82 protein-coding genes and 1 pseudogene (2 of these 83 running past the window's edge) are annotated in these 115,343 nt (G+C 70.1%); 45 read left to right on the top strand and 38 right to left on the bottom strand.

Features of this window, described 5'->3' with window-relative positions:
• Positions 1 to 1,451: the 3' portion of an ATP-binding protein gene (locus tag WMF39_RS42805; RefSeq protein ID WP_437742208.1), read on the top strand. The gene continues 145 nt to the left of window position 1, outside the view; 1,451 of the gene's 1,596 nt are visible here — the last part of the coding sequence; its start codon lies beyond the left edge, outside the window; the stop codon is at positions 1,449 to 1,451.
• A gap of 16 nt (positions 1,452 to 1,467) precedes the next feature.
• On the opposite strand, the gene WMF39_RS42800 is transcribed toward WMF39_RS42805, so the two are convergent.
• A complete protein-coding gene (locus WMF39_RS42800) occupies positions 1,468 to 2,502 on the bottom strand; it encodes a hypothetical protein (RefSeq protein WP_437742207.1) in 1,035 nt (344 codons plus the stop codon).
• Between the two features lie 602 nt (positions 2,503 to 3,104).
• Here WMF39_RS42800 and WMF39_RS42795 point away from each other — a divergent pair.
• The 6 genes from WMF39_RS42795 to WMF39_RS42770 all read left to right on the top strand — a co-directional run bounded on the left by WMF39_RS42795 (position 3,105) and on the right by WMF39_RS42770 (position 12,808).
• The gene (locus tag WMF39_RS42795; protein WP_437742206.1) at positions 3,105 to 4,718 is read left to right on the top strand and encodes a tetratricopeptide repeat protein; all 1,614 of its coding nucleotides are present in this window, start codon (positions 3,105 to 3,107) and stop codon (positions 4,716 to 4,718) included.
• 249 nt (positions 4,719 to 4,967) lie between these two features.
• On the top strand, positions 4,968 to 7,451 hold the full coding sequence (locus tag WMF39_RS42790; protein ID WP_437742205.1) for a proprotein convertase P-domain-containing protein: 2,484 nt from the start codon (positions 4,968 to 4,970) through the stop codon (positions 7,449 to 7,451).
• Positions 7,452 to 7,466: 15 nt separating this feature from the next.
• Entirely contained in the window at positions 7,467 to 8,675 is a 1,209-nt protein-coding gene (locus WMF39_RS42785; protein WP_437742204.1) for a cytochrome P450, read from the top strand.
• Positions 8,676 to 8,897: 222 nt separating this feature from the next.
• Complete coding sequence (locus WMF39_RS42780; RefSeq protein ID WP_437742203.1) at positions 8,898 to 10,283, top strand: sigma-54-dependent transcriptional regulator; 1,386 nt, start codon at positions 8,898 to 8,900, stop codon at positions 10,281 to 10,283.
• Between the two features lie 370 nt (positions 10,284 to 10,653).
• On the top strand, positions 10,654 to 11,427 hold the full coding sequence (locus tag WMF39_RS42775) for a hypothetical protein (protein ID WP_437742202.1): 774 nt from the start codon (positions 10,654 to 10,656) through the stop codon (positions 11,425 to 11,427).
• Between the two features lie 385 nt (positions 11,428 to 11,812).
• Positions 11,813 to 12,808, top strand: coding sequence for an alpha/beta hydrolase family esterase (locus WMF39_RS42770; RefSeq protein WP_437742201.1), 996 nt, complete (start codon positions 11,813 to 11,815; stop codon positions 12,806 to 12,808).
• Between the two features lie 52 nt (positions 12,809 to 12,860).
• Here the strand turns inward: WMF39_RS42770 and WMF39_RS42765 are convergent, their stop codons facing one another.
• Positions 12,861 to 13,682 (bottom strand): SIMPL domain-containing protein, encoded by an 822-nt coding sequence (locus tag WMF39_RS42765; protein ID WP_437742200.1) that lies wholly within the window; start codon positions 13,680 to 13,682, stop codon positions 12,861 to 12,863.
• A 301-nt stretch (positions 13,683 to 13,983) separates the two neighbouring features.
• Here WMF39_RS42765 and WMF39_RS42760 point away from each other — a divergent pair, with 301 nt between their 5' ends.
• Complete coding sequence (locus WMF39_RS42760) at positions 13,984 to 14,193, top strand: hypothetical protein (RefSeq protein ID WP_437742199.1); 210 nt, start codon at positions 13,984 to 13,986, stop codon at positions 14,191 to 14,193.
• An 11-nt stretch (positions 14,194 to 14,204) separates the two neighbouring features.
• Here WMF39_RS42760 and WMF39_RS42755 read toward each other — a convergent pair whose 3' ends face one another.
• The 5 genes from WMF39_RS42755 to WMF39_RS42735 form a co-directional block, all read right to left on the bottom strand.
• Positions 14,205 to 15,050: a hypothetical protein gene (locus WMF39_RS42755; protein ID WP_437742198.1), complete on the bottom strand. Its 846-nt coding sequence runs from the start codon at positions 15,048 to 15,050 to the stop codon at positions 14,205 to 14,207.
• 139 nt (positions 15,051 to 15,189) lie between these two features.
• Complete coding sequence (locus tag WMF39_RS42750) at positions 15,190 to 19,041, bottom strand: serine/threonine-protein kinase (RefSeq protein WP_437742197.1); 3,852 nt, start codon at positions 19,039 to 19,041, stop codon at positions 15,190 to 15,192.
• A gap of 209 nt (positions 19,042 to 19,250) precedes the next feature.
• Positions 19,251 to 20,549 carry a non-reducing end alpha-L-arabinofuranosidase family hydrolase gene (locus WMF39_RS42745; RefSeq protein ID WP_437742196.1) on the bottom strand — a complete coding sequence of 433 codons (1,299 nt, stop codon included), beginning with the start codon at positions 20,547 to 20,549 and terminating at the stop codon, positions 19,251 to 19,253.
• Positions 20,550 to 20,994: 445 nt separating this feature from the next.
• Positions 20,995 to 22,377 carry an MFS transporter gene (locus WMF39_RS42740; RefSeq protein ID WP_437742195.1) on the bottom strand — a complete coding sequence of 461 codons (1,383 nt, stop codon included), beginning with the start codon at positions 22,375 to 22,377 and terminating at the stop codon, positions 20,995 to 20,997.
• Positions 22,370 to 24,898: a PEP/pyruvate-binding domain-containing protein gene (locus tag WMF39_RS42735; protein ID WP_437742194.1), complete on the bottom strand. Its 2,529-nt coding sequence runs from the start codon at positions 24,896 to 24,898 to the stop codon at positions 22,370 to 22,372. The genes WMF39_RS42740 and WMF39_RS42735 overlap by 8 nt, the downstream gene beginning before the upstream one ends.
• 160 nt (positions 24,899 to 25,058) lie before the next feature.
• Between WMF39_RS42735 and WMF39_RS42730 the strand changes: the two genes are divergently transcribed.
• Positions 25,059 to 25,661, top strand: a complete 603-nt coding sequence (locus WMF39_RS42730) for a TetR/AcrR family transcriptional regulator (protein ID WP_437742193.1) — start codon at positions 25,059 to 25,061, stop codon at positions 25,659 to 25,661.
• Here WMF39_RS42730 and WMF39_RS42725 read toward each other — a convergent pair.
• The 3 genes from WMF39_RS42725 to WMF39_RS42715 form a co-directional block, all read right to left on the bottom strand.
• Complete coding sequence (locus WMF39_RS42725; protein WP_437742192.1) at positions 25,603 to 27,075, bottom strand: DUF362 domain-containing protein; 1,473 nt, start codon at positions 27,073 to 27,075, stop codon at positions 25,603 to 25,605. The genes WMF39_RS42730 and WMF39_RS42725 overlap by 59 nt on opposite strands.
• 13 nt (positions 27,076 to 27,088) lie before the next feature.
• A complete protein-coding gene (locus WMF39_RS42720; protein ID WP_437742191.1) occupies positions 27,089 to 29,335 on the bottom strand; it encodes a glycosyltransferase in 2,247 nt (748 codons plus the stop codon).
• An 81-nt stretch (positions 29,336 to 29,416) separates the two neighbouring features.
• On the bottom strand, positions 29,417 to 30,097 hold the full coding sequence (locus WMF39_RS42715) for a methyltransferase domain-containing protein (RefSeq protein WP_437742190.1): 681 nt from the start codon (positions 30,095 to 30,097) through the stop codon (positions 29,417 to 29,419).
• Positions 30,098 to 30,626: 529 nt separating this feature from the next.
• Here WMF39_RS42715 and WMF39_RS42710 point away from each other — a divergent pair.
• The 4 genes from WMF39_RS42710 to WMF39_RS42695 all read left to right on the top strand — a co-directional run bounded on the left by WMF39_RS42710 (position 30,627) and on the right by WMF39_RS42695 (position 32,321).
• Complete coding sequence (locus WMF39_RS42710; protein ID WP_437742189.1) at positions 30,627 to 30,923, top strand: RNA recognition motif domain-containing protein; 297 nt, start codon at positions 30,627 to 30,629, stop codon at positions 30,921 to 30,923.
• A gap of 36 nt (positions 30,924 to 30,959) precedes the next feature.
• Complete coding sequence (locus WMF39_RS42705; RefSeq protein ID WP_437742188.1) at positions 30,960 to 31,463, top strand: hypothetical protein; 504 nt, start codon at positions 30,960 to 30,962, stop codon at positions 31,461 to 31,463.
• Between the two features lie 143 nt (positions 31,464 to 31,606).
• Positions 31,607 to 31,855, top strand: coding sequence for a hypothetical protein (locus tag WMF39_RS42700; protein WP_437742187.1), 249 nt, complete (start codon positions 31,607 to 31,609; stop codon positions 31,853 to 31,855).
• Positions 31,856 to 31,964: 109 nt separating this feature from the next.
• Positions 31,965 to 32,321 (top strand): hypothetical protein, encoded by a 357-nt coding sequence (locus WMF39_RS42695; RefSeq protein ID WP_437742186.1) that lies wholly within the window; start codon positions 31,965 to 31,967, stop codon positions 32,319 to 32,321.
• Positions 32,322 to 32,398: 77 nt separating this feature from the next.
• Here the strand turns inward: WMF39_RS42695 and WMF39_RS42690 are convergent, their stop codons facing one another.
• The 12 genes from WMF39_RS42690 to WMF39_RS42635 form a co-directional block, all read right to left on the bottom strand.
• Positions 32,399 to 33,628 carry a CotH kinase family protein gene (locus WMF39_RS42690; protein WP_437742185.1) on the bottom strand — a complete coding sequence of 410 codons (1,230 nt, stop codon included), beginning with the start codon at positions 33,626 to 33,628 and terminating at the stop codon, positions 32,399 to 32,401.
• A gap of 10 nt (positions 33,629 to 33,638) precedes the next feature.
• Positions 33,639 to 35,078 (bottom strand): TolC family protein, encoded by a 1,440-nt coding sequence (locus WMF39_RS42685; protein ID WP_437742184.1) that lies wholly within the window; start codon positions 35,076 to 35,078, stop codon positions 33,639 to 33,641.
• On the bottom strand, positions 35,066 to 37,183 hold the full coding sequence (locus WMF39_RS42680) for an HlyD family efflux transporter periplasmic adaptor subunit (protein WP_437742183.1): 2,118 nt from the start codon (positions 37,181 to 37,183) through the stop codon (positions 35,066 to 35,068). The genes WMF39_RS42685 and WMF39_RS42680 overlap by 13 nt, the downstream gene beginning before the upstream one ends.
• A gap of 102 nt (positions 37,184 to 37,285) precedes the next feature.
• Positions 37,286 to 37,969 (bottom strand): DUF4956 domain-containing protein, encoded by a 684-nt coding sequence (locus WMF39_RS42675; protein ID WP_437742182.1) that lies wholly within the window; start codon positions 37,967 to 37,969, stop codon positions 37,286 to 37,288.
• 88 nt (positions 37,970 to 38,057) lie between these two features.
• On the bottom strand, positions 38,058 to 40,121 hold the full coding sequence (locus WMF39_RS42670; protein WP_437742181.1) for a PEP/pyruvate-binding domain-containing protein: 2,064 nt from the start codon (positions 40,119 to 40,121) through the stop codon (positions 38,058 to 38,060).
• A gap of 97 nt (positions 40,122 to 40,218) precedes the next feature.
• The gene (locus WMF39_RS42665; RefSeq protein ID WP_437742180.1) at positions 40,219 to 41,316 is read right to left on the bottom strand and encodes a hypothetical protein; all 1,098 of its coding nucleotides are present in this window, start codon (positions 41,314 to 41,316) and stop codon (positions 40,219 to 40,221) included.
• 61 nt (positions 41,317 to 41,377) lie between these two features.
• A complete protein-coding gene (locus tag WMF39_RS42660) occupies positions 41,378 to 42,364 on the bottom strand; it encodes a hypothetical protein (protein WP_437742179.1) in 987 nt (328 codons plus the stop codon).
• A gap of 174 nt (positions 42,365 to 42,538) precedes the next feature.
• Positions 42,539 to 43,729, bottom strand: coding sequence for a tetratricopeptide repeat protein (locus WMF39_RS42655; RefSeq protein ID WP_437742178.1), 1,191 nt, complete (start codon positions 43,727 to 43,729; stop codon positions 42,539 to 42,541).
• On the bottom strand, positions 43,726 to 44,292 hold the full coding sequence (locus WMF39_RS42650) for an RNA polymerase sigma factor (RefSeq protein ID WP_437546337.1): 567 nt from the start codon (positions 44,290 to 44,292) through the stop codon (positions 43,726 to 43,728). Before WMF39_RS42650 ends, WMF39_RS42655 begins: the two co-directional genes overlap by 4 nt.
• A 192-nt stretch (positions 44,293 to 44,484) precedes the next feature.
• The gene (locus WMF39_RS42645; protein ID WP_437742177.1) at positions 44,485 to 45,843 is read right to left on the bottom strand and encodes a hypothetical protein; all 1,359 of its coding nucleotides are present in this window, start codon (positions 45,841 to 45,843) and stop codon (positions 44,485 to 44,487) included.
• 176 nt (positions 45,844 to 46,019) lie between these two features.
• Entirely contained in the window at positions 46,020 to 47,099 is a 1,080-nt protein-coding gene (gene pheA, locus WMF39_RS42640) for a prephenate dehydratase (RefSeq protein ID WP_437742176.1), read from the bottom strand.
• Between the two features lie 348 nt (positions 47,100 to 47,447).
• On the bottom strand, positions 47,448 to 48,227 hold the full coding sequence (locus tag WMF39_RS42635; RefSeq protein ID WP_437742175.1) for a hypothetical protein: 780 nt from the start codon (positions 48,225 to 48,227) through the stop codon (positions 47,448 to 47,450).
• Positions 48,228 to 48,626: 399 nt separating this feature from the next.
• Between WMF39_RS42635 and WMF39_RS42630 the strand changes: the two genes are divergently transcribed.
• The 6 genes from WMF39_RS42630 to WMF39_RS42605 all read left to right on the top strand — a co-directional run bounded on the left by WMF39_RS42630 (position 48,627) and on the right by WMF39_RS42605 (position 63,227).
• A complete protein-coding gene (locus WMF39_RS42630; RefSeq protein WP_437748108.1) occupies positions 48,627 to 57,659 on the top strand; it encodes a DUF4951 domain-containing protein in 9,033 nt (3,010 codons plus the stop codon).
• A complete protein-coding gene (locus WMF39_RS42625; RefSeq protein ID WP_437742173.1) occupies positions 57,656 to 57,913 on the top strand; it encodes a hypothetical protein in 258 nt (85 codons plus the stop codon). The genes WMF39_RS42630 and WMF39_RS42625 overlap by 4 nt, the downstream gene beginning before the upstream one ends.
• A gap of 181 nt (positions 57,914 to 58,094) precedes the next feature.
• Positions 58,095 to 60,161 carry an RHS repeat domain-containing protein gene (locus WMF39_RS42620; RefSeq protein WP_437742174.1) on the top strand — a complete coding sequence of 689 codons (2,067 nt, stop codon included), beginning with the start codon at positions 58,095 to 58,097 and terminating at the stop codon, positions 60,159 to 60,161.
• Entirely contained in the window at positions 60,158 to 60,415 is a 258-nt protein-coding gene (locus tag WMF39_RS42615) for a hypothetical protein (RefSeq protein WP_437742173.1), read from the top strand. Before WMF39_RS42620 ends, WMF39_RS42615 begins: the two co-directional genes overlap by 4 nt.
• 181 nt (positions 60,416 to 60,596) lie before the next feature.
• On the top strand, positions 60,597 to 62,684 hold the full coding sequence (locus tag WMF39_RS42610; protein WP_437742172.1) for an RHS repeat domain-containing protein: 2,088 nt from the start codon (positions 60,597 to 60,599) through the stop codon (positions 62,682 to 62,684).
• Positions 62,685 to 62,699: 15 nt separating this feature from the next.
• Entirely contained in the window at positions 62,700 to 63,227 is a 528-nt protein-coding gene (locus WMF39_RS42605) for a hypothetical protein (RefSeq protein WP_437742171.1), read from the top strand.
• Positions 63,228 to 63,661: 434 nt separating this feature from the next.
• Here WMF39_RS42605 and WMF39_RS42600 read toward each other — a convergent pair whose 3' ends face one another.
• Entirely contained in the window at positions 63,662 to 63,811 is a 150-nt protein-coding gene (locus WMF39_RS42600; RefSeq protein WP_437748107.1) for a helix-turn-helix domain-containing protein, read from the bottom strand.
• Between the two features lie 6 nt (positions 63,812 to 63,817).
• Positions 63,818 to 64,168 (bottom strand): recombinase family protein, encoded by a 351-nt coding sequence (locus WMF39_RS42595; protein WP_437742170.1) that lies wholly within the window; start codon positions 64,166 to 64,168, stop codon positions 63,818 to 63,820.
• A 36-nt stretch (positions 64,169 to 64,204) separates the two neighbouring features.
• Here WMF39_RS42595 and WMF39_RS42590 point away from each other — a divergent pair, with 36 nt between their 5' ends.
• On the top strand, positions 64,205 to 67,045 hold the full coding sequence (locus tag WMF39_RS42590; protein WP_437742169.1) for an RHS repeat domain-containing protein: 2,841 nt from the start codon (positions 64,205 to 64,207) through the stop codon (positions 67,043 to 67,045).
• Positions 67,046 to 67,541: 496 nt separating this feature from the next.
• Here the strand turns inward: WMF39_RS42590 and WMF39_RS42585 are convergent, their stop codons facing one another.
• Positions 67,542 to 67,826, bottom strand: a complete 285-nt coding sequence (locus WMF39_RS42585; RefSeq protein WP_437742168.1) for a hypothetical protein — start codon at positions 67,824 to 67,826, stop codon at positions 67,542 to 67,544.
• A 290-nt stretch (positions 67,827 to 68,116) separates the two neighbouring features.
• Here WMF39_RS42585 and WMF39_RS42580 point away from each other — a divergent pair, with 290 nt between their 5' ends.
• The 5 genes from WMF39_RS42580 to WMF39_RS42560 all read left to right on the top strand — a co-directional run bounded on the left by WMF39_RS42580 (position 68,117) and on the right by WMF39_RS42560 (position 72,519).
• Positions 68,117 to 68,374, top strand: a complete 258-nt coding sequence (locus WMF39_RS42580) for a hypothetical protein (RefSeq protein WP_437742167.1) — start codon at positions 68,117 to 68,119, stop codon at positions 68,372 to 68,374.
• A gap of 284 nt (positions 68,375 to 68,658) precedes the next feature.
• Entirely contained in the window at positions 68,659 to 69,060 is a 402-nt protein-coding gene (locus WMF39_RS42575; RefSeq protein WP_437742166.1) for a hypothetical protein, read from the top strand.
• A gap of 151 nt (positions 69,061 to 69,211) precedes the next feature.
• On the top strand, positions 69,212 to 69,736 hold the full coding sequence (locus tag WMF39_RS42570) for a DUF6334 family protein (protein WP_437742165.1): 525 nt from the start codon (positions 69,212 to 69,214) through the stop codon (positions 69,734 to 69,736).
• 175 nt (positions 69,737 to 69,911) lie between these two features.
• Positions 69,912 to 70,160: a hypothetical protein gene (locus tag WMF39_RS42565; RefSeq protein ID WP_437742164.1), complete on the top strand. Its 249-nt coding sequence runs from the start codon at positions 69,912 to 69,914 to the stop codon at positions 70,158 to 70,160.
• A gap of 595 nt (positions 70,161 to 70,755) precedes the next feature.
• Complete coding sequence (locus WMF39_RS42560) at positions 70,756 to 72,519, top strand: FG-GAP-like repeat-containing protein (RefSeq protein WP_437742163.1); 1,764 nt, start codon at positions 70,756 to 70,758, stop codon at positions 72,517 to 72,519.
• A gap of 38 nt (positions 72,520 to 72,557) precedes the next feature.
• On the opposite strand, the gene WMF39_RS42555 is transcribed toward WMF39_RS42560, so the two are convergent.
• The 3 genes from WMF39_RS42555 to WMF39_RS42545 all read right to left on the bottom strand — a co-directional run bounded on the left by WMF39_RS42555 (position 72,558) and on the right by WMF39_RS42545 (position 79,192).
• Entirely contained in the window at positions 72,558 to 73,715 is a 1,158-nt protein-coding gene (locus tag WMF39_RS42555) for a UDP-N-acetylmuramate dehydrogenase (RefSeq protein WP_437742162.1), read from the bottom strand.
• Entirely contained in the window at positions 73,712 to 77,812 is a 4,101-nt protein-coding gene (locus WMF39_RS42550; RefSeq protein WP_437742161.1) for a hypothetical protein, read from the bottom strand. The genes WMF39_RS42555 and WMF39_RS42550 overlap by 4 nt, the downstream gene beginning before the upstream one ends.
• Positions 77,813 to 77,950: 138 nt before the next feature.
• Positions 77,951 to 79,192 (bottom strand): PAS domain-containing protein, encoded by a 1,242-nt coding sequence (locus WMF39_RS42545; RefSeq protein ID WP_437742160.1) that lies wholly within the window; start codon positions 79,190 to 79,192, stop codon positions 77,951 to 77,953.
• A gap of 275 nt (positions 79,193 to 79,467) precedes the next feature.
• On the opposite strand from WMF39_RS42545, the gene WMF39_RS42540 reads away from it, so the two are divergent.
• From WMF39_RS42540 to WMF39_RS42500, 9 genes are all read left to right on the top strand, one after another.
• On the top strand, positions 79,468 to 79,941 hold the full coding sequence (locus tag WMF39_RS42540; RefSeq protein WP_437742159.1) for a macro domain-containing protein: 474 nt from the start codon (positions 79,468 to 79,470) through the stop codon (positions 79,939 to 79,941).
• Between the two features lie 22 nt (positions 79,942 to 79,963).
• On the top strand, positions 79,964 to 80,461 hold the full coding sequence (locus WMF39_RS42535; RefSeq protein ID WP_437742158.1) for a GNAT family N-acetyltransferase: 498 nt from the start codon (positions 79,964 to 79,966) through the stop codon (positions 80,459 to 80,461).
• Positions 80,462 to 80,493: 32 nt separating this feature from the next.
• Complete coding sequence (locus WMF39_RS42530) at positions 80,494 to 80,673, top strand: hypothetical protein (protein ID WP_437742157.1); 180 nt, start codon at positions 80,494 to 80,496, stop codon at positions 80,671 to 80,673.
• Entirely contained in the window at positions 80,670 to 80,972 is a 303-nt protein-coding gene (locus WMF39_RS42525; protein ID WP_437742156.1) for a MafI family immunity protein, read from the top strand. Before WMF39_RS42530 ends, WMF39_RS42525 begins: the two co-directional genes overlap by 4 nt.
• A gap of 51 nt (positions 80,973 to 81,023) precedes the next feature.
• The gene (locus WMF39_RS42520; protein ID WP_437742155.1) at positions 81,024 to 81,515 is read left to right on the top strand and encodes an N-acetyltransferase family protein; all 492 of its coding nucleotides are present in this window, start codon (positions 81,024 to 81,026) and stop codon (positions 81,513 to 81,515) included.
• Between the two features lie 120 nt (positions 81,516 to 81,635).
• Positions 81,636 to 81,842: a hypothetical protein gene (locus WMF39_RS42515; protein WP_437742154.1), complete on the top strand. Its 207-nt coding sequence runs from the start codon at positions 81,636 to 81,638 to the stop codon at positions 81,840 to 81,842.
• Between the two features lie 146 nt (positions 81,843 to 81,988).
• Positions 81,989 to 82,546, top strand: coding sequence for a flavin reductase family protein (locus tag WMF39_RS42510; RefSeq protein WP_437742153.1), 558 nt, complete (start codon positions 81,989 to 81,991; stop codon positions 82,544 to 82,546).
• Positions 82,547 to 82,766: 220 nt separating this feature from the next.
• Positions 82,767 to 83,003: an antitoxin gene (locus WMF39_RS42505; RefSeq protein ID WP_437742152.1), complete on the top strand. Its 237-nt coding sequence runs from the start codon at positions 82,767 to 82,769 to the stop codon at positions 83,001 to 83,003.
• Positions 83,000 to 83,398: a type II toxin-antitoxin system VapC family toxin gene (locus tag WMF39_RS42500; RefSeq protein ID WP_437742151.1), complete on the top strand. Its 399-nt coding sequence runs from the start codon at positions 83,000 to 83,002 to the stop codon at positions 83,396 to 83,398. Before WMF39_RS42505 ends, WMF39_RS42500 begins: the two co-directional genes overlap by 4 nt.
• Before the next feature lie 17 nt (positions 83,399 to 83,415).
• Here WMF39_RS42500 and WMF39_RS42495 read toward each other — a convergent pair whose 3' ends face one another.
• Entirely contained in the window at positions 83,416 to 84,561 is a 1,146-nt protein-coding gene (locus WMF39_RS42495) for a DUF4419 domain-containing protein (protein WP_437742150.1), read from the bottom strand.
• A gap of 460 nt (positions 84,562 to 85,021) precedes the next feature.
• Here WMF39_RS42495 and parA point away from each other — a divergent pair, with 460 nt between their 5' ends.
• The 3 genes from parA (at position 85,022) to WMF39_RS42480 (ending at position 86,852) form a co-directional block, all read left to right on the top strand.
• Positions 85,022 to 85,705 carry a ParA family partition ATPase gene (parA, locus tag WMF39_RS42490; protein ID WP_437527358.1) on the top strand — a complete coding sequence of 228 codons (684 nt, stop codon included), beginning with the start codon at positions 85,022 to 85,024 and terminating at the stop codon, positions 85,703 to 85,705.
• A complete protein-coding gene (locus tag WMF39_RS42485; RefSeq protein WP_437742149.1) occupies positions 85,656 to 86,324 on the top strand; it encodes a hypothetical protein in 669 nt (222 codons plus the stop codon). The genes parA and WMF39_RS42485 overlap by 50 nt, the downstream gene beginning before the upstream one ends.
• Positions 86,325 to 86,429: 105 nt before the next feature.
• Positions 86,430 to 86,852, top strand: coding sequence for a response regulator (locus WMF39_RS42480; protein ID WP_437742148.1), 423 nt, complete (start codon positions 86,430 to 86,432; stop codon positions 86,850 to 86,852).
• Positions 86,853 to 87,069: 217 nt separating this feature from the next.
• Here WMF39_RS42480 and WMF39_RS42475 read toward each other — a convergent pair whose 3' ends face one another.
• Positions 87,070 to 90,027, bottom strand: coding sequence for a HEAT repeat domain-containing protein (locus tag WMF39_RS42475; RefSeq protein ID WP_437742147.1), 2,958 nt, complete (start codon positions 90,025 to 90,027; stop codon positions 87,070 to 87,072).
• 192 nt (positions 90,028 to 90,219) lie between these two features.
• Positions 90,220 to 91,350, bottom strand: coding sequence for an alkene reductase (locus WMF39_RS42470; RefSeq protein WP_437742146.1), 1,131 nt, complete (start codon positions 91,348 to 91,350; stop codon positions 90,220 to 90,222).
• Positions 91,351 to 91,491: 141 nt separating this feature from the next.
• Here WMF39_RS42470 and WMF39_RS42465 point away from each other — a divergent pair, with 141 nt between their 5' ends.
• The 5 genes and pseudogenes from WMF39_RS42465 to WMF39_RS42445 all read left to right on the top strand — a co-directional run bounded on the left by WMF39_RS42465 (position 91,492) and on the right by WMF39_RS42445 (position 100,966).
• Positions 91,492 to 91,866, top strand: a complete 375-nt coding sequence (locus tag WMF39_RS42465) for a winged helix-turn-helix transcriptional regulator (protein ID WP_437742145.1) — start codon at positions 91,492 to 91,494, stop codon at positions 91,864 to 91,866.
• A 456-nt stretch (positions 91,867 to 92,322) separates the two neighbouring features.
• Entirely contained in the window at positions 92,323 to 93,867 is a 1,545-nt protein-coding gene (locus WMF39_RS42460; RefSeq protein WP_437742144.1) for an ATP-binding protein, read from the top strand.
• On the top strand, positions 93,864 to 94,304 hold the full coding sequence (locus WMF39_RS42455) for a response regulator (protein ID WP_437742143.1): 441 nt from the start codon (positions 93,864 to 93,866) through the stop codon (positions 94,302 to 94,304). Before WMF39_RS42460 ends, WMF39_RS42455 begins: the two co-directional genes overlap by 4 nt.
• Before the next feature lie 241 nt (positions 94,305 to 94,545).
• Positions 94,546 to 98,760, top strand: a pseudogene (locus tag WMF39_RS42450) (HAMP domain-containing protein); the annotation flags it as partial.
• A gap of 16 nt (positions 98,761 to 98,776) precedes the next feature.
• The gene (locus WMF39_RS42445) at positions 98,777 to 100,966 is read left to right on the top strand and encodes an ATP-binding protein (protein ID WP_437742142.1); all 2,190 of its coding nucleotides are present in this window, start codon (positions 98,777 to 98,779) and stop codon (positions 100,964 to 100,966) included.
• Positions 100,967 to 101,820: 854 nt separating this feature from the next.
• Here the strand turns inward: WMF39_RS42445 and WMF39_RS42440 are convergent.
• From WMF39_RS42440 to WMF39_RS42420, 5 genes are all read right to left on the bottom strand, one after another.
• Positions 101,821 to 103,062 carry a VWA domain-containing protein gene (locus WMF39_RS42440; protein WP_437742141.1) on the bottom strand — a complete coding sequence of 414 codons (1,242 nt, stop codon included), beginning with the start codon at positions 103,060 to 103,062 and terminating at the stop codon, positions 101,821 to 101,823.
• 210 nt (positions 103,063 to 103,272) lie between these two features.
• A complete protein-coding gene (locus WMF39_RS42435; protein WP_437742140.1) occupies positions 103,273 to 103,659 on the bottom strand; it encodes an AgmX/PglI C-terminal domain-containing protein in 387 nt (128 codons plus the stop codon).
• 50 nt (positions 103,660 to 103,709) lie between these two features.
• The gene (locus WMF39_RS42430) at positions 103,710 to 104,342 is read right to left on the bottom strand and encodes an OmpA family protein (protein WP_437742139.1); all 633 of its coding nucleotides are present in this window, start codon (positions 104,340 to 104,342) and stop codon (positions 103,710 to 103,712) included.
• 204 nt (positions 104,343 to 104,546) lie between these two features.
• A complete protein-coding gene (locus WMF39_RS42425; RefSeq protein ID WP_437742138.1) occupies positions 104,547 to 104,822 on the bottom strand; it encodes a hypothetical protein in 276 nt (91 codons plus the stop codon).
• A gap of 632 nt (positions 104,823 to 105,454) precedes the next feature.
• Positions 105,455 to 105,775 carry a putative quinol monooxygenase gene (locus WMF39_RS42420; RefSeq protein ID WP_437742137.1) on the bottom strand — a complete coding sequence of 107 codons (321 nt, stop codon included), beginning with the start codon at positions 105,773 to 105,775 and terminating at the stop codon, positions 105,455 to 105,457.
• Between the two features lie 156 nt (positions 105,776 to 105,931).
• Here WMF39_RS42420 and WMF39_RS42415 point away from each other — a divergent pair, with 156 nt between their 5' ends.
• Both WMF39_RS42415 and WMF39_RS42410 read left to right on the top strand, forming a co-directional pair.
• Positions 105,932 to 106,882 carry a LysR family transcriptional regulator gene (locus WMF39_RS42415; RefSeq protein ID WP_437742136.1) on the top strand — a complete coding sequence of 317 codons (951 nt, stop codon included), beginning with the start codon at positions 105,932 to 105,934 and terminating at the stop codon, positions 106,880 to 106,882.
• A gap of 485 nt (positions 106,883 to 107,367) precedes the next feature.
• Entirely contained in the window at positions 107,368 to 109,239 is a 1,872-nt protein-coding gene (locus tag WMF39_RS42410; RefSeq protein WP_437742135.1) for a hypothetical protein, read from the top strand.
• A gap of 54 nt (positions 109,240 to 109,293) precedes the next feature.
• Here WMF39_RS42410 and WMF39_RS42405 read toward each other — a convergent pair whose 3' ends face one another.
• Positions 109,294 to 112,179, bottom strand: a complete 2,886-nt coding sequence (locus tag WMF39_RS42405) for a type VI secretion system Vgr family protein (RefSeq protein WP_437742134.1) — start codon at positions 112,177 to 112,179, stop codon at positions 109,294 to 109,296.
• Positions 112,180 to 112,767: 588 nt separating this feature from the next.
• Between WMF39_RS42405 and WMF39_RS42400 the strand changes: the two genes are divergently transcribed.
• Entirely contained in the window at positions 112,768 to 113,724 is a 957-nt protein-coding gene (locus WMF39_RS42400) for a hypothetical protein (protein ID WP_437742133.1), read from the top strand.
• 90 nt (positions 113,725 to 113,814) lie between these two features.
• On the opposite strand, the gene WMF39_RS42395 is transcribed toward WMF39_RS42400, so the two are convergent.
• Positions 113,815 to 115,343: the 3' portion of a hypothetical protein gene (locus WMF39_RS42395; protein ID WP_437742132.1), read on the bottom strand. Its footprint extends 85 nt past the window's final position; the window shows 1,529 of its 1,614 coding nt (coding positions 86-1,614); its start codon lies off the right edge, out of view — the gene reads right to left on this strand; the stop codon is at positions 113,815 to 113,817.

Genomic DNA, 115,343 nt, shown 5'->3' with positions numbered 1-115,343 from the left:
TCCTGCTCGAGACGGACGGCACGCTCGTTCTCGCCGAGCACGTCATTCCGAGCGGGATCATCGTCTCCGCGGGCCTCGCCCACGCCTACGCCGACATCGCCGGCGCCTCGCGCCGCCCCGTCGTCTTCGCCTACGCCGTGTGCGCCGCGGTCGCGCTGCTCGGGGCCGTCGACCCGCGCCTCCTCTACGGTCCTGGCGCCCGCTCGCCGGGACCGCTGTTCTTCCCGCTCTCGGTCGTGATGGGCGTCGCCTGGGTCGTGGTCGGCGTTCGCCTCGGGCGCGCGGCGCTCGCGGCCCGGGGGCTCCAGCGGCGGCGCATCGCCGCGCTCTTCTTCGGCAGCGTGCTCGCGACGCTCGGCGGCGGCTTCGTCGTGGTGCTGCGTGTGCTCCGGCTCGGCGACGTGCTCCTCGGCGCGCCGCTCCTGCTCCTCGCCATCCTGCTCGTGGCCTACGCCGTGCTCATCGGCGAGCTGGGCCGCTCCCGCCGCGTCTTCGCGCAGGGGCTCGCCTACGCCGGCCTGACAGCGCTCCTCTCGACGCTCGGGCTCGTTGTCTTCTTCAGGGTCCTGCCCGCGCTCGCGCCGGGCGGCGGCGCGTCGCTCGGCTGGCTCGTCTTCGTCGTCTTTCTCGCCGCGCTCCCGTCCGATCCGCTGCGCATGCTCGTCGTGGAGCACCTCGGGCGCCGGCTGTTCTCGAGGCCCATCGGCGTCCGCGATCTCGCCGACGAGATCGAGCGCGTCGAGGTGCGCGCCGACCAGGCCGAGCGGCTCGCCGAGCTCGGCCGCCTCGCGAGCGCGGTCGCGCACGAGATCCGCAATCCGCTCGGGGTCATCGCCGCGCAGGCGAAGCTGCTCGAGCGGCAGGGCGCGAAGCCCGAGACCGTGGCGTCGCTGCGCGCCCAGGTCGACCGGGCGAGGCGCTTCCTCGACGATCTCCTCCGCTACAGCCGCCCGAGGCCGCTCGAGGTGAGCGAGGTCGACGTGCTCTCCACGCTGCGGCTCGCGGCGAGCCAGGTCCGGCAGATCGTCGGCGAGGGCGCGCCGCCCATCGAGGTGGCGCCCGAGGCAGGCGGGTCGATCTTCGTCGAGGCCGACCGCGGGGCGTTCCTCGACGTCGCCACGGCGCTCCTGCAGAACGCGGCCATCGCGCTCGACGGGAGCCCCGAGGGGCGGATCCGCGCGGTGGTCGCGCGCGGCGAGGGCGGCTTCGTGGTCGTGCGCGTGGAGGACAACGGCCCGGGGGTGCCGGCCGAGATCGAGGCGATGCTGTTCCAGCCGTTCGTGACGGGTCGGGGGCGAGACGCGAAGCACCCGGGCACGGGCCTCGGCCTGGCCGTCGCGGCGCGCTGGCTGGAGCGGCACGGGGGAGCGCTGCGCTACGAGCGCGCCCCGGGGGGCGGCGCGCGCTTCGAGGCGAGGTGGCCCGCGAGGGCGGCGGAGGCGGGGGGGTGATGTTCCTGCCTGGGCGTTAGGGCGATCCGATACCGAGGAACGGGTTGAACGAATAGCTCCTGGAGAAGCCCGCAGGCACGCTGAAGTAGTGCGCGACGAGCTTGGCAGGATCGGTCGCGATCTCCCCGCGGGCGATGGGGCCGTCATCGCCGTCGTCCCAGCCCCACGGCGCGTTGGCGGCGTTCGTCGGGCAGTAGAAGGACAGGCCTGAGCCGCAGCCGCCGCCGCGGTCGCCGAGGAACGCGCCGCTCGAGGTGAACAGCGTCGCGAGGTTGCGGCGGGGCCAGATGCCGTCGGGCCCGTACGTGTCGATCAGCCGGTAACGCACGTCCGGGTCCGAGGCCGACGAGGGCTCCTCGGCCTGGGTGAGCGAAGGATAGTACTTCACCCCATCGCCCACGATATCGTAGCTCGGCCAGGCCTTGAGCCCGTGCCCCTTCGCCTCCTGCGCCGTGATCGGGTGGCTCTGCCCCCCGAACGAGGCGAGCGACAGCTTGCCGTCGATGGACTCGCTGCCTGCGACGAGGGGGCTCCCGTCGGGCACGAACGAGTAGAAGTCGGTGTGGGCGACGGTCACGGCGCCGAGGAGCCGGCCGTGCTCGGTGCCGTCGCGCTCGACGATGATGAGCACCCCTTCGGAGTCGTTCTCGTGCTCGGTGTCGAAGGGCGAGTCCATCCAGTCGCGCGGGTGGAAGAAGGTGTACACGATGAACCAGTGTGTGCCGGTCTCGACGACGGCGTGGTAAGCGTGCGCAGGGAGGGCTCGCCCGCCGGCGTTCTCCCAGTTGTTGGTGGCCGACCAGTCCCCGTCGAAGTCGACGCGGGAGATGTAATCGGCGCGGCCGCCGAGCGCGTGCGAGCCGGTCACGTCCACGTCCTGGTAATGGATCGGCGCCCAGCGCAGCGCGAGCGCGGCGCGCCCATCGGCCGAGGAGACGGTGAGCGCGTCGCTGGCCTCGGCGACAGCCTCCTCGGCGACGTCGAGCGAGCAGGCAGAGAGCGCGAGGCACGAAGCGGCCACGACGGCGCCGCGGCGATTCAAGGACATCATGGGAAGACCGCCTTTCCTCCCCACGACTAGATGAACGGCGGAAAAGCTCGCGTGAATTCATGGCGACGTTATGGAGGAGCCTCAGTTACGAGACGAGGTAGCCCGACGCCCCCTGCCAGGGAGGTGAATCGGCAGCGGAGCGACGGCGCCCACGCCCTCGTCCTGCCCGCCGGAACTCAGCTAGCAGGAGTGTACGGGGCCCCACCGTTCTTCTTGACAAGGACAGACTCCACGCGTCTACTCCTCTGTAACCTGCCATGCTCCTGATTCCCCGTTTCAGGTGATCGCCGTCGGCGCGCGAAGCAGCGTGCGTCAGGGCGCATGCCGAGGGCCGCGAGGCAGAAGAGAGCGTCTCGACGGCCGCCGCAGGAGAGGGACGGCGACGCACGCCAGGCGGCAGACGGGTCGCATCACGGAGGTTCCGATGCCGAGTGACACGGGTAAGGGCTGGAATCAGACAGGCAATCTCGAACCCGGGAAGAGCTGATGCGCACCGTCTATGCCGCGCGGAAGCTCCGGGCCATCGCCGCGGAGGTCGCGGACGCCGCCGAGAAGGGCGGCGGCGAGACGGTCCTCATCACGAAGGGCAGGAGCTCGTTCTGATGCGACACGTCAGCATAGCCGTCGTCAGCATAGCCGTCGTCCTGGTCGCGATGGCGCTCGGCTGCGCCAGGCCGCTCACGTGCCCTGCCGCGGGGGGACCGCCCTGGGTCGAGCTCCAGTCTCCGCATTTCCTGCTGCGAACCGATCTCGACGAGGTCGAAGCGAAGGAGATGATCGTCCACTTCGAGCGCATCTACCGTGCCTTCGAGCGCGTCGCCTTTCCCCATGAGCCCAAGCCGAACGGGCTGACCCATGTGGTCGTCTTCGACGACGAAGACGCTTTTGCGCGCATCGCCCCGCGAGGCGCGGGAGGGTACCTCTCCCGCAGGGGCAACGACCTGGAGCACGTGCCTACCCTCATGTTCCCTGGCGGCCTGAGCGACGCGGGGCGCGAGATTTTCCAGCACGAGCTCAGCCACCGCTTCTTTGCCTATTACTTCCCATCGGCGCCGGTCTGGTTGAACGAGGGGATGGCGGAGTTCTACTCGACGCTTCGCATCGAGGAGAGCAGCGTCGTCCTCGGGAAGCAGCTCCCGGACCGGCTCATCACGACAGGCAGCCAGTGGCTTTCCCTGAGGATCGATGGGCGCTCTGTCGTCGGCGTGCCCAAGGCGGCGCTGCCCAGCGTCCCTACGCTCCTCTCGCTCGACGCGGCCGCGTTCTACGCGTGGGACGTCGAGGACCCAACCTCGCGCGAGGCCCGCATGCGCAGGAGCGCGAACTACACCGCAGCCTGGGCGCTCGTCCACGCCCTGCAAATCGAGGATGACGGCTTGCATCCCGGCTTCCTCCGCTACCTCCGGGCGCTGAGCGACGCGCGCGACGCGCGGGATCGCACCCTCGTCGATGCGTTCGGCGACATGCCCGTGAGCGCGCTCGAGCGCGCGCTCACGCGCTTCGTCGAGGCGAACGAGATCGAGGTGCAGACCGTGAGGCGCGCGTACGTCGACCGCGCCCCGGCGGTCCTGCCCCGCATGCGCAGCATGCGAGACGAGGACGTGCACGCGCTCTGGGCACGACTCCGGAGGTGGAGCGATCCGTCGGCAGCACGGGCGGCGGCGGCCGATCTCAACGAGGCGGTCCGGGTCGGGCACGAGAGGCCGGAGCCGTACCTCGCCCGCGGGACGTTCCGCTGGGACCGGGGCGATCTGGCCGGTGCCAGGAGCGACCTCGAGCGCGCCGCATCCCTCGCGCCGGACGAGCCGCGTTACCTGTACCCCCTCGCGTCGTTCTACACCCGAGCCGAGGCGTCGCTTCCGCTCGAGCAGCGAGTCTGGGACGATATCGAGCCGCTCGTCGCCCGGCTCGAGCCGCGCGCGACGAGCCAGATGCAGCTGGATTACCTCGCCCGCTACCACGCGCTGAGACGCCGCTTCGGCCGCGCGCTCGCGTACGTGAAGCGCGCGGTCGACGGCAATGCGTCCTGCAGTCCTTGCTATGAGACGCTCGCAGACATCCTGTTCCAGCAAGCGAAGACCGCAGACGCCGTGAGGGCGCAGCGCATCGCGATCAACATCCTCGGCGACGACCAGGTGAGCGACACGAGCCTGCGACGGCTGTGGTACTACAAGCAGGCGCTCGAGCAGGCGGAGCGGACGTCCGGCGAGGAGTGATCGCGCGGGGCGCTCCGCACGGTCGACAAGCTGGCTCTCGAGCGCGCCGCTTCCCGCCAGGAAGCTATCGTGTTCCGCTGGTGGTGGGCTGGTCCCCTGCCACGCCTTACATTGGCCCACTCTTCTTCTGTTGGGTAACCGCGCCGCTCTTGCCCGAAGGTCGGCACCCACGGAGCCGAGACGGCAGCTAGGATGTTGCCCCGCCACGGAGCTGGGCGCGGTGGAGCAGCGGAACGGAAGGGAAACGACATGAGAAGCAGGGATGTCATCAGCTCGTCCGTCGCGCAGGGCGCGGCAGCGTTGATCCTCGCCGGCTGCGGCGCGAGCGAAGGCGACGGTCTTGGCAGGGCGCACCTGGCCGTCGGACAGGAACTCGCTTTGGAGGCGGAGCCCAACGGGACGGCGTTGCAGGCGAACGCCATCTCCAGCGACACGGTCATGCGCGCCAACCTCTTTCCAGGCGGCGACACGGATCTCTTCTCCTTCCAGGCGCCCGCCGGGAGCCGTGTCTACGCCGCCGTGATGACAGCGTCGTCCACCGCGTCGCAGGACGCCGACCTCGACATCCTCGATCAGGATGGCACGACAGTGCTGGAGACCGACGTCTTCAACGGGTCGTTCGGGGGCTCGTCGCCGAGCATCGCTGGCACGCCCCTCGCGACCGCGGGAACCTACTACGCGCGCGTGCGCGTGCCCTCCGCGACCGTCCAGCTGCGCCCCTACGACCTCCACCTCAAGGTGCAGAGCGGCGTGCCCACGGCGGAGGTCGAGCCGAACGACACGACACCGCAGCCGCTCCCCGCGACCGGCTGGATCGCTGGCACGCACAGCAACGCGAGCGACGTCGACAGCTACTCGCTCTCCCTCAACGCCGGCGACACCCTCTTCGCGAGCCTCGATCAGGACCCGACGCGCGACCTCACGCAGTTCGCCGCCGCGCTCGCGATCGGTCCGTTCGGGTCCGGGTTCGACATCCAGGTGGACAACCAGTCCGGGCCTGTCGAGACACCCTACTCGGACGCCATCTTCGCGACCGTCAAGGCAGCGGGCACCTACAGGGTGACCGTGACCGGCTCGGTGACGGCGGGTGATTACGGGCTCAGCGTGAGCGTGCATCCGGCGGCGCCGAGCGTGGGGTGCACCACGTACGACAGCGCGAGCGTGCCCAGGGAGATCCTCTTCGGCGCGCCCACGACGTCGTTCATCGACGTCCCGGGCGCGACCCGTATCGGTGACCTGAACGTGAGCGTCCGGCTCAGCCATCCCATGCCCCCCGACGTGGACGTGTACCTCGTCTCGCCGGCCGGCAACACCAACGGTCTCTTCACCGATATCGGCGATAGGACCTACCCGAACCTCGATATCACGATCGACGACGAGGCTGCGTTCCCGGCCGGACACTTCACCCTGCTGAACGGCATGATGGTGCAGCCGGAGCGCGACTACCGCTTGCACTGGTTCGATGGGGAGAACGGCGGGGGCCGGTGGACGCTCACGCTCCGGGACGATACGGACAACTCGAACAACCTCGGCGTGTTGTCCGCGTGGAGCCTCACGATCTGCGACGCGCCGATCCCCGCGCTCTCGTGCTCGAGCGGCGACGCCCCGGCCGCCCTGCTGTCGGCGGACTTCGAGGGCGGCGCGCAGGGCTTCACGCACGCAGGCACAGCCGACGCGTGGGCGCTCGGCACACCGAGCGCCGCGCCGATCGCGACGTGCAACGGCGGGACGCAATGCTGGAAGACGAACCTCTCGGGCGTGTACAACGCGAGCTCGAATCAGGACCTCGTCTCCCCGCCGATCGACCTGTCCGGGGTGCAGGCGCCCATCCAGCTCCGCTGGGCGATGAAGTACCAGCTCGACAACGCCTCCTCGGATCACGGGTGGGTGGAGATCCGAGAGGTCGGGGGTGCGAACGCCAGGCGCCTCTGGGAGTTCCTCGACGCATCGATGACCACGACCGTCGGTAGCTCCAACCTGGTGCTCCAGGAGAGCGCGGGATGGGGCACGCACTACGCTGACATCAGCGGATACGCCGGGAAACGAGTGGAGGTGGTGTTCCACCTCGACAGCGACGCGAGCGTCCAGCTTGCCGGTCTCGCGATCGACGACGTGTCGGTCCTGGGCTGCCCACGCAGCAGCACGGGCGAAGGCGGCGGTACCGGCGGCGGAAGCACCACGGGGGAGGGCGGCGCGACGGGCAGCGGCGCTGGCGGCGCGGGGACCGGCGGCGCCACGGCGGCCAGCGGCGCCGTCACGAGCGGCGCAAGCACCACCGGTGAAGGCGGCGCGACGGGCAGCGGCGCTGGCGGCGCAGGGGTCGGTGGCGCCGCGACGGGCAGCGGCGGTGGCGGCGCAGGGGTCGGCGGCGCCGCGGCGGCCAGCGGCGGCAGCACCACGGGCGAAGGCGGCGCGACGGGCAGCGGCGCCGGCGGCGCGGGGACCGGCACCGCCTCGGCGGCCAGCGGCGCTGGCACGAGCGGCGGCAGCACCACGGGCGAAGGCGGCGCGACGGGCAGCGGCGCTGGCGGCGCGGGGACCGGCAGCCCCGCGTCGGGCAGCACCACGGGCGCCAGCCCGAACGGCGACCCGCCCGCCAGCAGCGACACGACGGGCGGCTGCGGGTGCCGCTTCGTGGGTCGCGAAGAGCCCCCGTGGCCATGGCCTGCGGCGCTCCCGCTCATCGCGCTGCTCAGAATGCGTCGCAAGCGGTTGCGCTCCCGAAGCTCCTGAGGAGATCCTGCCCAGATGACCCCTGAAACCGTCGATGTCCTCGATCCGGACCTCTACCTCGCCGGCGCGCCGCACGATCGCTTCGAGATCCTCCGCCGGGAGGCGCCCGTCCACTGGCACCCCGAGCCGGCGGGCAGGGGTTTCTGGGCGATCACGCGCCACGCCGACGTCGCCCGCATCTCGCGCGATCCGGCGGCGTTCTGCTCGGGGCGCGGCCTCTTCATCGAGGATCTCCCGCCGGGGGACATGCGCGACAACCCCGATGTCATGATCATGATGGATCCTCCCCGGCACGCCCGGTTCCGGGCGCTGGTCAGCAAGGGGTTCACGCCCCGTGTCATCCAGCGCCTCGAAGGCCACGTTCGGGAGCTCGTGACGAGGCTCATCGACGACGCCTGCGAGCGCGGCGGGTGCGATTTCGCCAGCGACATCGCGGGCAAGCTGCCTCTCTCCGTGATCCTCGAGGTGCTCGGCGTCCCCCGCGAGGATCAGGAGCAGATGCTCGACTGGACGACGCGGTTCTTCGGGGCCAGCGATCCCGCCTATGGCGTCACGCCCGAGGAGCTGAACGCCGTGCTCCACAACATGAACGCCTATGCGCACCAGCTCGCCGAGCAGCGGCGGAAGGAGCCCAAGGACGACATGCTGAGCCTGCTCATGGCCGCCGAGGTGGACGGCGAGAAGCTCTCCTACACGGAGTTCGGCGGCTTCTTCAACCTGCTGCTCACGGCCGGCCACGACACCACGAAGAACCTCATCTCCAACGGGATGCTCGCGCTCCTCGAGCACCCCGACCAGCGCCGGCGCCTGCTCGACGATCCCTCGCTCCTCCCGACCGCCATCGAGGAGATGCTGCGCTTCACGCCGCCGGTCTATTACTTCCGGCGCTCCGCGGTGCGGGACACCGAGCTCCACGGGCAGCGGATCACGGCCGGAGACAAGGTGGTGCTGTGGTACGTCTCGGCCAACCGCGATGAGGCGGTCTTCAGCGATCCGCACAGATTCGATGTCGGCCGGACGCCCAACGAGCACCTCTCCTTCGGCATCGGCCCCCACGTGTGCCTGGGCCTCGTGCTCGCGCGCCTGGAAGCGCGGGTCGCCTTCGAGGAGCTCCTGCGCAGGCTCCCCGATCTCGAGCTCGCCGGGCCGGCCGTGCGGCTCCGCTCGAACTGGGTGAGCGGCGTGAAATCGATGCCGGTCCGGTGCGCGCGCCCTGTCCGGTAGCGCGTCCCAGGGCGGCGGGATGCTGGGTAGTGGTCAAATTTGAACATGAAGGCGGGAAGGCGGGAAGAAAACCTTAATGATCTTCCCGCCTTCCCGCCTTCATGTGGACTCTCTCTGGGCGAAGTTGACCACTACCGGATGCTGGGTGAAGCAGGGAGAGCGCCCCGCGCCGCGCCCCGCGCAACCCTGGATCCGCGCCCTGGCAACGCGGTACGGTCATCCGTGACCGAGACCGTCCTGCTCATCGACGACGATCCGGGGTTCCGCGACGCCTACCGCGAGCTGCTCGCGCTGGAGGGGTACGCCGTCGCCGAGGCCGGGGCCGCCCCGAAGGCGCTCTCGGAGCTCCGCCGCACGAGCGCGCGCCTCGTCGTGCTCGACCTGATGCTCCCGCCGACGGGCCGCGCGGAGGAGGGCGCGGCGCTCGCGGACAGGCTCCTCGCCGAGCGGCCCGCGGCCAAGGTGATCGTCGTCTCGGGCGCGGGCGAGACCCCGCTCGCCCTGCGCCTCGTCGAGCGCGGCGCGTACGACTTCCTGGCCAAGCCCGTCGACCCCGACGTGCTGCTCTCCGTGGTGGCCCGCGCGGCCGCGCGCCTCGCGCTGGAAGATCGGGTGGCGGAGCTCGAGCGCTCGCTCGCCGCCCGCGAGGGCGACGCGTCGGCGATGCTCGGTCAGTCGCCGGCCTTCCTCGAGGCGAGGACGCTGTGCGAGCGCGCGGCGCCGACCGACGTCCCGGTGCTCATCACCGGCGACTCGGGCACGGGCAAGGAGGTCTTCGCCCGCTACCTGCACGCAAGGAGCCGCCGGAAGGACAAGGCCTTCATCGCGGTCAACTGCGGCGCGCTCGCGCCGACCCTCCTGGAATCGACGCTGTTCGGCCACCGGAAAGGCGCCTTCACGAGCGCGATCAAGGACGCTCCCGGCCTGTTCGTCGAGGCGGACGGAGGGACCCTGTTCCTCGACGAGATCGGCGACATGGAGCCGGCGCTGCAAGTGAAGCTCTTGCGCGTGCTCGAGACGGGCGAGATCCTGCCGGTGGGCGCGGCGCGCCCGCTGACCGTGGACGTCCGTGTCGTGTCGGCCACCCACAGAGCGCTCGAGTCGATGGTGGCGGACAGGACCTTTCGCGACGACCTCTACTGGCGCGTGCGCGGGATCGAGATCGCCTTGCCCCGGCTCGCGGATCGCGTGGGCGATCTGCCGCTCCTCGCGCAGCACTTCCTGAACCTGTCGCGTGCCCTCGTGCCGCGCTCGCCGGCGACCGCGATCTCGCCCGGCGCGATGCGCCGGCTCGAGGCCTGCGACTGGCCCGGCAACCTGCGAGAGCTCCGGCACGAGATGCAGCGCGCGCTCGTGATGGCCGGGGGCAGGGGAGAGATCCTCGAGGAGGACCTCTCGCCGGCCCGGCGAGGCAGCGGTCCCGCGGCACCGGCAGGCGACGAGCCGGCCGAGGGGGCGACGCTGGAAGAGAAGATCGCGGCGCTGGAGCGGCGCGAGATCGCCGCCGCGCTCCGGGCGACCCAGGGCAACAGGAGCCAGGCAGCAGCGCGGCTCGGGCTGTCGCGGCAGGGGCTGCTCAACAAGATGGATCGTCATGGGCTGAAGTGATCTCGGTCGCTCGTGTGCTCATGAAGGAAGATTTTGTTCGAGCGAGAATGATACGGGATCTCACGGCCTGACGTGATCTCGGTCACTCATGTGTTGGTGAAGGAAAAATTCAATCGTTCGAGAACGACACGGGATCGGAAAGCGCCCACAAAAACATGAGCCGCGCCGAGCGCAGGCCGGCACTGAAGGAACCGAGAGCGCGGCTCCTCATGGGCTGCAGCTGGGGCGGGTGGATCGAGAACATGGTCCCGCCGGCTCGGGGTCGCCTGTGCGCCCCGATCCTGCGCAATGCCCGCCGCCTGACACGCGCGATGTCGCTCGCTCTTCGCGAGGAGCGCCCATCGCGCGATGCGCAACTTCAGGAGGAATCATGACGCTTGGCAGGTTGGTGCTCGTGGGGTGTCTGTCGCTGGTTGGCTCCGCTCTCGTCGCCTGTGGGAACGGCGACCCGGATCGCCTGGGCGAGGGCAGAGGCAACGTGGTCGGGACTCCGCCCCCGTCCGAGGGGGACGGCTGTACGCTCACCCAGGGCTACTGGAAGAACCACGAGGAGAGCTGGCCGACATCGAAGCTCACCATCGGAGGGGTCGAGTACTCCCAGGCGGAGCTGCTGGAGCTCTTCGAGACGCCGCCGAAGGGCGACACCAGCCTCATCCTGTGTCACCAGCTGATCGCCGCGCTGCTGAACGTGGGTAGCGGCGCGAGCGAGGCGGCCCTGGGCGGGGCGCTCGCGGAAGCCGAGACGTGGATGAAGGACAACAAGGACGCCGATGGCCGGCTCCCGTACGGCACCAAGCAAGGCGGCGCGGCCGAGGGTGCCGTCGCGCTGTCCGGTGCGCTTGCGGACTTCAACGAGGGCGGCATCGGCCCTGGCCATTGCGACGGCGGCCCCGGCAGCGGCTCCGACGACCCCGGGGACAGCAGCTCCGGCGATCCGGGCGGCAGCGACGACGGCGGGCACGATTGCCCCGACGATGGAAGCACGGGTGAGACCGATGGCGGCGGCGGCTCCGACCCTGGCGGCAGCTCCGACCCCGGCGGTGGCGAAGGTGGGTCGGCTCCGACGTGCGCGGATCCTTGCAGCGACGGCTGCGCCGACGGCTACATCTGCGTCGTCGGGTGCTGCGCGTTCATTGCCAACTGATCCGGGAACGACGAGCTCGCGCGAGCCGAGCTCTCATGACAGCTCACGGGGGTGCCGCAGCTGCCACTGCTGCGCACCCGCCGAGATCAAGGTGGGCGTCGCGCCGGTCCTATTTGATTGACGCCGCCTATGTGAGCGTTCACAGTCGACGCGTCGATCCTTCTTCCGCTTTGCCACGGACAGGCGTGCCATGCGCACCGGGCCTTTCGTCACTTCTGCGCGTCCGCCGTGAGGGTCGGGCTGGTGCCTCCACGTGAGGCGCATCCTCGCCCGAGAGCATCGCGGGATCGGCACGCGGCGAGCGCGGAGAGACGAACCGGGCGATCACGAGAGGGTCCAGACGATGCCGAGATCAGGTGCTTATTCCTCTTTTCCTGCCGTCGCCTTGATGTTTCTCGCTTGCTCGTCCGAGACAGGCTCGCCCGGCACGGGAGGCGGCGGAGCCGATCAGGCCACGGGCGGCGCGGGCGGGGCCCACACGTCTACGAGCGGCGGGGAGACCACCTCGACTGGGGGAACGAGCGATGACGCCAGCTCCTCCAGCAGCGGCACGACAGGTGGGTCGACCGGGGGCGGACCGCAGGCCGGGGCCGGTGGCATGGGGACCGGCGGCACGGAATCGCCGGCGGGCAACCCGAGCCCAGGCTGCGGCAAGTCGGGGCGGCCCGAGAGCGGAACGGTGAAGGTCGACGACGATCACATCTACACGTTCCCGGACAGCTACGATGGCAACACCCCTCTCCCCCTCTTGATGGGCTTCCACGCCTGCGGCAACCCGATCGACCAGTTCATCAACCTCACGCGAGGATCGGCCTTCGAGACGGAGTACGTGCGCGCCGTGGGGAGGTCGTCGGACCGGGGTGGATGCTGGAACTACAACAACGACATCGCCAGGGTCCTGCGAATCTACGACGACCTCATGGACAGCTACTGCATCGACATGGACCGCGTGTTCGCCACCGGCCACAGCTCCGGCGCGCAGATGATCATGCAGATCTTGGCGCACAAGTCCGATGCCGAGCACATGAACTTCAGGGCGGTCGCGCCCGTCGCGGCCTCCGATTACGGCGCGCTGCAGGTATCCATGCCCGCGATGTACATCCAGGGCAAGAACGACACCGTCCGCGGGGGAGACGGAGCGAGCGCGGTCGCGAGGTTCCGCACCGCCAACATGTGCGAGATGAGCTCGACGCCGTATTCCCAGGTGATGGGCTGCCAGAGCAGCGGCAAGACGGTGAACCCCGGCTGCATCTCCTACAGCGGCTGTTCGGAGCCGACGATCTGGTGCTCCCACGACGATCCCGCGTACAGCAACACGAGCCACGGCGTTCCGTGTTTTGCCATCGGGGCGATGTACGACTTCTTCACGGGCATGCCGTGAGGACGCGCCGAGCCGCGATCGCGAGCGCCGCCTGCGGGCCGCCGCCCTGAGCTCACGGGCTCGGGGCAAACGCCACACGGACCGTCACCGCAGCGGTGACACGGATGTTTCCGGGCTCGACGGGGAAGCCGTCCGCGCCTCCGAGCCCCTTCATCTGCTGCGCAAATGCATAACGCTCCTGCTGGACGACCGAGATCGACTGCAGCTCGGCGATCCTGACGTTCGCCGCCTTGGCCACCGCCTTGGCGTTCGCCTGCGCGTCCTGCACGGCAGCCGCGATGGCGCTGCGGCGCGCCTCGGTGCGGTCGCTCAAGAAGAACTCGAGCCCGCCGACGTCGTTGGCGCCCGAGGCGAGCGCGGCCTGGAGGATCCTCGAGCCTGCGGCCTGGAGCTCGGCCGGCGACACGCCCCGCAGCGCGACGGAGAGCTGGATGGAAGCCGAATAGCCGATGATCCTGGGCTCGGTGATTTCCTCGTGCGGCACGTGCGACTCTCGGATCGGCGAGAGCGAGATGTCGACAGTGCGGATCTCCAGCCCTGGGATGGCGAGGCCACGCAGGGCGGCGAGCACCGCCTGCGACCTGCCCGCGGCCTTGTCGCGCGCGGCCCCGAGCGTCTTTTCGCGCACCTCCACGCCGATGCTCGTGCGCATCGAATCCGCAGGCCGCGCGACCTCGCCGATGCCGCCGATCGTGATGGTCCGGTTCTCGTCATTCTCCGCCGTGGCGCAGGGTTCCTTGGCTGCGAGGCGATCCGCCGCGAGGACCTGGGCGACGGGGCGCCCGGCCAGCGCGGTCGACGAAATGCAGGTGATGACGCCGAGCGCGAGCCCTGCGATCAGGCTTCCCGTGAGGGTCGGCATAGTACGACGCATCGCGATTCTCCTCCTTCGAGCGGATCGTCTGCCCTGGCAGTCGAATTGGCTGTCAGCGCACCGAATCTAGGGCGGAGGCGGCTCGATCGCGAGGGGCGGGCTCAAGGTCCTTCGGGTCTGTAAAGTACGGCGTCTGCCCGCGAGAGCCCGCATGCCCCGGCTGCGGGACCTGCCTGCCTCGGGTCGACAGAACGTCCTTCTCGGTCCGGTTCGCGCCTCACGCGCCCAGCTCGAAGAGCTGCATCGCGACCAGCGCGACGCAATCGGGCTCGCGCGAATCCGACACGATCTGCCGGAGCTCGTGAAAGTACCGGTGGCGGCGTACCGCCTCGACGAGAGCCCGTTCCCGGACGTGTACGCCGGCCGCGGATCGGGGGACGGCTGCGCCGGGTGCGGCGGCGCATTCGAGCTCTCCTTCGAATCGCGCTGGGCGGCGGGCGAGTCGACCCCTCGGGGCCATGTGGACCTGATCGAGAACGGGACGCTGCTCGGCGAGGTCGGCGCCTTTTGACGGCGCGCCGGTCAGGGCAAGGCGGTGGTGATCACATCCTTGACGGTCGCTGTGCTCTGGCCGGGGCGGTCGACACAGGACGGATAGTACTGGCCGGCCCCGTTGAGGGTCTGGCAGACCCGGCTGCAGGGGCCGACCATGCGGATCACCCCGCACCCCACGAGCTGGCCGTCGGACAGCAGGTGGCCCGCGGCGCAGTCGCGCTGGTAGGAGCGCGAGTTGTCGACCGTCGCGCTGTTGTAGCAAGCGTTGAGGTAAGGCTGCGCCGCGAACAGGTTGCCCCAGAAGGCCCCCTCGACATCTGGATAGTCGACGAGCTCCTGGCTCGAGGAGAGCGTCTTCAGCGGATCCCGCAGCGAGCGGGCGGAGAGGAGGACCGGTATTTGATAGTAGTTCACGCGCGCCGCCACGCAGCTGGAGACCATGCGCTGCCCGAGCTCGTCGAGCGGCCCGGTCGCCCAGGCGGGCGCGGCGCCGAGCAGCCCGGGGTAGCGCTCGTTGTGGACGGTGCCCTTGGAGTCCGTCCACGAGAAGGCGAAGGACTCCGTGCTCCTCAGGGCGCAGCTCGTCGCATACCGCATGAACTCGCGCGCCAGCGCGCCGCTCGGGCCGGGATCCCGGATCGCGGCGAGGTTTTGCGCGCTGAGACCGTTGAGGTTCAGGGCGTTGAGGTTCAAGGCGTTGAGGTTCAAGGCATTGAGGTTCAGGGCGTTCGCGCTGAGCGCGTTGCCGCCCAGAAGGGCTCCCTGGGATTCCCCCACGAGCTCGTCCAGCGCCTCGGTGTCCCCCACCTCCGCGGCGCAGCCCGACAGCACCCCGGCCCAGACAAGCACGATGAATCTCTCCTTGAGCGACATGGGTTCCCCCCCATTTCTGGCGCATACCCGGCGGCTCCCTGCGCGCGGCGCGCGAGCGCGGGCTCACCAACATCGCCCATAGGTTGACTATGGGTTCAATATTCTATCTTTTCGCATTATCACGCCCGTGCAAGGTGATTCAGCGGCGACGAGGGTGGTTGTCCGGTGCGTCCGATTCTGACAGCGCCGTCAGCTCCGTGTGCCAGCGACGGAGGCGACTGCCCATGACGGTCGGCGTGGTGGAGGCGGCCGCGAGGGCGCGCTCGATCTGCAACCGGGCATCGACGTACCGGCCGCGACGGAAGGCGGCGAGGGCCCGCGCCTCGAGCACCTCGATCCGCTCCTGCCCTACCGAGCAGCGCGCGGAGCGCTCCTCGAGCGCGGCCCACGCGGCGCCGTCGTCGTCGCGCGTCGCGAGCTCGATCATCGAGCAGAGCACGTCCTCCGAGGGCTTCAGCGCGTCGCCGCCGGCTTCCTCCTGCGCCGCGCGCAGCCGCAGGGCGATCCCGCGAGCGCCCGCCTCGTCGCCCTGGTAGAGGCGCAGGCGCGCGGTCAGGAGCGCCACGGCGATCGGCGCGTGGTGCTCGTCGCAGCGCGGCCCCATCGCCTGGACGGCGCGCGCGTGGGGCGCCGCGGCCTCGAGATCGTCCATCAGATACAGGTACTCGGCGAGGTTGTAGCGGCCGACGAGCTCGAACGCGGGCTGGCCGAGGTCGCGCCCGAGCGCGATGGTGCGCTCCAGGTCGGCGATCATCCCGGCGCGGTCGCCCTGGAGGGCCCGCGCGAGCGCGCGGTTGTTCAGCGCTGCGCCGAGGTGCATGAGATCGCTGCGCTCCTCGCAGCTGAGGATCACCGCGTCGAGGTCCCGCGCCGCCTCGTCGACCCGGCCGAGGCTGGCCAGGATGAAGCCGAGCATCAGCCGGGCGATGATGTGTGTCTCATAGCCCTCGTCCCCGAGCCGCGCGGCTTGCTCCGCGGCGCGCGACAGCACCATGGCGGCCTCGTCCTCGCGGTCGTCCCGGTGGAGCGAGCGGCCCACGCCGAGGAGCAGGCGGGCGCCGAGCAGGGGGGAGTCCACCCAGTCGGCGAGGCGCTCGGCGGCCTCGACCCGCTCGCTCGCGGCCCGGTACTCGCCTGTCCAGTCGAGGATCATGGCCTCATCGAGGAGGAGCTCGATCTCCGCCCCTGGCTCCGACGCCTCGGCCGCCTCCTCGCGCGCCGCGGCGAGGTCGGCGAGGGCCTCGGTGTGGCGCCCGAGCCGGAAGCGAGCGAGGCCCCGCGCGTGGCGCGCCGCAGGGAGCAGCGCGCCGACCAGCGCCTCGGCGCGCCCGTAGCAGGCCTCGGCGTCGAGGTAGGCCCGGCGCGCGGCCGCGAGCTCGGCGCCTCGGACGAGCAGCGACGCCGCCCGGGCGGTCAGGCCGCCGCGCTCGCAGTGCGCCGCGAGCACCAGCGGATCGGCCTCGCCCGCGCCCTCGAGCCACTCGGCGGCGAGGCGGTGGCCGAGCGCTCGATCGTCCTCGGTGAGCTGCGCGTAAGCGCCCTCGCGCAGGAGCGCCTGGCGGAAGCAGTACTCCTCCTCGCCGGGGAAGCGGCTCTCGCGGCGGCGGACGCAGAGCTCCCCGGTGACGAGCGCGGAGAGGTGATCCGCGAGCAGCGCGGCGTCGCCGCCGAGCAGGTGGGCGACGGCGCCTCGCCAGAACACCTCGCCGAGCACGCTGGCGGCGCGCAGGATCCGGCGCGCAGCGGGCGGGAGCGCCTCCAGCCGGACCTGCACCATCGCCACCACGGTGTCGGGCATCGCTTCGCCCCGGCCCTCCGCCGTCGCGCGGATCAGCTCCTCGAGGAAGAAGGGCTGGCCCTCGGACTGGGTGACCAGACGATCGACGAGCGCCCTGTCGGCCGCGCCGCCCAGCGCCTCCCGCGTGAGCTGCGCGCACGCCTTCGGCGAGAGCTGCCTGAGCCAGATCTCCTGCCGCCCGCGCTCGCCCCAGAGATCGGGGTAGGCTTGCTTGATCTCGGGGCGCGCCGTGGCGAGCACGACGAGCGGCTGGTCCGCGAGCTCGCGCAGCGCCGCGTCGATGGCCGCGACCGAGGCGCGATCGGCCCAGTGCACGTCCTCCAGCGCGAGCACCACCGGCTGGGCCGCGCACTCGGCGCGCAGAAAATCGCGCAGCGCGCGCTGCATCTGCTCGCCGAGCAGCTCGGGATCCTGCCGGGCGGCGCGGAGCGGGAGGCTGTCCTCGTCGGGGAAGGGGACGCCGGCGAGCTCTCCGAGGAACTCCTCGATCCGGCGCCGCTCCGCCTCGGGCGCGCGGCGGGCGACGCGGGCCCGGAGGAGCGCGCGCCGCTCCTCGATCGGCTCGCCGCCCTGGATCCCCGCCGCGCCCCGGATCACCTCCGCGAGCAGGCCGCCGATGGAGCCCGCGCGCAGCGGATCCCCGAGCCCCGCCCAGATCTCCGCGGGCGCGCCGGCGCGCCGGAGGGCCGCGAGGTGCTCCTGGAGCAGGCGGGACTTGCCCATGCCCGCGGCGCCGATGACGAGCACCGCCCGGGCGGCGGGCTCGCCGGCGCAGGCGGCGAAGGTCTGCTCCAGCAGGCGGAGCTCGTGATCGCGGCCGACGCAGGGCGTGGGCCTGCCGAGGAGCGGGCGCCACGGCTCGGCGGCGCTGCGCTCGCCGCGCAGCTCGACGGCGCCGGACGCGGTGATCGCTGCCTCGAAGCGGGCCTCGAGCAGCCCGGCGGTGGTCTTGTCGAGGAGGATCTGCGGCGCGCCCGCGCGGCCCGCGCTCCGGAGCAGCCCCGCCGCGCGCTGGATCGCGTCGCCGACCGGCAGGCCGCGCCCGAGCTCGCCCCAGCCGACCGTGATCGCGATCGGGCGATCGGGGACGCGCTCCCGCAGCGCCAGCGCGCAGCGCGCGAGCTGCGCGGCGACGTCGGTGGGCACGTGCGGGCGGCCGACGATGAGCACCGCCGTACCGTCGGCGAGCAGCTCCAGGCGCCCCTCGAAGCGGGCGGCGACCTCCCGGAGCGCGCCGGCGTCCGCGTCCGCCTCGCTGACCGAGAGGGTGGCGCCCTGCGCGGACGCTGGCGCGCGGCCGATCACCGCGACGCCGTGGAAGCGGCGCTCGCTGCTGGTGAGGGCGGAGCTCGTCGGTCCCGAGCTCGCCCCGCCATGGACCTCCTGCGCCGCGAGCGCGGCGTGGGCCGCGGCCCCGTCGCGCGGGCGCCGCGCCGGATCCTTCTCGAGCATCTGCGAGACCAGCGCGTCGAGCCACGGGGGCGCGCCGAGGCAGCGCTCGGACAGGCGCGGCGGATCGTCGAAGATGATCCTGGCGAGGAGGGCGACCAGGTGATCGGCCTGAAACGGCGGCGCGCCGGTGACGCACTGGAAGAGCACGCAGCCGAGCGAGAAGATGTCGGCGGGCGCGCCGACCTCATCGCCGCTGCGCGCCTGCTCCGGGGCCATGTAGTCGGGCGTGCCGACCAGCACCCCGGCGCCGGTGATCGGCGCCATGTCCGGGAGGCGGGCGACCCCGAAATCGAGGAGCCTGGGCTCCTCGATCCGGCCGCCGACGAGGAAGATGTTGGCCGGCTTGAGATCGCGGTGGACGATCCCCAGCGCGTGGGCGGCGCCCAGGGCCGCGGCGACGCGCGCCCCGAGCTCCACTGTCTCGGCGACCGAGAGCCGCCGACGCGAGAGGAGCCGGGAGAGGTCCTCGCCCTCCAGCCATTCCATGACCAGGAAGGGCGTGCTCTCGCGCGCGGCGCTGTAGGCGACGTACCGGACGATCCCGGGGTGTGCGAGACGGGCGAGGAGCTCGGCCTCCCGCGCGAAGCGCGCGAGGTGGTGCGGCGACGGATCGTGCAGCACCTTGGCGGCGACCCGCCTTCCGGTGGTGACGTCCCAGGCGCGGTAGACCGCGCCCATGCCTCCGCTCTCCGCGAGCGCTTCGACGCGGAAGCGCCCCCCCAAGAGCTCCCCCGAGCGCACCGCTCAAGGATAGACGGAGAATGCCGTTCGTCCAGCGATCCCCTGGATTCAGGCCGCGGATCCTGCGCGCGGCGCCCCTGACGCATCGATGGTCGACCCCGATTCCGACCCTGGCTGATGTCGCCCCGGGCTCACTGGGGATGCGCCGATCGGGAGATCGGCGCTTCTGCCTGAACGTCCCTCCCGAGAGCTCGAGGAGGGGCGGGGAGTCACTTCTCGAGCGTGAGCAGACCCAGCTTGTACGGCAATTTGCCGTAATCCCCCCCGACGTTCGGATCTCTGCCCTGGTAGAGGAACTGCATGTTGCACGCGTTGATGGTCATTCGCTCGTCGTTCGCGGAGCGGATCATCTCACCATGGCTGATGTCGTCGCTCCAGTCCCCGCCTTCGTACGTCACGTTGGCAGGGCCGGCGAAGGGCTTCTGCTTGGTGTCCGCCAGGGGGGCCCAGGGGCCGTCGAGGCTCTCGGAGGTCCACGACCTGAAGAAGCGAGGGCTGTTGTCGAACGCCTCCACCAGGAGCAGGTACTTGTTCGTGCCATCCACCTTGTAGACGTTGCTGGCCTCGAACAGGAGCCCCGAGCTGGGAGCCGTCATGACGACCTCGTACCCATCGAAAGCCGGGAATTTATCGATGCTGACCTTGGAGCGGTAGAGCTTCCCGTCGTCCCGGGAGAAGAACAGATGGCAGTTCTTGTCGTCGCAGATGTTCCAGAAGTCCAGCGCGCCAAGGACGTTCCCCATGGCGCCGGGCTCGCCCTTGAGCAGCGACTGGGGCCGGCTCCAGCCGTTGACGTTGTTGATGTCGTCGTTGGTCGAGTACCTGCCGTTCCACTGGTAGATGAGGTACCACTTGTTGTGCGGCCGGAAAAAGAAGACCTGGGGCGCGACCGTGCCGCCGGTGGGCCAGTTCGCCATGTGCTGCTGCGGCGCGGAGTTCGACTGAGTGAAGTCGGTGAAGTTCAAGTACACGGAGCTCCACGACCCGTTGCCCGACGTGGTGTCGAACACGGTGGCAAATACGTGGTACTTGCCGTCTTCGAACACGATCGTCGGGTCCTTGACGGAGGCGAAGGTGCGACCGGCAGGCGGCTTGGGGCCGATCACCGGAGGCCCCGACTTCCACTTGAACGTGGTGGGCAGGTCGCAGGTCACGGGCGAGCCGCCCGCGCCTGCGCCGCCGCCGCCGTCCCCCGGAGCGCCGCCGCTCCCCCCGGTCCCGGACGTCGGGTCGCCGCCCGTGCCCGTGTCGCTTCCGCTGCTCGTGCTCGTGCTCGTGCCGGAGCTCGATCCACCCGTGCCGCTCGCGCTCGTGCTCGCGCCTGTCGTGCTGCTGGCGCTCGTCGTCGGGTTCTCCGAGCCACCCGTACCATCACCGGGCGGCTGCTCGTCCCCCGTGTCGCTTGCGCAACCGGCGAGCGCGGCGAGCACACAGCCGAGGGCAGAGAGACGAAGGAGGGAACGGGAAGGAGTCAGGGTCTGACGGTGCAAATCGAAGGGAGTGATCATGCTGGTCTCCAGAGGGATGCCCAGTCGGGCAGCGAGCTCCTCAGAGCCCGACCTTCAAGGTGGATGTGCACGAGGACGAGGGCCCGGCGCCGCATGGCGGCCTACCCAGGGCAAAGCGGAAGGATACCTGGGACATTGTGAGCGTTCACATTGCTGGCGTCAAACAAAAACCGGCGCGTGATCCTCTCCCGGCGGCTCGCGCGCACCGGTGCGGAGCACGGCGAAGTGCGGCGCATCTTGGCACAAATTCGTGACGTGTTGTGCCGCTGCGCCTGTGCGCCAGGCGCGAGATCCAGAGATCTCGTTCATCTCCGCACTGACGCACGTGTCGCTTCACCGTGACGGCATGAAGCGTACGTCAACCGTGGTTGCTCTTGCGGTGATCCCGAGCTCACCGTCGAGGAGTGGCCGGACGAGTCGTTCGCGCCTCTCCTCGTGAAACGCTCTACCGTGATCCCGCGGCTGCCACCGGCGCGGCGGCGCGGCCGGGAAGGAGAAAGGCGCAGCCGATCGTCAGGAGCAGCGCCGCGCCGAAGATGGACGTGGCCATCGTGTGCTCGCGGTTCACCACATCGGCCGCCGGGCGGTCGGTGAGGACGAGGCCGAGCACGGTGAGGCCGACGATGCCCCCCATGTAGCGCATCGTCGATGTGAGGCCTGCGGCCATTCCGCTCTTCTCGCGCGGGACGTCGCTCATCGCCGCGGACTGCGACGGCGCGGACGTCAGGCCGAGGCCGGCGCCGAGCATCACGAGCGCGGGGATCGCGTCCGTGAGCGCGCCCAGAGGCCGCGCCGCGAGCAGGAGCATGCCGGCCAGGGCGAGCGAGCAGCCGGCGAGCGCCAGCGCGCGCGGCCCGAAGCGATCGGAGCCGCGCCCCGCGAGGGGCGAGACGACGACCATCGTCCCCATCATGGCCAGCAGCGTCGTGCCGACGTCGCGCGGCCCGACGTGGAACAGCCGCCCCGCCACCTGGGGCAGCTCGAAGATCGTCGCGTACATGGCGAAGTTCTGGAGCGCGATGAGCAGGCTGCCGCCGAGGAACGCGCGCCGCCTGAACAGGGAGAAGTCGATGACCGGGTCCGCCGCGCGCCGCTCCCAGAGCACGAAGGGCACAAGGCCCAGCGCGCCGAGCACCGCGGCCCAGCGGAGGTGAGCGGCCTCGAGGCCAAGGACGAGCCCGATGAGCGACCCACCCAGCAGCACCGAGCCCACGACGTCGAACCGCGGTCGCGGCGCGGCAGGCGTCACGGCCGCGGGGCGCGGCGGCCCGCCGATGTGCGCGAGCGCGGCGGAGAGGAGCAGCACCGGGACGTTCGCGAGGAAGATCGAGGTCCACCCGAAGGTCCCCACGAGCAGCGCCCCGATCGTCGGTCCGGTGCCCGCCGACAGCCCCATCACCGCCCCGAAGGCGCCGAAGGCGCGCCCGCGCACCTCGGGCGGCAGCTCCGTGCGGAGCATGGCCGTCGCGCTCGGGACCACGATCGCGCCGCCCGCGGCCATCACGACGCGCGACGCCGCGAGCACCGGGAGCACCGGCCAGAGGTAGGCGAGCGCGGCCCCGACCGCCAGGAGGAGCTGGCCCAGCCCGAGCGCGCGCCGGTGGCCGAGGCGATCTCCGAGCTTCCCACCGGGGCTCTGCAGGACGATGTTCGTGAGCAGGTAGCTCGTCACGAGCGCCTGCCGGAGCGCGCCGGAGTCGACGCGAAGCGCGCGCGACATCTCCGGCAGCGCCACGGCGACCATCGTGGAGTTGAGCGGCGCGAGCGCCGTCGACAGGGCGATGGCGGCGAGGAGCCGCACCGGCAGGCGCGACGAAGGCTCAGGCACGGGCGAGCTCGCCCGCGCCGTCCTGACGGTCGCCCCGGCGCAGGAGCGCCACCCGGCCCTCCGTCCCGTCCACGAGGATCTCCTGGCCATCCGTGATGCGCTCGGTCGCCCCGGCAGCCCCCAGCACCGCCGGGATCCCGTACTCGCGCGCGACGATGGCCGCGTGGGAGACCGCGCCGCCGACGTTCGTCACGACGCCCGCGGCCAGCGTGAAGAGCGGCGTCCACGCGGGGTTCGTGTAGCGGCAGACCAGGATCTCCCCCGCCTTCAGCCGCTCGAACTCCCGCTCGTCCCGCACGATGCGCGCCTTGCCGCGGACCACCCCGGACGACGCCCCGATGCCGCGGAGCTCGTCGCCCGAGGCGCCTCCCGCGCCCGCCCCGAACGACATCTTCTGCCACCTCGCGTTGACCACCCCGTACGTCGCGCGCCGCCGTCGAACGAGCCGCTCCACCTCGTCGAGCGGCGGCGCCGCCCCCTCCAGCCACCCCCAGAGCTCGGCTTCCGTCAGGTAGAAGACGTCGTCAGGGCGCGGCAGGCGCCCGCGCTCGCAGAGGCGACGCGCGATCTCGGCCACGATCGCCTGCAGCGCGGAGAACGAGCGCACCAGATCGAAGTGTGTGCGCTCCCGGAACACGATCGCGCTCCGCAGCCGCTCGAGGGTGCGGCGGAACGCGTCGGGCAGACCCGGCACGAGGCGAAGCGCGCGGGTGACCTCCTCGAGCGCGGCCCGGTAACGCGCGAGCCCGGCCTCCTCGGACGGCGGCTCGGCGACGTCGAGCAGGCCGCGAAGGAGCCCCCACAGCGGCGCGGGATCCTGCCGCCACGTCGGCGCCGAGAGGTACAGACCGGTGCTCTCCCGGTGCCCATGCTCGTCCAGGAACGCGTCGACCTCGGCCAGGTAGGCCCGGCCGGCCTCCGATTCGCGGAGGGCCTCCGGGCGCCCCTCCCGGATCGCGCCGGCGACCTCCGGCCCGGCGCTCACCGCCCTGCGCGCGAGGTGGAAGATCGCGAGGTTCACGTCGGACGTCCGGGTGCGCAGGCCCGAGACGAGGTCGCGCATGACGGTCGCTGCCCGCTTCGGTCCCACGGCGAGGGCGACCGGGACGCGGAGGGCGATCGCGGCCAGCTCGCTGGCGCGCTTCTCGAACCGCTCGCCCAGGACCGCGGTCGTGGTCTCCGTGATCCGGTCGGCGCGGCGGAGGAGCGCGGCGTCGTCCAGCGCGCGGAGATCGACCGGCGCGCAGGCCTCCTGGAGCCGCTTGAACCCGTCGCCCTCCCACCACGCCATCGCGTCGTCGCGCAGGCTGGCCGCGACCTTCTGCGGCAGCCGGAGCAACCGGAGGGTGGGTCGCACCTGCGGTGGGACGAGGACCTCGCGCCACACCTGGCCGACCCACGCGCGCTCCTCGGCCTCGTCCACGTCGAGCCCCAGGAAGCGCACCATGCGCACGATCGCGGGGAGCGTCGCCCGGAAGCCCCATTGATCGAGCGGCCTGGGGGCGACGGGGAACCGGTCGTTGTCGTTGGCCTCGAGCATCCTCCGCTGCATGCGGTTGAGCTGCGGGGGCGGAGGGAGGGGCTCGATTTCGGCCGTGCCGAGCGTGGTGATCGGGCGCGACTGGAGGAGGTGAATGGAGCTCCCGGCGAAGGCGAACTCCACGTCCTGCGGGCAGCCGAAGTGGGCCTCGAGGCGGAGCCCGATGCGGGCCAGATCGAGCACCAGCGCGTCGCTCGGCGCGGGACGGCCGGCCTCCCGGCGGTCGCGGTCGTCGATCGCGAGGTCGTTCGCCCCGGGGCCCGCGGCCCCGTTCGGTCGGTCCGGGCCGGGCGCCGCGGCCCCGGCGAACGGCGCGCGCCGCAGGCGGTACACGTCGCCGGTCGTGTGTCCTGACACCACGGCCTCGCCGAGGCCCGGGGCGACCTCCAGGAGCATGCGGTCGGCGCGCTGGGCCACCGGGTCGACGGTGAACAGGACGCCGGCGAAGTCGGCCGGGACCATGCGCTGCACCACCACGGCGATGTTGACCCCCAGGTGATCGATGCCCCGCGCCGCCCGGTAGCCGAGGGCCCTCGGGCTCCAGAGGGACGCCCAGCACCGCCGCAGCGCGAGGAGCAGCCCGTCCTCTCCCGCCACGTCGAGGTACGTCTCGTGCTGGCCCGCGAACGAGGCGTCGGCGAGGTCCTCCGCCGTCGCCGAGGAGCGAACCGCGACCGGCGGCGCGCCGAGCTCGCGGTACGCGTCTCGGACCGCGCTCTCCATCGCGGGCAGCATCGCGCCCCGCTCGAAGAGCTCCGCGGCCTCCGAGGCCGCCGCCTCCCAGCGGCTCGCGGCGAGGTGCGCCGAGAGGCGCTCGGCGAGCCCCCATGCGCGCGCCTGCTCCGCGTACGCGTCAGCGCTCACAACGAACCCGGGCGGCACGGCCAGGCCGAGCTGGATCAGCTCACCGAGGTTGGCGCCCTTGCCGCCCGCCCTGGCGAGGTCGGCTCGGGACAGCTGGCTCAAGCGATGAACAAGCATCAGGCATCTCCTTCGGCCAAGAAAGGCTGCTTCCGCCGCGTCGCGCTCCCCGGCGCTCGCCCGCCCTCCGGGCAGCGCCTCGCTCGCGACGACAGCGTCCGCTGGACCGTCACCTGAAAGTCATTGTGACGTCACGCAGTAAGTATCATGATACTTATGAATGGCAAGGCCGCGTAACATCACCGACGCGCAGATCCTCGACGAGGCACGCGCGTGTTTTCTGGAGCACGGCGCGGGCGTCTCGACGACGCTCATCGCGGAGCGGCTCGGCGTCTCGCACGGGGTGCTGTTCCAGCGCTTCGGCACCAAGGAGCAGCTCCTGCGCGCCGCGCTGCTGCCGCCCTTCGAGCCGCCGTGGATGGCGCGCGCGCGGGCGGGCCCGGACGACCGCGACGCGCGGATCCAGCTCCTCGAGCTCGCCGAGGAGCTCTCCGCCTACCTCGAGCGCATCGTGCCGTGCCTCGCGGTGCTCCGCTCGGCCGGCATGCACGTCGAGTCCATGGCCGACCGGCGCGAGGACCTGCCGCCGGTCCGCGCGCGGCGCGAGGTGGTCGCGTGGTTCTCGCGAGCGATCGCCCGCGGCCTGCTGCGCCCGGTCCGCCCGGAGCACGCGGCCGACCTCTTCCTCGGCGCGCTACACTTCCGGCCGTTCCACCAGCACCTCTCGAACCAGGGGTTCGATCGGTCCGAGGGGCGGGCCTACGTCACGTTCGCGATCGACGCGATTCACCGGACGCTCGCGCCCGCGGCGGAGCGACCGTGACGCGCGGCGCGCCGGCCGCGTCCGGCAGCAGCGACGGCCAGCTCCGCGGCGGCTTGAACCGGTGGGTCGGCGCGGGCCCGTCGACGATGTGCTCTACCTCGTCGAGGCGACTGCCAGGGAGCAGCACCCCGCCCAGCGACTCCCGCACGAGCGGTATCCGCGCCGGATCGAAGCCCATCACCTGCGAGGCGATCGCGTCGACGAGGCCCGGATCGAACCCGCCGAGCAGGAGCCCTGCGCGCACGGGCGTCGCCCCGAGCGGCCCTTCGCCCTCACCCGCGACGATGCCGTCCACGATCGTCAGGTACCGCCGCTGCGGCTCCCCGCGCAGCGCGCCGCCGCGGTCCGCGAAGAACAGGATGCGGTTGAGATCCAGGATCGTCCGCCAGAGCGTGTTGTTCCCCTCCCAGCTGCCATCGATGACCTTCGGCGGCGCCCCGAGCCGCGGCGCGCGCGCGACGAGCGAGTGATCGCCGGGGAGCGGGAACCGGCTGAGCTTGTTCTCCACCGCGTCTCCGAGGCCTTGAGGCCGATCGAACTCGTCGCCGCCGACCGATGGATCACCCTCGGTGAAGTGCGGGAGCCAGTACTTCTCGTTCGTCAGGCCGATCACGCTCTTCAACGACAGCGTGATACCCGTCTTCTTGTGCGTCTTCAGCTTGGGGAGGTTGATGACGACATCCGCGTCGAGGAGCGTCTGGGGGATGCTGTACTCGTGCCGTTGCCCTGCGTGGTGCGGCACCGGCGTCGCGTAATGGCTGCGGTGGAAGCGGAGCGCGGCGCTGCGCGGGGCGCCCGCGCCGGCGAAGAAGCTGCTCGAGCCCAGATCGACGACCCGGTAGCCCCGCGGATCGCCGGGCAGTCGGCGGCGGAGGAGCAGGCCGAGGTTCCAGGAGCGGCCGAAGCGGCGCACGTCGTCGAGCGCGAACACCGGCGCGATCCGGAAATACCGCAGGTCGATGAAATCGACGTCATGCCCCTGGGCCCTGAGGTGACCGATGACGTCGAAGATGCCGAGCGGGCCGGCGACCTTCTCGATCTCGCAGCCCTCGACCGGGGAGTCGACGACGCGCACGCTCCCGCGCGGGCCGGCGGCGCGGAGCGCGTAGTCGAGCACGGGCCGGAGCAGCGAGCCGTGCGTGCTGGAGGCGGCGAGCCGCTCGCCCGTGATCTTCTGGTGAAGGTTCTTCGACGAGACGAGGTTCGGCTTGACGACGACGCGGTCCCCCGGCGCGATCAGGTCGCCGAGCGGGTTCCACGCGGGCGTGCCGGCGCGGGCCGCGTCGAGGCCGAGCCGGCGGAAGAGCGCCTCGACGGCCTCGTAGACCGGGCTCGGCGGGCCATAGGGCGCGCTGCCCCCGTAGCTCACGCCCGGCCGAGAGACCGTCACCACGCGGCGGCTCGTCGCTGTCATCGGGAGCCCCCGGTCAAGCGCCCGCGCCGTTCAGGCCGGACGAGAGGATCTCCGCCGGCGCGGCGCGCTGGAAATCGACGTTGAGGCGCGAGACGCTCGCGAGGTGCTTGCCCGTGCGGACGAGCGCGATGTCGTCGGCGAACTCGACGTCGATGCGCATCCGCTCGCCGAGGTGATGGCGGAACGTCGCGAGCACCTCGTCCAGGACCTGCTGCGAGAACCGCCCGCCCTTGACCACGCGGAAGGTGATGGCGTCGCGCTCCTCCTGCACCACCTGGAAGCGCTTGATCGCGTAATCGAACTCCTTGAGGTAATGCGCGAAGAACGTGCCGGGCAGATAGCGCCCGTCCGTCCCGCGGATGATGGACTGGACGCGCCCCTCGATGCGGCCGACGCGCGGCGCCCCGCGGCCGCAGGGGCACGGCGCGGACGGGGACATCGCCTCGGCGAGATCGCCGATGCGGTAGCGGACGAACGGCATGCAGAAGTTGTTGAGATCGGTGATCACGACCTCTCCGATCTCCCCCGGCTCGGCGGGGCGCCCGTCGCGCAGGACCTCGACGATGTACCCCTCGGCCACCACGTGGTGGCCCTCGTGCGCGTCGCACTCGTACGCGATGCCCGAGAACTCGCGGCTGCCGTACTTGTCGAAGACCTTGCAGCCGAACGCCTCCTCGATGAGCCGGCGGCTCGGCAGCGGCAGCGTCTGCGCGCTCGACATGATCGCGCGCGGCCGGGCCGCGACCTTTCCGGTGCTCTTGACGTAATGGGCCAGGAAATCGAGCGCCTCGGCGTAGCCGTCCATGAGCACCGGCCGCGCGCCGGCGATCCTCGCGATCATCTCGCCCAGGTTGTCGTCGGACAGCTCGAAGATCGGGATGAACGTGCGGTTCGACAGGACGGCGTCCGCGCGCTCGCGGGCGGCCTGCCACGTCGTCATGCCGATCGTCTGGTGCCAGAGCCGCACCGTGGGGTCGCCGAAGCGGTAGCCCGTCCACTCCTGCGCCCGGAGCGTCGCCGCCCAGCGGAACTCGAGCTGAGCCCGGTCCGCGTAGCAGACGAAGGGCTCGCCGGTGGAGCCGCTCGTCGTGATCTTGAGGACCTGCGACTTGTCGTGGTTCTCCGACATGATGTCGAAGTAGAGGTGGCGCCGGATATCCGCCTTGGTGAGGAACGGCAGCTTGTGGAGGTCCTCCTGGCCGCGGATGTCCTCGGGCCGGAGCTTGAGCTCCTGCATGCGAGCGCGGTAGTAGGGCACGTTGCGGTAGCAGTGGCGGAGCAGCCGCCGGAGCTTCTCGTCCTGGAGCTCGCGGGTCTGCGACGGCGCGAGCCACTGCGTCCTGCGCAGCGTCTCGTAGTAGTGCTCGACGTCGCGCGTGATCATCCAGTGGGTGTGGTTGAACGCGGCCAGGTACGCGCGCCACCTCGCCGTGGAGAGCGGGTCGCGCTCCGGCGAGCGGTCGACCACCGGGTTGCGGCGGAGGTACTGCGTGGCGATGTCCGCCGGCTTCCGGCCCACGCGGTATTCCCAGCTCGCCTTGCCCAGGTCGTAGAACGACTTGACCGCGGCGCGCGCCGCGGCCCCGTCGAGGAAGGAGACGCCCTGCCGGCGCTGCTCGAAGAGCGTCTCGACCTCCTTGTACGAGTAGCCCTTCGCGTGGGCGGCGACCAGGACGAAGGACTGCCAGTAAAAATAGCTGCCCTTGTACGTCAGGAGATCCTGGAACACCTCTCGAGCGCACATCACGAAGCCGCTCTTGTTGTCCTGGAGCGACATCCCGAAGGTGGTGTTCAGCAGCGTGTTGAACCCGCGGCTCAGGTGGTACCGGCGGTCCCTGCGGCGCCCGACGGCGCTCCTCCAGCCCTGGACGACATCGACGCTGTGCTCGTAGAGCTCCCGCCGGAGGCGCAGGAGGTCCTCGGGCTGGTACTGGAGATCGGCGTCGATGGTGGCGACGAGCTTGCCGCGGGCGGCGGCGGCGCCGGTGCGCCACGCCGCGGTGATGCCGCGGTTCTGCGGGTGGAAGCACCCCACGACGAGCCCGGGGTGCGCGGCCATGAGCGCGCGGATCGTCGTGGCGGTGCCGTCGGTCGAGCCGTCGTCGACGAGGATGAGCTCGCCCGTGAGCGCCCCCTCGCGGAAGACGCCGAGGATGCGGTCGGTGAGCTCGGGGATGTTCAGCTCCTCGTTGAGACAGGGCACGAGGACGGAGAGCTCGATCGGCGCCTCCGGAGCACGCTCGGTTCGGGGTTCGGACATGGTGTGTTCGCCTATCTTGCCTTGAAGGAGACACCACAGCAGGGCGAGGGGCGCGCTGGGCGGCCCGGCGCGCGGGAGGAGTCACCGGGGGACGCAGCGGAAGCACGCGCGGATCGGCAGCGCGCCGTGCGGCGCCGCGCGGCGCTCGGTCACGCGGAAATGGCGGTCGAGGAGGCGGCCGAACTCGTCGGGGGTCCACTGGTGCAGGTGGTAGGCGTCGCCGCCCCACTGGATGCGATCCCGCAGGAGGTAGCCGACGGGCGTGCGGCGGACGATGCCCTTCAGCCGCCCGATGAGCGGGTCGTTCGGCACCGTGATCGCGGCCACGCCGCCGGGGCGCAAGAGGCGCGCGATGGCCGCGAGGACGGCGGCGGGATCCACGGTGTGCTCGAGGACCTCGGTGCAGACGATGCGATCGAAGCTCGCGGCGGGGAGGTCGAGCTTGTCGACCTCGCCCTTGAGGAAGCGGGCGTCGTAGCCCGCGAGGTTCTTGCGGGCGGTGTCGAGGAAGACGTCGGAGACGTCGATCGCCGTGATGCGGGCCCGCGGGAACATCCGGAGCACGTGCCCGCCGCCCGAGCCGACCTCCGCGAGGTCGAGGCCAGCGCAGTCGCCGAGCATGCCGCGGATGATGGCGAGCCGCTCGCGCTCGATGAGCCGGATCGGCAGCGGGGCGCGGTCGTAGTAGTCGTCGATCGGGTGCTCCCGCGCGAGGCGGTCGTTCAGCGCCTCCACGTCGATGTCGCCGGCTGTGTTCGGCATGGCGGCCCCTTAGCACGGGGGCGGCGTAGCCTCACCCCGGCGGCGGCTCCGCGCCCGGCGATGGGACCGCGCGGTCGGCCGCCGACGTGAACGTCCGGTCGACGGCGGCTCCCTGGCCGCGTGAGAGGCCGCTGACAGTGCCGTGCGGCGCGCATCCAGCTCGTCCGCCGGCAGACGTTGTTGAGCGCCCCCGGACGCAACCCGCGCGCATCACGCGCGCATCACGTGATCGCGCGCAGGTTGCCGCTGCGGGCGGAAAGAAAGAGAAAAGATCGCTGAGACACCGCTTGCTGTTGGTGCCCCAAGGGAGTAACTTGGGCCCCTCACGACGTCACTGGCTCTCGACACGATGCGTTCTCTCTCTCTCCACGCGAGGGAGATCGTTGCTCGCGCGGATGACTGGACGACGCACCGTGTGCCTGCGCGGGTTCGCTGCGCGGCACGTCCCCGTTCGATCCGCGACGGCTTCATCGAATGGCAGGCGAAGAGCGCTCACGAGCGCAGCTGCAAGCCGTGAAAGTAACGTGTCATGGGTAATCGTCTTTACGTCGGCAATCTCTCGTACAGCACCACCCGCGAGTCCCTCGAGGCCGCGTTCGCTGGCAGCGGCGAGGTCCGTGAGGTCTCGATGCCGACCGATCGGGAGACCGGCCAGCCGCGCGGGTTTGCGTTCGTCACGATGGGCTCGGCCCAGGCGGCGAACAACGCCATCTCGCAGCTGAACGGCATGATGCTCGATGGGCGCTCGCTCAAGGTGAACGAGGCGCAGGAGCGTCAGGCAGGCGGTGGCGGCGGCGGCGGCGGCGGCGGTCGCGGTCGTTACTGATCGCTCCTTCGTCGCGTCGGAACATCGCGGCGGGCCATGAAGGCCCGCCGCATTTATTTTGTCTTCGAGACACCCGAGCCGCACGCCGGTGCGCGCGAGCGCCGCGCCAGGCGAGAGGGCCGCTGGACCATGGGGCCGCTGCACGGCGCCATCGTGAGCTCGTGCGGCCACCGCTACGGCGACTTCAGCTTCAACGACGACGACGGCTCGCGCGACACGCTGGCCCTCGATAGCGTGACGCTCGGCGAGCTCTCCCACAACGACCGCCACGAGTCCTCGATGAGCCCGAGCTTCGCGGTGCGCTGGTTCGAGGTCGACCCGGCCTATCAGATCGCCCGCCTGGAGCCCGCGCCAGCGCCTGCCGAGGCGGTCCACAGTCGTCTCTGGCCGCTGATGCCCCCGAAGCGCAGGATCGTGAAAAGCCCCGCATCGACCAGATCGGCCTCTATATCATCAACTTTCGTGGTGCCGCGGCGCGTTCTCTGGTACATGATGACGCTTGCGCAGCGAAGCTGGACGCTCGCGCAGCGAAGTCGATAGCGATGCCGCCTGGACCCGTTGGGCTCGAGCGACAGGCAAGGCCGTAAAGAGCCGCTCGAGGCAGCTCCTGCATGCACATGCGGAAGCGCGCGCCCGGCGTGCCTTCCGCGTCCGTGCGGCTGAGCGCAAGGAAAGTGGTCGCCATGAAAGCGTGTTTATCGCGGGTCGTGGATGGCGTTGAACAGAGGCTCTGCTGGCGCTTCCAGGTGCACGGCAGGAGCGAGTCCCTGTACGAGCCGGCGGACGGCTCGCACGGTCCGTTCGATCGCGACCGCCAGCGGAACCTCAAGCTGGGCGAGACGTTCCAGCGGCTGGACCGCTCGGGATCCCCCCGGAAGTACGATGGGCTCTTCTGGCAGCCAAAGAGCTCGATCGGCGGGTTCGGTCCGTAAGTGAGAGGCTGGACCGTGGCGGCCGGAAGCGAGGACAACATCCATCTCCGGCATGACACGGAACCGTGAACTTGTCGCTGAGCTAGCAACCGAGTCGTGCAACACAGCCATGTCTACCTCCCAGAAGCCCGTCACCTCCGCCACCCTGCTCGCCACCGCTGCCCACCTCAACTTCCGCGCGACGTCCCGCGACCGGAGCGGCTCGACGCTCGGCGTGCTCGTCGACGCGTCCGGCGCTCAGCAGTACCTCGTGATCGCCTCTGGCGGCGAGGAGGGCACCTGGACGCTCGCGAGCGAGCTGCCCGTCGGCCTCGCGCCCTTTCTTCTGTACGAGAGCGCCGCCAACGTGCTGCGCGGCGGAAGCTTGAGCGAGGACGGGAGCATCTCCTTCCATGGAGCGCTGTATACGATCGAGTCATCGGTCGACGGCAGCACCCGCGCAGCGAAGGTGAGCGGTAGTGTTTGAGCGCTGGCGCGCTCGGATGCCAATCCGAGGATCTGGTTCAGCGCGGTTGCAGCGCTGAGGGCCGAGCCCGGCTCCCATCAAGGCTCGACGCGGCACCTCGCGCTGCACCCGTCGCCAGCCGCCGTGTTGCCGTCATCGCACGTCTCGAGCCCCGCGACGTCGCCGTCGCCGCAGACGATCGCGGGATCGACGAGCGCGCGGCGCAGCGTGAGGTCGCTGCGCAGGGCGCCCACGTGCGCCTTGAACTCGCTCAGGTCGCCTCGAGTCGCGTCGCCGGCGCTGGCCTTGCCGAGCACCTGCTCTGCCTGATCGATGGCCGCGAGCACGGCGCTCTCGTCCCACGCCGCGCTCACGACGCGCGCGAGCTCGGCGCGATACCGCTCGTCGAGCGCCGGGAGCTCCCGGATCCGGCGCGGGAGCACGGCGACGGGCTCCGTCTCGGTGTCGAAATGCGGGTCGTCCAGGATGCGGTCCATCCCGTGGGCGATGAACACGAAGCGCCCGTCGGCCGGGTTCTCGTACAGATAGTAGTTGTTCGCCCGGTAGGCGTAGCCGTCCCAGTGGCCGAGCAGCGCCTCGAGGGCGTAGGTCGTGAGGAACCGACTCAGGTCGAGGCGCTCGCTCACCTCCGCGGCGAGCTGCTCGTCCGGCGCGTCCTGGATGGCGGCGGCGAGCGAGCGGAGCTCTGCCCCGCCGCCGTCATCGCCGCCGTCGAGCGCCACGGCGTCGATGTCCTCGGCGAAGTCGCCGCAGCACGGGCCCTCGTAGAGCGCGCCCTCGTCGTTCACCTCGCCGAAGTGCCGCCGCAGGAACCGCTTGTCGATGGCCTCGGTGACGACGTAGATCCCCCTGTCCACGCCGTTGACGCTCACCACCGCGTGCGCGGTGCGCGCCGCGGGCACGCCGGCGCGGTCGTGCAGAACCTCGCCGATCTGCTCGCGAAGGAGGCTCGGGTCCTGCTTGGAGTTGTTCAGCAGGAGCTTCTTGAGCCCGTGCAGGTTCGCCTCTTCATCGAACTCGTCGAACTTGACGCTGAAGCTCGGCTTCTCGGACAGATCCACGGCCGAGTTGCCCTTCTGCCGGATGCCAGCGCCGCTGACGACGTCGCCGTCGTAGACGATGGTGCACGGGACGCGGTTGTCGAGGTCTGTGCGGAGCTGCCCCAGGTGGGCCTCGTCGATGGTGATCGCGATCTCGTGCAGCGCCGTCCGATCGAAGACCACGTCGCTGCCCGGGTCGAGGGGCACACAGCCGCCCTGGCTCGCCGCGACGAGCGCGAGGACCGCGGGCGCATGAAAGGAGCGCATCGTTCCCGGCCTACTGTGGAGCATCTCTCCTACTCTCCGTCTTCCGGCGATGGTCGCCCGCCTCGGCGGGGAGCCGGCCGCCGACGGCGTGGCGGAGCTCGCCGACCGCGGTCCAGTAGCGGCGCACGAAGCGCAGCAGCCGGAGCTCCAGGCGCACGCGGCGCTCGTCGACCTCGAGCGCCCGCCCCACGTCGACGTTGCGGCCCTCGATCGCCCGCTGCGCCTCGACGCCTGCGCGCTCGGCGGCAGGGGTCATCCGGCGCCGTAGCTCGGTCACGAGGGCCCGGGTGGCCTGGGCCTCGGCCAGGCTCGTCCGCACCTCGCGCGTCACGAGCTCGACCGCGGCGCCGAGCGAGCGCTGCTCCGCCTTGCGCGCCGCGTCCGCCGCGGCGACGGCCGGGCGGTGCGTGTCGAACAGCGGCAGCTCGACGCCGAGCCCGAACGTCCACCCGAGGCCGAGCTCGTTCTCTCGCCGAAAGTCGTAGCCGACCTCGACGAAGGAGAGCCAGGGCCACCGCGCGGCGCGCTCGGCGTGGAGCGCCGCGTCCGCCGCGTCGCCCTGCGCGGCCGCGAGCTCGATCTCGGGGCGGCGCTTGAGCGCGAGCTCGACGGCCTGCTCCTCCGTGGGGAGCTCCGGGGGAGGCCACGCGCTCTTCGGCGCGCCGAGGAGGCGCACGGGCACCGCGGGATCGAGCCCCATGCGCGACAGGAGCGCGGCGAGCGCCGCGCTCCGCTGCGCACGCAGATCCACGCCGTCCTGCTCCGCGTCGACGGCGGTGAGCTCCGTCATCGCCTCGTCGACCGCCGTCGTCCGCGCGGCGGCGAGCTGCCCCTTCATCCAGGTGGCGAGCGATCTTCGCGCCTCGGCCACCGCGTCGGCGGCCTCGATCTCGGCGTCGAAGAGCAGCACCTCGTCGAACAGCAACCGGACGTCGGCCTCGAGGGCGATCTCGATCTCGCGCGCCTCGGCGAGCGCCTTGGCCTCGTCCACGCGCGCCTCCGCGACGTTCGCGTCGACCTCGCCAGGGCGGGTCACCGGGAAGCGGAGCGCGGTGCTCACGCGCGGCTCGCGCTCGCGGATGCGCTGGAGCTCGATGTTCGTGATGCGGAGCTCCGGGTTCTCAAGGTGGTCCTCCGCGTCGACCTGCGCCGCGGCCGCCTCGGCGCGAGCGTTCTGCGCGGCGAGCTCGGCGCTGTGGTCTCTCGCCCAAGCGACGGCGTCCTCCACCGTCATCGCGAGCGGCGCCGCGCTGGCCGCGCCTCCCGGGCGCGCGCCCGGGCCCGCGCGGCGGAGCGCCGGCGCGCCGGCGGGCGCGCGGCCCTCGCGGTAGAGGGCGATCGCGCGGTCGGACGCCGCCGGCCTCGGCGGGGAAGAGCAGCCCGAGAGGGCCGCGCAGAGCAACATGACGGGGATCGCCGCGCGGCGGCGGCGCTGGCTCACGGGCCCCACGAGAGCTCCTCGAACGAGGGCATGGCGCTGCCGGCGTCGAACACGATCGTCAGCGAGCCCGGCGTGAGCGACGGCGTGATCCCCTCGGGCTTGAGCCCCGGGAACCGCTGGACGAGGCGCGGCGAGAGGACGCCGCCCTCGGGGCGATCCACCCGCCACAGCGCGCCGGCGTCGCCGTCCGCCGTCGAGGGCGTGGACGTCATGGCGAGCGCGCCGTCCGGCATGAAGACGAGCTCCGAGATGCCGCCCGGCGTGGGCTTCCCGGCGACCTCCACGTCGACGCGCGCGCGCGCCCACAGCGAGACGCGGGCCGCGTCGAAGCGCGCCGCCTCGGCCGCGATCCGATGCTTCTTCTTCGCGCTCGCGGCCTCGACCGCCGCGGCCCCCTCCCCGCCGAACAGCGCGCTCGGGGAGCCGACCCGCCAGATCATCGCGTTGCCCTGCGCGTCGAGCGGCGCCTTCAGCCCGAGGTACAGGGCGCCCTGCCGGAAGGCGAGGCCCTCGATGTCGAGCGCCCGCGTCCCGTCGGGGAGGCCGAGCGCCGCGGCGCGCGCGGGGTCCGCGTCGAGGACTTCGGCCAGGTGGATCCCGCCGTCGACGCGGAAGCCCTGGCCGTCCTGGCGGAGGCGGAGGAGCGCGGTCCGCTCCGGCTTGCGCTTCCCCTTCTTGCTGTAGCTCTGCGACGACAGGAGGTAGATCTCGCCCGCGTCCCCGGCCGCGATCCCCTCGACGTCGCTCAGCTCGTCGACGCCGCTCACCGGCACCGGATCCGCGGCGACGGCGCCGCCCGCGGACATCGCGAAGAGCCACGGCGCGCCCTCGTTGTTCTGCTCGTGGCCCGTGTCGTCGCTGACGAGGAGGTACCGGGACTCGCCGGGGCGCGCGAGGACGCCGGACGGCTCGAAGCGCGTTCGGCGCGCCAGGGTCGGGGGCACCTTCATGGGGGACTGCGCCGCGACGGCGCCGGCCTTGGGCGCGGCGCCGGGCTTCGGCGTGGTGGCGGTGGGCTTCGGCGGCGGCTGGGCGGCCGCCGCGCCGCGGCGCGCGTCGAACGTGATGTCGAAGGCCTGGCCGGGGACGAGCGCCATCGGCGCGTCCAGCGAGATGGTGACCACGCGGCCCCACGCGGGGATCTCCGGCGTGAGCCAGCAGCGCAGCGGGAGCTGGGAGACGAGCGGGCCCACCGCGATGACCGTGCCCGGGATCGGGTCGCTGAGCTGGCCGCGGATGTAGAGCTTGGCTGCGTCCCCGTCGCTGACGCCGAGGGCGAAGCGCTCGGGGACGCAGGCGACCGCGCGCGCGCCCGTGCGCGCGCTCAGGAGCTGCACCAGGGGCATTCCTGCCGGGACCACGTCGCCGGGCTGCCTGTCGATGGAGGTGACGCGCCCCGCGTTCGCGGCGCGCAGCACGTAGCTCGCGCGCCGCTGCTCGAGCATCGCGATGTTCTCCGTCGCGACGCGCACGTCGGCGTCGAGCTTCGCCGTCAGCCCCGACGTCCGATCCCGGAGGCCGTTCCGCCGCCGCTCCGTCGCCTTGAGCTGCTCCGTGAGGACGCTCAGCGTCCGCGGCTTCTCGCTGGCGATCGCCGCGACCGTCGCGTGCTGCAGGTCGAGCTTCGTCAGGTCGTCGAGCACCGCCTGCCGGTTCTCGACGAGCGCCTTCATCCGCGAGATCTCGCTGTCCAGCACCTTGGCCTCGGCGACCGCCCGGCGCTGCTCCTCGCGGTGGATGGCGAGGTGGCGCTCGACCGTCTCGCGGTTCGTGTCGAGCTCCTGCTCGAGGACGGCGAGCTCCATGTTCAGATCGGCCTCGACCTGGGTCTTCTCCGCCTTGGCGACGGCGATCTCGGCGTCGATCACCGACGTGTCCAGCGTCGCGATGATCTGCCCGGCCTCGACCTCCTCGCCGACGGTCACCTCGATGGAGGCCACCCGGGCGGTCTCGACCGGCGAGAGCACCTCGGGCAGCGCCTCCGCGTAGCCGAAGACCCGCCCGTGCGGGCCGCTGCCCAGGTGGAGCCACAGGGCGGCTCCGAGCGTGAGCACGAAGGTGATCGCGGGGGCGGCGTCCTGGAGCGCCGAGCGGAGTCGCGGGTAGCTGTACATCGATGATCCTTGCGCGGTGATGACGACGGCGGCTGCGTCAACGAAGCGAGAGGGCCCACGAGGGCGTGACCGACAGGCATCCTCCGCGATGGACCTCGGCCGCTAGAGATCCAGCGTCGGCTCCTGAAGCATGAGAGAGACGTCCTGCACGCCCGGGATGGCCTGGAGCTTCGCGACGAGCGCCGAGCGCAGCTCGGGCGCGAGGACGGTGATCTGGTAAGCATGCTCCATCACGGTCCCCTGCGCAGCCTCCCGGAGGGTCACCAGCGAGAAGGTCCGGCAGTGCGCGCGGAGCACCCTCGCGAGCGCGTCCTCCACCTCGGGCACGGCGGGCGCGGTGAAGCGGAGCAGGCCATCCGGCTGCCGTCGCGAGCCCCAGCCGGTGAAGTGGAGGAGCAAGGTTCCGGCGGCGAAGATCGCGGTCCCGCCGAGGGCCACGCCGACCGCCTGGAGCCCGCAGGCGATGCCGACGCCGAGCGCCGCGAAGACGAACATGACGTCGCGGGGATCGCGCATCGTCGTGCGGAACCGGACCGCGCTCAGGCCCACGGCGACGCCGATGCCGGCGGCGATGCTGCTGCCCACGGAGAGCATCAGCATGCACGTGATGACGCTGCCCATCGCCATGCTGTGCACGGATGAGCGGGAGTAGGAGAGCCCGCGAAATGTGGCCATGTAGACGAGCGCGACCGCCTGGCCGAGCCCGAACGCCAGCAGGAGCGCCACGACCGCCGTGCGGAAGTCCGTGGCGCTCCCCTGGGTGACCCATCCGAGCCAGTCTATCACGGCGAGCCGCTCTTTCCCGGGGCGATCGCCGGACGCGGCGCGCGCCCATCTCCATCCACGCGATCCACGCGATCCACGCGCGTCCGCGTCACGGCGCCTCGGAGGCGGCGCCGCGGCCAGGGTAGGGGCGCGCTTGCTTGATGTAGAGCGTCGGCGGCTCGTCGGGGTTCGCGTCGTCGTCGAACTTGAAGTCCACTTCCAGCGCGTACCAGCCGGTGTTCCCTGCCGCGGGCCCGTAGGCGGGAGAGAACCGCGCATGGATGGCGTCGAGCGCCACGCCGAGCTGATGAACCTGCGCCGCCGAGAGGACCGCCTGGCCTTCCGGCATGAGGCTCGATCGGCTCAGGTACGTGACGGGCTGGTTCGGCTGGCTGAAGAAGTAGAGGAACGCCTCGTTCGTCACGCCGGCGGGCGGGGCCACCACCTCCACGTCGCCGCCCGTCTGCACGTTGACGTAGAAGGCAGGCTGGACCCCGGCCGTGTCGAACGGGTTGTTGGTCGCGGCAACGCCGTTCGCCTCCTCGTCCGGGAAGTTGGGGTGCACGAGCAACGCCATCCCGATGGACCTGTGATCGATGCCGTAATAGGTGCGCTCATCGAAGGTGCGGAGCTGCCAGGCGCTGGCGTAGACCTTGCGGATGGCGTCCTCCACATCGGCCCAGTCCGCCGGATCGCCCGTCTTGGAGTCGTAGCATCCGGCGCACGGGAACCCATCGAGATCCTCGCTGTTCGTGCTGCTGCGGAAGCGCATCGGGCGCCCGGGGTAGTCCGCCTCCATCTTCGCCTTGAGGATCTCCTGGAACTCGGCGTCGAGCGGCGCGCTCTTCATGGCGTCTCGGAGCGCCTTCAGCTGCTCGTCGCGGGTCGCGGCGTCGGTGGTGAACTTCGGGTCGGCGAGCATCGAGTCGATCTGGACGTAGAACCCGTTCTGCTTCATGAACTGGTCATAGTAGTACACCGGGATCGCGAAGGCCTTCTGGATGGGGACCTCGGGGGTCCTGGCCAGGATGGAGTAGTGAGCCGCCTTGCCGCCGAAGGCGAGGACGGACTTCTTGATCGCGTCCCGGAGCGACTCGCCTTCCGCCGGCTCCGGGGTCACCTCCTCGATGTCGCGCAGATCGGTGACCGTCAGATCCAGCTCGGGGAGCGTGATGGGCGTGGGTTTGTGCGCCTCCCAGAACGCCTCGGCCTCCGCCTCGGTGACCTCGCGGACGCTCCAGGACGACGGCCCCGCGGTGAGCTCGACGAGCTTGTCCTTCAGCGCGAGCAGGTCGGGGTGGCTCATCGCGTTGCGCAGTCCCATGTTGGGCGTGCGCCGGTTCTGGGAGAGCACGTTGACGTGCGAGAGCGGCGTCTGGAACTCCTCGGTGATGATCCCCTGGACGACCGAGATGTCGTTGGGCACCTGGTCGAGGACGGCGATGTCCTGGTGGGACAGGTACTCCGAGTCGAGATCCGCCGCCTTCGCGAAGTGGAGCCGGCCCACCGCCGTGCCCAGCGAGAGCGGCTGGTAGTCGATCCCGGCGTAGAGATCGTCGGTGCTGATCACGGGGATGTCGGTGGGGAGCTTCTTCGCCTCGGCCGCGACGGCCTCCGACGTGGGGTGGAAGGCGAGCTTCGACCCGAAGAAGGAGGCCGCCTTGACCGCCCTGAACAGGGTGGCGATCATGTCCGCGGACGCGGTGTCGTAGGGGGAGAGCTCGAGGGCCCACACGTCGGGACCCTCGTAGTGCGTCGCCGCGCCGAGGACGAAGCGGCGATCCGGCGTGAAGTACTCGGTCGCGTTGAACTCGGCGAGGGGCGGGACGAGGGGCAGCGCGTCGCCGGAGAGGTGCGATGACACGAAGTCGTAGTGGATCTTGTAGAGAACGCTGTTCTGGAAATACAGCGCGTTCTGATCGGCTTGATCCAGCACGACCTTGACCGACCGCGCGCCGGGCAAGCTGGCGTCGATGGGCACCGAAGCGAGCGCCTCGAAGTCCGCGGCGCACCCGACGCGCTTCAGGAACTCCGTGGCTTCATCGGCGTCCTTGCGTTCGCAGACCTCTCCGGTCACGCCGGTGTCGTCCGAGCCGCCGCCGCACGCCCCCGGGAGCGCCGAGGCGAGCAAGGCGAGCGCGACGATCGACGTGATGCGAGTGCCTTTGTACATGATTCCTCCTGAGATAAGGATGCTGACCGAGGAGCGGCGCGCGCCGGTCATCCCGCGTCGAGGTGTCAGGGCGTCGAGGTGTCAGGGCGTCAGGGCGTCAGGGCGTCAGCGCGAAGCAGTAGAACCCGCCGTAACCGCCGCCGGACCCGACGGTGACCGCGCCGGGTAGTGGTCCCCCCTGCTCCAGGAGGTTGATGCCCGGCGCGCACCCTGACTCGTCGAGCGATGACATCCAGTTGGCCATGTTGATGTTGCCGCCGGGGCCGCCGGCGCCGCTGCTGCCGCCGGGGCCGCCGGCGCCGCTGCTGCCGGCGGGCCAGGTGGAGCCCCCGCCACCTCCGAAGTTCCTGGGCCACGAGTGACCGACGCGCGGCCGCCCCTCGCTCGAGTCGCCCGACTTGGCCGTCCAGTCCTTGCAGGTCGCGGTCGCGCTGTAGAGCTGTCCCTGGTCGTTCGTCCCCGTCAGCATGTCGTGGTTGTCCACCTCGGGCTGGCTCGGATCGGGCTGGTGGTTGGGGACGCCGTCCTCGTTCGGAAAATCGTCGATGATCGCAGGGTCGGCCGCGGTGGGGCGGTCGTTGAGCAGCTCCTCTTTGTTGTTGGCGAGCAGCCGGCCGAGCCGGTCGTACCAGGGACCCTCGCCGATCCGATCGATCGCGTTGACCTGCTTGCCGTCCTCCCCTGCGACGGCGCTCAGGAAGGCGCGCCACGGCTTGCTCCCCGCGCCGGGGAGGCTCTTCTCGGCGATGGTCGCGCAGATCTTGTCCGCGCCGCGGAGCCCGGCGCCGGGGCCCGTCTCTCCGAAGCGGAGATCGCCGCCGAAGCCGTCCTGGGAGCCCGACAGCTCCTGCAGGGCGACGAGGCTGGTCACGAAGAAGCTGAATTTCTCGGTCGTCCCGCCCGAGCTCGACGAGGTGGTGTCGCCGCTGGACGACGAGGAGGTGGTGTCGCCGCTGGACGACGAGGAGGTGGTGTTGCCGCCGGAGCTGGACGAGGTGGTGTTGCCGCCGGAGCTGGACGAGGTGGTGTTGCCGCCGGAGCTGGACGAGGTGGTGTTGCCGCCGGAGCTGGACGAGGTGCTTGTCGAGCTGTCGCCCGAGGCGCCCACATCCGAGTCCGAACCGGAGCAGCCGACCACGGGGGAGAGCAGCGCGAGGGTGAGGGGCAGCAGCAAGGGGCGATAAGTGCGTGTCATGGTCTCTGTGTCCTTTTCCTTGTTAAGCTAGACGGTCGGCCGCGCCGCGGATCGGCGAGGCTCACTTGCAGGTGAGATCGCTCTGGCAGGTCTGGCCCTCGGGGCACTGCGAGTCGTCGTTGCACGACGTGAGCCCCGCGATCACCACCGCCTGCTCGATCTGGGACGAGACGACCAGATCGACCCGGCCGGGCGGGATCGTCGTGGAGCCCACGGACCTGCGCGTGACGATGATCGTCGGGAAGCCCGCGACGCCGAGGTCGAGGAGCTGCTTGACGAGTGATGCCGGGACATCGAGCGAGCCGGTGTCATCGACGTTGCACTCGATCATCCCCTTCGTGCCCCCGTGATGGCTGATGTCGAGCTTCACGTGGAGCCTGGCAATGTCGGCCTGCCCCGGCGGGGTCCACGCGAGCTGCAAGGGCTGATCGGGATCGAGCTCTATCGTCTCGTTCAGGAGATCGAGGGGGCTCACGCCCCTGGCCTCCACCGTGAAGGCGCTGAAGTAATCGCCGCTGGCCTCGAGGCGGATCACCTGGCCCTCGTCGGCGGGCGGGTAGCCGAGCTTCACGCCGGCGGGAGGCTGGTAGTTGTTCGCCGTGGGGCTCATGACGAGGGACGCCGCGCCCGACTCGAGGTTCAAGCCGGTCACCGTCACGTCGCCGGCGCTGTGCGCGGCCGGGTAGGCCTGGCACGTGTCGTCCTCCACGCAGACGGCGCTGCCCCCGCAGGGTTCGTTGCAGAACGGGACGCGCGGCGTGAGGATCTGACAGCCCCCCTCCTCGGCCTGCACTTCCCAGACGATCTGCGAGGGCGTGGGGCCGTCGTAGATCTTCCCGATCACCGACGTGCTGCCCGCCGCACCCGGCTCGGCAGCAGGCAACGAGCGCACCTGGAAGGCGCCGACGAGCTTCGTGGGGTCGCCGGTCGGTTCGCCCGACCCCGTGGAGCCGCCGGAGCCGCCGGAGCCGCCGGCTGAGCCCCCCGAGCCCGACGCGTCGTTGGTACCACCCCCGGAGCTCGAGCAGGCGAGCGACACCAGGGCCACGACGCCGCCAAGGATACCGGCGCGCCATCCGCCTCGTGAGGGGAATTTTTCAATTCGGCAAAGGTTTTGCGACATCTCGATGGCCAGGTGGCGACGCGGCGGGATCAGGGGTCAATCTTTTTTGAAGAAGCCCCACCGCGCGGACGCCGGCGATCCGGCGTCAGGCCCCTGCGCTCAGCCGCCGCCGAGCTCGGACAGGCGCGCGCGCAGCCGCGGCGCGTGGACGCTCTCGCCGTGACGCGCGAGGAAATCGGCGATGGCCGCGCGCTCGTCGGCCGCCCGCCCGAGCCGGCGCAGGCTCTGCACCCGGCCGACCCGGGCCTCCGCGGCGAGGGGGCCGCCGGCGCCGGCGAGGTAGCGATCGAAATAGCCGAGCGCCTCCGCCGCCTTGCCCTGGTGGAGCGCGATCTGCCCGAGCGACACGAGGGCCGCCCGCGCCTCGGGGCTCGCCGGGTACTGCGCGAGCAGGGCGCGGTAGGAGGCGTTCGCCTCGGCGCTCTTCCCCTGGCCGAGCTGGGTCTGCGCGCGCAGGAGCAGCGCTTGCGGGCCCGCCGCGGGCTCCTCCGCGCGCGGCCTGGGCGGCTGCTGCGCGCGATCCCGGGCCCCGACGGCGCTGGCGGCGCTGGCGGTCGCGAGCTCGCCGGTGGGCGCGCCGGCGCCGGGCGAGGGCTCGGCGGCGGGCGCGCTCGCGCCGGGCGGCGGCTCGCCGGTGGGCGCGCTCGCGCCTGGCGAGGGCGCGCCGGCGCCTGGCGAGGGCTCACCGGCGCCTGGTGAGGGCCCGCCGGTGGGCGCGCCGGCGCCTGGCGGAGGCGCTTCCGGCACCGAGAGCGTGGGGAGGCTCAGGACCGTGCGCCGTGCGCCGCTCGGATCGAGCGTCTCGCTCCCGTTCGGCGCCGGCGGGGGCGCCTGCGCGGGCCCGTCGAACAGCTCCGCCGCGAGCGCGGCCAGGAGCGTCGCCGCGACGGCGACGCCCGCGAGCGACCCGGCGATCCCGCGCCGCAGCATCGGCCGAGGCGCCGCGCGCAGCCGCGCCGTGCTCTCGGGCGCGGCCTCGACGCGGGCGCCCCTCGGGTCGAGGCGAGCGGCTCGGGGCTCGACGCGGGCGCCCCCGGGCCCGAGGCGGGCGCGCGCGAGCACCTGCTGCAGCATGGCGGCGTCGCTGAGCTCGCGGCCGTCGCCGCGCGCGTCGCCGAGCCTGCCGATGGCGGCCCAGAGCGGCGCCTCGCCGCGGAGCTCGGGGTCGTCCTGCTCGGCGCGGCGGAGGAGCTCCGCGTCCTCGGGGCGGACCGGCTCGCCGCGCGCCTCCGCGGCGAGGATCGCGGGCAGGAGGTCCAGATCGATCTCGGACTTCTGCGTCCCTGTCATGATGCTCTCTTCCGGCCGACGGCGAGGTCCTGTCGCACCTGCTTGCGGAGCGCGCCGATCCCGAGGCGCAGCCGGCTCTTCACCGTATCGGCGCTGACCTCGGTCATTCCGGCGATCTCCTCGATGGAGTAATCGAGCGCGTGGTGCAGGAGGATCACGTGGCGCTGCGCCTCCGGCAGCTCGTCGAGGTACGCGCGCGCCTCGCGCGGGAGGGCCTCGAACGGGGGTTGGTGCGGCGCCTGGGCGATCTCCTCGTCGATCGCGCTCTCCGGGGCCACGGGCGCGCCTTCCCTGCGCTGCTGCCTTGCGTACCGGAGGATCGTCCGGACGGCGACGCGCCTGGCCCAGGCCTCGACGGCGGCGTCGCCGCGGTAGCTCGACGCGCTCTCGAGGATCGCGAGCAGGGCGAGCTGCGCGGCGTCGTCGGCGTCGGCCGCGCTGCGGAGGAACGTCCGCGCGATCCGGCGGACCCGCGAGATCACGTGCGTCATGAGCCAGGCCTGGGCCTCCGGGTCACCCGCGCCGGCGTGGCGCATCCGTTCGAGGTCAGACGGCGAGGACACGGCGGGTGACGGGGCAGGCGGCGGGGCGGGGACGGGGCGCGTCATGGCGCTGGCCAGGAGCGGCTCGGGCAGGGGGCCGAGGCTCCTGGAGAGAGCTCGCGCGTGCTCAGCGTCCATCGCTTCGACCTGGTGCGACGCACGGCCCGAAGCGGGTCAATTTTCCTTTCGTGTCGGGTCATGCGGCGCGGGTGGTCACTTCCTGACCATGCCCGCGGGGGCCGGCGGGGCCGGCAGGTCGAGGCCGAGCTCCAGCCCGACGCCGGCGAGGATCCGCACCGGATTGGCCGAAAGCGCGAGGGCCGGGTGTACGGTGGCGTCAGGGTCCGTCAGGAGCACGTCCACACCCAGCGTCGTCTTGAGGCGGAGCCACCCGGTGAGCGGGACCCCGAGCTCCGCGACCGGCGCGACGCTCACGAGCACGTCGGTGCGGGCCTCCGGCGGCGGCAGTTGCTGCGGAAACATCCGCGGCCACCGCCACGGGGGCGGCGGTGGCGGGCCATGACCGGGAGGTGGAGGGAACGGTGGTGGCTCCGTGAGCGCCTGCTGGGTCGTGCCTTCCTCGGGGACGCGCTCGACGATATCGACGGTGGCGCGCGCGCCGAGCTGCAGGTCGAGGCCGAGGGGGAGCCTGAGGCGGACCTGGCCGGTCGTGATCACCGGGTGGCGCGAGAGCGCGAACGTGGACTGCTCGTCGCCGAGGGAGGTCGAGGGGATCAGCTCGTACCCCAGGCCGAGGACGGCGTAGTCGACCGGCGCCCAGGAGGCGCGGAGCGCGGCGGCGCTCTGCCAGGGCGCGGCGCTGCTGAAGTTCGCGCCGGAGTAGCCGGCGAGGACGGCGAACGTGGGCAGCGGGCTCGCTTCGCGGCGGGCGCCCGTGGATGGCGACGGCGGGCCCGCGGGCGGCTGCAGGTCCGGCGCGGCGCCCGCGGCCGCGGCGCCCGCGGGCGCCGCGGGGGACGCGGCGAGCTCGGGGGCAGCGTCGGGCTCGGGAGGAGCCGCTGGAGCCGGCCCGATCGCGGCGACCTTCACCTCGGCCAGACCGGCGACGTGGCCTTCGCGGAGCTCCTCGGCGACCGCGCCGGCGATGTTGGCGAGCGACTCGAGGGCGGTGGCGGTCTGCCCGGGCAAGACCGGGATGCGGCGGCCGTAGATCTGCTCGCCGTCGCGCTCGACCACGTACAAGGCGAGCTCGTCGCTCGCCCCGGCGTCGATCCAGAGCACTCCCCGCGCGTCCCACGCGTCGGCGAGCGCGTTGGCTTCGGGGAGGAGCGTCTGCAGCACGGGCCTCGGCGTGCTGGGACGGACGATCTGAAGGCGGACGCCGACGGGGCGGATATGGGCGACGACGAGGTCGATGGCGCGCTTGTCGATGCCGCCGGCGCCTGGGAAAGCGGCGAGGACGAGCACCGGTTCGCCGGCGCCGCGAGGCTCGCCCGCTGCGGCGGGCAGGGCGACGGCGGCCAGGGCGACGGCGGCCAGCAACGTGCCCGCGACCGCGCTCGCGGCCGTTCGGGCAGCGCGGAGGGCGAGCGCGAGCGACGCAGCCGGCACGGGCGCGGAAAATTATCACCCTTCCCCGCGGGGCACCATCCCCCGTCGGCCATGGGTGTTCCAACCCATCGGTCACCAACGTAAACGTAAACGTTCGGATAGAGGAGAACGCGGCGCGAGGCTTCGTTAACGGCAATGCCCCCGCCCGGGCCCGGCGGGATGGCCGCGCCCGCGCCTCAGCGCGCGGCGGTCGACCGCGGGTAGCTCCCGAGCACCTTCACCATCTCGCAGCGCGCGCGGAGCCGCTCGATCGCGTCGGCGACGCGCGGATCGCTCCGGTGGCCCTCCAGATCGACAAGAAAGACGTAGTCCCAGTGCTTCTGCCGGCTCGGCCTCGACTCGATCCGGGTCAGGTTGATGCCCGCGTCGTCGAAGATGGCGAGGACCCGGCGGAGCGCGCCGGGCTCCTCCTGCACGGAGAAGACGATCGAGGTCTTGTCCGAGCCGGTGGCGGGCGCGTCGGCCGGGGCGATGACGATGAAGCGGGTCGCGTTCTCGGCGCGGTCGTGGATGCGCTCCCGCAGGAGCGGCAGCCCGTAGAGCTCGCCCGCCCCGCGGCTGCCGATCGCCGCCGCGGCGGGGTCGCCGAGGGCCTCGTGCGCCGCCGCGGCCGCGGAGACGGTCTGGACGATCTGCGCGCCGGGGAGGTGCTTCGCGAGCCAGAGGCGGCACTGCGAGAGCGCGTGCGGGTGCCCGTGGACCCGCGCGACGCCGCTCAGCCCCTCCGCCTTGCTGAACAGGCAATAAGCGACGTCGAGCACGAGCTCCTGCCGGATCTGGAGGTCGCTCTCGATCAGGGCGTCCGCCGTCAGGGTCACCGAGCCGTCGGTCGAGCTCTCGACGGGGACGACGCCGCAGGCCGCCTCGCCCGCGCGCACGGCGTCGAAGACGCCCTCGATGGTGCCCGTCTCCCGGTAGCGCGCGGCCAGCCCGAACAGGTGCCGCGCCGCGACCTCCGCGAAGGCGCCCTCCGTCCCCGGAAAGGCCACCTTCATGGGCTCCTCCAGCGACAGGCAAGCGCTCATCACCTCCCGGAAGACGACCCGGATGGCGTCGCGCGGGAAGCGCCCCGCGCCCTTCGCCTGCAGGCGGGTGAGCACGCGCCGCTCCCGCTCCGGGTCGTGAAACTGCGTGGCGTTCGCGGCGCGCTTCGCGTGCGCGACCTCGACGGCCACCTCGGCCCGCTCGGCGAGGAGATCGAGGATCCGGTCGTCGATGCTGTCGATGCGCTCGCGAAGGTCGCCCAGGGTCGCCATGGTTTGTTCCACCTCGGATGGGGAAGGGCGGGCATCAAAGCGCAGGGGGCGCCGCAGCGCAAGGCTCGCCTCGGCGCAGGGAATGCGGTGCGGAACGCGCGCGACGGAGACGCACGTCAAGGGCGAAGCGGCACCCGTGCGGGCTCGACGCGTGGAGCGGATGGGTGAGAGAGGACCGGTGAGGGGGCAGAGGAAGAAGACAGAATCCGCACGCCACCGTGGGGCATCAACATCGCTTCGTTTGGATCGGGCGCGGGAGCGAGAAGATCGGCTGCCGGAGCGATCGGGACGGGCGCGGGAGCGATCGGGACGGGCGCGGGAGCGATCGGGACGGGTGCGGGAGCGCCCTTAGATCGGCGCTGCCTGCTCCGCGATCGGCGCTGCCTGCTCCTCGGCGGTTTCTACCTTCGCCTTCTTGGCCTTCAGACGGGAGCGCCGGCTCAGGGTCGTCCGATGGCGCGACACGAATCTGGCTGCGATCTTGGGCTGGTCGCGAAACGCGTACCGGCCGCCCTCACGGATCTCCTTGGCGAGCTCGTCGGCGGCCCAGAAGCAACGGTTGCGCAGCTCCAGCGCGTGTGCGGCGCTCGCGTCCGATGCCTCGTTGGCGGCCGCGTGTTCGAGCGCGTCAGCGAGCGCCTTGGCCCGCGCGAGATCCTTCGTCGTGATATCGGTCACGCCGAGCGCGCCCTCGTGATCGGACCAGAAGTCGACGAGATCGCGCAGGTCCTGGATGGTGTCCGAAAGGCCGGAGCCGTCGGCGATGCGCGAGAGCTCCGCCTGGGCGGCGTCGTCGTTGCGGCAGCCCCAGCGGCCGCCGGCCACGAGCTTCGCGTCGAGCGCCTCGGCCTCGTCGCGGAGCTTGCGCTGCGCGGACGTGAGCGTCACGGCGCCGCGCGCCCTCTGCCACCCCTTCTCGAGGGCGCCGAGGCGCCGCGCGAAGCGCGCGAGGAGATCCACCTTGTCGGAGGTGATACCGATCCTCGACATGCGTGATTGCTGCGCGTGCGCGAGGCGCGCCAGGGAGGAGAGCTCGCGCTCCGCGACGCTCGTGGGCATGTCAGGGGCGGAGGCGTAGGCCGAGTCCAGCGCGAGGAGCGCCTCATCGCTGGTCGGTTCGTGGGGCATTGCGGCCGGGCGCTTCGACGTTGCGGCCGGCGTCCTGCTGGACGACCTGGCCTTGGGAGACGTAGATCCGGGGGTGTTCTTCACGGTGCTTGCCGGGGGCATGAGCTCCCTCCTGGTTGAGTGGTACCGGAGGATGGTCGCGTATCGAGAGTGGCTGTCAAGGTCGTGTGACGCGCTGAGGCGTCTGAATGCTGCTGCGACGAGCCATTCGCGCGACAGCGAGGGAGAGGCGGCCGGCGAGGCGAGGAGAGGGCAGCGCGCTGTAATCGCTTGTAATCGAGGTGGTGTTGACACGGCGGGGCATGCGGGACATAGGTGGCCGCGAATTCAACAGACCTTGCGTCGGGAGTGTCTCGAATGCGACACGCGGGCTGGTTGTACCGTCTTGCTTTGTTCTGTGTGGTGGTGCTGCTGCTCGGGCGGGGGCATGAAGGCCTCGCGCTGGCAGGACCTCCGGAGCCGCGGCTCATGCCGCTGTCGCCGCCGGGCGGCGGGGTAGCGCTCTCCTCGATTCCCTTCCGGCTGCCGAGCGACGGTGTCGGGGGGCTGCCCCTGGGGCCTCGCGTCGATGCGCCGCTGGTCGAGGACGTGGGGGCGCCGTTCGGCGAGATGGTGCTGCCCGACAATGCGCGGGTGGTGGCGTTCGAGGGGGCCGTGCTGGAGATCCCTCAAGGCGCGGTGGACGAGCCAGTGCGGATCACGATTCGCCCGCTCGACCAGGGCGAGGTGCGTCCGATGGGGCGCGCGATGGTCAACGTCACGCCCGGGGCGAGGGCGTACCGCTTCGGGCCGCACGGGCTCAGGTTCAAGAAGCCGGTGCGGCTGACGTTGCCTTATGACGAGCGCGCGATTCCCCCGGGGATGACCGCGCAGCACGTGACGGGCTTCTACTTCGACGAGGCGCTGGGCCAGTGGCAGCGCGTCGCGCGGGACGGCGAGGCCGCAAAGGGCAAGCTGGCGAGCCTGACCGACCACTTCACCGACTTCGTGAATGCCACGCTCGCGATGCCGGACGCGCCGGGCACGCGCAGCTTCGATCCGAACAGCATCAAGGGGCTCGCGCTGGGGAGCCCGTTCGCCGCAGTGACGGCGGTCGCGCCGCCGGAGGCGAGCTCCAGCGGCGCGGCGCGGCTGAGCTATGCGATCGCGGTTCCGCCGGGGCGCAACGGGATCGAGCCGGCGCTCGCGATCGCGTACGACAGCGAGCACCGCAACGGTTGGCTCGGCGTAGGGTGGGATCTGCGGCTGTCGAGCATCGAGATCGACACGCGCTTCGGGGTGCCGACGTACGCGGCGGGGGAGATGCCGCGCTACCTGCTCGACGGGAGCGAGCTCGTGCAGGCTGACGGCGGCGCCTGCGGCGATCCGTGCCTGTTCCGGCGGCGGGTGGAAGGGCGGTTCGACCGCATCGTGCGGCATGGCACCGGGGCCGCCAGCTACTTCTGGGAGGTGACGGACAAGGACGGGACAACGGTTGTCTACGGCCGTGATGCGAATGCGCGGCTCGACGATCCCGAGCCGGGGCCGGGCCAGCCGCGCAACGTGTTCCGCTGGTACGTCGACGAGGTGCGCGACACGTTCGGCAACCAGATGCGGGTCCGCTATGATCGCGAGGTCGAGGCCGGTCCGCCGCCGCGCATCGAGGTGCACCCCGAGCGCATCGAGTACACGGCGAACGCGTCACGAGGGGTCGAAGCGGCCTATGCCGTGGATTTCGTGTCCGAGAGCGGGCGGCCCGACGTCATGCTCAGCGGCAGGCCCGGCTTTCTCGAGCAGACCGAAAAGCAGCTCTCGCGTGTGGACGTGCGGTTCGGCGACGTCGTGGTCCGCAGCTACGCGCTCCATTACATCGACGGCGATTTCGGCAAGCGCCTCCTGCAGGCCATCGCGTTCCATGGGCGAGGCGCGCGGCAGGCGGGCGGTCAGGTGACGCTCGGCGAGGAGCTGTACCGGCATACGTTCGACTACTTCACGGCGCCGCGCACCGCGTCCGGCGAGGTGGCGGCGTTCGCGCAGGCCGCGGAGGCATGGGGACAGGCCAAGACGAAGGGCGGCCTGTCGCGCACGGAGGACTCGACCGCGGGCGGCAGCGCGTCGGTGGGGCTGGGCATCGGCATGTTCTCGATCTCGGTCGGCGGGGGCGGCTTCTTCGGCGACGAGACGGTGCGCAAGAGCGTGTTCGACCTCAACGGCGACGGGACGCCCGACTTCCTGGAGGACAGCGGCGATGTCGGGCTCAACCTGCTTCGCGCGGCGTCCGGGAGCCATCTTACGGCGGCGAGCGCGCTCGGCTTGTTCGACAGGGATCTGGGCTTGACGGACCGCTCGGGATGGAGCGTGTACGCGGGGCTGAACGTCGCGGTGCTGAGCGGCTCGGTGGGGTACACGCGCAGCAGCACGGAGGACGAGCAGATCGTCACGGACATCAACGGCGACGGCTACCCCGATCTGGTGTCGGGCGGTCCGCTCGGGGGCGTCTACGCCGCGCTCAATGACCGGCGGGGCCGCTTCGGGAGCAAGCAGCCGTGGGGCGCGCTCGACACGAGCGGCGCGCCGTCCGGCCGTCCCGACCTGGCCCAGGCGGCGCGCAAGGACTTGCACCCGGCCGATCCGCTGCTGCGCTGGACAGCGCCGTTCGAGGGAGACATCCGCATCGGCGGGGTGCTGCAGAAGCAGGAGGCGGGCGGCGATGGGGTGCGGGTGCAGATCGTGCGGAGCGGCGCGGTGGAGCCGCTCTTCGACGATGTACTCGACGGGGACGAGCTGACTCCCTGCCTCCTTGGCGCGCATCGGTGCGGCGGCGATGTCCTCACGACGCACGTGGCCGCGGGCGACCGGATCTACTTCCGGGTGAGCGCGGCGCCGGTGATCGACCCCGAGCGGCCCGTGGACACGGCGGCTGACCTGATCTCGTGGAGCCCGTCGATCACCTACGAGGCGAGCGAGGCGCAGCTCGCGCAGGTGGGGCCGGACGGGGCGCCGATCCACCGCTTCGAGTACAGCCACGACCACCGGCTCGCCGGCAGGCCTGACGTGCCCTGGGTGGCGCCGGCCGATGGCAGCGTCCGGATCACGGGCGACCTCTCGAAGTGGGCGACGAGCGATGAGCTGTGGGTGGAGATCGTGCGGGAGCGCGGCAGCGCCGCGGCGGAGTCGATCCTGGCGCCGCAGCACGTTGACGCGGGCGCCGGTGGGCTCGGGATGGGCGCGCTGCTGCCCGAGGCGATCCCGGTGCTCGCGGGCGATCGCCTCCGGTTCCGGGTGAAGGGGGAGTTGCCCGATGATCCGGCGCGCATCGCGTGGAGCCCGGTGATCCGGTACGAGGAATACACGCGCGTGGACCGGGCGACGGGCGCGCCGCGGCGCGGGCAGGTGCAGTGCGGCGCGCAGCCGAACGGCCGCGCCGGCTGCACGCTGCACAACGACGGGCCCGGGGACGCGCCGCTGCCGCTCGCGCTCATCGAGCAGCAGGCGCATGTGTCGATGCCTGTCGCGAGGTGGTCGCATGCGACGCGCCCGCGGCCGTGGATCGCGCCGAGCACGGGGACGGCGCGGCTCGAGGGAATGCTGTTGGTACCGGGGACCTATACGTTCACTCAGCCCTTGACCCTGGTCGTTCAGGGCGTGCATCGGCTGCTCTTCAAGCAGGCGTATTCCGCGCCGAGCGCTGCTGGTACGGCATTCCCCGTGGACGTCGACCTGGAGGTCCAGGCCGGCGAGCCCATCTTCGTCACGGCCTTCGCGCAGGAGCCGCCCACGGGCGCCGCCCTGCAGGCGACGATCGACGGGGAGCCGGTGTCGACCGGCTTCTTCGCGCCCGAGGCGGCGAGCGGCGGGTCGGAGGACCCGATGGCCGGCGGGTTCCATGGCTGGTCGGTCGGCTTCCTCGATGGAGATCGCGCCTTCTCGGAGGCGGACATCGCCTTTCCGACGCTCCACCCGGAGCGCGGCTTCACGCTCGCTGTGCCGCTGCCGCAGGGCAGCGCGCCGGTGTGGGGCGCGGCCGCGTCGGAGGCGTTCGTCGGCGGCAGCGCGGTCAAGCCGTCGATCGTGGGCAAGGTGAGGCGGGGAGGGGGGCAGCTCGGCCGGCTGCGCAGCGCGGAGACGTGGAACGCGGAGATCAGCGCCAACCTCGGGCCGCTGGGGGCGGGCTACAGCTTTGGCAGCACCACGTCGGACAGGGACCTGATCGACATCAACGGCGATCGATTGCCCGACAGCGTGACGCGCGAGGGCGCGGTGCTCAACACCGGGCGAGGGTTCGGGCCGCGGGACAGCTGGTCGCTGCCGGAGGCGCTGCGGCGGATCGAGCACCGTGCGATCCGGCTGGAAGGGAGCGCCTCGGTCACCGTGGACAGCGAGATCCAGACGATCTCCAAGACCACGAGCGAAGGGCGCTTCGAGGGGTACCTGCACACGCAATTCCACCTGGGGACGAGCTATGGCCTGTCCGCCACGCACGTGGATCTGGTGGACGTCAACGGCGATGGTCTGGTGGACCAGGTGACGCAGGATCCCGCGAGCGGGGTGATGACGGTGGCGTTCAACCTGGGGCACCGGTTCGCTGGACCGGTGCCGCTGGAGCGGGCGCGCTTCGAGAAGAGCGACTTCGATGCGGGAGCGCTGCGCGAGACGCTCGGCGACATCTTGCGCGAGTTCACGGACGCGGCCGGGGTGGATGCGGTGCGGCTGGAGGACACGGGCGCGAACAGCGTCGGCGTCGGCGTGGACGCGACCGTGGCCGCCGCCGGCGCGGGGTACACGTACACGACGGCGCGGACCGTGGTGGACTTCGCGGACGTGAACGGCGACGGGCTGCCGGACAAGGTGATGAAGGCGCCGGAAGAGTCGTGGTTCCGGGTGCAGCTCAACCTCGGGAGCCGGTTCGCGCCGGAGGAGTCCTGGCCCGCGGGGGCGTGGGGCGTGTCGATCGATCCGCCAGAGTACGCGTTCATGGGCGGGGGCGACGCGGTGAGCTTCCGCAGGTCGGAGAGCTACGAGGGCAGCTTCAAGGTCGATGTCTGCTACTTCGTGTGCGTCGGCGGCTCGGTGTTCTACTCGGAAGGCGCCGGCTCATCGCACCTCGCGTTCGAGGACATCGACGGTGATGGCCTTCAGGATCACGTGCTCAAGCGGGACGGCGACGCGACGGTGTACGCGCGGGTCAACGCGCTGGGCAAGACGAACCTCTTGCGGCGGGTGAGCCGGCCGCTCGGCGGGAGCATCGAGCTCGACTACCAGCGCGAGGGCAACCTGGTCGTGCCGAGCGAAGGGGCGCTCGGGGAGATGGATAGGGCGCCTCAGGTCGATATGCCGTCGAGCCAGTGGGCGCTGAGCGAGGTGACGGTGCACGACGGCGTGGAGGGAGCGCCGGGGGTGTACGGAGTGCATGCGTACCGGACGCGCATCGCGACGCACGCGGATGGGGTCTACGACCGGGAGGAGCGGGTCGAGCTCGGGTACGGGCTCGTGACGACGACGGCGCTCGGCGAGGATGGCGTCACGGCGATGTCGAGCGAGGACGTCGAGCACCTGAACCACGACGTCTACCGCCGCGGCTTGGTCGCGCGCTCGACGCTGCGCGACGGCGACGGGCTGCTCTACACGGTGAACGAGGTCGACTATGCGCCGCCGCCCGAGGGGCTGGAGCCCAGGGCGGGCTCGTTCTTCCCCAAGGAGACGGAGAGAAGGAGCGCGTTCTACGAGGGGACGACCGACGACCCGAGCGCGCCGCACAAGAGCGCGCGCGAGACGCGGGTCTTCGACGAGCTCGGCAACCTGATCGAGCTGCACGCCGACGGCGAGGCCGATACGCCGGACGACGATGTGCATCAGAGGGTGGACTACACGGAGCCTGGATCGGCCTACATCGTGAAGCCGGAGCTCGTCGAGACGACGGACGAGCAGGGTCGCGTGCTGCGCCGGCGCACGGCGACGTACTGGCCGGGAACGGGCGCACTCAAGACCGTCACGAACGTCATCTCCGGCGGCAAGCGGGCGGATGGGACGACCTACGCGAATGCGGAGGCCACGTGGAGCTATGGGTTCGACGACTTCGGCAACCTCAAGACGTCGACCGACCCGAACAGCTACAAGCTGACCTACAGCTACGATGAGGTGACGCACAGCTACCGCACGTGCGCGAGCGATAGCTTCGGGTACCATTCGAACAGCGTGCCGAATCTGCTGTATGGCACGGTGACGCAGGAGACCGATGTCAACGGGCACACGATGGTGCACCGGGTGGACGACTTCGGGCGGCTCACGGAGGTCTGGGGGCCGAGCGATCTCGCGGAGGACGGCGAGGACGCCGTGCCGGTCGGATGCGAACCGAGCAAGGTCTGGAGCGCGGAGGAGCTGGCGGGAGAAGGGGAGCCGACGATTGGGTTCGCGTATGCGCTCCACCCGGGTCAGACGGCGGCGCTGCCGGCGTGGGCGAAGACGAGCCACAAGGACGTGGAGCATCCCGGCGACCCGATCGTGACGGTGATGCTCGCGGATGGGCTGGGGCGGGTGCTGCAGACCAAGAAGGACCACGAGCGCGACACGGGCACGGGCACGGAAGTCGGGATGACGGTCAGCGGGGCGGTGGCGTTCGACGCGCTCGGCCGCGTGGTGGAGCAGGGGCAGCCGGGCTTCAGCGCGGCGCCGGACACGGCGTTCGTGAGCCTGGGGCTGGTGCGGCCGACGCTCACGCATTACGACGCACTGTCGCGCGTGCGAGAGGTCGCCACGCCGGATACGAGCGCGCCGGGCGGCTACGCGCGGACGGCGATCGAGCACGACCTGGTGGCGCTGGAAGGACGGCTGCTGTTCCAGGAGATGGTGATCGACGCCAACGGCAAGGTGCGCAACACGTACCGGGACGTCGGGGGGCGGATCGCGGCGGTGGAGGAGTTCAACCGGATCAAGGGGGTGGAGACGCGGATCGTGACGCGTTACCAGCACAACCCCCTCGGCGAGCTCGTGCGGGTGACCGACACGCGCAACAACGCGACGACGGCGACGTACGATTCGGTCGGCCGGATGGTGACACTGGTCAGCCCCGACGCGGGCCGCACGGAGTGGCGCTACGATCTGGTCGGGAACCTGCGAGCGAAGCAGACGGCGGAGCTCGCGGCGCGGGGGCAGCTTATCCGGTACGAGTACGACTTCAACCGGCTGCGGAAGATCGACTATCCGGTGACGCAGGACGTTGTCTACACGTACGGCGAGCCGGACGACGCCGGGGACGAGCAGGGCAACCGCGCAGCGCGGCTGGTGGAGGAGACGAGCGCGGCGGGCAAGCGCAGCTTCCGTTACGATCGGTTCGGCAACACGGCGGAGCTGACCTCGGAGTTCCCGCGGCTGCGGGAGCCGCACCGTGGGCCGTACCAGGCGACGATGAAGTACGTGTTCGACGCGCTGGGACGGATGCAGGAGATCCACTTCCCGGGTTCGGGCGAGGAGATCGTGCGCTACGGGTACGACCGAGGCGGCTCGGTGGTGTCGGTGATCGGGGAGAACCAGCGCGTCAATCCGCAGCACCCGAGCGAGCCGAGGACGACGGAGTACCTGAGGCACATCGGGTACGACGAGTTCGGGCAGCGGGTGCGCGTCGTGGCGGGCAACGGGATCGAGACGAAGTACCGGTACGACGAGTCGACGCGGCGGATGACGGAGGTCAACGCGGACCACCAGAGCGCGCAGATGCGGTCGATGGGGCGACCGCCGAGGCCGTTCCAGCGGCTGCGCTACCGGTATGACCTCGTCGGCAACATCCGGGAGCTGAACAACGAGGTGCCGTTCGACGAGTCCCTGGGAGGGGCCGTCATGGTGGCGCGGACGCAGCAGCGGTTCGCGTACGACGACCTGAACCAGCTGACCGAGGCGTCGGGGATCTACCAGGAGCGGAACCAGGAGCAGGAGCGGTACACGCTGGGCATCGACTATGACGTCCTCGGGAACGCGACGACGAAGCGGCAGGAGGTCGCCCGGTACGCGCAGAGCGGGGGGAACAACTGGCAGATGCAGTACCCCATCCGGGAGAGGACGTACCGGAACGAGTACCGCTACACGGGGCCGAGGCCGCACGCGGCGAACCAGGTGGACGAGTACGTGCCGGCGGAGTCGCAGCCGCGGCTGAGGGAGCTGTCGTACGACGCGAACGGCAACCACAAGCAGTGGAAGTACCGGGGCAGCGTGCAGCGCACGCTGAGCTGGGATGAAGACAACCGGCTGGTGTCGGTGAGCGAGAACGGGCAGGAGATGTCGCGTGCGCTGTACGACGGCGCGGGCGAGCGTCGGGTGCATCGGCACGGGGTCGCCGGGGAGGAGGAGACGGCGTACGTCGACCAGCACCTCGTGGTGCGTAACGGGGTGATCGCGACGAAGCACCTGTTCGCGGGGGAGACGCGGATCGCGAGCAAGATCGACGCGGACTGGTTCCAGAGGCCTCCGGTGCTGTACTACCACCCGGACCACCTCGGGAGCACGCAGTACGTCACCGATCAGGACCAGGCGCTGAGCCAGCACGTGGAGTACCTGCCGAGCGGGGAGCTGTGGGCGGACCAGACGGACTCGCGGTTCCAGAACCGGCAGCCGTACCTGTTCAATGGGAAGGAGCTCGACCTGTCGACGGGTCTCTATTACTACGGGGCGCGGAGCTATGAGCCGCGGCTCGGGGTGTGGGTGAGCCCGGATCCGGTGCTGGCGGAGTATATGGCCGGCAAGTTCAACGATGGGGTGTACCGGCCGATCAACCTGAGTCTCTACACGTACGCGTGGAACAACCCCGTCGTCCTCATCGACCCGGACGGGCGCCTGACGACGCAAGCGATAGCCGAGGCGTTTGTGAAGGGCTCGGCGGTCGTCGGGACGGCGCTCACGGTGCCCGCCACCGCTGCCGTGGTCGAGCCGACCCCGATCGGAGAGCTGGTCGTGGGCGGCCTGTTCGCCGTGGGAACGGTGGGTTATGCGATCTACACCATCGCCACTGCTGATCCCGATGAGTCCGCGACCGGGCCTAGTTGCGACGTACCGGCAGACTTCCCGACGCCCGCGACGCCTGGAGCACCGCCGCCGTCGGAAGCGGGAGGTGGTGGGGCGAAGGAGCCTCCCAAGCCGCCTGCGCCGCCTGCGGCGGAATCGCCGGAGCCACCGAAGAGCCCCGCAAGCGGAGCGGCTGCGGCGAGATTGCCGGTTCCTCCGACCCCCGGTGGGATGCCACTGAAGGATTTCGGAAATGTGATGAGGTGGGGCACGGGAAACGATGCGGCTCGGGCACAGATTCCAACACTCACGCGTGAAGGGCTTCAGCGGGGTGGGGTCACTCGGGAGATCGCTGAAGCGTGGGCTAAATTCTATCGAAATGAAATTATTCGTAATCCTGCGAACCCGTCCGCACAGGGCCGGGCGGAGCTGATGGAGGCAGCGACCAAGATCCTCCGATGAAGGAAACAATGAGCAATCCAAATGATAAGCCGAATGTGCATGGGATCCTCTCCGTTACGAATAGCAACGACGATGCGCTGCTTCTTACCTTGGAGCCATGGGCCGACGAAGTCGTGCTCTCACCAGGTCAAAGTGTACAGGTCGCCTTCTCAGGTCCGCAGGGCGGGCAAATGGAACTAGAGCTTAAGTCGGGAGCGCTCATCCTGTATGGATGGGAGGGTTCCGTCCTCACCATCAAAAGCGAGGAACCTTGAGCCGTGGGGAGGCCGCCGTTGCTCCGAAGGGGTGTGCGCTGAGGCCCTCGGGCAGCGACCGAACATCCAGTTTACGCCGACAGGTCGCCCTCGTGTTGGCGCGGTCGATAATCTCTGTCCGAACTGCGAGGCGAAGCATGGACGCGACCCATTGTTCCCGAGGCTGCGGGAGCCGTATTGCGTGCCATACGAGGCGACGCTGAAGTACGTGTTCGACGCGCTGGGACGGATGCAGGAGATCCACTTCCCGGGCTCGGGCGAGGAGATCGTGCGCTACGGGTACGACCGAGGCGGCGCGGTGGTGTCGGTGGTCGGGGAGAACCAGCGCGTCAATCCGCAGCACCTGAGCGAGCCGAGGACGACGGAGTACCTGAGGCACATCGGGTACGACGAGTTCGGGCAGCGGGTGCGTGTGGTGGCGGGCAACGGGATCGAGACGAAGTACCGGTACGATGAGTCGACGCGGCGGATGGCGGAGGTCAACGCGGACCACCAGAGCGCGCAGATGCGGTCGATGGGGCGGGCGCCGAGGCCGTTCCAGCGGCTGCGCTACCGGTATGACCTCGTCGGCAACATCCGGGAGCTGAACAACGAGGTGCCGTTCGACGAGTCCCTGGGAGGGGCCGTCATGGTGGCGCGGACGCAGCAGCGGTTCGCGTACGACGACCTGAACCAGCTGACCGAGGCGTCGGGGATCTACCAGGAGCGGAACCAGGAGCAGGAGCGGTACACGCTGGGCATCGACTATGACGTCCTCGGGAACGCGACGACGAAGCGGCAGGAGGTCGCCCGGTACGCGCAGAGCGGGGGGAACAACTGGCAGATGCAGTACCCCATCCGGGAGAGGACGTACCGGAACGAGTACCGCTACACGGGGCCGAGGCCGCACGCGGCGAACCAGGTGGACGAGTACGTGCCGGCGGAGTCGCAGCCGCGGCTGAGGGAGCTGTCGTACGACGCGAACGGCAACCACAAGCAGTGGAAGTACCGGGGCAGCGTGCAGCGCACGCTGAGCTGGGATGAAGACAACCGGCTGGTGTCGGTGAGCGAGAACGGGCAGGAGATGTCGCGTGCGCTGTACGACGGCGCGGGCGAGCGTCGGGTGCATCGGCACGGGGTCGCCGGGGAGGAGGAGACGGCGTACGTCGACCAGCACCTCGTGGTGCGTAACGGGGTGATCGCGACGAAGCACCTGTTCGCGGGGGAGACGCGGATCGCGAGCAAGATCGACGCGGACTGGTTCCAGAGGCCTCCGGTGCTGTACTACCACCCGGACCACCTCGGGAGCACGCAGTACGTCACCGATCAGGACCAGGCGCTGAGCCAGCACGTGGAGTACCTGCCGAGCGGGGAGCTGTGGGCGGACCAGACGGACTCGCGGTTCCAGAACCGGCAGCCGTACCTGTTCAATGGGAAGGAGCTCGACCTGTCGACGGGTCTCTATTACTACGGGGCGCGGAGCTATGAGCCGCGGCTCGGGGTGTGGGTGAGCCCGGATCCGGTGCTGGCGGAGTATATGGCCGGCAAGTTCAACGATGGGGTGTACCGGCCGATCAACCTGAGTCTCTACACGTACGCGTGGAACAACCCCGTCGTCCTCATCGACCCGGACGGGCGCCTGACGACGCAAGCGATAGCCGAGGCGTTTGTGAAGGGCTCGGCGGTCGTCGGGACGGCGCTCACGGTGCCCGCCACCGCTGCCGTGGTCGAGCCGACCCCGATCGGAGAGCTGGTCGTGGGCGGCCTGTTCGCCGTGGGAACGGTGGGTTATGCGATCTACACCATCGCCACTGCTGATCCCGATGAGTCCGCGACCGGGCCTAGTTGCGACGTACCGGCAGACTTCCCGACGCCCGCGACGCCTGGAGCACCGCCGCCGTCGGAAGCGGGAGGTGGTGGGGCGAAGGAGCCTCCCAAGCCGCCTGCGCCGCCTGCGGCGGAATCGCCGGAGCCACCGAAGAGCCCCGCAAGCGGAGCGGCTGCGGCGAGATTGCCGGTTCCTCCGACCCCCGGTGGGATGCCACTGAAGGATTTCGGAAATGTGATGAGGTGGGGCACGGGAAACGATGCGGCTCGGGCACAGATTCCAACACTCACGCGTGAAGGGCTTCAGCGGGGTGGGGTCACTCGGGAGATCGCTGAAGCGTGGGCTAAATTCTATCGAAATGAAATTATTCGTAATCCTGCGAACCCGTCCGCACAGGGCCGGGCGGAGCTGATGGAGGCAGCGACCAAGATCCTCCGATGAAGGAAACAATGAGCAATCCAAATGATAAGCCGAATGTGCATGGGATCCTCTCCGTTACGAATAGCAACGACGATGCGCTGCTTCTTACCTTGGAGCCATGGGCCGACGAAGTCGTGCTCTCACCAGGTCAAAGTGTACAGGTCGCCTTCTCAGGTCCGCAGGGCGGGCAAATGGAACTAGAGCTTAAGTCGGGAGCGCTCATCCTGTATGGATGGGAGGGTTCCGTCCTCACCATCAAAAGCGAGGAACCTTGAGCCGTGGGGAGGCCGCCGTTGCTCCGAAGGGGTGTGCGCTGAGGCCCTCGGGCAGCGACCGAACATCCAGTTTACGCCGACAGGTCGCCCTCGTGTTGGCGCGGTCGATAATCTCTGTCCGAACTGCGAGGCGAAGCATGGACGCGACCCATTGTTCCCGAGGCTGCGGGAGCCGTATTGCGTGCCATACGAGGCGACGCTGAAGTACGTGTTCGACGCGCTGGGACGGATGCAGGAGATCCACTTCCCGGGCTCGGGCGAGGAGATCGTGCGCTACGGGTACGACCGAGGCGGCGCGGTGGTGTCGGTGGTCGGGGAGAACCAGCGCGTCAATCCGCAGCACCTGAGCGAGCCGAGGACGACGGAGTACCTGAGGCACATCGGGTACGACGAGTTCGGGCAGCGGGTGCGTGTGGTGGCGGGCAACGGGATCGAGACGAAGTACCGGTACGATGAGTCGACGCGGCGGATGGCGGAGGTCAACGCGGACCACCAGAGCGCGCAGATGCGGTCGATGGGGCGGGCGCCGAGGCCGTTCCAGCGGCTGCGCTACCGGTATGACCTCGTCGGCAACATCCGGGAGCTGAACAACGAGGTGCCGTTCGACGAGTCCCTGGGAGGGGCCGTCATGGTGGCGCGGACGCAGCAGCGGTTCGCGTACGACGACCTGAACCAGCTGACCGAGGCGTCGGGGATCTACCAGGAGCGGAACCAGGAGCAGGAGCGGTACACGCTGGGCATCGACTATGACGTCCTCGGGAACGCGACGACGAAGCGGCAGGAGGTCGCCCGGTACGCGCAGAGCGGGGGGAACAACTGGCAGATGCAGTACCCCATCCGGGAGAGGACGTACCGGAACGAGTACCGCTACACCGGGCCGAGGCCGCACGCGGCGAATCAGGTGGACGAGTACGTGCCGGCGGAGTCGCAGCCGCGGCTGAGAGAGCTGTTCTACGACGCGAACGGCAACCACAAGCAGTGGAAGTACCGGGGCAGCGTGCAGCGCACGCTGAGCTGGGATGAAGACAACCGGCTGGTGTCGGTGAGCGAGAACGGGCAGGAGATGTCGCGTGCGCTGTACGACGGCGCGGGCGAGCGTCGGGTGCATCGGCACGGGGTCGCCGGGGAGGAGGAGACGGCGTACGTCGACCAGCACCTCGTGGTGCGTAACGGGGTGATCGCGACGAAGCACCTGTTCGCGGGGGAGACGCGGATCACGAGCAAGATCGACGCGGACTGGTTCCAGAGGCCTCCGGTGCTGTACTACCACCCGGACCACCTCGGGAGCACGCAGTACGTCACCGATCAGGACCAGGCGCTGAGCCAGCACGTGGAGTACCTGCCGAGCGGGGAGCTGTGGGCGGACCAGACGGACTCGCGGTTCCAGAACCGGCAGCCGTACCTGTTCACCGGGAAGGAGCTCGATCTGTCGACGGGGCTCTACCACCACGGGGCGCGGAGCTATGAGCCGCGGCTCGGCGTGTGGCTGAGCCCGGATCCGGTGCTGGCAGAGTACATGGTCGGCAGGATCAACGGCGGGGTATTCAAGCCGATCAACCTGGGCCTGTACACGTATACATGGAATAACCCCGTAGCTTTCGTTGATCCGGATGGCAGGTATTCAAAGGAAGCTGCGCAGGTTTTGGAAACTGCCGCGAAGACAGCCGGTTCGGCCACTGCGGTGGCACTGGCCGAGCCCTCGCCATTTGGGGAGGTGATCGTTGCTGGCGCGGTCATTGTCGGAGGTGTAGGCCTCGTGGGCTATTTGATCTACGATGCCATCTCGGATGGAGACTCCCCCAAGCCATCTGAAGCTGCGCCTGCGCCCGCGCCTCCCGCGGAAGTACCGTCGCCACCCCCACCGCCTGCAGCGGGCGGGGGCGGGGCGAAGCAGCCTCCCAAGCCGCCTGCCGCAGCTGCGGTGGAGCCGCCGAAGAAGCCGGCCGCAAGGGGGGGACCATCCGTTGACGCTCTCTCGAAAGCAGGGCAGGCGTTAGACCCAGCCGATAAGGCAGGACTACTGACGAGGGCTGGGCGGGCACTGCAAAAGCATCGGACCGGCGGGAGACCTGGGACCACGAAGTTTCCTGGCGCCAAGGGGCCATCCGAAAACTGGAACAAGGCTGGACAGGATCAGTTGGATGACATCCTGACCAGCCCAGGGTCAACAACAACGCCCCTCGGCCGAGGGGGCTGGCAGGTCAGCGCGCCTGATGGAAGAGGTGCTCGGTTCAATGCGGACGGCTCCTTCGGTGGTTTCGTGGAATAGTACTAGGTGAGGCAGATGTCACCCGAGATGCTCTGGAACCGTGTGCGGCAGTGCTTTGAGACCAATGATGGCTCTCTTCCAACCGTCGAGCTTCAGAACCTAACAAACGGTGAAGTCGCGGACCTATATTCGTCGATTCGACGCGGGTCCCATGTTGTCAGTCGAGATGCGACATTCTGGGACACGCAGGCAACAATAGATCGTGGACTAGACGAGGTGCCCAATGCCGCTCTGCTGGTTAGCACCGGCCAAGCATCACCCTTCCACTTCGCAATCGAGGGAGCTAGCGCTTGCGAAGTCACCATTCCGTGTCTCGGCGTTCACGTCTTTCAGGACACCATCGCGTTCGACTACCGCATGGGAGCAGAGTGGGGTGGGCAGCAGGTATTCGCGCTTTTCTCATGGCTGGAGCATCTGCTGTCAAGGACACGTGCAGGGGTTCTCGCTCCCAGTGCGAACGAGGGGCCTCCGGACCCGGAAGCGTTCATGCTCGCGTGGAAGCTCTTCCGAGAGTGGAGCGCCGGTGGAGTAGACAGGGAGTGACCCATGCGTGCTACACCCTCGCGTTCGTCAAGCGCCGGGCCTGGACCGTCGCGGACACCTTCGTGACCGGCGGTAACAGCCCAGTGAAACTCTCCAGCCTCACTCGCTGTCCTCTTCGTGAAAGCCACCCGCTACCTCCGTGGCTCGACGATCGAGCAAAGCACGGACAACCAACTCCCTGACCTCGAAGCCTTGGCGTCTCGCAGCCGATCGCCCAGTCCATGCGCCGTCGACCCATCCGCTGCTCATGGTGTTGAGCCTTGCCATCGATCGCTGTCCATGCGCCAGGTGAGCGGGCCGAAGATGGGGATGGTGGAAGCCTGGAGCGGATAATGGATCGGTTCCCAGCGGCGGTGTTCCAGAAGCTGAAGCATCTGGCACACCGCGTTCCCCGGGATCGACCCCTTGGATCACCGGGGAAATCTGGCCCTCGATCACCTGGCCACGGCCGATGCTTCTGGGACAGGTTCTTCGAGTGCTCGAAGCGCTCGATGGAGGACGGAGGACGACAAGCCAAGCTTCTCGGCCGCCTTCCGGATGGAGAGGCCCTGGGTCCGAAGCTCGATGGCACGATCGAACTCCACCACCGCTCAGGGACGGCCGATGTGCTTGCCCTGCCGGCGGGCACGCTCCTGGCCAGCTCGACACCGGGAAGCGATCTGCCGTCGTTCCTCCTGGGCCACCCACGAGAAGATGGCGATGAGCAACTCCCGGGTCGGGCCGCCCATGTCGAGCCAGGGCTCCCTCACGCTGACCACCTCGACGCCAAGCCGATCGAGGGTGAGCACCTCTTGGAGGTTGCCCACCAGAGAGCGGCCCAGTCGATCGAGCGCGAAGACCAGGACCGCATCGAGCGTGCCCTGGTGGGCGGCGGTCTTGAGCCGCTGCCACTCGGGTCGATCTTTCACCGCGGAGATGTTCTCCTCGAAGACCTCGACCACCGTGAGGCCACGAGCTTCAGCAAGCTGCATCACGGCGTGCCGAATCTGCTGTATGGCACGGTGGCGCAGGAGACCGACGTCAACGGGCACACGATGGTGCACCGCGTGGACGACTTCGGGCGGCTCACCGAGGTCTGGGGGCCGAGCGACCTCGCGGAGGACGGCGAGGACGCCGTGCCGGTCGGGTGCACGCCGAGCAAGGTCTGGAGCGCGGAGGAGCCGGCGGGAGAAGCGGAGCCGACGATCGGGTTCGAGTATGCGCTCCAGCCCGACCAGACCGCCGCGCTGCCGGCGTGGGCGAAGACGAGCCACAAGGACGTGGAGCACCCGGGCGACCCGATCGTGACGGTGACGTTCGCGGATGGGCTGGGGCGCGTGCTGCAGACCAAGAAGGACCACGAGCGGGACACGGGCACGGGCACCGAGGTCGGGATGACGGTCAGCGGGGCGGTGGCGTTCGACGCGCTCGGCCGTGTGGTGGAACAGGGGCAGCCGGGCTTCAGCGCGGAACCGGACACGGCCTTCGTGAGCCTGGCGCTGCTGCGGCCGACGCTCACGCGCTACGACGCGGTCTCGCGCGTGCGGGAGGTCGCCATGCCGGACACGAGCGCGCCGGGCGGCTACGCGCGGACGGCGACCGAGCACGATCTGGTGGCGCTGGAAGGACAGCTGCTGTTCCAGGAGATGGTGATCGACGCCAACGCGAAGATGCGGAACACGTACCGGGACGTGGGTGGGCGGATTGCGGCGGTGGAGGAGTTCAACCGGATCAAGGGGGTGGAGACGCGGATCGTGACGCGTTACCAGCACAGCCCCCTCGGCGAGCTCGTGCGGGTGACGGACGCGCGGAACAATGCGACGACGGCGACGTACGACTCGGTGGGCCGGATGGTGACGCTGGTCAGCCCCGACGCTGGGCGTACGGAGTGGCGCTACGATCTGGTCGGGAACCTTCGAGCGAAGCAGACGGCGGAGCTCGCGGCGCGGGGGCAGCTGATCCGGTACGAGTACGACCACAACCGGCTGCGGAAGATCGACTATCCGGTGACGCAGGACGTGGTCTACACGTACGGCGAGCCGGACGATGCCGGGGACGAGCAGGGCAACCGAGCGGCGCGGCTGGTGGAGGAGACGAGCGCGGCGGGCAAGCGGAGTTTCCGTTACGATCGGTTCGGCAACACGGCGGAGTTGACCTCGGAGTTCCCGAGGCTGCGGGAGCCGCACCGCGGGCCGTACCAGGCGACGATGAAGTACGTGTTCGACGCGCTGGGACGGATGCAGGAGCTCCACTTCCCGGGTTCGGGCGAGGAGATCGTGCGCTACGGGTACGACCGAGGCGGCGCGGTGGTGTCGGTGGTCGGGGAGAACCAGCGGGTCAATCCGCAGCACCCGAGCGAGCCGAGGACGACGGAGTACCTGAGGCACATTGGGTACGACGAGTTCGGGCAGCGGGTGCGTGTGGTGGCGGGCAACGGGATCGAGACGAAGTACCGGTACGACGAGTCGACGCGGCGGATGGCGGAGGTCAACGCGGACCACCAGAGCGCGCAGATGCGGTCGATGGGGCGGCCGCCGAGGCCGTTCCAGCGGCTGCGCTACCGGTATGATCTCGTCGGCAACATCCGGGAGCTGAACAACGAGGTGCCGTTCGACGAGTCCCTGGGCGGGGCCGTCATGGTGGCGCGGACGCAGCAGCGGTTCGCGTACGACGACCTGAACCAGCTGACCGAGGCTTCGGGGATCTACCAGGAGCGGAGCCAGGAGCAGGAGCGGTACACGCTGGGCGTCGATTACGACGTCCTCGGGAACGCGACGACGAAGCGGCAGGAGGTCGCCCGGTACGCGCGGAGCGGGGGGAACAACTGGCAGCTGCAGTATCCGATCCGAGAGAGGACGTACCGGAACGAGTACCGCTACACCGGGCCGAGGCCGCACGCGGCGAATCAGGTGGACGAGTACGTGCCGGCGGAGTCGCAGCCGCGGCTGAGAGAGCTGTTCTACGACGCGAACGGCAACCACAAGCAGTGGAAGTACCGGGGCAGCGTGCAGCGCACGCTGAGCTGGGATGAAGACAACCGGCTGGTGTCGGTGAGCGAGAACGGGCAGGAGATGTCGCGTGCGCTGTACGACGGCGCGGGCGAGCGTCGGGTGCATCGGCACGGGGTCGCCGGGGAGGAGGAGACGGCGTACGTCGACCAGCACCTCGTGGTGCGTAACGGGGTGATCGCGACGAAGCACCTGTTCGCGGGGGAGACGCGGATCGCGAGCAAGATCGACGCGGACTGGTTCCAGATGCCGCCGGTCTTCTACTACCACCCGGACCACCTCGGGAGCACGCAGTACGTCACCGACCAGGACCAGGCGCTGAGCCAGCACGTGGAGTACCTGCCGAGCGGGGAGCTGTGGGCGGACCAGACGGACTCGCGGTTCCAGAACCGGCAGCCGTACCTGTTCACCGGGAAGGAGCTCGACCTGTCGACGGGGCTCTATTACTACGGGGCGCGGAGCTATGAGCCGCGGCTCGGGGTGTGGATGAGCCCGGATCCGATCCTCGACCAGTACATGTGGGGCGCGGTGAACGGCGGGGTGTACGAGCCGGCGAACCTCGGGCTATACAGCTACGCGCGGAACAATCCTGTCGTCTACGTCGACCCGGACGGTCGGTCGTGGTGGACCAAAGCGCTCAAGGTCGGCCGCAAGCTGCTGAAGGGTGCGGACGCAGCCGATGCGTTCGCGGACAACATTCAGGACGCCAAGACGATCATTGATCCGAATGCGTCGTTGACCGATAAGCTCATCGCAGGAGCTTCGCTGGCGAGCGAGTTCCTGCCGGTCAGCGCCGGCGATCTTAAGGACGTCAAGCGCGCCATCGACTGAGCGGATGCCGTACGGGATGCCGCGAAGAAGGTCGAGAAGGCAGATGAACGACTGGATGCGGCAAGAGCCGCACGCGACGCGAGGGCTGCCGAGCTGGGTCCCCTCAGACCGCCGGAGCGACCTGCCGCGGTTGCGGGTGGATACCATAAGGAAACAGGTAAACCCGTCACCGGATGCTCTGGTGGAGGTAAGTGTGCCGAGGATCGCGTTGTCGAGGCCCTTGGTGGTGACCCGAGCAAAGTCAAGTTCACAGAGGCGGTTCGTCCGAGACGTCATGGTCCGCCGTTCAAAGAGGTAGACGTGTGTGAGAGATGCGAGGGAAAATACGGACGAGAACCGTTCCCCAAGCGAACGAAATTCGAGTCCGACAAGAGGAGGTAAGATGGATTGGGAAGTTCTTCGGCATGATTGGTCTTCCCTGCGCGCCGCGGGGGGGGCAAGTCACATCCCTCGGGCGCTTCAGGACCTTGAATCGGCATCGACAGACGAAAGCGCGTCACACGCATACTGGCAGATCGATAATTGTGTGGTTGTGCAGGGGCATGTGCACCAGGCCGCCATTGCTACAGCGTCGTGCCTTCTGGGAACGTTGCTTCGCTGCACTGATGTTGCTCGTCGTCATGTGCTTGAGCTGCTCGTCCAAATCGGCGGAGGCGAGCCTGCGCCACCTGAGTTTGAGCTCGGTGAGGCCGACGTGGTCGCTCGATGTCTGAAGGAGATCGCTCGCGGATTTCCGATTTATATCAATATCTTGGAGCGCACCACAGATGATGATGAGCAAGGGTTCTGTGTCGACCTTCTCGGGCTGTCGTGCAGGGCGGACGATAGACTGCGAGAACGTGTCCGGTGGTACTATCGGAGGCTGCTTTTGCGGCCTGTTTGTAAGGGAACTCCAGAGCTGGTATCTAGCTGGTTAGAAGAGATTGGTGGTTCTGCTGATCGACCGAAAATAGGATAGTATGTTCCTGGCTATTGCGAGTGTTTGTCGCGCTGACTCGGGTTTTGTTCACGGTACGCCAGGAAGCCCGTTATGAGGCAGGATCTGATGAAGGCAGCGACCAGGATCCTCCGATGAAGGCAACAATGAGCAATCCAAATGATAAGCCGAATGTGCATGGGACCCTCTCCGTTACGAATAGCAACGATGATGCGCTGCTTCTTACCTTGGAGCCATGGGCCGAGGAAGTCGTGCTCTCACCAGGTCAAAGTGTGCAGGTCGCCTTCTCAGGTCCGCAAGGCGGGCAAATGGAACTAGAGCTTAAGTCGGGAGCGGTCATCCTGTATGGATGGGAGGGTTCCGTCCTTACCATCAAAAGCGAGGAACCTTGAGCCGTGGGGAGGCCGCCGTTGCTCCGAAGGGGTGTGCGCTGAGGCCCTCGGGCAGCGACCGAACATCCAGTTTACGCCGACAGGTCGCCCTCGTGTTGATGCGGTCGATAATCTCTGTCCGAACTGCGAGGCGAAGCATGGACGCGACCCATTGTTCCCGAGGCTGCGGGAGCCGTATTGCGTGCCATACGAGGCGACGCTGAAATACGTGTTCGACGCGCTGGGACGGATGCAGGAGATCCACTTCCCGGGCGCGGACGCAGCAGCGGTTTGAGGTGAAAAATATGTCGGACGTGGCGGATTCGAGGCGCAGTCGTCAGCCAATCGAAAATGTGTCAGCCGTGCTCGCCATCCGATTGGACGAGCCGTCGGCGACATGGGTTATGGATCTTCTGTGCTTGGATCGATTGCTAAGATTTGTTCCGCTTGGTCTCGTCTATCTGAGCTGCTCGCACGATTCCATCGAGCGCGACGAGACGCGGTATGATGTCGTTGAGACAACGACAGAGCGCCGGGTGATGAGCGGCGAGGAGCTCCGTCGGTATCAATACATTGGAAATGGGGACGCCGCTCGTTCATGTTGGATCGTCGGCATCCATGGAAGTGGCATCGTGATCACTGTTGTGTGCGACGACTTCTCGCTCGAGTGGCTCGATCTCGCAGGGCATTACCCGCATCTGGCATGACGCCGTCTGCTGTGAAAGCATCTCCGCGGCCGCAACGGCGAGACCTTGTTTGCTCTGCGGCCGGTGGGTTCCTGTGAGCGAGACGGCGATGCGAATGTGTACGCGCGCGTGAAGGCGATCGGCACGGCGAGCCGAGTTCGGGTACGGGCTCGTGACGACGACGTTCGCGTATGCGCTCCAGCCGGACCAGACCTCCGCGCTGCCGGCGTGGGCGAAGACGAGCCCCAAGTACGTGGAGCACACGGCGGCAAGAATTGTGGTCAGTAAACTGAGGCGAATAATGAGCGTGCTTGATACGATAAAGCCATTCGTCGACGAAGGTGGCTCGTTGGCCATGGTTGGGTTGTACGTCGACGAGGACCTCGGTGGACAATGTGTTGGTGCGCACCTCGCGTTCCCTGAGAAAGAGCTGTATGTTTATGCAGAAGGAGCGGATGATTCCATAGGCGCCTCCGAGGCTTTCCCCGCTGCTCTTTCGGATGGGGCGATTCGTATGGTATTGGCGCCTGTTGAGTGGACCTCGGCGATCGGTCACCCCATTCTATGGGCCTGGGCAATGACCAATACCCAAGGAAGAATCGATGGGTTACAGATCGAGTTTGGTACTGTTGACGGTCCTTCAATTACGTTGCAGATCGTGGTTCGCGCCTCGACGCTTGTGCTGCGCACGCTTTAAATCGATTTCGTGGGCTTTTGGCGAAAGGAGAGCTGCGACGGAAGCTTCGAGGTGCAAGTCTGCTTCTTTGTCTGTATCGGAGGATCGGTGTACTACTCCGAGGGAAGCGGGGGTTGCATCTCGGGTTCGAGGACATCGACGGCGACCGGCTGGCCGACCATGTGCTGAAGCAAGCGTGCAGCGCACGCTGAACTGCGACGAGGACGACCGCCTGGTGTCGGTGAGCGAGAATCGCGCCCCGGCCGAGGCCATCGATCACCTCGAACCGGCCGAGCCTCGCGCCCGGATGCAGATCGGACGGCGCCTCGGCGCTGGGCAGTGCCGGCGCGGCGAGCGCCCTCCGTCCGGGCAGGTGATCGCGCTCGCGGACGGCTCGGCCGCGAAGCCCGGGGTCGCGCCCCGGGGGTCGCGCCCCCGCCGATAGACGAGTGATCCAGGTTGCTCGCGGCTGGCGCCTCCGGCTCCTCCGAGAGCGGCGCCCCGCAGCGGGCGCAGCGCGGGTTGAACGGTGAGCTGTCCGCGCTGCAGCGCCGGCAGGCAAACGACCGCGCGCTCCCCCGCGATCACGGGGCGCTCGTACCACGCCTTGGCGCCCGCCCCCCCCCCGGCGTGGCGACCTGACGTCCCGATCCGAACCCCGCCTCCGCGTGGGCGCGTCCGCGCTGGAAGAGCAGGGATCCGTCGCGCTGGAGCTCCGCATCCTGGCGCGATGCCTCACTCGCCCTGTCTCTGTCGAGGAGACACCTGGTCCTCCCGGGGCGACACATCGCTCGAGACGACGGGCTCGCGAGGGGGCCGGAAGAAGCGTCCCTCTCCGCTCATGCGCATAGGCGACCCGCGGGGGCGAGCGCCGTCCCGACCCGGCACGTGCGTTGCTGAAGCCTGAAGAGCGACGCGTTGCTGAAGAGGCCCGCTGAACGCCCTCCAACGACGGAGGGCGCGAGCGCGCGCCAGAGCAAACGATGCGTGTCCCCTTCGCGCGTCACCACGGCGGGCGAAGCGAAAAGGAGGGTAGCGATATGACGATTGAACCGATGATTCAAAAGCATGTTCGTCGACGGCGCTGGCTGTGTCCCTTGCTGGCGATGCCGCTCGTCGCCTGCGCGGCCGACCCCGGCGGGGCGGGCGACTTCGAGGAGACGGCCCAGGTCGCATCGCCGATCGTCGACCCGACGCCGGCGGGGCCCAGCGATCTGCTCGCGATGGTGAAGGTGTCGACCGCGCAGGGGAGCTGCTCGGGCATGGTCATCGCCGCGGACACGGTCCTCACCGCCGCGCATTGCTTCTGCGAGGACGGCTACGTCGGCGACAACGGCTGCTCCACGGACGCGACGGTGACCTTTCGCCCTGACCCGGCGACGCCGGGCGCGCGCCCGCGCGTGCTGAGCGGCGTGGCCGAGATCCAGCCGGACTACAACCCATCCTGGACCGAGAGGCAGATCGAGCATGACATCGCGGTCATCAAGCTGAATGGCGTCGCGCCGGCGCACGTGAAGCCCTTCGTCGTGGCCAGCGATTACCCCGCCGAGGGATCGCGGGTCACGATCGCCGGCTTCGGGCGCACGGGCGCCGATTGCAGCACCCCCTTCGGCACCCTGAACTTCGACGCCGCCGTGGTCGGCGGGTACGAGGACGGCCACGACATCCTGCGCTTCAACGACCAGGTCTTTTGCGGCGGCGACTCGGGCGGGGCCGTCTTGAACGTCGAGGCGAGCCGGCTCTACGCCGTCCACTCGATGCACACGTGGACGGTGACCCACGACTGGGTCAGCAAGGGGGTCACGACGGGCTCCGAGTTCGACTGGATCAAATCGCACATGTGCCCGTCGTCACGCTCGAACCAGTGCAGCGGCGACGGCGACACGTGCTCCTGCTCGGCCAGCACCAACTTGCTGTGGCGGCACACCAATGGCCAGGTCGCCATCTGGTTCATGGACGGCGGCGACATCGTCGGCGAGGCCTACCCCGGCGGCCAGGACCCGAGCCTCGCCTGGCAGATCCAGGGCTCCGGAGACTTCGACGGCGACGGCCAGAGCGACGTGCTCTGGCGACACACCACTGGCCAGGTCGCCATCTGGTTCATGGATGACGGAGCCGTCGTCGGTCAGGCCTACCCCGGCGGCCAGGACCCGAGCCTCTTCTGGAAGGTGGCTGGCGTCGGCGATTTCGACGGCGACGGGCGCTCGGACGTCCTGTGGCGCGACGCCAACGGCCAGCTCGCCATCTGGTTCAAGGGCGACGCCGCTCAGGCCGCCTATCCCGGCTACAACAACCAGCCCGCGCCGGTCGACAACGCGTGGAAGGTGCAGGGCGTCGGCGACTTCGACGGCGATGCGCGCTCGGACATCCTGTGGCGAAACACGAACGGCCAGGTCGCCCTCTGGTTCATGTCGGGCGGGGTGCGGGTGGGCGAGGCGTACCCCGGCGGCCAGGACCCGAGCCTCTTCTGGAAGGTGCAGGCCATCGGCGACTTCGACGGCAACCTGCGCTCGGACATCCTGTGGCGGGACGCCAATGGCCAGCTCGCCATCTGGTTCGGCGGCGAGCAGGGCTTCGACTCACCCTCGTACAACAACGCGCACGGGCCCGGCGACCTCGCATGGCAGGTGCAGGGCGTCGGCGACTTCGATCACGATCGCCGCGACGACATCGTCTGGCGGCACACGAACGGCCAGGTCGGCATCTGGCTGATGCACGGCGCGCACTTCGTCGGCGACCTGTACCCGCGCCAGGTCGACAGCGGCTGGGCGATCAAGGGCCTGCTCCACGACGCCGGGCGGTGAGCTGTCGAGGAGGGGTCCTCGGTCGCCCGGGGCCCCTCTCACAGGTGGGCGCCGCTGACGAGATCGTCGATCTCGCCGGGCGCAAACCCCACGAGATCCGGCTCGGCCGAGAGCGCCACGCCGAACCGGTCGAGCACCCCGCGCCGCACGCGCCGCGCCAGGCCGAGCAGCTCCTCCGCCGTGGCGCCGCCGCGGTTGACCAGCGCGAGCGTGTGGCGCGTCGAGATGCCCGCGGCGCCGTGGCGCGTCCCCTTCGCGAAGCCGGCGCGCTCGATCAGCCAGGCGGCGGACAGCTTCACCCGGCCGCCGTCCGCCGGATACCGCGGGATCGCCTCGCCGGGCGCGAGGACGCCCGCCGCCTCGATGCGCGCGATGACGGCCGCGGCGGCGCCGGGGGCGAGCGTCGGGTTCATGAAGAACGACCCCGCGCTCCGGCGGTTCTCGTCCGCCGGATCGAGCACCATCGACTTGCCGCGGCGGAGCGCGATCACCGCGCTGCGCACCTCGCCGAGCGGCGGCGCGGCGCCCCCCGCAGGCGCGGCGAGCGCCCGCTGGAGCTCGGGGTAGCGCGCCGTCGCGGCGCCCCCCGGGCGCAGCGCGAACGTGACGGCCGTGATGACGTACCGCCCGCGCCACGCGCGCTTGAACCGGCTGTCGCGGTAGCCGAAGCCGCAGTCCGCACCGGAAAGGACCGCGGCCACCCCCGTCGCGCGATCGATCGCCCGGACCTCGACGATCGTCTCCGCGACCTCCTGGCCGTACGCGCCCACGTTCTGGATCGGCGTCGCGCCGACGTCGCCCGGGATGCCCGACAGGCACTCGACACCCGCCCAGCCCTCGACGACCGAGCGCGCCACGAGGTCGTCCCACGCCTCGCCCGCCCCCGCGCGCACGAGGGCGCGCCCGGCCTCCCCGCCGTCGCCGGCCCCCGCGCCGCCGTCCTCCCCGCGCCCGCGCAGCAGCTCGATCCCGCGCACGCGCACGCGCAGCACCAGCGCGTCGACGCCCCGGTCCGCGATCAGCAGGTTCGATCCGCCGCCCAGCACGAAGAGCGGCACGCCGCGGGCCTCGGCGAAGCGGAACGCCTCGACCACCGCGGCCTCGCCGTCGACCTCGGCGAAATAGCGCGCCGGCCCGCCCACGCCGAGCGTCGTGAGCGGGGCCAGTTGGACCGACTCGCGGACGTCGAGGCTCACGGCTTCTTCTCCGGCGCCTGCGGCCGCGCCCCGCCGCGGACAGCGCCCGGCCCCTGTGCGGCGCCGGTTTGCCGCGCCGGCGTCGCCGGCCGCGCCACCCGGATGCCCGCCATGAAGCCGCTGTCGACCGCCTGCACCCGCTCGACGAACGCCTTGTACTCGTCGATCGACACCGTCCCCGTCGGCAAGCTCAGCGCGAAGTCCTCCTCGATCGCCGCGCCGTAGCTGCCCTTGCGCGACGCCGCGAGGCCCGCGTGCTCGACGCGCACGCCCTCGGGCGCGCGCGCGACCGCGTAGCCCTCGGGCAGCTCGATCCTGCGGCGCACGTGGTACTGGAGCGCGGTCTCGATGGCGAGCGCGCTCTTGCGGGCTCCCCGCGAGGCGTACGAGGCGCCGAGCGTGCTCGTGTACGCGCGCGGGAACACGAGGTGCACCGGCTCGAGCCCCGGCAGCGTCCACGCCGCGGCGTCCTTGCCCGCAGGCTGCGCGAAGCCGTGGATCGTCACGGTGGCGCGGAGCGCGACCTCCCACGAGCCCTCCGTCGACGAGACGACCACGTCCTCGACGTCGGCCCACGGGAGCCAGCCGAGCACGACGCCCCGGAGCATCTCGCGCCGCGCCGTGCCCACCACGGTCTCGAACGCCTCCGAGAGCGCCTGCGCCGCCCGCCCGTGCAGAAGAATCGTGAACGTTCCCGTGGCGTTACCCTGCACGTCGACCGTCAGCCGCAGGTCGACCTCGTCGCCGGTCTCGCCGCTCGTTCCGGCCACGGTGACGAGCTCGCCGCTCGGCAGCATGGCGGCGCGGCCGCGCAGCTCGGGGCTGATGCGGCCGGGGGGCAGCGGCGGGCCCTCGACGTCGGCGTCGATCCACACGTCGCCGCCCGGAAGGCGGGCGATCACGAGCGGGTGGCGGAAGCGCCCCGCGTGCGGCGGGAAGTCCGCCGACGAGCTGAACGGCTCGGTCTCGGCGATCGCGAGATCGGCGCGCACGCCGAGCTCGCGCAGCGCGCGGTAGACGACCCACGATCGGCTGCCCTGGCCGAGCTCGATCATCGCGCGCGCCGTCGTGCGCTGCGGGCCGCCGCCGAGGAGCGCCGCCATGTCCGAGAGCTCGGCGCCGCCGGCGACCTTCACCGCCTTGCCCGCGGCCGCGACGACGCGCTCGAGCAGCGCGGGCGACGGCGTCCGGTCGGCGCCCGCGGCCTCCCGCGCCCAGCGGGTCATGGTGGGATCGCGGTCCTCGAGCGCGCGGATGTTCTCGTCGAGCGCCGCGGCCACGTGGCCCCAGGTCTGCGTCCCCAGGCTGACGCCGACGCCCATCTCCACGCGAGGCACGCCGTCCTCCATGCGCCGCGGCGGCTGGTCCTTGATGCGCCAGACGCTGACCGTGGAGGCGCCCTCGGCGCGCTGCTCCGCGGCGCCGAGCAGCGGGTGCGACCAGAGCGCGAGCCGGAGCGACGTCGGGCGGCTGACCTCGATCGTCGCCTCGCGGACGCTCGTGCGCTCGGGGAGCAGGTCCCACGTGTCGATGACGAGCTGGCCGCCGTCGCCCGGCAGCGCGTAGCCCTCGGTGACCTGCTCGACGTAGTCGCCCTGCTCGAGCTGGGAGAGGTCGCTCTGGTCCTGCGCGGCGTTCGACGCCGCGTCGGGCGCGAGGATGCGGCCGTCGCGCTTGTGGATGCGGCGGCGCAAGAGGCGCGGCATGGCGCGGCCCTCGATGAGCGGGCCGTAGGTGGCCGCGCCCTGGGCCACGTCCGTGGTGCCGGAGACGCGGCGGAGGTCGTACGTGACGTAGTGGACGAGCCCGTCGGGCGAGATCGTGAACCGCTCGACGTGGCGGAGCACCGCGGTCGCGGCGCCGGGGAGGAACGCCTTCTGCTGGTCCTCGAGCACGAGCTTGCGGCCCTCGGCCTCGAGCGCCGGCGCCGGATCCGGCGCGAGGCCGAGGGCGCGGGTGATGGGGCCGATCCCGGCGGGGGTGTCGCGCGCCGTCGTGCGGTCGCGGGCGAGGCGGCCCCGCACGGCGCGGGCGTCGCCGCGGCCGGCGGCGAGGCCGAGCGCCTCGAGCATCGCCCGCTGCCCCGGCGGCATCGCGTCGTACACGGCGAGCGCGCCGCGCAGGTCGCCGCGGGCGACGCGCTCGCGGAGCTCGACCTCGCGCAGGGCGTCCGGCGCGCGGCGGAGCCGGCGCAGCCGCTTGATCTCGGCGAGGACCGCGTCGCGGTCGCTCGCGTCGAGGAGCGCGCCGAGGCACGCGGCGCTCGAGCGATCGAGCCCGCCCTCGCAGGCGGCCTTCACCGCGTCGACGCCGGCGCGGCCGTGGATGCGGTCGTCGACGACGGCGAGCAGCGTCGAGCCGGGCGCCGCCGCGGCGAGCTTCGCGTAGGCGGCCTCGGCGACGTCGGTGACGTTCGCGCGGCGGGCGACCACCGCGAGCTCCGCGAGGACCATGCGATCGGCGTCGGCGACGGCAGGCGCGCTCGGGCCGGCCAGCCCGGGGGGCGCGACACGGACGCCGAGCTCGCGGAGCGCGTCCATGGTGCCCTCGCCCCGGCCGCCGCGGCGCTCGGCGAGCTCCGCCTTGTAGAGGCGCGCCTCCCAGGACGCGGGCCACGCGGCGAGCACGCGCTCGATGGCGGCGCGGGTGCGCTCGACGACCTCGGCCTCGGGAAGATCGCCCACGCGGCGGATGGCCCTCGCGTAGAGCAGGTCGAGGCGCGGCGAGCGCGGCGCGGCGGTGGCCGGAGGCGGCGCGGACGCCGGCGGGCGCGGCGCGGAGGCGGCCGGGGGCGGCGCGGATGCCGGCGAGCGCGCGTCGCTCTGGCGGAGGCGGCCGTCGCCGTCCGGATCGAGGAGGTGCTCGGCCGCGCGCGCGTCGCCGAGCGCGAGCAGGGCCGCGGCCGCGACCTCGACGTTCGCCGCGCCGGGGCGCTGGCCGGCGGCGCCGCGCGACGCCGGGGCCGGCGCCAGGCTGACGGCGGCGGGCCGGGACGCGGACGCGGTCGCGGCGGCGCCGGGGCGCGGCGCGCGGGCGCGGAGCGGCAGGCCGTTCTCGCCCCACGCGGTGAGCTCGATGGCGTCGCCGTCGCCCTTCTGCGCCACGCGCACGACGACGCGCAGCGTCCCCGGCTGGGCCTCGACCGTCGCGAGGCGCGTGACCTGCGCGCCACCGGCCGCGTACTCGCGGTGGAGGGCGGGAACGCCGCCCACCTCGAGCACGGCGGCGGACGACGAGGCGAGCGCGAGGCTCACCCGCTGGGCGATCGGGTTGTGGAGGTCGACGACCACGGCGCGCGTCCCCTGGAGGGCGCTCACCGCGTCGCTGTCGATGGCGCACGCGTCGGCGCGGACGACGATGGGCGAGGCGCTCTGCGCGAACGGCGCGAGCCCCGGGTAAGCCCTCGCGAGCGGCGCGCCCGGCGCGGAGCTCACGGGGGACGGCCGGGCGAGGCCGTGGAGGGGCGCCGCGTCGAGCGGGCCGACGAGGGCGGCCTCGCCCGCGCAGCCGCGGCGCGCGCTCCAGGTCGCCGCCGCGGCCTCGTCGCCGACGAACAGGGCGATGCGGTGGAGGGCGCTCGCGAGCGCGCCGCGCACGAACGGCATCTCCGGCGCGCCGCGGCCGTCGACGTCCGCGAACGCCCAGGCGCGCTGGAGCCGGCGGGCGACCTCGGGGAGCGCCTCGCGCGAGCGGAAGGCGATGGCCGCGGCGTCGGGGTCGGGGCCGCCCGCGGTGCCGGCGCCGAAGACGAGCGCGTCGAGCGACGCGATCACGGTGGCGAGGGCGCCGTCGTCGCTCGGCGCGTCGACGGCGCGGTCGAGGGCGTCGAGGTACGGCGCGGCGGCGGCCGAGCTCGTGATCTCGGCCTCCAACGCGGCCGAGAACGCGGCGGGGAGCGGCGCGTCGGCGGGGAGCGGCGATGCGGCGCCCCGAGGGGCGCACGCGGCGGGCGCGGCGGCGGCGAGCGCGAGGGGGAGCGCCAGGGCGGCGCGGCGAGCGACGAGGAGGGGGCGGCGAGCGACGAGGGGGCGCTCGGCGAGGCGAGGGCTCCCGGGGCGCTGGCCGCCGCTCCTGGGGCTGCGGGGGTGGGTGGTCACGATCGGCGTCTCCACGGCGCCGCGCGCGCGGTGCCTGTCCGCCGTTCCTTACGGGCCTGGGATTGCCGACGCAAAGGTGAACTTCCGCAGGCCACCGCGATCTACCCGACCTCCGAGGCCCGCCTCGTGTCCTGGACCTCAGCGCCCGCCGCTTCCCGGGAGCCTCGGCGCTGCGCCCCCGGGGGCGCGCGGCGGCGCGCCGTTCGGCGTCGCGCCGCCCGCTGCCACGCGCTGCATGCAGAGCTTCAGGCCCGCGCGGAGGTTTCCGACGGTCGCGATGCCCGACAGATCGAGCCCGAGGGAGACCATCGTCTGCGCCACGTTGGGCCGGATGCCCGTGATGACCCCCTCGGCGCCCAGGAGCCGGATGGCGCGGATGAGCTCGATGAGATAACTCGCTGTCTTCGTGTCGACGATCTCGACGCCGGTGAGGTCCAGGATCGCGAAGCGGGCCCGCTTGTCCACGATGGCGGCCAGGAGGTCGTCCATCACGTCAGCGGCCCTCCTGCTGTCGACGACGCCCATCATCGGGAGGGTCAGCACGCTGTCCCAGACCTCGATGATGGGCGTCGACAGATCGCGGATCACCTGTTGCTGGAGCTCGATGACGTCGAGCCGCGCCTTCAGCTCGTCTTCCCTGAGCTTCGCCTCCGTGGCGTCTTGCGTGAAGCTGACCGCGCCGTTGCGCTCCCCGCGCTCGTCGGTCAGCGGGATGATCCACGTCTCCCAGGCCATCCCGTACGCCTCGACGCGGGTGCGGACGAACTCTCCCCGGACCGCCCTTCGCATCGGATCCATGTCCATCGGCGCGGGAGGCTCGTCGAACACGTTCATTCCGACGAACTGGCCGGGCCTGAGGCCGAGAGACGGGAGCGTCTTGCCCTCGTGGAAGGTGCAGACTCCATCCCGATCCATCCGGGTCACGGCCGTATCCACGGCGCCGAGGATGGCCCGGAGGATCATGTCGCCCTCCTTGAACTTCTCGACGGCCTTGACCTCTTCCGTGACATCCTGCCCGAAGCAGAGCAGCCGAATCGGTTCGCCGCCGTCGTCGAGCACGGGCGCATACCGCCACTCGCACACGACGGCACGCCCGTCCTTGCGGGCATGGGTGTAGCGGTGCGCGGCGCTCTCCTGCCCGAGCGAACGCCCGAAGGTCTCGGCGTCCGGCCCGCTCACGATCGTGTCCGCGAGGCGGCGGCCCACCGCTTCGTCAGCGGTATATCCAAAGATGCGTTCTGCCTCGCCGTTCCACTCGGCGACCACGAGATCGTCGAGTTTTCCCGCGCACTCGATCACCGCGAAAGGCGCGCTGCGGACAGCCCTCATGTAGCTCGCGGCGAGGCCCGGGGATCCGGGAGCAGTCAGTGTGCTCGTCATCTTTCGTCCAAGGTAAACTGGGCCGGCTGTCGGTGTCGAGGACGACCGACCGGAGGCCGGCAGCGAGGACGAGGGGTAAGCCGAGCTTGTGAGATGAACTTCGTCAGGCCGCCCTGCGGGGTCGAGCCCTTCGAGGCAAGGCCCCTTTCCATCGGATGAGGTCGGGGACGAGGAGCCGCTCCACGTCCATCCCTCCGTCCTCATCGCGAAACCAGCCTGGCGTGCTCATCCGTGAACGGTTACATTCAACAGGACGAGGAGGCGCTGCGTCTACAATGAACGCGATCGACTACCGCACGGGTGATGCGACCGATCCCGTCGGAGAGGGGGCGAGGATCATCTGCCACGTCTGCAACGACATCGGCGGCTGGGGGCGTGGGTTCGTGGTCGCGCTCTCGAAGAAGTGGCCCGAACCCGAGGCGCAGTACCGCGCCTGGCATGCCCGGGGTGAAGCAGCTGGATTCAAGCTTGGGGAAATACAGATTGTGAGCGTGAAAGGCGATCTCTCCGTCGCAAACATGATCGCCCAGCACGGCGTGCGTTCGCAGCATGGCGTTCCCCCGATCCGGTATGATGCGCTTGAGCGATGTCTCGCCATGCTCGCGGAGCACGCGCGGCATGTCAGCGCATCAATCCATATGCCAAGAATCGGTTGTGGCCTGGCGGGCGGGGAGTGGCCAGAGGTCGAGTCCATTGTCCAGAGAACGCTCTGTGCTGCCGGACTGTCCGTGCACGTTTACGACCTCTAACGCGGGGAACGACGCCAAGCAGATGAAGCTCATACGCGCAGAAGATAGCCATGTCATGGCGATCGAGAAATGGTTCCCCGATCGGCGAAGCTGCCAGAACTGGGGTGGTCCGCAGTTCAGGTTCCCGTTTACGGACAGTACCTTCCTGGAGGACACGCGGAGCGGTGTGCTGCCCTCCTATGTGATGCTCGGAGCTGATGACCAGCTCCTCGGTTTTGGCCAGTATTACCTGAGGGCCGGTCGCTGTCATCTCGGACGGCTCGTTATATCGCCCGAGCACCGGGGTGCGGGGCTGGGCCGGTGGCTCGTCGGTGGCCTGGTCGAGCTTGGTGTTCAGGAGCTGGGTGTCGGCGAATGCTCCTTGTTCGTCGTTGCGGACAATACGCCTGCAATGCGGCTGTACCGGAGGCTGGGCTTCGTGGAAAGCCAGTACCCGGAAGATGATCCAAGCGTCACCTCCTTGGTGTACATGGTGGTGGTCGCGACCAGACTGGCAGAGCTGCGCCCGTGTGCCCAGTAACGCGCTGCGAACGTGACGCACTCGGAGAGCACATGGGAGTCGACCTCGCCTTTGTCCTGGGCCATTCACTGGGAGCCGCCGAGCTGCTCGCATTCCCCGAGCGTGCGTCGGCCTCCCTCGAGATGCAGCGCGCGGCCCGAATGGCCAGCGAGGATGAAAGTCTGAATCTCGACAGAAGCTGCTATTTATCGCGGTCGTTGACCTTGTGGTGAAACAAGAGATCCAAGCCTTGTGCGCTGTCGCGCTCGAGTCCTTCAAGGACGTGCTCCCCCCAGAGCGCTTCCGCGACGCGCACCGCTGGGTTCACAAGTACGGGGAATGGGGGCTCGCCATGGAGCACGTCATCGACTGGATCGGCGACCTCGATCTCCCTGTCCACCAAGCGCAGTTTGATGCCATCGAGCGCGCGATGGCCGCAATGGGATGGGCTGAGAGCTCAAGGATGAAGTGGCTCCGTGGATATTTCGCGTCGCTCATAGCGCAGAATTCCCATGAGGGTGAGTCTGCATGAAGCTTCACAAGCGCCACGCGCGTGCATGGCGCCCTACAGGAGGAAATCCGATTGCCTGAGCTCCATTTCCGCCGTGCCAATCCCGAGGACGCGGCCCGCCTTCAGGACATCCGGCGCGCGGCCTTTGCACCCGTGTTCGCGTCGTTCCGCTCGATCCTCGGCGACGATCTCTACGAGCTGGCGCAGCGGCGAGACGACGAGGCGCAGGAGGGGCTGCTGACGTCGCTGATGGCGGCCGGCTCGGGCTGGGAGCTGTACGTGGCGCAATCCGGCGACGAGGTCGTCGGCTTCGTGGCGCTCCGGCTCGCTCCGGAGACGCTTGTCGGCGAGATCGGCCTCAATGCCGTCGACCCCGCGCAGGCCGGCAAGGGAATAGGCACCGCGATGTACGAGTTCGCGGCGGCGCGCCTGAAGCAGGCCGGGATGAAGGTCGCCACCGTCGGAACCGGTGGCGATCCGAGCCACGCTCCGGCGCGACGCGCGTACCGGAAGGCGGGGTTCGACATCGAAATCCCCAGCGTGTGGATGTACCGCAAGCTCTGATCTCGCCAGCACGACGACGCGCGCGCGGCTCGCGTCGCCCTCCGACAGCGAGGCGCAGCCGAGCAGATCGCCGCCTGGCCAGGCGCTTGCCGGGGCGCGGCGGTGGTACGCTTCGGCTCGATGAGCGCCCCCGCGAGCCCCGGGCCTGCGGACGTGGTGTGGACCGCGTTCCTCGCACGGATGGGCTTCGTGCGCTTCGACGCCGAGATCTCCAGGCGAGCACGCCTCGCCCCGTATGCGAAGGCCGTCAAGGCGCGGCCGAGCTTTCGCGAGGCGGACGTCTGGGACCGGTTGAGCCCGCTGAAGCTGATCAAACAGGTGCTCTGACCCCGCTCGTGCGCTGGTATACGACGTTGCTGCCCGCGATGTGCGTGGCACAATGCGTTTTGGCGCCGAGCAGGCCGCTGCCGCCCCGCCAAGCGGGCAGTCAGCGTCCAGCCCGCTCGTATCGCATCCGTGCCTCGGGTGATCGCATGAAGACCTACAAGAAGGCAGATTTTCCGGTCGCGGATGTCCGGCGCTTCCTGGAGCCGGGTCCTGTGGTGCTGGTGAGCTCTGCGCACAAGGGCCAGCGGAACATCATGACGATGGGCTGGCACATGGTGATGATGCAGGAGCCGTCCCTCGTGGGGTGCTTCATCTGGGACCAGAACGATAGCCATGAGATGGTGCGGCGCAGCAAAGAGTGCGTGATCAACGTGCCCACGGTCGATCTCGTGCGCGTCGTCATCGGGATAGGGAACAGCCACGGATCCGAGGTCGACAAGTTCGAGCAGTTCGGGCTCACCGCCGTCGAGGCGACGAAGGTCGGCGCGCCCCTCATCGCCGAGTGTTATGCAAGCTTCGAGTGCAAGCTGGTCGACACGAGCGCCGTCAAGCGCCTCAGCCTGTTCGTCTTCGAGGTGGTGAAGGCGCACGTCGCGACATCGCCGCGCTATCCGACGACCGTTCACTACCGCGGCGACGGCGTGTTCATGGTGTCCGGTCGCAACGTCAGCTACCGGAGGCTCTTCAAACCGGAGAACCTGTAGCTCGCCAGGCGCTGGAGATGAGGCCGGCGGACACGAGCGTGGCCGTGTCGACCGGGGCGGACTCTTGGCCGAGCGCGCGCGGTGCTGGTTGCGGCGCCGGGACGGTGCCAGGAAGAGGGCACAAGCAGGAAGCTTGGTGCGGGGCACTGGCCTGCGCGTGCCGAGCCGGATCAGACGAACACTTGACGGAGTATATACGAATGTATATACTCTTTGAGTTATGGGCGCGAGTAGAGCAAAAATATTTCAAAACGGCGGAAGTCAAGCTGTCAGGCTTCCCAAGGATTGCCGGTTCCCCGATGGCGAGGTGCTCGTACGGCGTGAGGGACGCCGCGTGATCCTGGAGCCGATCGACGAGTGGCCTTCGAGCTTTCGTGCCTGCCTTGGGGCCTGGTCGGATGAGATCGAGCGGCCGGCACAGGAGCCCGTCACGGGGATAGAGGATCCGTTCGAATGACGCTCCTCTACATGCTCGACACGGACACCGTGAGCTTCGCTCTCCGCGGATTCGGTGGCGTTCCCACGCGGCTGCTCGAGCACAAACCGTCGGAGATCTGTATGAGTGCGATCACGCTCGCGGAGCTACGATACGGCGCTGATCATCGTCGCTCCACGAAGCTGCATGGTCTCATCGACGCCTTTGCTGCTGCCGTGACGGTCGTCCCTGTCGATGAGGGAGTAGCGGCTCGGTTCGGAGCGGTTGCTTCGGCGCTCGTCCGTCAAGGTACGCCGATCGGCAGCTTCGATACGCTGATAGCGGCGCATGCGCTCGCGCTCGACGTGACCTTGGTGACGAACAACACGAAACATTTCAGCCGCGTGCACGGGCTACGCATGGACAACTGGGTCTGAAATGAACCTCCGGTCGATCAGCCGTCGCAGCCGTCGTCGTGGACGATCGCCCAGCCGAACTCGGGTGCGAGCGCGCCGGTCGCGGCTTCCTGCGTGACGCCGAAGAGCCCTGCGACGAAGCGCAACGGGTGATCCGTACCGTCGCGCACATCGACGAAGTTGACGGGGGCGCTGGAGATCGAGCTCGGGATCTGCAGGAGGCTCGGTCCCTCGGGCTCGAGTATCCAGTCCGTGCGCTTCTCCGCGGCGCGCAGCGCCTGCTCCCACCGGCCGAGATACGGGTTCGGCTCGAGGCGCTCGCCGTTCCGATCGAACGTCTTGAGGTACGGAAAGAGGACGAGGATCCAGCCGGTCAGCTCGCTCGGCCCGGAGCCGCTCTCGTAGCGGAAGAACGAGCGCCAGAACGCCGGGTCGACGTGCCCCTCGGCGGTGCGGACGACCTCGTCGAGCACCGGGAGGAGCGCGTCGGTCCAGGCCTCGAGGCCGAACTCGGACAGCATCGCGGCGCGCCGGCGAACGCTCTTCCAGTCGTCGACGCTGCCCAGCAGCGTGATCGCAGGGATGCCGCAACCAGCCAGCATCTCGTACTCGAAGTAAGGCTGGAACGCGTCCATGAGGACGACCTCCGAGGCGGCGCGCTCCACGGCGCCGGTCGTCGAGAAGTCGGCCACGATCAGGTCGCGCAGGCGGCCGATATGCGCGGCGATCTGCTCCGAGAACGCGGTGAACGCCTCGGGCCATGGATTGGGCTGGCCCAGGAAGAAGTCGGGCCGAACGACGACGAGCTTCTCTTTCCCCTGATGACGGACGAACCGCCCGCGCAGCGCCTCGGCGTTCAGCGCGACATGGTGGGCGAACCCCTGCGCGAGGCAGAGCCACACGGCATCCGGCGACAGAACCAGCGGATGGTGAAGGTAAAATGCATCGTGCGCCGCCTGCGCGAGCGCGTGGGCGTCGGTCGCGGAGACCAGCGGCGCGTCGCTCGGCGAGAACGCCTCGATGCGCGCCACGGGAGGTCGCGGCTTGCCCCAGAGCATTCGCCGCTGCTCCGGCGCGGTGCGCTCACCCCCGCCGAGCAGGCTCGGGATGGCCTTGGCGCGATCGAGCACCTGCATGAGTTGCTGCGGCCGATCGACATCGGACACGGCGAAGGTGATTGACATCGATGCATCCTACCTTACGCATCGACGACACCTCAACGTCGCTTCCCGAGGCTCCCGCTGCTACGATCCGCAGCTCCCGCGCCCCGAGGCCCACCGTCGAACGCGTTATCGCCGCCGCCTTCGATTCAATCGTCTGCGCGATCAGGCAATGGCTCCGGCCCGCTCGCCCGCCAGCGCCGCGCGCTCCCGCGCCGACGAAGCGCGGCGGGCGCACCGGAGGCGCCGCGCGCGCCTCTTCCGTGAGCTTCCTCATCATGGCGGCTATGCGACGCGCGGGAGGAGACGCTCCCGCCGGATAGAGAGCTGAACAACCTCCTGCGATGTGCCGGCCAACCCGCCGACAGCACCGAGAAATCAACGTCCGCGTCGGGAATTCCCCTCAGGACGGCTCGGTAGAAGCCCTGTCCGCGCTTGCAAGAAAGTGGACCGCCCGGCGAAGGTTCTGCTAGGGGGGTCTATCATGATCATCGCGCTCACCGGGCAGAAAGGTGGGATCGGCAAGAGCACCACGGCCGTGAGCCTCGCCGTGGCCGCGCTGGCGAACGGCCGGCGTGTGCTGCTCGTCGACGCCGATCCCCAGGGGACCGTCCGCACGTGGGGCGACGTGGCCGCCGAGGCGGGGCACGATACGCCGACCGTCATGGCCATGGGCGCCTCGATGCACAAGCCGGGACAGCTGCCGGAAGTCGCCGCCGCGTACGACCTCACCGTCATCGACTGCCCTCCGCGCCACGGCGAGATCGCGCGATCGGCGCTGATGGTCGCCGACATCGCCATCTACCCCTGCGGCCCCACGGCCGCGGACGCCTGGGCCCTCACCGCCGCGATCGAGGTGTTCCGCGAGGCCGCCGCGCTGCGGAGCGCGCTCAAGGGCTGCATCCTCATCACGCGCAAGCAAGGCCGCACGGCGCTCGGCAAATCGGCGCGCGCGGTGCTCGAGACGTCGGGCTTGCCGGTGCTCTCCACGGAGCTCGGCTATCGTATCGCCTACCAGGAGTCCCTCGCCTGCGGGCAAGGGGTGACGGGCTACGCACCGCGGGACGCCGCGGCCAGAGAGATCACCCACCTTCTCGAAGAACTGGAGAAGCTTCACCATGGCCAAAAAGCAAGTCGCGGTCTCGCTACGAAAGCCGCCGTCGCCTGAAAAGGCCGACGCGTTCGTCGCGGGGGGCGAAGGCGGCAAAGCGGCGGTCGACGTCGTGAGGTCGAGGCCCGCCGCCGATCAGCGCGCGCACGACGGCGAGACGCCCGTCGAGGCGCGGCAGGAGCGAGAGCGAGCGCAGGAGGCGCCGCAGGACCGAGCACCGGAGGCGCGGCCAGGCGCCGAGCCGCCCGCGGCGACGGCGCCGCAGGCCGCCAGCGCCGCCGCCGGGCCCCAGGCGCTCGCCACCACCTCGGAGCCGCACACCGGCCCGCCGGTGCTCCTCGGCAACGACGGCCGCTCCCGGCGCGCGGTCACCGTCTACCTGCCCGATCCGCTCGCGGATCGGCTGCTGCTCCATTGCATCGAAAACGATCGCGACATGAGCAACCTGGTCGGCGAGGCGGTCGAGGTCCACCTCGACAAGCGCCTCGGGCCGGCGTCCGTCTCCGCGGCCCCGGCTGAGGCCGCCGCCCCCCGCGAGGCGCCGCCCCCGAGCGCGAGCTACCGCACCGAACCGTTCCGTCCGGCGGACACCGGCCCGAAAGGGCGGGTCGGTCGCGTGGTCCAGGTCGGACGGGTGCTGATGACGCTCTGGCGTCAGCGGCCGCGGGCGAGCTGACCGGCCAGCGCGCATCGACTCCGCCCCTATCGCACCTGACTGGCGCGGCCGCCTCGCCGGGAGTTGACGTTCACGTCCATCTCGCCAATGAGAACGTAGGAGACAATGGACGTCGAAGAAAAACTCTTGAACATCCTCCTCGTCGAAGACGACGACGTCGACGTGATGAATGTCCGCCGGGCGTTCAAGCGGAACAACATCTCGAATCCCCTCTGGGTCGCCGGGAACGGCGTCGAGGCCCTCGAGATGCTGCGCAGCGGCGTCGTCCCGGCCGAGCGGCGGCTCATCCTGCTCGACCTGAACATGCCCAAGATGAACGGGATCGAGTTCCTGCGCGAGCTGCGGGCCGATCCGGTGCACGGGGCCACGTCGGTCGTCGTGTTGACCACATCGAACGACGACCGCGACAAGGTGGGAGCCTACAACCTCAACGTGGCTGGTTATCTCCTCAAGCCGGTCACGTTCCTCAGCTTCGTCGAGCTCATGGCGGCGCTCAACAAGTACTGGAGACTTGTGGAGCTACCGTAGCGAAACACATCGGTTTTCCGGTCCTTGTCGTGGCGAGGGGCGCTCCGCGCGGCGCGCGCACTCACGCTCTCCGAGAGACAGCGCGCGTCGGGCCTTCAGGCGCGGTGTCGTGGCGGAGGCCGATCGCGCCCTGACCGGGATGGCGCCCCTCCCGGATCGGCTCGATACGCCGGAAGATGCGGTTCCCCAGGCTCAGGATCGGCGCCGCGACGCCGCGCTACTTGCTGCGCTTGACGACGCCGAGCGCCTTCTGCGCCGCCTTGACGGCCGCCTGCGCCTCCTTGCCGGGGGCGCTCGAGAGCGCCGAGATGAGCGCCGTCGCGACCTCGCGCCGGCTGTGCGCGTGCACGTCCGCGAGCTTGAGGTAGAGCGGCGCCTTGTCGGCGAGATCGGCGTCGCCGCGCCGCGCCTCGATCCGCTCGACGAGGCAGGCCGCCACCGCGGTGTCGTCCATCTTCTTCAGCGCGTCGAGCGCCGCCGCGCGCTTCGCGAGCTCCGGCCGCGCCTCGATGAGGTCCACGAGCGGCGTGAGCGCCACGGGGCCGAACGCGCGGATCGCGTCCGCCACGATGCCGGGCTTGTATCCGTCGGCGTAGGCCGAGAGCAGCTCGCTCAGCCCGCGGACGTCGCCGAGGAAGCCGAGCGCGTACGCGGCGATCTTCGCCTCCCGCTCGTCCACGCCCCGGCTCGCCAGCATCCGCACGAAGGTCTCGACCATCTCGACGTCGCCGAGCTGCGCGAGCGCGTAGGCGGCCTCCTCGCGCACCTCGCGGGAGGCGTCGGCGTAGAACGCGCGCCGGAACGCCGGCAGCGCGGCGAGATCGCCGAGCTCGGCGAGCGCCTTCAGCGCCTCGAGCCGCTCCTCCTTGGTCGGCGCGGCGCCCAGCGTCTTCGCGAGCTCGTGCACGCGCCCGAGCCGCGCGGCGCGCCGCGCGCGCACCGCGTCGTTCCCCGGCCCGCCCGACGGCGCCGCGTGCGTGAGCTGCGTGACGTCGATTACGTCGAGCGCGTCGCGGGCGAGCGCCCGCAGGCCGGCGTCCTTCGCGTGCTCCGCGACCTTGCCGAGCATCGCCGTGGCCTCGGCGCGGGCCGGGCCGCCGTGCAGCACGACCGCCTGCAGCACCCGCACCGCCGTCAGCTTCGCCACGCGGCCCGCCTTCACCGTGAGCGCCTTCTCCGCGGCGGCGATCGCCTCGGCCCCGAGCGGCGCGAACGTCCTCGCGATGGTCGGCGTCGCGGTGCCGTCCGCCCAGATCGGGAAGATGCTCGCCACGAGCTCGCTCGCCGGCAGCGACGCGTAGTAGCGCGCGTGGTGGACCGCGGCGACGTAGCGGTTCATCGCGCCCGCCGCGCGCCGCCGCGCCACCTCGTCCGGGGAGAGCGTCTCGTCGGGCCGCGCCACCGCGACGCTCTCGTAGGTCGGCACGCGCTCGGTCGAGGCGCGGTCGATCTGCGTCGCGCCGGCCAGGCGGACGAGCGCCATCTCGAGCACCTGGTAGAGCTTGATGAAGTCGTCGAGCCGATCGGCCGGCTCGGGCCGCTGCGGCAGCGCCTGGAGCAGCGCGGCCTGCTTCTCGAGGCGGAGGTCGCGCAGCCGCGCGGCCAGCGGGTCCGTCGCGCGCGCGCCGAGCCCGGTCAGGCCCGTGACGAGCGCCTCGGCGAGCTCCTCGCGGACCTCGCCGAGCGCGATGGCCGCGGGCGAGGCGCCCGCCTCGCGGGCGGCGGCGTTCCACGCGGAGCCCTCGAGCGGCCCGCCCCGCGCCGCGCTCCCCTGCTCGAAGACAGGGCGCAGCTCCAGGCCGAGCGGCCCCTCGACGACGGCGGCGAGCGGCCACAGCGTGGGCAGCGCGGCGTCGATGCCGACGTCCCCGAGCAGCGCGCGGAGCCGCGCGTCGCGGAGCGAGCCGGCGAGCCGCTCCTCGAGCGCCGGGTCGTCGGGCAGGTGGAGCGCCTCCCCCTTGTCGTCGACCGCCGCGAGCCGCGCGCCGCGCGCGAAGAGCGTGTCGGTGAGCACCGCCACGGGCACGAGGTCGGGCGCGAAGACGTCCTTGCGGTGCTCCTGGAGCGCCGCGAGCGCCGCGCCGACGTCGGGCAGCGCCCGCGCGAGCACGGACTCGAGGGCGCCGGCGTCGAGCGGGCGCTTGTCGCCGAGATCGCTGAAGTCGACGCGGAGCGGCGGGTAGCCCGGGTAGGTCGTCGCCCGCGCCCCGGCGAGCACCTCGCCGGCGAAGCTCCGCTTCGGGTCGGTCCGCTTCGCCAGGAACACCGGGAGGATCTGCTTCTCGCTGAAGTGGCGGCCCGACTCGAGGTCGATGAAGCGGCTCTCCCGGATGACGAAATCGTCGCTCGTCGTCCGCGTCGAGAAGGCGTACTCGATGAGCGTGAGGCCCTCCGCGGGCTTCCTGTCGGACGCCTTCCACGTCTTGCCGACGAGCTCCTCGACGTGGCGGTCGTCGAGCGGCTCGCCCGCGAGGTGCTTCTCCAGCTTGCGGGCGGTGAGCAGGAGGTCGGCCATCACGTTCGCGTAGGCGACCGCCGGCAGCGCGCCGCGGGGAGCGCCCCGGGCCTGCCGGCCCCCCGCGGCCTGCCCGCGGAGCAGCGCGGCGAGGTCGAGCGTGCGGGCCGAGAGGCGCCGGAGGCGGTTCTCCCGGAGCGCCTCGGCGAGCTTCTCCATCTGCTCGATGCGGTCGCCCCCGATCGTCGCGACGCCGGACACGCCGAGCTCGCGCACGAGCGTGCCGACCTGCTCGACCCCGGACTTCATCATGGCCTGCGCGTTCGCGCTGCCCTTCTTCACGCTCTTGCGCGCGGTGTCCCCGCCCGGCGCGCCGGGCGGCGGCGCCTCGCTCACGGCGAACGACTCGGGCGCGCGCGCCCACGCGATGAGCAGCGCCGCCGCGTGCTTGCAGAACGCGGTGTTGAAGGTCCGCGCCGGGCAGGAGCAGCGCCCCTTGAACGCGGGCGCCGGCGCGTCGCTGTAGACGAGCGACACCTTGTAAGGCGAGGCCCCCGAGCCCTTGGCGTCGCAGAACAGCTTGTTCTCGTGGCGCGCGAGGTTCAGGAGCTGCCCGCCGTCGTAGAGCAGCGTGCCCTTCTTGAGCTCTCCCGCGTCCTGGATGAACGCCCGGAGCTCGCCGGCCCCGATGCGCTTCACGTCGCCCGGGGCCGCGCTCACGGCGCCTCCGCGGGCGAGCGCGCCGGGCGCGGCGCCGTGGGGATCTCGTCGTTCGGGAGCAGCGGATGGGCGGCCGGCATCGGGCTGGAAGCCTATCATGGGCGGCGGCGCGGGAGCTCCTCGCCACCTCCGCCCGCCTCCGCCCGATCAGGCCATCGGGTCATGGGATCAGGCCCTCGGGCCCTCAAGCCGTCAGGCCATCTGTGCGCCGGCGCTGGCGCGCCCCACCGCGGCCTCGCCGAGGCGCGGGTAGTCGATGTAGCCGCGCGGGCCCTCGGAGTAGAAGGTCGCGACGTCGGGCGCGTTGAGCGGCGCGCGGCGCGACAGGCGCTCCGGAAGATCGGGGTTGGCCAGGAAGGGCGCGCCGAAGGAGACGAGATCCGCCGCGCCGGTCCGCAGCGCTGCCTCCGCGGTCTCCAGCGTGTAGCCGCCGTTCACGACGAGGGCGCCGCGGAACCGCTCGCGGAGGAGGGGCGTCACGCGCGCCGCGGCGTCGAGCGCCTGCCCCGAGAGCGGCTCCACGACGTGCAGATAGACGACCTTGCGCGCCGAGAGCTCGGCGGCGACGTGGCCGAAGAGCGCCCTCGGATCGGAGTCGCTCATGTCGTTGAAGTCGGCCAGCGGCGAGACCCGCACGCCGACCCGGTCGGCGCCGAACACCCCCGTCACGGCCTCGGTGATCTCGAGCAGGAGCCGCGCCCGGTTCTCGACCGAGCCGCCGTACCGATCCGTCCTCTGGTTCACGCCGTCCCGGAGGAACTGGTCGATGAGGTAGCCGTTCGCCGCGTGGATCTCGACTCCATCGAAGCCGGCGGCCTTGGCCCGGCGCGCGCCGTCCTCGAACCGCGCGACCACGCCGGCGATCTCGCCCGTCTCCAGGGCGCGCGGGGTGGTGTACGGCTGCGGGCCCTCGGGCGTGTACGCGTGGCCGTTGCGGATGGCGACGGCCGAGGACGAGACGGGCGCCTGCCGGTTCGGCTGGAACGAGGGGTGCGACGCCCGCCCGACGTGCCAGAGCTGAAGGAAGCCGCGCCCTCCCGCCCGGTGGATCGCGTCCGTCACGAGCCGCCACCCGGCGACCTGCGCGTCCGTGTGGATGCCAGGTGTGCGGAGATATCCCACGCCCTCCGGGGTGACCTGCGTCGCCTCGGTGATGATGAAGCCCGCAGAGGAGCGCTGCTCGTAGTACCGCGCGTTGAGCTCGGTCGGCACGTTGCCCTCGCCGGCGCGGCAGCGCGTCAGCGGCGCCATCACGAGCCGGTTCGGCAGCGAGAGGGGGCCGAGCGCGAAGGGGCTGAAGAGCAGGTCTTTGGCGGTGGTCACGATCGATGCTCCTTGCAAAGAAGATGTAGCTTCCGAAAGGGAAGTGGCATCCGTTCGGGGGCATCATGAATCTGCACTGTACGATGTCAAGTCACTTCCCTTTTGGAAGTGGATAGGTCATTCTGGTGCCTGGGACGACACATGAAGCACGCGTGTCAGCACCTCTGCGAGAAGTTTCAGGTCGCGATGGACGTGCTCGCGAAGCCCTGGAACGGGCTCATCATTGCGACGCTCGAGGAGGGGGCGCTGCGCTTCGGCGAGATCGGCGAGCGGCTCGACGCCATCAGCGATCGGATGCTCTCCAGCCGGCTGAAGGAGCTCGAGGCGCTGGGCCTCGTGGTGCGGCGCGTCCTGCCGGGGCCCCCCGTGCGCGTGGAGTACGAGCTGACCGACGCCGGCCGGGGATTCGGCGAGGTGGCGCAGGCGATCTCGCGGTGGGGAGAGCGGCTCGTGGTGAGCGCGGCGCGCGGCGGGGGGGCGAAGCGCGGCGCGCGGGCGGCACGGGCGGCACGGTAACGACCGGCGGCGAAGCGCGCGCGGGCGTCATCCACGGTGCCTCCACGCAGGTCGCGTGACGGATGTCACGAAGGAGTCCGCCCGGTCCTGAGCAGCGCTCAGGCAATACCTGACGCCGAGCGCTCGTGTGGCGAGGTAGCGGCGAGGAGCGAGAGGAGCGCCTCTGTCGAGCTCGAGGTTGCGCTTGCCGCTCAGGTAGAATGGTGATGTAATTCGAGGGCTTCGCATCTCAGTGGCTGTCAAAGCGCGGTGCAGATTCGTAAGATACGAGCTCAGCCGTTAGGCAGGCGAGTGAGGCGTACGAAAGTGCGCGGCAACGAGCCGAACGACGCGGATGAGCTCGCCAAATACGAAGACGTACCTCGCTATGACGCGAAGTGTCAACGCATGGGCGTCCCCTGGGGGTCGCGGTGGATCCGCCGTATGGTACTGCAGCACCAGCGTCGACCGGGGGGGATGAGGCTCGCGCACCAGTTCTGGTTGTCTCTCGTCGTCCCCATCGCGATGGCGATCCTGCTGTATGGCGTCTTCGCGTCGGCGCACCGCAAGCAGGTCCTGCGGGAGGAGGCCACGGCGGAGCTCCGCAACTACGCCACCCTGCTTCAGGCGTTCGTCGAGAGCGCGCTGCAGCGCAGGGACCTCGCGCTCGTCCGGCGGCGGGCGGAGCACTTCGCGAGCGCCGAGCGCATCCTTGGCATCGCCGCGTTCACCAGGGAGGGCGAAGCGGTCTTCGTCACGAAGGGGATCGAGCGCGAAGCAGCGCGCCTCGGGCAGCTCGCGCGCCGGGCGTTCCGTGAAGGAGGCGACATCGAGGAGGCAGCCAGCCTGGTCGGGCAGCCCGTGCTGCTCCGCACGGTCTCCATCCAGCCGAGCAGCGCCAATCAGCCCCTGGTCGCCGTCCTGGTGCGCGATCATCATTACGCCGAGGTGCTGGAGAGGGCGCTGAATCACGGCCTCGCGGTGACGGGCGTCGTGCTGCTGCTGATCAGCGCGGTCGTCGCCGGGCTCGTCGGGCGCTTCACGGTCGCGCTCCCCGCGCGGGCCATCCTCGCCGGGGCCGAGCGCGTCGCGAGCGGCGATCTGGACGCGGCCGTGCCCGAGCGGGGCGCGGAGGAGCTCTCCCGTCTGGCGAGCGCCTTCAACACGATGACCGGCTCTCTCCGCGAGGCGCGGGAGCGCGCCCTGCGGGAGGAGGCGGCGCGCGTGAACGGGGAGCGCAAGCTGCAGCAGGCGCAGGCGCTCGCCGCCGCGGGGCAGGTGGCGACCTCGCTCGGCCACGAGATCGGATCGCCGCTCAACGTGATCCATGGCCGCGCGCGCCGCGCGGCCGATCTGCCCGGCTGCCCGGAGCACCTGCGCGCCGAGCTGGAGACCATCGCGCGACAATCCGAGCGGATCACGCGCGTCGTCTCTCGCCTCGTCTCCCTCGCTCGGCCGCCGAGACCGCAGCAGGCGGACAGCGATCTCAGGCGCGTCATCGACGATGTGGTCGCTTTCCTGGGCCCGGAGTGCAGGAGGCGCGGCATCGAGCCGAGCGTCCTGGGCCCGCTCGAGGGCGGCGCGAGGGCGCGCGTCGCCCTCGACTCCGATCGTCTGTTTCAGGTCGTGTTCAATCTGTGCTTGAACGCCGTCGAGGCCCAATGCAGCGGCGGCGAGCTCGTGGTGCGCGTCTTGCCCGAATGCGATGGTCCGGCGGGCTCTGGCGCCGTGAGCTTCGAGGTCGCCGACGGGGGACCGGGGATCCCTGCGGAGGATCTGCACCGGATCTTCGAGCCGTTCTTCACGACGAAGGCGGCCGGCGGCGGGAGCGGGCTCGGGCTCGCGATCGTCCGTGGGATCGTCCAGGAAGCCGGCGGCTCGGTGGAGGTCGCCGCCTCATCGACAGGCGGGGCGCGCTTCCGGATCACCCTGCCCGCGATCGTTTCCGGTCCGCCGGCGAGCGTGGAGGCGAGCTCAGAGGCGAGCTCGGAAACAAGTATAGAGGAAGGGCAGAAAACATGAGTCTGAGCTCACCGAGTGTATTGGTCGTCGAAGACGACGATGATCTCGGCCGGTTCGTCGTTGACATCGCTACGGACCACGGCTACCAGGCGACGCACGTGGCCGATGCGATGTCGGGCCTCGGTCTGCTCCCGACGGGGGAGTTCGACCTGCTGATCACCGACATCCGCATGCCGGGGATGGATGGCATCGAGCTGATCGCGCGGGCCAAGGAGCACGACCCGACGCTGGCGATCATCGCGATCACCGCGTTCGGCTCCGTCGAGACCGGGATGCGCGCCCTCCGCGTCGGCGCCTCCGACTACCTCTCCAAACCCTTCCGCTCCGATGAGCTAAGCTCTCGCATGCGACGCGCGCTCGAGCGTCGCGCTCGCGAGATCGAGCATGCTCGTCTCCAGAGGCAAGTCGCAGAGGTATTGCGCCGCGGCAAGTCGTGAAACGGCGGTACTCCAGGGTCTCATGACGCCGAGGTCCCCCGGCATCGACGAAGGACGAGGCCTGAACACCTGAAATGGGATCAAGCACTCCAGGCGCGCTATCGTCGTCAGGAAGGTGGTCATGCAATCGAACAACATCGCGGCGACCTCGAAGGACAGGCACGGGAGCGGAGCGAGCAAGAAGAAGTCGCCGCCCCGCAAGCGCGGCGCCAACGGGAGCCACCTGGATGTGCGGGAGATGCAGCTCCAGGCGGTGCTGGAGGTGCTCAAGGCGGTGAAGGCCGGCAACTTCTCCGCCCGCGTCGGCATCGGCGAGGTGCCGGGGACGATCGGTCAGATCGCCGATGAGGTGAACGACGTCGTCCAGCAGCTGCAGACCGTCGGCTCGGAGATCACGCGCGTGGCGCGCGAGGTAGGCACCGAGGGCAAGCTGGGCGCGCAGGCGGAGGTGCAGGGCGTCAGCGGGACGTGGAAGGACCTCACGGACAACGTGAATGTCCTCGCGGGGAACCTGACGAACCAGGTACGCAACATCGCGGTCGTGACGACGGCGGTGGCGAACGGCGACCTGTCGAAGCAGATCACGGTCGAGGCGAAGGGGGAGATCCTCGAGCTGAAGAACACCATCAACAAGATGGTGGAGCAGCTGCGCGCGTTCGCGTCGGAGGTGACGCGCGTGGCGCGCGAGGTAGGCACCGAGGGCAAGCTGGGCGCGCAGGCGGAGGTGCGCGGCGTCAGCGGGACGTGGAAGGACCTCACCGACAACGTGAATGTCCTCGCGGGCAACCTGACGAACCAGGTGCGCAACATCGCGGTCGTGACGACGGCGGTGGCGAACGGCGACCTGTCGAAGCAGATCACGGTCGAGGCGAAGGGGGAGATCCTCGAGCTGAAGAACACCATCAACAAGATGGTGGAGCAGCTGCGCGCGTTCGCGTCGGAGGTGACGCGCGTGGCGCGCGAGGTAGGCACCGAGGGCAAGCTGGGCGCGCAGGCGGAGGTGCGCGGCGTCAGCGGGACGTGGAAGGACCTCACCGACAACGTGAATGTCCTCGCGGGCAACCTGACGAACCAGGTGCGCAACATCGCGGTCGTGACGACGGCGGTGGCGAACGGCGACCTGTCGAAGCAGATCACGGTCGAGGCGAAGGGGGAGATCCTCGAGCTGAAGAACACCATCAACAAGATGGTGGAGCAGCTCCGGACGTTCGCCGCGGAGGTGACGCGCGTCGCGCGCGAGGTAGGCACGGACGGCAAGCTCGGCGGCCAGGCGCAGGTGCCGGGCGTCGCCGGCACGTGGAAGGACCTCACCGACAACGTGAACCAGCTCGCGGGCAACCTGACGAACCAGGTGCGCAACATCGCCCTCGTCACGACGGCCGTCGCCAAGGGCGATCTCTCTCAGAAGATCACCGCCGAGGCGAAGGGGGAGATCCTCGAGCTGAAGGACACCATCAACAAGATGGTGGAGCAGCTGCGCGCGTTCGCGTCGGAGGTGACGCGCGTGGCGCGCGAGGTAGGCACGGAGGGCAAGCTGGGCGCGCAGGCGGAGGTGCGCGGCGTCAGCGGGACGTGGAAGGACCTCACCGACAACGTGAATGTCCTCGCGGGCAACCTGACGAACCAGGTGCGCAACATCGCCCTCGTCACGAAGGCGGTCGCGAGCGGCGACCTGTCCCAGAAGATCGCGGTCGAGGCGAAGGGGGAGATCCTCGAGCTGAAGGACACCATCAACAAGATGGTCGATCAGCTGCGCGCGTTCGCCGCGGAGGTGACGCGCGTGGCGCGCGAGGTAGGCACGGACGGCAAGCTCGGCGGCCAGGCGCAGGTGCCGGGCGTCGCCGGCACGTGGAAGGACCTCACCGACAACGTGAACCAGCTCGCGGGCAACCTGACGAACCAGGTGCGCAACATCGCCCTCGTCACGAAGGCGGTCGCGAGCGGCGACCTGTCCCAGAAGATCACGGTCGAGGCGAAGGGGGAGATCCTCGAGCTGAAGGACACCATCAACAAGATGGTCGATCAGCTGCGCGCGTTCGCCGCGGAGGTGACGCGCGTCGCGCGCGAGGTAGGCACCGAGGGCAAGCTCGGCGGCCAGGCGCAGGTGCCCGGGGTCTCCGGCACATGGAAGGACCTGACGGAGAACGTCAACGTCATGGCCTCGAACCTCACCTCGCAGGTGCGCGGCATCGCCAAGGTCGTGACCGCGGTCGCGAACGGCGATCTCCGCCAGAAGCTCGCCCTGGAGGCCAAGGGCGAGATCGCGTCGCTGGCGGACACCATCAACGACATGACCTACACGCTCCGCGTGTTCGCCGAGCAGGTGACCACGGTCGCGCGCGAGGTAGGCATCGAGGGCAAGCTCGGCGGCCAGGCCAAGGTGCCCGGCGCGGCCGGCACCTGGAGGGACCTCACCGACAACGTGAACCAGCTCGCGGGCAACCTCACCACGCAGGTGCGCGCGATCGCCGAGGTCGCCACCGCCGTGACGAAGGGCGACCTCACGCGGGCCATCTCGGTCGAGGCGCAGGGCGAGGTCCTCCAGCTGAAGGACAACATCAACCAGATGATCTCGAACCTGCGGGACACGACGCGCGCCAACCAGGAGCAGGACTGGCTGAAGACGAACCTGGCGCGCTTCTCCGGGATGATGGCCGGGCAGCGGACGATCGAGGCGCTCTCTCGCCTCATCATGTCCGAGGTGACGCCGCTCGTGTCGGCGCAGCACGGGGCCTTCTATGTGCTCGAGTCCGAGGAGAAGTACCCGGCGCTCAAGCTCACGTCGAGCTACGCGTTCCAGAAGCGCAAGGGCATCTCCAACCGGTTCGCGCTGGGCGAGGGGCTCGTCGGGCAGTGCGGCCTGGAGAAGAAGAGCATCGTCGTCACGGATCTCCCGGACGACTACATCCGGGTGAGCTCGGGCCTCGGCGACGCGCCGCCGCGCAACATCTGCGTCCTGCCGGTGCTCTTCGAGGGCGGCCTCAAGGCGGTCATCGAGCTGGCGAGCTTCCAGAACTTCACGCCCATCCACCTCACGTTCCTCGAGCAGCTCACGCAGTCGATCGGCGTCGTGTTCAACATGATCGGCGCCAGCATGAGGACGGAGGAGCTGCTCCAGGAGCTCCAGAGGTCCAACACCGAGCTCGGCTCGCGGTCGCAGGAGCTGGAGGAGAAGGCGTCGGAGCTCGAGATCAAGAACCGCGAGATCGCGCGCGCCAGCGCCTCCCTGGAGGAGAAGGCGAGGGAGCTGTCGCGCACCTCGAAGTACAAGTCCGAGTTCCTCGCGAACATGTCGCACGAGCTGCGCACCCCGCTGAACAGCCTGCTCATCCTCGCCAGGATCCTCGCGGACAACGAGGAGCACACGCTCACGCCGAAGCAGGTCGAGTACGCGAAGACGATCGCCGCGGCGGGGCAGGACCTCCTGCAGCTCATCAACGAGATCCTCGACCTGTCGAAGATCGAGGCCGGCAAGATCGACGTGAAGACCCAGCGCGTGCTGCTCTCCGAGCTGGCCGAGTACGTCGAGCGGAGCTTCCGGCAGATCGCCGAGCAGAAGGAGCTCGAGTTCTGGGTGCGGGTCGCGACCGGCGTCCCCGCGGGGATTATGACGGATCTGCAGCGGCTCCAGCAGATCCTGAAGAACCTGCTGTCCAACGCGTTCAAGTTCACGTCGTCCGGGCGGATCTCGCTCGAGATCGAGGTGGCCGGCAAGGGGCTCACGTTCAAGCGGGAGACGCTCATCAAGGCGAAGACCGTCCTGGCGTTCGCCGTCACCGACACGGGTATCGGCATCCCGGCAGAGAAGCAGACGCTCATCTTCGACGCGTTCCAGCAGGCGGACGCGTCGACCAGCCGCACCTACGGCGGCACAGGGCTCGGCCTGACGATCAGCCGGGAGCTGGCCAGCCTGCTCGGCGGGGAGATCTCGCTGAACAGCACGCCCGGGCTCGGCAGCAAGTTCACCCTGTACCTGCCGGCGGAGCGGACGGAGCCGAAGGCGACGAGGCCGGCACGCGGCGAGCTGCCCGAGCCGGTCGCGCCGCTCCTCACGAACGGCGCCTCCTCGGTCGCGCTCGCCGGGCGCAGCGTGCTTGTCATCGACGATGACGCGCGCAACGTCTTCGCCATCACGAGCCTGCTCGAGAGGCGCGGGGCGCACGTGGTCCTGGCCGAGAACGCAAGGCACGGTATCGAGATCTTGCGCGAGGCCGATTCGTCCATCGATGTCGTCCTCATGGACATCATGATGCCCGAGCTCGACGGCTACGAGGCGACGCGGGAGATCCGGAGCGATCCTCGCTTCAACGAGCTGCCGATCATCGCTGTGACGGCCAAGGCGATGCCGGAAGATCGACAGAAGTGCCTGGACGCCGGCCTGAACGATTTCGTGGCCAAGCCGGTGGACGAGGGGCGGCTGATGTCGACCATCCTGCACTGGGTGCGGCCGGATTGAGCCACGGAGCCGTACGGTGTCCACCCCGCCCGCGACGACCAGCATTCTCCTTGTCGACGATCAGCCGGAGAACCTGACGGCGCTCAGGGCGATCCTTGTCGACGAGAGCTACCGCCTCGTGACCGCCGCGAGCGGGAAGGACGCGCTCCTCAGGATCCTGTCCGAGGATTTCGCGGTCATCCTGCTCGACGTGCGGCTGCCCGACATCGACGGCTTCGAGGTCGCCTCGCTCGTGAAGCAGCGGGAGCGGTCGCGTCACACGCCGATCATCTTCCTGACGGCGGCGACGGACGATCTCGCGGCCATTTACAGGGCGTACGCCGTGGGCGGCGTCGACTACCTCCTGAAGCCGCTCGAGCCGGAGGTCGTCCAGGCGAAGGTCGCCGTGTTCGTCGAGCTCCACCGGCGCGGCGAGCAGATCAAGGAGCAGGCGGAGCTCCTGCGCCAGGCCGAGCAGCGGCGGCGCGACGCCGAGGTCGAGGACCTCCGGCGCGCCGCGCAGGCGAGGTACCAGAACCTGGCCGACGCCATCCCGCAGTGCGTCTTCACGGCGAAGCTCGACGGCGGCATCGATTACGTGAGCTCGCGCTGGCTGGAGTACACGGGGCTCGCGTTCGAGGCGCTCCGCGGCTGGGGCTGGCAGGCCGCGGTGCACCCGAACGATCTGAACCAGTTCGTCAGCAAGTGGCGGCGCTGCCTGGAGTCGGGTGAGCCCTTTCAGGGCGAATGTCGCCTCAGGTCGATTCACGGCGCCTACCGCTGGCACCTGTGCCGGGCGGTCCCGGAGCGGGACGTCTGGAAGCGGGTGGTCGCCTGGCTCGGCAGCTTCACGGACATCGACGACGGCAAGCGCCACGAGCAGGAGCGCCTGCACCTCCTGACGCGCGAGCGGGCGGCCCGCGCAGAGGCCGAGGCCGCGGTGCGCCGCTCGGAGATCCTCGCGGAGGCGTCGAGCTCGTTCTCGGCGTCGCTCGACGAGGACAGCGTCGCGGCGGCCCTCGTGCGCATCTCCGCGGAGCGCGTCTGCACCTGGTGTGTGCTCGATCTGCGGGAGGAGGGCGGCGCGCGCCGGCTCGCGGCCGCGCACAGGGCCCGCGACGCGGCGCGGTTCATGGCGCGGTTCGGCCCGCGGGAGCTCGCCTTGACCGCGGACGGCGTCGGCGCGGTGCTCACGACCGGCCGCCCCGACCTGCGCGTCGAGTGCGCTCCGCGCGACGTCGCCCTGGCGCTCGACATCGACGATCCCGCCGTGATCCAGGAGATCGGCGCCAGCAGCTACCTGTGCGTGCCGCTCCTCACGCGCGGCGAGGTGCTCGGCGCGCTCAGCATGGTGTGGGTCGAGCCGGGCGAGCGCTTCGAGCCGCCGGATTTCGCGGTCGCCCTCGACGTCGCGCAGCGCGCGGCGCTCTGCCTCGAGAACGCCCGGCTGCTGCGGATGACGCGCGAAGCCGTGCAGATCCGCGAGGATTTCGTGGCGGTCGCCTCGCACGAGCTGAGGACGCCGCTCAGCGCGCTGGTGCTCCAGGTCCAGGGCCTCACCCGCGCCCTCCACCGCGCGGACGGCGGGCTGCCGGCGGAGCAGGTGCTGGCGAAGCTCTCCCAGGCCGGCGGGCAGATCGACCGGCTCACGCGGCTCATCGACACGCTGCTCGACGTGGCGCGCATCAACAGCGGCCACCTCGAGCTCAGCCTCGATGACGTGGATCTGTGCGACGTGGCGCGCGACGTGGCGGGCCGCCTCGAGGCCGAGCTGGAGCGGGCCGGCTGTACGCTCGACCTGGACATGCCGATGACCGCGGTCGGCCGGTGGGACCGCCTGCGCATCGATCAGGTGATCACCAACCTGCTCGTGAACGCCATCAAATACGGGCGGGGCAAGCCGATCCAGGTGCGCATCTCGGTGGATGGGCGGTCCGCGGTGCTCCAGGTGGCAGATCAGGGCATCGGGATCGCTCAGGAGTACATCGCCCGGATCTTCGGGCGCTTCGAGCGGGCGGCGCCCACCAGCTCGTATGGTGGGCTGGGCGTCGGCCTGTACATCGTGGACCAGATCCTGAGGGCCCACGGCGGCAGCATCCAGGTGGAGAGCGCCCCGGGCATGGGGGCGAGGTTCCAGGTGGCGTTGCCGCTCCCGCCCCGAGCGGCTGGTCCGTCCGGGCCCCTGGGCGAGCGCCCTGGATCGTCGTTGACCGGTCCCGCGGGCTGAGAGGCGCTCTCCTGAGCTCACCTGGCGTCCGCGCGGGGCAGGGATGCGGTCGCGCTGCGCCACCGTTGCAACCGGTGGTTTCAACCGTGAAAGACGCCTCACGGTCCCCCCGGGAAAAGAGGCGATGCCGGCGTCCGGCCATCGTTGGCCTGCATCGTGCAACAAGCTCGTGACAGAGCGCCCGGTGCGACACCCGGGGGCAGTCCCTCGCCGATCACCGCGGAGACACGGAGGCACGGAGCGAACCCAGACCCGTGCCTTCGTGCCTCCGTGGTGCCTGCGTGCATCCGCCGTGAGAGGCGGAAGGCGAGTGGATCTCCCGGGTGGACAAGTTCACGTCCGGACGGGCGCTCAGGGCTCGTGATCTCCGCACTGCGACGCTGCGTAAAAGATCAAAACGGTTTATAGGTGATGAGCCCTCGCTGAGCGACGTGATCAGTCCGCCACACATATCGGTAGTTCAAGTGAAACTTTCTATCAGCCTAGTTGGCCCCTCGATCAGCGCCGTGGACAGCGCGGGTCCCCTCCTGGTCAAGACACCCTCTCTCGAAGAGGTGGTTCGGGCGGCCGGGGCCCGCCGGCGGGTCTCTGCGAGCGCTGCCCGGGGCGCCACGTCCCGGAAGCGCGCCGCCGCCCGTCGGACGGACGAGCGCTCGGCGAAGGCGACCCGCCGCGCGCGGTGACAGGGCCGGCGCGGGGCGTCGCGGACGCTCCCGCTGGCGCCGGCCGGTCGAGAGAGCGCGCCGCCCCCGCGTTGCGGCGCGAGGGGCCACGGAGGCACAGACGACGCAGAGGAAGGAAAAGAACCTCTGTGTCCTCTGTGCCTTCGTGGTCTTTGTGCCCTCGCCGGGCGCTCAGCGCGCCTCGGCGTCGAGCAGCGGGCCGAGGTCCTGACCTCGCATGAGCCGCTCTACCACCTTGACGAGGAGCTTCGGGGTGCAGCCGAAGCACGGGGTCCCGAGGGCGGCGAGCTTCTGCGCCATGTCGTGGTCGTACGAGGGTTTGCCGCTGTCGGACAGCGCGAGCAGGCAGATCGACTTCACCTTGCTGTCGGCGAGCTGGCGCATGCGGGCGAGGAGCTCCTCGGCGTTGCCGCCCTCGAACAGGTCGGTGATCAGGATGAACAGCGTCTTCTCGGGGCGCTCGATGAAGTTCGCCTGGGCGTAGGCCACGGCGCGGTTGATGTCGGTGCCGCCGCCGAGCTGCGCCGTGAACAGCACGTCGACCGGATCGACGAGCATCGGAGTCACGTCGACGACCTCGGTGTCGAAGAAGAGGAGCCGAGTGCGGAGGACGTCGAGGGACGCGAAGATCGCGGCCATGATGGAGCTGTAGACGACGCTCTCGCCCATGGAGCCCGACTGGTCGACGAGGATCGCGACGTCCCACTCGTGCCTCCGCGTCTGGTTCGCCCAGAAATAGAGCTTGTCCGGGACGAGGCGGCGCCGCTCCGCGTCCCATCCTCTGAGGTTCTTGCGGATGGTGCGCTTCCAGTCGAGGTTCCTGAGGACGCGGAGCGGGCTCGTCGTGTTCCGCCGCAGGGCGCCGAGGACGGCCGTGCGGATCTCGGACTCCAGCGCGCGCCGCACCTCCTCGACGACCTCGCGCACGATCTGGCGGGCGGTCTCCCGGGCGGCGTCGGGGATGAGGCCCTTCGCGCTCATGAGGGTGGCGACGAGCTCGACGTTCTTCTCGAGGAAGGGCAGCGTCTCGGGCTCGAAGAGGAGCTGCGTCAGCCCTCGTTTCTCGATGGCGTCCTTCTGGACGAGCGCGACGATGTCGTGGCTGAAGAACTCGCGCACCGCGGAGAGCCACTCGGGGACGTACGGCCGCGAGCCGCCGAGGTTGCCGGCGCGCTCGTCGTAGATGAACGAGAGGGCCTTGTCGAGGTCGCCGAGCCGCCGCGGGTCGACGTGAAGAGCGGACGCCCCGCCGCCGAGCCCCCCGAGGGAGAGCCGAGGATCGACGCGCTCTGCCTCGGGCCCGAGCGCGAGCCGCCAGCGCAGGAGGGCGTCGCGGTCGCCGTCGGTGAGGTCGTCCGTCGCGCCGGCGGGGGAGGGGGGCGGAGGGGCTTTCTTGGGGGTGCGGGCGCTCATCGCTGTGGGGTGTCGGAGGGATCGTGAGCTCCCAAGAGAGCCTGTTTGGCGGGAGCCCGATGAGCCGCCCCGCGGCGCGAGCAGCGAGCGGCCGCGAGCGCCGTGCGCGCGTGCCGCACAGCGGCAGGATAGGGGGCGTGGCCGCCGGGCACAAGGAGGACGGCGCGGCGGAGCGCGGCGGTGCTGCCGGGCTCCGCCGGCGCGGCGGAGCTACGCCTTCGGAGCCCCGACGGTGAACTCCCAGACGAACTTCCCCTTGCCTTGCTTCTCATCGGGCGGGGTGAGGACGAGCCCGTCGATCGACTTCACGACGCAGCTCGCCACGTCGTCCGACGCGGTGGTGCCGGCGGGGTCGACGGCGACGTTCGTGATGCGGCCGCTGTCCTCGAGCACGGTGAAAGCGACGGTGACCTTGCCCTGCGCGCCGGGGTTCCGCGCGAGCTCTGCGTCATAACACGCGCTGATCTCGTCGCGCCTCGTCTCGAGCAGCGCGGCCGTATCGTCTCGGTACATCTCGGCGTTCCGCACGGCGAAGGAGCAGCCCGCGGACGCGCTCGCCAGAACCATCATGGTAAGACCCGACAACCACTGCTTCATGCTCGCCTCCTTGCGGGGAGCGCCGCTCACGGGCGGCTTCGGACCAGCGTTCATTTCCCGGCGTCCGCGGTCTTCTGCGCGGTGTCCTGCTCGACGATGTTGAACTCGACGCGACGGTTCTTCTCGCGCCCCTCCGGCGTGTCGTTGTCCGCGATGGGCTTCGATTTGCCGAAGCCCTTGGCGGTGAGCATGCCGGCGGCGATCCCGTGGTCGACGAGGTACTTCATCACGGCTTTGGCGCGGCGGTCCGAGAGCTTCAGGTTGTGATCGGCCGACCCCTCGGCGCTCGCGTGGCCCTCGATGGCGATCTTCTTGATGTGCGTGTGCTTCTTGATCGTGGCGACGACCTCGTCCAGCAAGCTGTGGGACTCCGTCCGGATCGTCGCCTGGTCGTATTCGAACTGGATCTTCTCGTTGATGATGATCTTGTCGTCCGTCACGACCACACGCTCCGGCGGGGGCGGCGGAGGCGGCGGGGGCGGCGCGGGCGGCTGGCCCACGACGGCGAGCGCCTTCCCTCCTTCGAACGTGGTGACGCCGCCGCAGGCGATCGGGCCCAGGGCCATCGCCGTGAGCACGGCGCCGGCGACCCAGGGCCCGAGGCCCGTGGCTCGCCGCGCGACGAGCCAGCGGCGGGGGCTCGGGCGGCTCGTCACATCTCGTTTATCTTCGATATCGTTCATGATCGCGTCTCCATGGCCCGCTGTCACGGGCCCAGGCCACCGGGGCGCTCTGGCACGGATCTGTTCGCGCCGGAAGATGCGCCAGCGGCGGCGCTGCTCTGGCCTGGGGAGCACGGCCTTGAACCGCCGAAACGATCCGGACCCCTGGAGGCAATGCAGGAGCAGCAGCCGGAGCTCGATGGGGTGCGGCGGCTTCGGTACGACCTATTCCCGCGGGCCGGCGGGCGCCTTCTCCGGGCAGCAGAACAGGTGATCTGGCACCAGCATGGCGCAGCCGTCTTTCCAGGGGTCGTCAGGCGCGTAGTCCGTCCGGTTCTCCGCAGGATAGAAGTACGCTTTGGGCTTCGCGGGATCCGCGCAGCCGCTGTCGCGCTCCGGCGCTGCCTCGCGGCCCTTCGGCGCGCCGGTGACCCTGGAGCAGGCCGCGAGTGCGGCGCCCGCCACGAGGAGCATGAGCAGCGCCGCGACGGGCCTGTGCACCCACGGCGACGAGCGACCGGGCCGTCGCCGCGGACATGGCTGTTGTCGAGAGCTACCTATCGCCGCGCCCTCCGGGTGCATGGACATCAGCGGGTGCATCCGGCCTGCGGGGGGTTCGATTTCAAGAGCTCGCAGGACGTCAGAGAGCAGCCGAGGCCCGCACAGGCCGCTTCGAAGCTGGGGTAGCAGCAGCCGGCGGCGAAGACCTCGCGGCCGGCGCAGTCGACGAAATCCGGAGCAGGTCGGGCCGGAGCAGCGCATCGTGCCGGCTTGGTGGGCGGCGGGAGGTCCGCTCTGGGCGAGTGACCGGAAGCAGGGCTCTGGTCGGGATCGGACGTCGGCGCGCCGCCGGTCGCGGGCTCGGGCCCTCGGGCCGGCCCCTGCTCGGGGGCCGCCTCCGGGCCGGGCCCGCGCTCCGCGATCGCGCCAGGCCCTCGGCCGGGCGGAGCGTCCGGGGTCGCGGCCGAGGTCGTCGGGCTCGGCGTGCTCGTGCAGTGAACGAAAAGCAGAAGAAGCGAGAGCGACCGTCCGAGAGCGAGCGCCTGGGCCGATGCGATCTTCCGCGTCATCAACCGAGCATCGCACGATGGCCTGCGCGAAACCAGGGGAGCCCGCGTCGTACGCGCGCTCGTTCAGCCGCCAGGGCGGCCCCCCGCGCCGGCGACGTCGGTCAAGGCATAGTGCCTCATCTCCTGGATGCACGCGTAGAAGGGCTTCACCTTGGCGAAGAATGACGGGAACGACGCCTCCTTGCGAAACCCCTGGAGGTGGCCTTCCAGCGAGTCCCAGCGGATGCGGACGACGAAGCTCGCCGGCTCCTCGGTGCATCGGGAGATCTCATAGTCGAGGCAATGCACGGAGCCGCGCAGCTCCGTGGCCGCAGCGCGATAAGCGGACAGGAACGCCTGCTCTTGCTCGGCGGGGATCGTGTAGCGAATGTACTCGATGATCATGGCAGCTTCCTGGGTTGGGGCCCGGGGGCTCTCTCTGTGCGGCGGCACGAGCCCTCCGGAGACCAGAGATACGCGCCGGCGGATCGATCGTCGAATCGATAGCAGGCGCGCCAACACATAGGTGATGTCTATGGGTGGGCGTGGTATCCATCGACCATGCGCTTGCAGTCGGTGGACACCCACCTTGTCGTGGCCTTGCACGCTCTGCTCCAGGAGAGGAGCGTCACGCGCGCTGCGCGCCGGGTGGGCGTGACGCAGCCCTCGATGAGCCACGCGCTTTCACGGCTGCGCGCCCATTTCGGGGATCCGTTGCTCGTGCAGGTGGGCAGGCAGATGACGTTGAGCGAGCGCGCGCGGGACCTCTTGCCGAGAACAGCCGAGGCCGTCGAGCGGCTCGAGCAGGTCTTCGGTCAGGCGGAGCGGTTCGACCCGAGGCGCTCGACCCGCACGTTCCGGCTCGTCGCGACCGACAACCTGGAGCTGCTCGTGCTCCCGCCGTTGACCAGGATCCTCGCCGCCGAGGCGCCGCACGTCAACCTGCGGTGCCGCAACATCCCGCCGGATTTCGCCGAGCTCCTGCGCCGCGGCGAGCTCGACGCCAAGCTGGGGCGCGGCGGGCCGGTGCCCGACGGATGCCGGTCCACGCAGCTCGCGGCCGAGCAGCTCGTCTGTCTGATGCGGCGGGGCCACCCGGCCTCCCGGAAGGCGCTCACGGCGGCGCGCTACGCTGCCTGCGAGCACCTGATGATCTCGCCGCACGGAGAGGACCACAACGTCATCGATCAGGAGCTGGCGGCGCGGGGGCTGCGTCGTCGGGTGACCCTCACCGTGTCGCATTTCCTCGTCGCTCCGTTCATCCTCTCCGGCTCTGACCTGCTGCTCACCGTGTCCGCGCGGGTCGCCGTGGCGCTGGCCCGGAAGCTCGATCTCGTGGTGCGGCCGTGTCCGCTCGAGGCGAGGGGCTACACCTTGACGCTCGTCTGGCCGGAACGCTCCGAGGGCGACGAGGGCCACAGCTGGCTTCGCGCCGCCATCGAGCGCGCCGTCGCGTGCGAGCCGGTCGCGGGGCTGGGCGAGGCCGGAGGGCCCCCTGCGCGAGGGCGGTGAGCAGCTTATCGCTTCCGGTCGCGGCCGCTTGGCGACCCGGGTGTAGCTCAGGACGAGCGCCTCCTCTTCCTCGGGCGTCGCCGGTCCGGGCTCGACGAGCGCCGCTCGGAAGCATGGCAGAGGGCCGAGCGCGATGGCGCGCTCCGGCGCGTCCTCCGGCAACCGGCGGAGCGCTTCGATGACTCGCTGCGAGCGCAAACAGCACGCGATAACGCTCACGTGCTGTGCGGTCTTGCGTGCTTGTTTTGTGCGTAGGTCGTCCTCCGCGCCGCTGGGGGAGTGGGTGGAGAGGTTTTTTCTGGGCCTGCGGGCGCGCATCGTCGCGCCGGGTCGACGGGGCAGCCGAAGGGCGCGCTCGCGAGCATCGCGCATGCGAGCTGCACGGCGGTAGGATAGGGAGCTCGGGTGCGGGGTACGAGGAGAGCGGCGCGACGGGGCGTGAAGCCGATGGCTCCGCGATCACGCGTCGAGAGGAGAGAAGGGCCATGGTCAGCGTCGCGGTGAAGGTGGAGACGAAGTGCGGCGCCTGCCGCGCTCGGGTGCCGGTCAACAGGCTCGCCCGCGAGGTGGGCTGCCCGCGCTGCGGCAGGTCGACGGCGATCGACGGCGGCCTTTGGTCGGGGCTCCTCCGCGACGCGATCGACGATGGCCCGAAGCTGGCGCAGAACGAGGAGCGCCGCAGCTCGGCGGGCGATCTGTCGGTCGTCTACGCGCGGGCCGTACCCGCGTGCCATGGCTGCGAGACGGCGATCCCCGTGGCGAGCGTCCAGGAGGTGCGAGCGCAGGCGCTGATCCGCTGCGCCCGCTGCGCCAGGCGGATCTGGGTGAGGGCGGTGCCCGCGGAGGTCGCGGGCGCGCTCCCGAGCGTCACGCACCTCGTGGGCGAGGAGCCGGATTGGCGCGCGCTGCCGCCTGAGCTCCAGATCGACGCGGCGACGTTCCCGTGTCCGCGCTGCGGTGCGACGGTCGAGCTCGACGGGGTGAACCGAACGTGCGCCTGCAAGCTCTGCGGCGCGAGCGTGAGCGTTCCGGGCGAGCGCGTGGGCTCAGGGGCAAGCCAGGCGGTCGCGCCCTGGGTCCTCTGCTTCGAACCTTCGGTCAGCGAGCGTGCCCCTGCCGTCGCCGCGGGGCTGTTCGACTGGAAAGGCCTTCCGGAGGTGGCCGTCGACACAGAGGGGAACCTGTACTGCGCGGCCACGCAGTCGCGCTGGCACTGCGACGCGAGCGGATGTGTGAACGAGGAGGTCGAGCATGTCCTGTGGTCGATCGATCCGTCGCTGAACGTACGCTGGGTGCGACGCGATCTTCCGGGAGCCGCGCGCTCCCTGCACTGCTCGAAGGACAGGCTCCTCGTGATCGGCGCACGACGCTCGCCGCCGCTCTGGCTCTCTCTCACGACCGGCGCGTCCGTCGAGGATCCAGCCGCCGCGGCGCTCGTGCCCGACGCCGATCGGCGTGCGCGCGGTCTGTTGACCTGCGATCGCGACGGCTCGCTGCTGATCTGCGCGGATGGCAAGCTCCGGCGGATCGCGGCGAACGGCGTGGAGGTCCCCGTGTGGGCGAGCAGCGCTCTGCAGAGCGACGCCTCGAGCTGCGATTTGAAGGATCTGCGCGATCGTCCGGTGGACCTGGGGGGCGCGGCCGACGTCTTGCACTGCGGTCCGGACGGCTCCCTCTACATGGTGAATGAGTCACCGGGCGGCATGCTGGCTCGCTTCGATGCTGACGGACGGAAGATCTACTGCGTCGAGCTCCCCAGAGCGGACTGGGGTGGCGATGAGCTCGCGCTCGGCGCCGACCTCCGCGGCAATGCCTACGTGCTCGGGTGCAGCCGCGTCGTGCGGGTCAGCGCGACAGGCGAGCCGAGCATCGTCGTGAAGGCCGAGATCGACTTCGAGGCGGAAGACGGCCCTTCTTTCTGGTCGGAGAGGAGGCTCGCCGTGTGCCCTGACGGGGCCTTCTGGCTCTTCAGCGAGGAGGGCATCGCCTGGAAGTTCGATCCGGCGGGCAGGCTGCTATTCGACGGCGAGAAGGAGCCCGGGCCGAGGAAGATGACTCGGGACCAGGCCTTGCAGCGGGCAGCGGACATGGCTGAGGAAAGGCTGAACCTGGAAATGAAGCTGGAGATGGAGCAGGCGCGTGCTCGCGCCGAGGAGGAGCAAGCCCGCTACCTGGAGAAGGAAGCCCGCTACCTGGAGAAGCAAGCCCGCAGCCTCGAGGAGGCGCGCAAAGTAGGCAAGTCATTGCTCGAAGAGCGCAACAAGATCGAAAATAGGCAGGCTGTGTATGCCTTGATATTTGGAATCATAGTGATGCTGTTGTGTCTGTTGCTCCCGTGGCACTGTTCACGAGCTTGAAGCCGGTGCGTGTTGGCCGAGCTCGGCTTGACGTGTGCCGACCCTCCAGGCAGCTCAGCCGAGGTCGATCCGCGCGCCGTTCAGTCGAATGCTCCCGCTTCCCTTGAGCTCCACGGAGGGCGCCTCGACCTTCACGCCGTCCTTCGTGCAGGTCACCATCGAGCCACACTTGAGGACAGCCGAGCCGTTCGTCAGCGTGCACCCGGAGGCCGGACCGCCGATTCTCGCTTGCCCCGATTTCAGCGTGGCGGACCAACCGCCCGACTTGAGCTCAGCTTCCTTCGTGCCATGAAAGGAGACGTTCGCCGCCTCCCCTGCGAGCGCGGAGCCGCCCTTGATGCTCACGGAGCCGACCGATTTGATGCTGGTGTTGCCGGTGACGCGCGCGTCCAAGTTGCTCTCGACATCGATGTCGAGAGCCTTCGCCTGGATAAGGGCCCTGGAGGCGGCTTCGATGCGTAGGATGGCCGCTTGCATGGCGATGGCGGCGGTCGCCCGGATGTCGACAAGCCTCGATGTGATGAACGCCTTGACGCCGCTCGCCATCTCGACCGCGCCGGGAGACTTGAGCACCGCGGTCGCGGCCCCCGTGACGACGGTGCCGCCGCCCGACGCGAGCACGGCGTTCGACGAACCGCACACGAACGCGTTCGCGAGCCCGATGACCGCCGACGTCCCGAGGGCGGCGTTGGTGCAGCTCGGCGAGCTGACGGCCTTTACCGGGCTCGGTACACGCCCCGGGCTCGCCGCCATGGTCGCGCCGACGGACATCCCGTTCACCACGGCCGCGGCCGACTTGTCCCCGGCGGATTTCATCAGCTTGGACGCGCTGCTGATGAGGGCGCGCCCACCCTTTATGGCAGCGTGCCCGGCTGTGGCGAAGTCGACCGCGCTCCCGACCCCTTTCAGCGCGACGTTGGTCTCATCGGCCTCGAACGCCTTCTTCCTCGCCTCGGCGGCCTTCTTCGCGCTCTGCGCCGCCGCGCGCGCCTCAGGGACGCGCTGATCGGACACCGCCAGCTGTTCATTCCACTCTTCCTGCGTCATCGGGCGCTCGATCCCGTCCGGGCCCTGGACCATCGGAGGGGGCGAGGGGAGCGCCGCGCCGGACAGGACCGCTTCCTCCTCCAGCCGCTTCGCCGCTTCTTCGGTCCGCACGACCTCCTCGTCCAGCTTCGCCTGCTCGGTGGCCTCGTACTTCTTGGGAAGGTCGAGCACCGATTTGGCCGTCGCCAGGAGGTTCCCAGAGACGCTCTCGATCTTGTCGCCAAGGCTGAGGACGTTCGACACCCCCGCGAAGTTCGTGATGTCGGCCGCGGCGAAGAACGACATCGTGCTGGCCACCGAGTTCATGACGGTGGTGACCGTGTTGATGCCCGCGCTGGCCACCTGGCTGTAAGCGTCCGTGGTCGTCATCGCGGCGCCGGACTCCGGCGTGTTCGGCGCTCCCAGCTGGAGGCAGGCGCCCCCGTACGGCGTCGAGATCTTGATGCGCTCTTCGCCCTCGGTGTCGTCGATGTTGATCTCGTTCCCCCCGCCCGTCCTGATCACGTTCCGCTTGGCGTTCTTCGCCTCCACCGTGCTCGGCGTCTGCGGGTTCGGCACCGCGCCGGCGATGATCGGGCGGTCCGGATCGCCGTCGATGCACGTCAGGATCACCTCCACCCCGCTCCGCAGCGGGAAGTGGAACCCGTAGCCCGGCCCCGCGTGGGGCTGGGCCATGCGCACCGGCCTCGACGCTCGCCCCTCCTTCGCGTCGCTCGTGTCGAACAGGAACCGCACATGGTAGCGGCCCGTCTCGTCGACCTCGGCGTACTTGCTCTTCGCGGCCGCCTCGACGACGCCCGTGATCACCCCGTGCACCCGCGGCTTGGGCGTGACCCGAGGCGGCCTGTACGCCGTCTTGAAAGGGATCGCCCGGAACTCGTTGGCATACGCGTCTTCGTGCCCCGTGCCCGTGCCGAGCGCCGCCTGTTGCAGGCGATGGCGCACCTCGACGAGCAAGAGCTCCATGTCCCCGCGCGGGTGCCCCTCCAGCGTGAAGCGCGCGCCGGCGCCGAGGACCTGCACGTCGCTCGCCCCCGCGAAGACGCGCCGCGTCGCCCGGAGCTCCTCGGCGCGGATCCGGGCGAGCTGCTGCGCCTCGTCCGGCGTCTTGAAGTGCGCCCCGTACTCGACGATATCGCCGCCCGCCGCGCCGGAGACGGTGGCGGTCGCCATGAGCGGCAGGTGCGGCGTCCTGTAGTTGTAGTCCTTGACCACGTACCGGTTCGGGATCGTGCGCGTCGTCCCCTCGAACCGGTGCACGCCTATCCGATCGCCGCGAGCGTAGAACGGGACGTGCTCGTCCCCCGCGATCGGGTGAAAACCACTGTTGTCGTCCGTGAAGACGATCACGTCGCGACCGCTCTGGTGCTCGAAGAAGAAGGAGATCCCGAGGTGCTCCGCCAGGCGCGACACGAACTGGAGGTCGGTCTCCTGGTACTGTACGACGTATTCGCGCGGTTCGTAGGAGCCGTTGAGCCGGAGCTCGAAGTCGTCCGCCTCCGACAGGCCCGCCCGCTCGAGCTTTCTCTTGATGATCTCCGGCACCGTGAGATCCATGAAGATCTCCGACGTCTCGGTGAGGCTCAGCCTCCAGGCGCGCGGCACGAACGTGAGCGAGTAGCCGAGGCGCATCGTCTCGGTGTGCAGCGCGTCGTTGACCACGGAGACCATCCCGAAGAGCTTTCGCTCCTCGTGTCCGCCCCGGGAAAAGACGAGCGCCGCGGGCTCCGTGAGGAGCGCCTCCTCGTCGATCCCGCCCGGATCCTTGCACACGACCCGGATCTCGAACGCGAAGAGCTGCGCCAGCGTCTCATGCCCCGAGAGCTCCACGAGCTCGACGCTGCCGGCGGGGAATGCGCCGGAGTCCAGGCGCGCGGAGAGGATGTCTTTCACGAAGGCCTCTAGATGTCAGAGTGGAAGGATGCCCGTTCTTAGTCCTTGCCCGGCGCGCCGGGGTGCGCCCGGCGTTCCTCGGGGAGGATACTGCTGTCGGACGTCATGGTGCCGGTCTTTCCGAGGACATCGAGCCAGGCGTGGTTCAGGACGAGCGCCCGGCAGGCTCGGCGGAGATGGCGTCGTGCACGGCTTCACGCGTCCCGGTTCCGGCGAGCAGGTGCCACCTCCGGAGCGTCGGCAGGTCGCGCATGGCTTCCACGGCGGACTGCAGCGCTGGCGGCATGGGGCCGAACCGCGCTTCGTACAGCTCGATCGTTCCTGCGCCATCCCCTGCTTGCGCCCCTGCTCGATGAACTGCTCGAGCACGATCGCTCTCGCTTTGGGGCGCGGATCGTCCTCGCCCGGCGAGCCATTGACCGGGTGAGAGCGCGTTCGTGGCGACGTGGCCGACCCATCCCGCCCTCTGAAGGGCCATGATGGTTCCTGGCTGCCACGCGGTGTGGGCCTGCGGAGACACCCGCCTCCTGCGCGGCGCGGCCTTTCCTGACAGCGCTCTGCGGCACGCGCCGTGCTCCTCCGGCCGGCATGCCGCGCCCCCGACTCGCCACGTCGATCGCTTTGCTTGCGCTGATCTCCGGCTGCGCCGCCCGCCCGCAGTCGGCTCTTCCCGTTTCCCTCGACGTCCCGCACCCGCCTGCCCCGCGTTCGTCCGAGTCCAAGGGCGCTGAGGGCGCCGCGCTCGGCGGGGAGCTCCTCGTCTGGGGCCGCACGGGCGATGGGCCGCCTCGGACATGGCACCTTACCGAGGAAGGCGCGGTGATCCGCGAGGAGCCCGGGATCGTCGTGGCGACCGGTCGAGGGGAGTGGCGCTGGGAGGTGCGCGAGGTGAAGGTGGAGACCTCGGCCTGCGAGTTCGGGCCCGAGGAGACGCGCGAGCCGGGCGAGGGCACCGCGAACCGCGCGGAGCTCGTGCTGCGCGGGACGGGCGCGCGCCAGCAGGTGATCGCACCGTCGGACGCGGATGGGAGCAACGTGATCCAGCACGAGGCGGAGGCGATCGGGAGCGTCGGGCCGTACCTGTTCATCGAGGAGCGGACGTACAGCTACGCGTGCGGCGCACACGGCTTCGTGGGCGTGGGGTTCACGGTGTGGGACGCCGACAAGGGGGCGATCGTCGACCTGCTCGCCGAGGTGTCCGGCGTGCCGGCGCTGCAGGGCGAGGCCGAGGCGCTCCTCGACGAGGACGAGGCCGATCCCGAGGCCGCCCGGCAAGAGGAGGATGCGCCGGAGCTCGTGCAGATCGCGCCGGCCTACGACGCGCGGGGGGCGCTCCGGGTGGCCGCGAAGCTCGCGCGCGCCGCGTGTTATGCCTGCGGCGACGGCGCGTGGAGCTCCTACACGCGCTCGGCGGTGGTGCCCGCCAAGAAGGCGCCGGCGCGCCTCGCAGCGTGGGTGTCCCCGCCGCCCGGCATGCAGAGCTTCCTGGCGGAGCACCCGGACCTCAACATCGGCGGCTGGTCGCGGGCCGGCCGGGAGGAGTGAGGCGAGCGAGCCCCGCTGGCCGGCCGGACGGCCCCGGCGCGCGCCCGTAGCGATGTGCTTTTACACAGGTGGCCATGTAAGCAGGAGAGCTCAACGACGCCGCGGCAGCTGTAGCAGGAAGTGGTCGACCTCGGGGCCGTCGATCGATCTAGCGCGATAGTAGCCACGGAGCGGGCCTTTGCACTCGATCCACTCGCTGTCCCTCACCTGGCATTCTTTCGTGAGACATCGCTGCTTGTACTGTTCTCGCCAGTCGCCGTTTTGCGCTTTGCTGATCATCACCGCCGCCAGCGCGGTCGTGGAGTCGTATTTGTAGTCCAATACTTGTTGGTGAATCCTGAAATCACGAGCCCAGCGCTTGACTTCGATGATGGCATGCTCGGATGGGAAATCGTCGTGCGTCGCTCTGACGTCGGCGAATCCCGTACTGCGCCTGTCCTCGCGTACGGCCTTCCACCCCCGGGAAATCAGGTTCGATGTGATGAGCGCAGAGAACAGCTTCTCCTGCACGAGCTCGCCGCCTTGCCTGAACATGTCGAGCGCCATGGAGCGCACCACGACGAGGATGTCGAGCAGGTCGGCGATGAGCTGCTTCCGGAGCGTCGGCTTGCTCTTGCGGGCGCGCCGGGGCTCAAAGTTGAGGATGCTGGGGATCGTTGTGACGAGGATGGGATCGGCGTCGGCGGCCGACAGGACCCGGATTAGGCCTGCGGACTGGAGCAGATGGAGGATGTCCAGGATCTCGAACTGAAGCGGGTTCTCCTCAGTTGCAAATATTTCATCCACCTTTCGTCGGCGGAGCTTGCCGCCGCCTCGCAAGATGACGTCCCAGAACCTCATGGGCAGACGCGACAGCCTCACGTCCGCGATCGCTCGGCGGAAACGGCGTACGAAATCCGGCCGCCTCTCTCTGAAGGCGCCATAGATCTCGACGACGTCCTCGATGCGAATGGAGTCTCGCTCCCATAGCTCGTGGAGACCGTACTGTGCGAGGTAGGCGTTCCCTCCCGAGTGCAGCAGGATATGATCGATGATCTCGTCATCGACCATGACACCCATCCTCTCCCAGAGAGGTGAAGATAACGCGCGTAACTCGTCTCGCGTGAACGCCGGCATGATGAACCGGCGCGCGCGTGAGAGGAAGGGGGAGGCCGACGATTCCCCTATGTCGAAGACCCCTAGGCCTCCCGTGGCGAAGACCTTGAGGCGGGCGGATCGCGCCTTTCTGGCGCTCTCGATCCGCTTGAACCACTCTCGCCCGAAGCCTGACGGATCAACGTAGTCGTTCAGCTCATCGTAAAGCAGCACGAGCACATGCGGATCGGGCTTCACGTCATTCTGGTACCTCTCGATAACCTTAAGAGGCTCGGCGAGCAGATAGAGATCTTGGCGCAGAGGCTCGAGCCTGCCTTGTTCGACGGGGACATCCACAAGGAGCGCATCAACCAGCTTCCGGCAGAGCGCATCGATGGTCCTGAACATCGGTGGCTCGCGGAAAAAGAGCGACTGGACGCCCGGGATACCTTGGAGCTGTTTGTGCAGCTGGGCGAGGAAGACGCTCTTACCCACGCCCCAGCTTCCGAGCAGGTATCCAAGCCCTCCTCCCGACATCAGCTCCT

The organism is Sorangium sp. So ce1504 (genome assembly GCF_051521635.1).
GTDB lineage: Bacteria > Myxococcota_A > Polyangia > Polyangiales > Polyangiaceae > Sorangium > Sorangium cellulosum_B.
Note: the sequence above shows the minus strand (reverse complement) of the source record. Positions and strands in the feature narration are given on the sequence as shown.

What these genes read in the sequence shown, in the direction of transcription:
- WMF39_RS42800 (WP_437742207.1), bottom strand. Translation starts at nt 2,502, where the DNA reads ATGATGTCCTTGAATCGCCGCGGCGCCGTCGTGGCCGCTTCGTGCCTC.
- WMF39_RS42795 (WP_437742206.1), top strand. Translation starts at nt 3,105, where the DNA reads ATGCGACACGTCAGCATAGCCGTCGTCAGCATAGCCGTCGTCCTGGTC.
- WMF39_RS42790 (WP_437742205.1), top strand. Translation starts at nt 4,968, where the DNA reads ATGAGAAGCAGGGATGTCATCAGCTCGTCCGTCGCGCAGGGCGCGGCA.
- WMF39_RS42785 (WP_437742204.1), top strand. Translation starts at nt 7,467, where the DNA reads ATGACCCCTGAAACCGTCGATGTCCTCGATCCGGACCTCTACCTCGCC.
- WMF39_RS42775 (WP_437742202.1), top strand. Translation starts at nt 10,654, where the DNA reads ATGACGCTTGGCAGGTTGGTGCTCGTGGGGTGTCTGTCGCTGGTTGGC.
- WMF39_RS42765 (WP_437742200.1), bottom strand. Translation starts at nt 13,682, where the DNA reads ATGCGTCGTACTATGCCGACCCTCACGGGAAGCCTGATCGCAGGGCTC.
- WMF39_RS42755 (WP_437742198.1), bottom strand. Translation starts at nt 15,050, where the DNA reads ATGTCGCTCAAGGAGAGATTCATCGTGCTTGTCTGGGCCGGGGTGCTG.
- WMF39_RS42745 (WP_437742196.1), bottom strand. Translation starts at nt 20,549, where the DNA reads ATGATCACTCCCTTCGATTTGCACCGTCAGACCCTGACTCCTTCCCGT.
- WMF39_RS42735 (WP_437742194.1), bottom strand. Translation starts at nt 24,898, where the DNA reads ATGCTTGTTCATCGCTTGAGCCAGCTGTCCCGAGCCGACCTCGCCAGG.
- WMF39_RS42730 (WP_437742193.1), top strand. Translation starts at nt 25,059, where the DNA reads ATGGCAAGGCCGCGTAACATCACCGACGCGCAGATCCTCGACGAGGCA.
- WMF39_RS42725 (WP_437742192.1), bottom strand. Translation starts at nt 27,075, where the DNA reads ATGACAGCGACGAGCCGCCGCGTGGTGACGGTCTCTCGGCCGGGCGTG.
- WMF39_RS42720 (WP_437742191.1), bottom strand. Translation starts at nt 29,335, where the DNA reads ATGTCCGAACCCCGAACCGAGCGTGCTCCGGAGGCGCCGATCGAGCTC.
- WMF39_RS42715 (WP_437742190.1), bottom strand. Translation starts at nt 30,097, where the DNA reads ATGCCGAACACAGCCGGCGACATCGACGTGGAGGCGCTGAACGACCGC.
- WMF39_RS42710 (WP_437742189.1), top strand. Translation starts at nt 30,627, where the DNA reads ATGGGTAATCGTCTTTACGTCGGCAATCTCTCGTACAGCACCACCCGC.
- WMF39_RS42705 (WP_437742188.1), top strand. Translation starts at nt 30,960, where the DNA reads ATGAAGGCCCGCCGCATTTATTTTGTCTTCGAGACACCCGAGCCGCAC.
- WMF39_RS42700 (WP_437742187.1), top strand. Translation starts at nt 31,607, where the DNA reads ATGAAAGCGTGTTTATCGCGGGTCGTGGATGGCGTTGAACAGAGGCTC.
- WMF39_RS42695 (WP_437742186.1), top strand. Translation starts at nt 31,965, where the DNA reads ATGTCTACCTCCCAGAAGCCCGTCACCTCCGCCACCCTGCTCGCCACC.
- WMF39_RS42690 (WP_437742185.1), bottom strand. Translation starts at nt 33,628, where the DNA reads ATGCGCTCCTTTCATGCGCCCGCGGTCCTCGCGCTCGTCGCGGCGAGC.
- WMF39_RS42680 (WP_437742183.1), bottom strand. Translation starts at nt 37,183, where the DNA reads ATGTACAGCTACCCGCGACTCCGCTCGGCGCTCCAGGACGCCGCCCCC.
- WMF39_RS42670 (WP_437742181.1), bottom strand. Translation starts at nt 40,121, where the DNA reads ATGTACAAAGGCACTCGCATCACGTCGATCGTCGCGCTCGCCTTGCTC.
- WMF39_RS42665 (WP_437742180.1), bottom strand. Translation starts at nt 41,316, where the DNA reads ATGACACGCACTTATCGCCCCTTGCTGCTGCCCCTCACCCTCGCGCTG.
- WMF39_RS42655 (WP_437742178.1), bottom strand. Translation starts at nt 43,729, where the DNA reads ATGACAGGGACGCAGAAGTCCGAGATCGATCTGGACCTCCTGCCCGCG.
- pheA (WP_437742176.1), bottom strand. Translation starts at nt 47,099, where the DNA reads ATGGCGACCCTGGGCGACCTTCGCGAGCGCATCGACAGCATCGACGAC.
- WMF39_RS42635 (WP_437742175.1), bottom strand. Translation starts at nt 48,227, where the DNA reads ATGCCCCACGAACCGACCAGCGATGAGGCGCTCCTCGCGCTGGACTCG.
- WMF39_RS42625 (WP_437742173.1), top strand. Translation starts at nt 57,656, where the DNA reads ATGAAGGAAACAATGAGCAATCCAAATGATAAGCCGAATGTGCATGGG.
- WMF39_RS42615 (WP_437742173.1), top strand. Translation starts at nt 60,158, where the DNA reads ATGAAGGAAACAATGAGCAATCCAAATGATAAGCCGAATGTGCATGGG.
- WMF39_RS42605 (WP_437742171.1), top strand. Translation starts at nt 62,700, where the DNA reads ATGTCACCCGAGATGCTCTGGAACCGTGTGCGGCAGTGCTTTGAGACC.
- WMF39_RS42580 (WP_437742167.1), top strand. Translation starts at nt 68,117, where the DNA reads ATGAAGGCAACAATGAGCAATCCAAATGATAAGCCGAATGTGCATGGG.
- WMF39_RS42575 (WP_437742166.1), top strand. Translation starts at nt 68,659, where the DNA reads ATGTCGGACGTGGCGGATTCGAGGCGCAGTCGTCAGCCAATCGAAAAT.
- WMF39_RS42560 (WP_437742163.1), top strand. Translation starts at nt 70,756, where the DNA reads ATGACGATTGAACCGATGATTCAAAAGCATGTTCGTCGACGGCGCTGG.
- WMF39_RS42545 (WP_437742160.1), bottom strand. Translation starts at nt 79,192, where the DNA reads ATGACGAGCACACTGACTGCTCCCGGATCCCCGGGCCTCGCCGCGAGC.
- WMF39_RS42540 (WP_437742159.1), top strand. Translation starts at nt 79,468, where the DNA reads ATGAACGCGATCGACTACCGCACGGGTGATGCGACCGATCCCGTCGGA.
- WMF39_RS42535 (WP_437742158.1), top strand. Translation starts at nt 79,964, where the DNA reads ATGAAGCTCATACGCGCAGAAGATAGCCATGTCATGGCGATCGAGAAA.
- WMF39_RS42530 (WP_437742157.1), top strand. Translation starts at nt 80,494, where the DNA reads ATGGGAGTCGACCTCGCCTTTGTCCTGGGCCATTCACTGGGAGCCGCC.
- WMF39_RS42515 (WP_437742154.1), top strand. Translation starts at nt 81,636, where the DNA reads ATGAGCGCCCCCGCGAGCCCCGGGCCTGCGGACGTGGTGTGGACCGCG.
- WMF39_RS42510 (WP_437742153.1), top strand. Translation starts at nt 81,989, where the DNA reads ATGAAGACCTACAAGAAGGCAGATTTTCCGGTCGCGGATGTCCGGCGC.
- WMF39_RS42505 (WP_437742152.1), top strand. Translation starts at nt 82,767, where the DNA reads ATGGGCGCGAGTAGAGCAAAAATATTTCAAAACGGCGGAAGTCAAGCT.
- WMF39_RS42500 (WP_437742151.1), top strand. Translation starts at nt 83,000, where the DNA reads ATGACGCTCCTCTACATGCTCGACACGGACACCGTGAGCTTCGCTCTC.
- WMF39_RS42495 (WP_437742150.1), bottom strand. Translation starts at nt 84,561, where the DNA reads ATGTCAATCACCTTCGCCGTGTCCGATGTCGATCGGCCGCAGCAACTC.
- parA (WP_437527358.1), top strand. Translation starts at nt 85,022, where the DNA reads ATGATCATCGCGCTCACCGGGCAGAAAGGTGGGATCGGCAAGAGCACC.
- WMF39_RS42485 (WP_437742149.1), top strand. Translation starts at nt 85,656, where the DNA reads ATGGCCAAAAAGCAAGTCGCGGTCTCGCTACGAAAGCCGCCGTCGCCT.
- WMF39_RS42480 (WP_437742148.1), top strand. Translation starts at nt 86,430, where the DNA reads ATGGACGTCGAAGAAAAACTCTTGAACATCCTCCTCGTCGAAGACGAC.
- WMF39_RS42465 (WP_437742145.1), top strand. Translation starts at nt 91,492, where the DNA reads ATGAAGCACGCGTGTCAGCACCTCTGCGAGAAGTTTCAGGTCGCGATG.
- WMF39_RS42460 (WP_437742144.1), top strand. Translation starts at nt 92,323, where the DNA reads ATGAGGCTCGCGCACCAGTTCTGGTTGTCTCTCGTCGTCCCCATCGCG.
- WMF39_RS42455 (WP_437742143.1), top strand. Translation starts at nt 93,864, where the DNA reads ATGAGTCTGAGCTCACCGAGTGTATTGGTCGTCGAAGACGACGATGAT.
- WMF39_RS42440 (WP_437742141.1), bottom strand. Translation starts at nt 103,062, where the DNA reads ATGAGCGCCCGCACCCCCAAGAAAGCCCCTCCGCCCCCCTCCCCCGCC.
- WMF39_RS42435 (WP_437742140.1), bottom strand. Translation starts at nt 103,659, where the DNA reads ATGAAGCAGTGGTTGTCGGGTCTTACCATGATGGTTCTGGCGAGCGCG.
- WMF39_RS42430 (WP_437742139.1), bottom strand. Translation starts at nt 104,342, where the DNA reads ATGAACGATATCGAAGATAAACGAGATGTGACGAGCCGCCCGAGCCCC.
- WMF39_RS42420 (WP_437742137.1), bottom strand. Translation starts at nt 105,775, where the DNA reads ATGATCATCGAGTACATTCGCTACACGATCCCCGCCGAGCAAGAGCAG.
- WMF39_RS42415 (WP_437742136.1), top strand. Translation starts at nt 105,932, where the DNA reads ATGCGCTTGCAGTCGGTGGACACCCACCTTGTCGTGGCCTTGCACGCT.
- WMF39_RS42410 (WP_437742135.1), top strand. Translation starts at nt 107,368, where the DNA reads ATGGTCAGCGTCGCGGTGAAGGTGGAGACGAAGTGCGGCGCCTGCCGC.
- WMF39_RS42400 (WP_437742133.1), top strand. Translation starts at nt 112,768, where the DNA reads ATGCCGCGCCCCCGACTCGCCACGTCGATCGCTTTGCTTGCGCTGATC.